Below are 112437 nucleotides of genomic sequence, written 5' to 3'. Positions count from 1 at the left end.
GGCGAAAGCCGGCGGCGCGACGATCATCGGCGAGCATGCCCAGCGCTATGTCCCGCACGGCATCACGCTGGTGGTGTTCCTCGCCGAGTCGCACATCATGTTGACCACCTGGCCGGAATATAAAATGGTGCTGGTCGACGTGCTGTTGTGCAATCCGGACATGGACGAGGATGCGACGATCGATGAGATCGCGCGGCTTCTGTGCCCGGACGGGCTGGTCGAGCGCAGCTACGTCACCCGGCAGATCGAGCCGCTCCAGCCGTGACCGCTCACCGCGATGCCGAGGGATAGCCAGGCGCCATCCTGGTGGTGGTTCGCGCCGGCCGCCGCGCCGCCGGATGCCGCAGCCATCCGCGAGGCGGCCGAGGCCGGGCGCGGCGCCATGTCGCGCTGTCTGCGCGCAGCGCGTGAGCGGCTGGGGACGGCGCGGGCCGCTTCATTGCTGCGTGAGGCCGAGACCGTCGCCGCGCTGCGTCCTGCGCGGTTCTTCCTCGTCACCTCCTATCAGCCGCGCGCCATCGATGACGCGCTGCGTCTTGCCTTCGCGATCGCCGGCTTCGCCCTTGAGACCGTCGCGGTGGAGGGGCTGGCCGAGGCCCGTGACCGGGCGCGGGACGCGGCCGGGCAGGGGCGTTTCGACGGCGCCATCCTCTCCATCGCCGCGACCGGCACGAAAACCGTTCACGACGAAACCGCGCGAGTCGCGGCAAGCCTCGCCGAAACCCTGCAATGCCCCGTCGCGATCGTCGGCGAGACGGATGCGGCCGGGACGGGCGACGCCGGCACCGGTGTTTTCCATTGTCCGGTGGCGCCGGAGCTTGCCGACAACGCGCCGCTGTTCGACACGCGCTTTGCCGCCAGCCTCGGCACCATCCCGTCAGAGCGCGGCGCCGATGCCATCGCCGATACCGCCGCCGGCTTTATAGCCGGGATCGCCGGCACCGCGCCGAAGCTGCTGATCACCGATCTCGACGATACGCTGTGGCGCGGCGTCGCCGGCGAAAATGGCGATCTGGCGCTGCACGCGACTTACGCGGCGGCGCTTGCCAATCTCTCGGAGCGCGGTCTGGTGATCGCGGCGGCAAGCCGTAACGAGGCCGAGGTGGCGCGGGGCGCGCTCGCCGATCTCGCCCATGACGCGCCGTCCGGCGTTCCGCGCTTTGCCGCCCTGGCGGTCGACTGGGCCGACAAGGCGGATCTGGTCGCCGCCCTTCTCGACCAGCTTGGGCTGGCGGCCGAACACACGCTCCTCATCGACGACGATCCGGTCAATTGCGCGCGGGTCGCGGCGCGGTTTCCGGCGATGGACGTGCGGCGCTTCGCCGATCCGGATGGCTTCGCGGCAATGCTGCTCGCCGATCCGCTGCTGGCCGTGGGGGAACGGCCGGTGCCCTTGGAAACCCGTGCCGCGCATTATCAGCGCCGCGCCGAGGTCGAGCGCCTGCGCGCCACCGAGACCGACGCGGCGGCGTTCCTCGCACGCCTCGAAACCCGGCTCACCATCCTGCCGCTCGATGCGGCGAGCCGGCCGCGCGCGGCGGAACTGGCGCGGCGGGTCAACCAGTTCGTGCTCACCGCCGAGCGGCCCAACGAGATGGAACTCAGCCGGCGAAGCAGTGCCCTCGATTTCCTGGTGCGGCTCGACGATGTCTTCGGCGGCCACGGCATCGTCGGGCTGCTTCTTGCCGATCGCGCGGACGAGGCGGTCGTCATCCGCAATCTCTATCTCTCCTGCCGGGCCTTGCAGCGGCGGGTCGAGACGGCGATGCTCGCGGTGCTTTGCCGGCGCGCGGCGGCGCTGGGCGCGCGGCGGGTCGGCGGGACGGTCGAGCAGATGGAACGCAACCGCCCGGCGCGGGGCCTGTTCGCCGCGGCCGGCTTCCGCCAGGACGGCGGCCGCTGGGTTCTCGATCTCGACCCGGCGGATAACGCGGCCGGCGTGGCGGCTCCCGACGGGCTGACGATCGACGATCGCACGGAGGGATCATGAGACGAGGGACGAGGCCATCATGACGACCCTGACCGACAGCGACATCGAATCCCGCGTCGCCGCGCTCGTCGCCGACGTGCTGGGCGTTGATCCGGGTGCGATCACGCCCACGACCCGCACTGACGAGGTCGCGGCCTGGGATTCCTTCGCCCTGGTGCGCATCGTCTTCGCGCTGGAGGCCGAATTCGGTGTCCGCCTGACCATGGCCGAGATCGAGGTGATCGACGGCGTCCCCGCGCTGGTGGCGGCGGTGCGGCGGGGCAGTTCGGCGGGCGCATAGGGAGGCGGACGGCATCACCTGCCTCGTCATCCTCGGCCGCAAGCCGGGATCCATGCCAGATCGTTGCCGCCGCCAGACCGGTCCCGGAAATACGCGTCTCTTCCGTCACCCGAGCGGCCACGACCCGCGCGGAGGCATGGATCCCCGCGCAAGCGCGAGGATGACGAAGTGCAGAGGGCTGCTGCCTTTTTCCTCGGAAGGGAGCAAGACGCGCGTCATCGCCCGCACCGCGTTCACGGCCGGCGTATGCATTCCCCGACACTGGCTCCTCCTTCCGCTTCGTCTGCCTTGTCCAATTGATGCCGCCCTTACAAGCGGCGGGACGCCGGAGGCGAACCCTCCGACTGTTTTACGTCATACGGTCCGCCTCCGGCATCCCGCGCGGCGTTTGACCAACCCTTCGACATGGCGCCCCCCGCACTTTCATGGGGCGCCATGCGCTGCCGGCTGTTCGGCCCTTGCGGGGCCTCAAGCGGACCGATCCGCAGACCCCTCGTTAGTGGGGGACGGTCCGGCGGAGCAAAGGGTCGTCCGGGCCGGGCACTTCTCCGGAAGAAGCCCCGTCGCGGACACCGCCCGCCAGGGATTTCTCCCCTTGGCCCAACGAACGATCCCGGTGATCATTCGCGCCCGTTCCGTGGGCCGGCGGTGAGGCAAGTATGCGGGAGGCGGAAAGGGTGGGGAGAAATTTTTTGGGCGGCGGCGGATTTGGGCCGGAAGCGGCCTGGCATCTTCTCAGCAATGGCCGTCAGGAAGCTGCCTGTCCGGTTCTGGCCTGTGCTAATGAAAAGCGGACCTATCCCTGACGATCCTCGGTGGCAGCAACTGGGCCCCAGCGGTCACTGGCTGAGCCCTAGTGTTCCACGCAAAAGCAAGCGCATTCGCCGGAGGCTCTGCGTCGAACAGGGACGCTAATCGCCACACTTGTCTTATGTTAAGTGTTGCCTTACACCATACAAACTGCGAGATCAGCCCCTAGCCGAGGACGCCCAACGTGACAGACACCCCACAGCATCCCGGCCTGTGGTTCCGCGAGACCTATCTCGCTCCGCGCAAGATCAATGTCACAGAGGCGGCCAAGCTCATAGGCATCAGCAGGCCGGGGGTGTCCAACTTCCTGAACGGTAAGGTATCGGCCACTGACCATATGGCCTCGCGGATCGAGGCTGCGTTCTCCATCCCGAAAGCGACCCTTCTCAAGATGCAGGCCGAACACGACGCTGCAGCCGCCGCCACGGAAGGGGCTCCAGCCGGCACAAAGCGATATGTCCCGCCCTTCCTTGCGATCAAGGCAAATGAGATCGTGGCATGGGCGGACCACAACATACCGGCCCGGATTCGCCTCTCCGTGCTGCTGCGCACACTTGTCCATTCGACAGGCGCCGGACTCGGGCAGGTGGACTTCCCCGGCAATGATGACGCTGAGCGTCCGGGTTGGGACGGGTTTACCAGGGCCACGGCCGGCACGCCGTGGGTCCCAGCGGGCGAGTCGGGCTGGGAATTTGGTGTCACCCAGGACGTTAAGAGAAAGGCGGACGGCGACTTCGCCAAGAGTGTCAAGGCTCACAAGCCTGCTGAGCGGAAGAACATCACCTTCATCTTTGCTACCCCGCGCCGCTGGCCCGGGAAAGATGAATGGATCAAGGAGATGCGTTCCAAGAAACTCTGGCGGGATGTCAGGGCTTATGACGCCAGCGACCTCGAGCAATGGCTCGAGCAGTCGCCATCGGCGCAGGCGTGGTTCGCGGGTGAAGCGCTGAGGCCTTCGCAAGGGGCGAAATCGCTCGACAAGGCGTGGGACGAATGGGCAGGCGTCGCCAACCCATCACTTGCGCCCGAACTCTTAGCAACGGCGACGGAATCGGCTGTGCCGAAACTGAAAGCCTTCCTCGCCAAGCCGGCCGGCGCTCCGTTCGTAATTTCAGCGGATTCCGTTGAAGAGGCGCTGGCGCTGCTGGCGCAGGCATTTGGGAACGCCGAGCTGCTCGCGGACCGAGACCGCGTGTTGGTTTTCGATCAGACAGGAACGCTCCCCAAGCTCGCGCAGGGCACCCAGGACTTTATCGCCGTCGTGCATACGCGGGACGTCGAGAAGGAGCTCGGTCCCCTCGTCCACAAGCTGCGCTCCATCGTGATTTATCCCAGGAATGCGACCAACGAAGATCCCGACATAACGCTGGAGCCGGTCGGGTACGAAGTCTTCCAAAAGGGCCTCGAAGCGATGGGGATGGAGCGCGACGACATCAAGCGGCTGGAACATGAATCTGGCCACTCGCTCACCGTGCTCCGCCGCCGGCTCGCAAAGGTTGAAGGTGTAAGGACGCCGGGCTGGGCGTCCGATCCCCACTTGGCTGCCTCCCTCGTCCCGCTCGTTCTGGTCGGCGCATGGAATTCGTCCAACGTGTCGGACAAGGAAGCGGTGAGTTTGCTCACTGGAGGAACTCTCTCCTATGACGATATTGAACGTCGCCTGCAGGACTTGCTCCGCGTCAATGACTCTCCGGTCTGGTCAGTAGGCACTTATCGCGGCGTCATCTCGAAGATCGACGCTCTGTTCGCGATCGCCTACGCCATCACCCTTTCCGATCTGGAGCACTTCCTCGGCTTGGCGAGAATCGTGCTCAGCGAGGATGATCCTTCGCTCGATATCCCTGAGAAAGATCGCTGGTGGGCCGATGCCCAAGGCAAACGCCGCGAATTTTCGGGCGCGCTACGAAGTGGCTGTGGTGAAACTCTGGTGCTGCTGGCGGTTCACGGCAAGCACCTCTTTGGAAGCCGGTTTGGCTTTGACGGCGCGTTGCAGGCTGATCGCCTAGTGCGTGATGTGCTACTGCCGCTGACGACACGCAAACTCGAAGCAAACGACCGCGACCTTCCCATCTATGCGGAGGCCTCGCCGGACGCCTTCCTAAAAATTCTCGAAGATGATCTTCGCGAAGACAACCCCGAAGTGTTCGGGCTGCTCCGTCCGGTGGACGATGGTCTTCTAGGGGTTGCAATCGTACGCACAGGACTGCTCTGGGCACTTGAGGGGCTTGCCTGGAGTAAGGAGACTTTTCTCCGTACCGTTCTGGTTCTGGGAAAGCTTTCGGAGGTCGAGCTCAAGGACAATTGGTCCAACAAACCAATCAACTCACTCGGCGGGATTTTCCGATCATGGATGCCGCAAACCGCGGCGGCGCATGACGAGCGGGTCCGCGCCGTAGCGAAGCTGATGGAAAAATACCCGCGTGCCGGCTGGAGCGTTGTGACTGGCCAGTTCGGCACTTACGGCGACGTCGGCGACTACTCCCACAAGCCTAAGTGGCGCTCCGATGGCTACGGCGCAGGCGAGCCCTTCAAAATGATGGGACCGGCCTACGAATTTCAAAAGGCCATGGTAGAGATGGCGCTGTCGCAGCCAGCATATACTGCGGCGATGATCTGCGACCTGATCGAGCGGCTCCACATTCTCGGTGCCGACTACCAGGAGCAGGTGTGGGACATCCTCAAAGCTTGGCATGCCATCGAGCCGAGTGATGACGACATCGCTGTAGTACGCGAGAAGATTCGCGTAACCGTTCTCTCGCGCCGGGGGCGGAAACGCGGCTCCACTGCTGACTTTGCTGCGCTCTCGCGAACGGCGCGAAATGTCTACGATTCCCTCGAGCCCGCCGACGTTGTCAGCAAGCATGAGTGGCTATTCCGCCAGGCGTGGGTCGAAGAATCCGCAGATGAGCGTGAGGAAGCTGATTTCGACTTTCGCGCACGCGAAGAAAGGATCGAGAAGCTGCGGATCGACGCGCTCCGAGCGATCTACGAAAGCCGCGGTCTGGACGGCATCTTCGCGCTGGCCGAAAAAGGCAGCGCCCAAGGCCAGATTGGCGCTCACTTCGTCAAAAACGTACTGAGTAGAGAGGGTATTGCTACCTTCATCATCGAGGCGCTGCGTCCGGGCGCGAACCAGCTTTCCAATGAGCGCCAGAACTTGGTGTTCGGATCGCTGAGAGGCGTACCGCTCGAAGACCGCGAGAAATTGATGAGGGCTGTTCTGGCAGACCTCGAAGAATCAGACCGGGTGCGACTCTTGCTACTAGCGCTCTACGAGCCGGCGACGTGGAGCCATGTCGATGCCTTATCTACGAAAGGCCAAGCTGACTACTGGCAGGCCGTGCATCCGACATGGATTTGGGATTCTGAGGACGACAACAACGAGTCCGTAGAACGGCTCTTGCGCGCCAAACGCCCGCGCGCCGCTTTCGCCGCCATTGACTTCAAGCTCGCGGCCGTGAGGCCCGCGCTGCTAGTCGAAATCCTTCGGGGGATCGCCCAGAGTGGAAATGACAAACCCGGCGAGTACCAGCTGAGTAGCCATCACCTCAAAGAGGCGTTCGCCCTGCTAGATGGCAATCCCGATGTGACGCTCGATGAGAAAGCCGGATTGGAATTCGCGTATATTGACGTGCTGACGGAGGCGTTCGGCCGTAAGAAAGGCAACATCATCAATCTGGAGCGCTATGTCGAAACCCACCCTGAGATGTGGGTTCAGGCTCTAGCCTGGGCAACTCGGCGAAAGAGTGGCGGCGAAGACCCGCCCGAATACATGATGCCCGAAGGCAGGCACGATCTGTCGCAAAAAGGCTATAGCTTGCTGAACCGGATGAAGAGAATCCCCGGACACGACGCAAATGACGATCTAAGCAAGGCAGAGCTCTCAGCTTGGATCGCAAAAGTTCGAGAAACCAGCGCCACGATTGATCGCCTCGACATCTGCGACGTCTATATAGGACACCTTTTCGCACTTGCGCCAACAGGGGACGATGGTATTTGGCCATGCGAGCCCGTGCGAAACGTCATGGAGGAGCTTCAGTCCGAGAAGATTTTCGAAGGCGCACACGCCGGTCTCTACAATCTACGCGGCGTCCACTGGCGCGGGGAAGGCGGGGAGCAGGAACGCGAACTCGCTCACAAGTATCGAGACTGGGCCGATGCACTGCAATTCACGCATCCCATGCTCTCCTCCTCGCTGCTCAGAGGGATGGTCAAGACGTATGAGAGGGAAGCGAACCAACACGACACTGAGGCCGGGGTTCGACGCCGCTTGCGCCACTAGGAAGTTCGCTGGACCAGCGCCTCGTGGCTTGCTGCTAGTGGCGCCAAGGTGCCGCTAGGTGCAGCCTTGGATATGTCAGCTTTTCGGGCAATTGTCGCACCAAAGCGAACGACCGGCATAGGCGCTTTCCTGTCAGTCGTGGCCGTCAATACCGAATGACCGCCTCACCCCCACCGCGGCCCTTCTTGCCGCCGCGCTGGCGCTCGAAAATGTGGGCGCCGCATTGCGGGCAGCCGGCCTCCTTCAGCGCCTCGATCGTCGTGACGGCCTGGTCGGCGCCGACCGGAACCAGCGTGGCGCAGGCCTTGCAGCGATAGCGGCGCAGGCGCGGGCGGATTTCGCCGGTATAGATCGCGCCGTCAAAACGCTGGCCGGCGATCGGCGAGGCGGTGCGGCTGGTGGTCTCCAGCTCGATCAACTGCCCGACCGAGCCGAGGATCGAGGCGCCGCCATAACGGTTGAAGGACGGGCGCATGCGCAGGACGGCCAGCCCCAGCTCGGTCAGCCGTGCCTGCAGGTCGAGCCGGTCGTCGGGGGACAGATCGGCATAGGAGAGGAACACTGGCAGGCCGGGGCCGGCCGCCAGCGCCTCGATGCCGCGCGCGACGAACAGCGCCATGCCGGGCAGCGTATAGGGCGGGTCGGTCGCGACGACGTCGAAGCCGCCGCGCAGCGCCTCGGGGATGGGATCGCGCATGTCGTGGGCGATGCGCTCGAAGGCGAAATCGATGCGGGCGGCGCCGCGTGTGAGATGGGCCAGGCGCTCGGGGTCGATCTCCAGGACGGTCAGGCGGCGGGGCGGGGCAGTGAGGACGCCGGCGACGAGGCCGATGGCGATCGATAGGGAATCGTCGTCGCCGAGAAGCAGGATGCGCCGGCCGGCGAGCGCGCCCGCCCGGTGCATGGCGAAAGCGCGCCGGAGTGCCGTCTCGGCGGTGCAGGGCGCCTGATCGAGCGTGACGTCGACTTTCGGCCCGTCGGCGAGATGGGCCTGCATCGCCGGCAAGAGCGGCGCGAGGACGGGATCGAGCGTGTCGCCGGCATCGTCAAAGCGGGCGCGCGGGGTGCGGACGGGAACGGCGGATGCGGGTTGCGCTGCGAGGCCGAGGCTGTCGCGGGCGAAGGTGCGGCCGGTATCCGACAGCGCCACGCCCTGGCCGCGCTCCAGCAGCCTCAGGGTTTCCAGCTCGCGGCGGATGGCGCTGACCACGGGCAGCGGCATGCGCGCGAGCCGCGCCAGATCGCGCAGCGCCAGCGGGCCGTCATTCGCCACGATCCGCAGGACCGTCGCGACGCCCTCGCGGCCTTCGCGAAGCTCGGTCGCCTTGGCGACATCGGCGAGGAGGTCGCCGGCGGGCGGGGCCGGGTCGGCTTGGGGGTGATCGTCAGCACTCATGGGGCCATAGAGCCGAGCGCGGCGTTTCTGTCCATGGTTGCTGGGCCCATCCTTGCGCGTGAATGGCGGAAAACCCGTTCCGCCGCGCCGGTTCCGCCCGCGAGGAGAACCGCGTGCCGGCGGCATAGCGCGATCTGCGGGCCGCGCAGCCGGGTGCGGAACACCCGCAGCGCGGCGAGCTTGGCGGCAAGGGCCGGGGGGCCTAATGCGCGAAGGGCCGGGGCGAAGCCGGCCGGCGCGTCCGCGCCGGGCATGTTGGCCGCCGCGTAAGGTAGATCCTCGTAGAATTGCGTTTGGGCCGGATCGAGTGCGCCGTCGGCAAGAAGGTCGCAGACGGCAAGCCGGACCAGCAGATGGTCGAGATGACCGCCGATGCCGGACGGGGCGAACAGCCGGACATCGCCCGTCGCCGGCTCCCGCGCAAGGAGGTCCAGGATGCGCGCCGCGAGGTCGGCGATCTCCCGGCAAAACGTCGACTCGAGCCGGACGCTTGCCTCTGTCCAGCCGAGCGTGCGGGCGAGCGGCAGGCGGTGGCGATCCTGCGCGCCGGCAAGGCCGCCATCGCGGCTCTCATAGCCGAGGATACGCCCGGCGAGGCGATCCTCCGCTGCGGCAAGCGCGGCGAGGGTGTGCGTGGGGGCGCGCAGTCCGCTCTGATAGGCCTGGTCGGAAAAGACGTTGCAGACGATGCGGCGGCGTCCGTCGCCGCGATGTTCGGCGAGCATGCCGCCGAGCGACAGCGCCGCGTCGTCGACATGCGGCGACAGGATGAGGTCGACGCCGGCGCCGGGGTTGGCGGCGACCGGCGGCGGCAGCACGATGGCAAGGCCGCTTCGGACGAGATCGGCAAGCGCGCGCTCCGCGCCGGCCGGGGTTGCGGGCAGGTCGCCGAGGGGGGTCTCCGCCGTCAACAGCCGGGCCAGCGCGGCCATGTCGGAATCAAGAGGCAGCGGCCTTCCGCCGGCGGTGATGACGCCGTCGGGCGCCGGCGAAAAATGCGGGAGGAGCAGGGCGGTCGTGCCGGGCGCATTGGGCGTCGCGGGGTCGGTGCCGGTCATTTGATCCAAGGCGGGCAAGCGATCCGCCGCGCCTTGCCGGAAACCATCGCCGCTCCGAGCGCCGCGTGATCCGGCTTGCCGGCGGCGGTGCGGGGAAAGCGCTTCAGCGTCGCGATCTTGTGCGGCATCGGCCCGCCCCCTCCGGCGATCGTTGCTGCCAGCTGGTCGGGCGCGATCCCGTCGCCCTCGCAGACCAGCACCAGATAGTCGCGGTCGGGCGCCGATGGCGCCTGGAGAACGAGGGCGATGGCATCCGTAACGCCGGGAGCCGCCCGGGCGGCGTTGGCCAGGCGGTCGCCATCGATGCTCCGGCCGTTGACCTTCAGTCGGGCGTCGCGCCGGCCGAGCAGGCGGATCGTCCCGTCCGGCAGGCGGTAGGCGTTGTCGCCGCTGCGCCAGACGGACAGAGGCGGCTCCGTGGCGGCGAGCACCGCGTGGCCGAGGTCGAGGACGAGTTCGGCCGTCTCGCCGCCGGAAGGGCTGAGGACACGAATGCCGTCGAAGGGCCGGCCGATGACGCCTCCGGGCAGCGCCGCCGCTTCGCCGAATGTCGCGCCGGTTTCGCTACAGCCGTAATTGCGGCCGAGCGGGCAGCCGAACGTTGCCACGAAATCGTCCGACAAGGCATCGGAGACGGGACCGGCCCCGGCGATCGCCAGCCGCAGCCCTGGAATGGCCGGCAGGTCGATCCGGCGGGCGGCCGCGGCGAGCAGCCGCGCCATCGGGGCGGTGAGGATGACGGCCGCGTAACGACCGGCGAGAAGGGCGCGCGCCAGACGTCGGGCGTTGAACACCGGCGGCACGGCGATGGTCGCGCCCGACGCGGCCAGGCCCAGCAACGCGCCGAAACCGAAGGAATGGCCGATCGGAGCGGCGACGAGTGCGTGTTCGCCCGCCCGTAAGCCGTAGCGGGCGCGGTAGCGCGCAGCCTCGTCGAGCAGGCTTTTGATGCTGCGGGGCGCGAGCTTCGGGGCCCTCGTCGAGCCTGAGGTCAGATGGATGATCCCGGCCGGTTCGGGGTCGTTGGGTCGAATGCGCGAAGCGTGTTCGCCGAGCAGCACCCGTCGCTCGCCATCCCAGCGCCAGTCGATCTGGTCCGTCAACGCGGCGCTTATCGGGCTTGCGCTAGTGGGCGCGATCAGCGGGACGGCGCCGACATCCCAGAGACCGACGATCTTCGACAAGAGCGACAGGCCGCTGTCTTCGGCGAGAAGCACCGGGGCGCCGGGTTCCAGGCACTGCCCGCGCGCATCCTGCGTTGCGAACGCCGCCGCCGTGGCCCGACTCGCTGCGGCCTGAAAGCTGGCGAAGCCGACGACCGCGCCGCTGCTTTCCTCCAGACAGGCTTCGCTGAACGTCTCCGATAACGCGGTGAAGCCGGTTTCGGGGAGGCCCATCGGGGGTCACGCCGGAACGGAGGGCCGGGCGGGCGCGGCGCTTGCCGGTGCCGCTGTCCTGAGCGAGGCGAGTGCCGCCGCGATGTCGGCGAGCAGCGCCTCGTCGCCGAGCAGCAGCGTATGCGAGAACCAGATGACCGATTTGGCCGCCGCGTCGGCGACGGGTGTCGGCAAGGCGGCATAGTCGGGCGGCACGCCGGCGATGCCGCCAAGCCTGCGAAGCGCGCCCGGCGCGAACATCCCGGTCCGGTGCACCGGCGGAAAGCAGCGGAAGACCGGGATTCCCATCGCCCGCAATTCGGCCGATAGCGCGCCCGCGTCGCGACCGCCGAAATCGGCCGGGTCGAACCAGGCCAGCACCATGTAGCGGCCGTGCCGCTCGACATAGGGGCGGGTTGCCAGCGGTCGCAGTCCGGCCTCGGCGAGCCGTGCCTCGAAGAACGGCGCCATCCGATCGCGCCGCGTCATCTGATCCGGCAGGCGGCGAAGCTGGCCGAGGAGGAGGGCGGTCTGTAACTCGGTCAGCCGCATGTTGGTTGCGGGCATCACATGGCGATAATCCGTGTCGCCCTTCGGCCGGCCGCAGGAATGCAGCGCGAAGCTCACAGCCGCGATGTCCGAGCGATTGGTGACCAGCGCGCCGCCTTCGCCGCAGGTCATCAGCTTGCCGGACTGGAAGCTGAAGATCGCCGCGTCGCCGATCGTGCCGAGCGCCTGACCGAAGGCGCGGGCGCCGTGGGCATGGGCGGCGTCCTCGACGACCGACAGGCCGTGACGGCCGGCGATCGCCATGATCTCGGGCATCCGTGCGGCCTGTCCGGCCATATGCACCGGCACGATGGCGCGGGTGCGCGGGCCGATCGCCGCTTCGATCAGGTCCACGTCGATATTGAGCGTGTCCGGCTCGACGTCCACCGGAATCGGCCATGCACCGAGTCTCAAGACCGCGGAGGCGGTTGCGATGAAGGTCGTCGCCGGCACGATGACCTCGTCGCCGGCGCCGATTCCGAGGGCGGCAAGGGCGAGCTCCAGAGCCGCCGTGCCGTGGGAGACGGCGCGGACATGGCCAACACTCAGAAACTCGGCGAAAGCCGTTTCGAAATGGTCGCTGACATCGCCATTGCCGCGCCACCAGCGCCGCGAGCGCAGCACATCGATCAGCGCGGCTTCGTCCGCTTCATCGAAGCGGGGCCAGGCCGGAATGCGGGAGGCGAAATCGGCGTGCATCGATACCCTCGAATGTAACCTTAAGTAGTATTATGGAGGCGATTGCGCGCGTCAAGCGAATGCGCGGAATCCCGCCCGCGTCGCGCCGATGAGCGCGGCATCGGCGCCGTGCGGATGCCGGATCGGCGGCGGCCGTCCGCCGCCGGTGAATCGCTCGGCACATAGATCGAACAGGGGCGACAGGCCGAGGCCGCCGCCGATCACCAGCCGGTGCGGATCGAACAGCCGGGCGAGGGTCGCCAGTGCCTCGGCCAAAGCGTCGGCGGCGCGGTCCAGAACCGGATCGCGGATCGATGCCGGTAGCGCGAAGATGTCGAAGGCATCCGCGTCGGACTGGCCCAGCATGCGGCGCAAGGCCCGGCCGGACGCCGCCGCCTGTAGGCAGCCGATCTCGCCGCAGGCGCAGACGAGGCCGCTGGCGGCGGGAACCTTGATATGCCCGACCGCCATCGCCGCGCCGCTCCGGCCGGTCAGGAGCCGGCCGCCAACGACCGCGCCGCCGCCGATCCCGGTGCCGATCGCGAAGACGACGGTGGTCTCGCGCGCCGTGTCCGGCGTGCCCACGGTATGCGCGGCGAGGGCGGCGGCCGCGGCGTCGTCGAGGATGCGAAAATCGACTTGCCCGGCAAGGTCGGGAGGTAGGATCGTCTCGCCCTCATAAGCCGGGCGGTTCGGCCAGCGGATCACCCGACCCGCCGCGTCGCAATGGGGCGCCGCCGCGATGGCGAGCCGCGCCGGCCGCGCGGCCGCTTCCCATGCGTCGGCGATCGCGCGGGCACAATCCGGCGCGCCAGACGGCGTCGGGATCGTGCCGATCCGGCTGCGGATATCGTCGTTCGGGCCGACCAGCGCCGCGCGCAGCCACGTGCCCCCGAGGTCGACGGCGAGGACCGCGCTCATCGCAGCGCCGTTGCGATCGCATCGCCGAGTCGGGCGGCAAAATCGAGGTCTGGTTGCTCTTGCCATCCGGCGGCGGCGCGGCGCTGAAATGCCTCCAGCATCGCCGCAAAACCTGCGACGTGAAGAGCGGGGCCGGGCATGAAATCCGAAATCTCCGGCGCTTCGCCGCGTCGCTTCAGGGTGACGCGCTGGTGCGGGGTCCGGCGTTCTCCGGAGAAGCCGAACAGGCCGTCGAGCCGGCAGACGCCGTCCTCGCCGATCGCGTCGAGCCGGACGAGGTCGCCCGGCGTCTCGTCGCGCCAGCGAACGGAAAGACGAACGGTGCAGTCCGCGACGCGCCCCTCTGCTTCGAAGCGGTCGGCGGGGCCAAAAGCGCTGGGCGAGAGTTCTGGCGCCGTCCCATCGTACCATGCGGCGGGCGCGGCATGGCCTGTGCGGGACCGACGCGCGAAACGAATGTCCAGCCCGTCGGTACGCCAGCGAAGCGCGGCGCCGGCCAGATCGACAAGGTGTGAGCCGAGATCGGCGAAGACGCCGGTCCAGCCGGGCGATTCAGCTAGGTGCCAGGCGGTCGCCGGAACGCCGCGCTGGCGATGCCAGATCAGGTCGAGGCGCCGCAGCGGGCCGATCGTTGCCGCGCCCTCCAGCCAGCGGCTGACGTCGGGGCGGTGACGGCAGGCGACGCCGGCGGCGAGCGCCGCCCCGCCGCGACGGCCGGCCGCCGACAGCCGCGCCCAATCGGCGGAACCGCGCAGCACCGGCTTTTCGACCAGGCAGGCGAGGCCGCTCGAGAGAAACGCTTCCGCGTCGTCGACATGGCAGGGGTTTGGCGACGCGATGATGACAGCCTCGATCGGCGCCGCCGACAGATCCTCGCGCGTCGACACGATCAGGGCCTCGGGAAACAGGTCGCGAGCCGCCGCCTGCGCCGCCGGATCCGGTTCGAGCGCCGCCGCGACGACGACCCGGCCGCCTAGGGTCTCCAGCGCCGGCCGGTAGCAATTGCGGACCACCCAGCCCGCGCCGCAGAAACCCATTCGAAGCGGAGCCGGCGTGTTCACAGGGCCGCCAGCGCCGCTTCGGGCCGTCCCGCCATCTCCGCCGTGACCTCCTGGATGTCGGACAGTTCGCCCTTGGCGAAGACCTGACGGCGAAACATCTCGAACAGTACAAAATCCGATTTATCGTCGAAAAGACCGCCGAATTCGGAGGAGCGAAGAGCGCGATCGGGGATGGCGCGCTCACACAGGGACCGGAATCGGTTCAAATGGCCACGTGCGGCTTCCGGCATCATCAGCTTCGGCCGTGTGACGATGGCGCGGGCGCGCTTGCCGTAGCGGCGAACGGCGAAGCGACGCAGGATCGCCTTGCCGGACGTGCCGGCCGGGCCGACCACCATCGACGGCGGCAGTGTCGTCAGAAGGTCAACGAGATCGTCGTCGAGATAGGGAACCCGCATTTCGACCGAGGCGGCCATCGAAAGCCGGTCGACCGGCTGCAGATGGCCGCGCTCCAGCGGATCGGCGCGGTCGCGGGCGAGCAATGCGTCGCGCAGTCCGCCCGTGGTGGCCGCCGCCCGTAGCGCCTCGATTCGGGTAAGCACGCCCTCGCGCGGTGCGTGTCCGACTCGCGTCACACGCCGCAGCGCCGCCTCGATGACGGCGAGCGACCGTTCCGGCGTCCGGTAAGCCGCATAACCGCCCATGAGTTCGTCGGCGCCCTCGCCATTCAGGCAGCAGCGGGCGCTGGCGCCGATCCGGCGGCAGAGCAGCGCGAAGAGCGGGCCGGCGGCGAGATCGGGTAGTTCGACGGCGCGGAGCGTCGCCGGAATCGCCGCCACAAACGCCTCGAACGAAACGGCGAGGAAGTCGTGCGCGCCGCCGAGCGATCGGGCGAGCGTTTGGGCCGCGACCGGGTCCGGATGGTCCGCATCGTCGGCGACGGTGAAGGTCCGGGGCGGGCGACCGGTCAGCTCCGCCACGACCAGCGCCAGCACCGCCGAATCGAGCCCGCCGGACAGGCTGACGACGATCTCCGTGTCCGCCAGGAGATGCCGGCGAACCGCGGCGATCAGAGCGGCTTCGAAGCGTTCGTCCGCCTCGCGTTCGTCGACCATCGCAAGGGCGGGCAATACGGCTGTTCCGGGAGGGTCGGCAAGGGCTCGCTGCGGCCCGACGCGGAGGCCGCCGCGCAATGTCACCGCCATCATGTGACCGGGGCGGAGCTCGGTGATGTCCTCGAAGAAGGTGGCGCCGTCGACCGGCGTCCCGAGGACCGAGAAGTCGGCGAGGGTCGTCACGTCGAGGCCTGGCGGCCGCGGTAGGACGGCGGCGATCGCCCTGGCCTCGGAGGCGAAGAGGAAGCGGTCGGCGCGCACCTCGCAATGGAAGGCGAGCGGCTTGATGCCGTGGCGGTCGCGGACGAGCAGCAGGCGATCGGGAAATCGCACGGCGATCGCGAACATCCCGGCGAGCCGCGCCGCCGCGGCCTCGCCCCAGGCGACGAAGGCGGCGAGCACGACTTCTGTGTCGCAGCGGCCGCGAAAGCGATGGCCGCGTCGGCTCAACTTGTCGCGGAGTTCGGCCGCGTTGGTGATTTCGCCGTTGAAGACGACGGCAATGCCGCTTTTAGCGTCTTGCATCGGCTGCGCGCCATGCTCGGCATCGACGATGGCCAGACGCGCGGCACCGATCGCGAGCGGACCGTCAACGACTTGGCGGGCCTCGTCGGGGCCGCGATGGCGCATTGCCGCCAGCAATTCCCGGCAGTCCGGCGCGTGGGCCAAGGAGATGCATCCCGCGATTGCGCACATGGCCGCTCAGCCCGTCCGCCGGCAGGCCGCGATCGCCGCCGCCACCTCGCGGAGCGCGGCGCCATAGCCGCGTCCGCCGGGATGCTCGCCCGTCCGCAGCGCATGAAGGGCGGGCAGGCGATGAAACGGCAAGGCCGGATAGCGGTGATGTTCGAGATGGTAATTGTCGTAATTGACCAGATAGCTCCATACCGCCGGGGCGCGATAGGAACGGGTGTTTTGCGTCAGGTCGCGGGACGCGGGATCGCGGCCGAGATGTTCGGGTGCGGTCATCAGGAAGTGCAAGGGCGGCGCGATGAGGAAGGCCGGCACCAGCCATCCCAAGACGAGGAGCCGCGGCGCGAGAAGGCCACCGGCAACGATCAGCCCGATGGCGAGCGCGGCGAGCGCCAGATGCTCGGTTCGCGCCCGGGCGAGCGATTTGGAGCCGAACGGGCCGGGACGGCCGCCCCGGGCCAGAACGAACGTCGCGCGCAGGAACGCCGGCAAGCGAGCGGGGTCGAAGACATGGAGGAGGAGGGCGCGTCGGCTGGCGAAATCCCGGCAACTCCGGTCGAAGACGTCGGCTGGCGTTCCGACGTGACGGTGGTGATGCAGATGGCGGATGCGGGTGTCGGTGAAGCTCGCCAGCATCGGCGCACCGAGCAGCGATCCGGCGAGGCGGTTGGCGGTCTCGCCGGAGAGGAAAATCCCGTGCAGCGCCTCGTGCTGGAGTTCCAGGCCGTGAGCGTAAAGGACCGCGAGGCCGAAGGTGGCGGCGAAGGTGTACGGCCCCTCGTTGGTGCCGACCACCCAAACGAGCGCCGCGACCGAGACGACGAAGCCGGCGAGCTTGGCGAGCGACAGGGCATAGGAGGGCGCGAACGCCGCGACGGGCGGGTCGGAGGGCGCGGTCATGGCGACACCTCCTCAGGCCTTGCCGGCAACGGCCGCGAGAAGATTGATAGCTGCCGCCGCGCGTAAAACATCGCGGCGAGCGTCATCGGCGCGGGGCCCCGGAACCGGCCGCAATCGAGCGTGGTGCGGGGACGGCCGTCGGCATCGGTCGGCCATGGCTCGATGACCGTCGTAAAAGGCTCGCAGCGCCGGACGACCAGCGATCCCAGCCAGTTGCCGGTTCGGGGACGCTCGCCCCGCAGGCGCCAAACGCCGCCGGTGTCGAGATGCGCGGAGAAGCTTGGCTCCGGCGGCGTGTCGGCGGCGACTTCGCAGCGCCGGCAGATCGTCAGGAGCCGCTGCCCGACGGCTGGCGATCCGTCGAGCATGAGACGGCTCGCATGGTTACCGCAATGGGGGCAGGGCACCGCGCCGCGCATCGACGCCTGGCTCGCGCGCACCCAGACGCCTTCGAGCCCGCCCTTCGCCAAGGCGTCAGTCAGACAGGCGAAGGCGCGTGGTCGTAGGTCGGCAACGCCCGGTATCGCGCTGAGGGTGGCCAGCGCGGCAAGCGCCAGTTGGTCCGGGTCGTCGGCGGCGACAGGCGCGAGAGGCGGCCGCGAAGGACGCGGCGGGGACGCCGCCAGGCGTGCCGATGTGGGAAGCCGAGGCGTGTCCGCTCCCGCGCCGTTGATCGACGCGGGCTGCGGCGCGACGCGCAGAAGAGGATCGCCGAACAGCACGAACCGGTGGCCGGAGGCGAGGGCTTGCGGCGCACGATTGTGGGCCGCCACCGCGTCCCCGATCGGCATGCCGCGCGAGAGCGCGCCGGCCAAAAGGTCGACCGACACCGGCGAGGCGATGACGATCCGCGCCGTCGTCACCAGCGCGCCGAGCGCCGGTGACGCGGCAAGACGCACTCCGGCACCATAGCTTCGGTCGATGAAATTGTCCTGGGATGGCCAGCCGACGCAGGTGTTCCAGATCATCGCCCGCGCCTTGATGGCGGCGGGATGCAAGCTCGCCCCGGCGAAAGCCGCCATTTCATGGCCGATATGGAAGCGGTGACAGTGGCCGCTCACTCGGCAGCTCGGCTTGCGGGGCCGATCCTCGGCGTCGAAGGCCGCATCCACCGGGCACAGCACGAGAGGCCCGAGATCGCCGTCGATGCCATCGCCGTGACCGGTCACCGAGATGAGGCTGTCGCCTCGGCCGAGCAGCCTGCGCAAATGGGCTGTGTCCGACGCGCGGCCGCACAGGGCGAAGTCCCGCGTCTCGGTGACGCCGATGGGAAGCTGCGGAGAAAGGTCGAGGCGAAACGGCACGTCGGCCAAAGGCTTCCACAGCGCTGCGGCACTCGCGGCCGCCTTTGCGCCGAGTTCCTCGAGGCTGCGGCCGATCAGGAAGCCGGCCACCGAGCCGGCTCCCGGTGCGGTCGCCGCGTCCACAAGATCGTCGGTCAGATCGTCAGCGAGTGTGACGACGACGTCACCCCCGCCCAGACGGTGCGGGGCCGGAGACGAAAGGGGGTGAAAGGCCCGCCCCGTCGCCCTTGCATAGGCTTCGGCAATCGGTCGCGTAGCGGAGCCGATCGCATGGCAGATGGCGGGATCGTCCCGGGCAACCCTCTCGCTTCGAAATCGGGGCGCACCGGACGCAAGAACCTGAAGCATCGCGCCATCCGCCGGCACTGCTACCAGTGCAGGGAGTCGGGCGCCGTGAGATCGACGCCTGAGCGCGCCAGATCGGCGCGCACCCGCGCAAGTTCCGCCTCGGCCATGTGCAGCTTCTCCAACCCCGTGTGAAACTTTTCCAGCCCGCCCAGATGCGCCTTCTGCTGTTCGGGGGACATGCTTTCAAATGAGCTTGTCGCGTTTCCGGTCATGTCGTTATTCCTTCTACGGATAGATTACGGGTGATCGCAAAGGGTCGTTTTGCAACCGATAAGTGCATCCCAGGCAGTGGGGATGCGCTCTCGCCGCCTACCAGTGCAGGGAGTCGGGCGCCGTCAGGTCGGTGCCGGAGTGGGCCAGATCGGCGCGCAGGCGCGCCAGTTCCGCCTCTGCCGTGTGCAGTTTTTCGAGCCCCTTGTGGAAACGCTCGAGACCACCGCGATACGCCTTTCGGTCCTCGGGACTCAGGTCCTCGTCCTGCGAAAGGCGAGCGCCTTCTACATAGTTTCCCATGTTTCACTCTCCGTCCGGAGTGCATCTCCTCATGATTGAAGAGATCTAAATGATACACCTAAAACGTGTATATATTCAAGCCAGCGGTGAGGCTTCGACACGGGAATTTTCCTCTCCGCTTCTTCCGCGCTCGCTTTTCGCCTCGCCATGGGCAAAATTATGGGAGACTGACTTTTTCTCCTACCGAGCGATTCATGCGCAAGCCGAGCGGCGTTCTCGCCGGTATCCTCCTCACCATCCTGTCCGGCCTCGCACTCGCCACCATGGATACGGGAGCAAAGTATCTGACGGGGCGGCTGCCGGTACTGGAGGTCGTCTGGGCACGCTACTTCTTCCACGCGGTGCTGATGACCGCCTGGCTGGCCAAGACCCGCGGAACAAGCTTTCTGCGGACCCGGCGCCCAGCGTTGCAGCTGACGCGAGGGACCGCGCTGCTGTGCGCCACGATCGTGATGTATCTCGCGCTTTCGAAGGTGCCACTCGCCGACGCCACGGCGGTGATGTTCTTCGCCCCGGTGCTGGTGACGGTGCTGTCGGTCATCTTTTTGCGAGAACGCATCGGCCTGCCGCGCATCCTCGCCGTATTGGCCGGCTTCGGCGGTGTTCTTTTGATCGTGCGGCCGGGCTTTGCCGACACCGATCCCTATCTGCTGCTGCCACTCGCCGCGGCCGCGATCGTCTCGATCTATTTCCTGCTCACCCGCACCTTGTCGGGGCCGGAGGAGAACGCGGCGACGCTCTTTCATACCACCGCGGCGGGAGCCGTGGTGCTCAGCCTGGTGGTGCCGTTCGTCTGGGAGGCGCCGTCGGCCGCCGACTTCGCCGTCATGGTCGGAATCGGCACGCTCGGCGCGCTCGGCCATTTTTGCCTGGTCACGGGATTCGCCTACGCCACGGCCTCGACGCTGACGCCGTTCCTTTATTCCCAGGTACTGTTTGCCGGTATCTACAGCGTCGTCCTGATCGGCGACCCGATGGGTCTGAACCTCGTTCTCGGGGCGGCGATTCTCGTCGCCAGCGGGCTCACCATCTGGTGGCGGGAAAATCGCCGTCCGAACTGAAGCGGCTTCGCTCCGGGCGCCGGCCTATGCAATGGTCTGGCCGGTCTTCTTCCAGTTGGCGAGGAAGGCCTCCAGGCCCTTGTCGGTCAAGGGATGCTTAACCCGGCCCGTCCGCGTCGCTCGGCGGCACGGTGACGACGCCGGGGGCGGCCCGCGTTCACGGTCAGCGACGGCTTGCCGGTTCCCCGTCGAGGGAACCGTGCCGCCCCAAAACCCCGTCGCCTCCCAATCCGTCGCAACGGCCGGTACGGCGAAGTGCCGAAGCTCAGCGTGCGATGCGCAGACTCGACACCTCTTCGGTGATCGCACCGAAGGCGGCGATCAGCTGTTCCTTGTTCTTGGCGTCATAATAGAGCTTGGTCGTCGGATCCCGCAGGCCATAGGAAGCACAGCCTTCGAGCAGCGTCTTGACCGAACTGCCGTCTTTCACGTCGAACGCGATGGTGAAGATGACGATGCCGTCCGAGCCATCGGGCTTGCGCCCGTCGTCCTTGGCGTTGGCACAGATTTTTTCGGTCATTTCGTTCATCGCCTCGACATAGCGTGTGTCAGAGGAGCTCTTGATGGTACGCGTGGTGGCGTCGAACATCCGTCCCGGTTTGCTGATCCCCCCTGGCCAGACCTGACCGTAGCCATAGGCGCCCCAGCGCGATCTGTTGGCGTTGGATGCGCCGCCATAGGTGTTTTCGCCGTCCGTCATGACCACGAGGACCTTGAGATTGTCTTTGGCATCCTTCGGCTTGCCTTCTGTGAAGGGCGCGCCGGGCGAGACGACCCGCCAGCCCCAGGCAATACCCTCCGGAATGTTGGTCATTCCTGTCGGGCTCATCTTGTCGAGGGCGGCATCGACAGCCGTTTGCGTTGCCGTCAGCGGTGTGATCGGCGTCGTTGTGCATCCCTCGTTCGGCCCGTTGGAGCTGCGATTGGAATCCGTCGAACCGACATATTTCATCATATCCCGCTGCCAGGCGATCGACTGGGCATAAGTTCCCGACTTCCCGTCGCTGTCATCTCTCAGGTAGTCGTTCTTGCTGCCGCCCCATCCGCCCCAGTCGTATTCATCCGGCGCGAACATCGGGACGAACAGGGAGGCGGGAGAAGTGGAATTGGGTTCCGCGTCAGTTACGGCCAAACCATCGGGTCTGGCCTCGATACATCCGGCCCATCCTTCCGGAAATCGTTTCGTACCGAATGAGTATCCACCGCTCTCGGGGATGATGATCCGCGCGTTCTCGAACAGCCATTGGCGGGTCAGGATCTCACGTGTGTCTTTGCGGTACCATCGAGGACCGACCTTTTCGGTGAGCTGCACTCCTCCTACCTTGACGCTCGCCCAGTCGAAATTCTCGTGATGAATGGGCGAGTCGCCATACCGATCCATCCAGGAAGCGTTGATATTCGTTGGGCCGACATTGACCGACGCCGAAAAGGGCACAACGCCGATCTTGACGGGAGGCTTGCCAGAGGCTGTTGCGTTCACTTTCATTAACGCGGCGGTCAACTCCTTGGCGGCCGTCTTGAGCGTGTCGATTTTCCTCGTGCCGCTGACGCTCGAGCTCATCGATCCGGAATTGTCGAGAACAAGCGCCATCTCGATCGACAGATTCTCGAGAATCACTTCGCTGGCACTGGCAATCGGAAAATTGCGCCAGTCCACCTCGTCGTTCGTGACGAAAGCCAGAAGGTCACCGAACCAGGTGGGCTGCTGGCGCGTGGCGGACACCTTGAGAACCCTGTCACCGCCGACGAGCTGAACGCCATCATAGCTGAACTGGGTATAGGAACGCGTGTCTTCCCCAGCGTTATGGAAGAAATAACCTTCGGCCACCTTGGTTAGGAAGGCTGGATCCTGAGACTGAGCATACTCCTTCGCGGCGGCCAGTGCCGCGGTGTCGGCGGCTTGCTGCAGATTGCGTTCGGCGCCATAAATCGTGCTCAGATCCACGGCCGCCGCCATAGCCGCCGCTAGAACAGGCAATGTCAGGCCAAACATCATGGCGACGTTGCCACGACGATCGAGCCATAGGACAGGAGGTTTGAATCGGGTCCGCATCGCGTTTCCTACCGTGTTTATCCGATCGGAAGAGTAATATCCGCAGGGATATTCAAGATTTTATAAATTCCATGCTTTCAATTCGTCCAAACAATAGATTTACTGATGCGTGGTCGAAATGTGTAAGATTTCTTAATTTCTATGCCAGAAAAATATTTTGTGTAGTCGAGTAAGGGCTGGTAGTCGTAAGTGACATCGGCCACGACGAGGTAGCTCTTCGCCCCGAAATTGAGCGTGGACGGAACGGGATAGGATGCGCCGGCCGTCAGCCCCGCGCCGGAACTGGCCCGCGACCAGTCGATCGTGCCTTGTCCCTTTTCGTCGACCGTGACGGTGGTGACCACGATCTGCAGACCGTCAGGCGAAAACGGCGCCATCACCGCGCTCGAAATATTGAAGATGTTGTCGATCGCGGTCAGGTTCATCACGCGGTTGCGCGCGACGAGATTGCCCACCGTCTCCGCCGTCGTCTCGACCTTCCGACTGGCTTCGAGTGCCTTCGACGCCTCGAAGCCGCCGAGATAGAGCAGCAACATGACGGGAAGAACCAGCGCGAATTCGACGGCGGCGACACCCGTCCGGTTTGAACCAAAAGCCTCGACCGCTGCCTTCAGGTCGGCGCGAATGGTCATGGAACTTATACGCATCGTGTCCTCAGGAGCAGTTGGATTTGCTGCTCTTCAAATCACCAAAGGGTTCGTTCATGAAGGCCGTGATCGAGAACAGAATATCGTTGCCATTGGTGTCGGACGCGATTTCGTGGAGAAACGAGGCGACCCACGGCCATTCATAAAACGCACGCAGCACAGTGATCGAGTTCGCGCTGCCCGGATCGAAACAGAAATTCTTGTTGTCGACGCTCTTTAACTGCAGGGGGATGTCGGTCGGGATGTTGCCGAAGGCGGGGAAAGTGCGAAGGTCAATCTTGAGCTTGTCGCAGGACAACATGAAATCGACCTTGTCGCAGATCTTGCCGCGGAATACCTTCTCGTCGATATCCGACTGCTGGATCTGACCGGTCAGGACCTGCCGCGCGACGTCGTCGACCGCGGTGTCGAGCAACATGCCGGCCGCCGAAATCGCGAAGGTTTCGATGATCGCGAACATCAGCATGAAGAACGGGGCCGCGACCATGGCGAATTCCACAGCCGTCGCGCCGGATCGATCGCGCGAAAATCCCAGACGCGGGCGAACGGCGGCAAAGGTGGCGGACCGATAGGTCACGTTGGGGAAATCTCCGTCGTTTTTCAATCGCCCATTATCCGCACGCTTTGTTACTTTTCTCTGATCTTCGCAGGATAAATTGCAGGGGATGTGCGCAAAGCGGGCAATCAGAGGGCGCCTTGCCTTATGACGCCGACTGGTAGAGCTTGCAGCCGGGGTTCGCGGCAACGCGACGCGGGCTCGTGAGGCTTGCGGATTGGGCCAGTGACGGTTCCCGTCCAGCCTGGTATCGGCGCTGGATGGGCGCCTCTTGTGTCGATCAGCCGAAGGTTTCCATGTTTCCCAAGCCCGTCGCCGTCGCCTCGCCCAACAGTCTTGAATTCGAAACCCGGCCTTTGGTGAAGCCCACCGGATTTCGCGAGTATGACGCGCGCTGGTGGTTTGGCCGGCCCGGCGATCCCGAGGCTCCCGAACTGAACCTGATGGGCGTGACGGCTCTTGGGCTGGGGCTGGCGACGCTGATCGCCGAGCGGGGCATTGCGCGCGACATTGTCGTCGGCCATGACTTTCGCGAATACAGCCTGGCGATCAAGACGGCGCTGACGGCCGGTCTGATGGCCGGCGGAGCCAATGTGCATGACATCGGCCTGGCCCTGTCGCCCATGGCCTATTTCGCCCAGTTCGCGCTCGACTGCCAGTCGGTCGCCATGGTCACCGCGTCGCATAACGAGAATGGCTGGACCGGCGTCAAGATGGGCTGCGACCGTCCGTTGACCTTCGGCCCGGAGGAGATGGGGCGGCTGCGCGACATCGTATTGTCCGGCGCTTTCAAGGCTGGAACCGGCGGCTCCTATCGATATGTCGAGGACTTTCCGAAGCGCTACGCGGACGATCTCGTCGCGGGGCATGCGATCAAGCGGAAGCTGAAGGTCGTCGCGGCCTGCGGCAACGGCACGGCCGGGGCCTTCGCGCCGGCGGTGCTGCGCCGGATCGGCTGCGAGGTTGTCGAGCTCGACACCGCGCTCGATCACTCCTTTCCACGCTATAATCCGAACCCGGAAGACATGGAGATGCTTCATGCGATTCGCGACGCGGTCCTGGAGCACGGCGCGGACGTCGGCTTCGGCTTCGACGGCGACGGCGACCGCTGCGGCATCGTCGACAATGAGGGAAGGGAGATCTTCGCCGACAAGATCGGCGTGATGCTGGCGCGCGATCTGTCCTCGATCTACCCGAACGCGCAATTCGTCGTCGACGTGAAGTCGACCGGCCTGTTCATGACCGACCCTGTCCTGAACGAGCGGGGCGCCACGACCGACTACTGGAAGACGGGACATTCCTATATCAAGCGCCGCGTGAACGAGCTGTCGGCTATCGCCGGCTTCGAGAAATCCGGTCATTTCTTCTTCAATGCCCCGATCGGCCGCGGTTATGACGACGGCCTGATGACCGCGATCACGGTCGCGGAAATGCTGGATCGCAATCCGGGGAAGTCGATGGCTGACCTTTATCGCGATCTGCCGCTGACCTACGGTTCGCCGACCATGTCGCCGCATTGTCCGGACGAGGTGAAATACGGCGTCGTCGATCGCGTTGTCGCCGACATCGGGGCGATGCACGCCTCCGGAGAACCGCTCGCTGGCCAGCCGATCGCCGATGTCGTCACTGTCAATGGCGTCCGGGTGACGGCGGAAGACGGCACTTGGGGACTCGTCCGCGCCTCGTCCAACAAGCCGGAACTCGTCGTGGTGGTCGAGAGCCCGGTGTCGGAGGCGCGCAAGCGCGAGATGTTCGAGGCGCTGGACGTGATCCTGCGCAAGGGTGGAAAGGTCGGCGCCTACAACCAGACGCTCTGAGGCGCGGTGGCGCACGGCAGGTCGAGGCCTTCTGGTGATGAGGAATGACGGATGACAGGCGTCGATACAGCCCTTCTCGTTGCCGCCGTCCGGGCCGGTATGGCCGCGATCGTGGCTCGGGGACCTGGTCCGAAGGGCGTCGACTACAAGGACGACGCTTCGCCGGTGACCGAAGCCGATCGTGCGGCCGAGCATGCCATTACCGGGCTGATCGAAACCGCCTGTTCCATTCCCATCATCGCCGAAGAGCGCTTCGCCGCGGGGCACCTCCCCGACGTCGGGCGAAATTTCCTGCTGGTCGACCCGCTTGACGGCACGAAGAGCTATATCGCCGGAAAACCCGACTATACCGTCAATGTCGCGCTGATCGAGGACGGGATACCGGCCTTCGGCTGTGTCGGCGTCCCGGCGACGGGCGAGATCTATTATGGCGGGACGGATCGGCCCGCCGTGGTCGAGCGCGACGGTGCCATGCTGCCGCTGCGGGGTCGCCGACCCGGTCCGCGGCTGGATGTCGTCGCCAGCCGCGATCATCTGTCCGAGGCGACGCGGCACTACATCGCCGGACTCGACCTCGGCGAGAGGCGGTCTGTCGGCTCGTCGCTGAAATTCTGCATGCTGGCGGAGGGGGGCGCTGACATCTATCCGTGCCTCGGCCGGACCATGCAGTGGGATACGGCGGCGGGCGATGCCGTGCTGCGCGCCTCCGGCGGCCTGACGGCTACGCTCGACGGCTCGGCCCTTTGCTATGGTCGTACCGGCCTGCCGGACGAGGACATCTTCGCCAATCCGCACTTCATCGCCGTCGCCGATCCGGGGGTTCTCGATCGACCGCGCGTGATCCCGCGGGCGGGTTCATGATCAATAGGCGCCCTCGGTCTTCAAAAGGCTGATCGGCGTCATCATCAGGATGTAGATGTCGAGCAGGATCGACCAGTTCTCGATGTAGTAGAGATCGTGCTCGAAGCGCTTCTGCAGCTTGTCGGGCTGGTCGATCTCGCCGCGCCAGCCCTTGATCTGCGCCCAGCCGGTGATTCCGGGCTTGACCTTGTGCCGGCCGAAATAGCCCTCGACGATCTCGACGAAGGTTTCGTTGCCGCTCGATATCGCGTGGACCGCGTGGGGGCGCGGCCCGACCAGCGAGAGGTCGCCGCGCAGAACGTTGATCAGCTGCGGCAGCTCATCGATCGAGGTCCTGCGGATGAACCGCCCGACCCGAGTCACCCGCTTGTCGTTCTTGGTGACGATCTGCTTGGCGAGCGGATCGGACATTTCGTGGAAGAGCGATCGGAACTTGAAGATCTCGACAACCTGATTGTTAAAGCCGTGGCGCTTCTGGCGGAACAGGACCGGCCCCTTCGAATCCAGCTTGATGGCGATGGCTGTGGCCAGGAACACCGGCGAGAGAACGATCAGCGCCAGCGTGGCGAAGCACAGGTCGAAGACGCGCTTGGCGATCCAGTCCCAGTCTGCCAGAGGGCGGTCGAAGACGTCGATCAGCGGGATCTGACCGACGAAGGAATAGGTGCGCGGGCGAAACCGCAGCTGCGCCGAGTGTGCCGACAGGCGGATGTCCAGCGGCAGGACCCACAATTGCTTGAGCAGCGACAAAACGCGCTGTTCGGCCGAGAGCGGCAGCGTGACGATCAGCATGTCGATCCGGGTCAGCCGCGCGAATTCGACCAGTTCGGTCACGGTGCCGAGTTTCGGGTAGCCGGCGACGATCGGCGGCGACCGCTCGTGGTCGCGGTCGTCGAAGATACCGCAGATGCGGATGTCGCTATCCGGCTGGATTTCAAGGCTGCGGATCAGTGTCTCGGCTCCCTTGCCGCCGCCGACGATGACGGCGCGTCGCTCCATACGGCCATTGCGGGCCCAGCGGCGGATATTGGCGCGCAGCACGAGCCGCGCCAGAGCAAGGCTTGCCGAGCCCCCGACGAACCAGGTTCCGAGCCAGACGCGGGAATAGGCCGCATCGTTGTAGAGAAAGAACAGCATGACGCTGAGCAGCGAGAGCGCCGCGCCCCAGGCCGCGACGATGCGCCACATTTCTATGAGGCGGCCCTTGAGGAGGCTCAGCTCGTAGCCGTCCGCAAGGTTGATCGCAATGACGCCGGCGGCCGCTCCGGCGAGAGACAGCACGATGTAGGAGAGTCGGAGAGGGTTGGCGAGGCCGACATACTGGACGAAGACCAGCAATCCGATGCTGGCGAGGAGGACGAATTCGATCCCCCGCCAGATGCCTGACAGCATCCGTGGTGTGATGAAATCGTCCTGATACTGCCTGGCGGCGCGTGCCGCGAAGGCGTTGATCTCGACCGGGGCGGTCGAGGCTGGTGACGGAAAGGCCCGCACGACTTCACGGTCGAACGGCAGACCGCTCTCGAAATTCGCCATCCGGTCTCGCTTCTCGCTCGGTCGGTCCGCGCCCTGGCACAGGCGCATTCTCGAGTCGGCGAATATAGTGCGAAAGGGCTAAGATTTGCTTGAGCGGGTCCATGGCATTCGAGAGAAGGGGCGGGTACGCGTGACTTTCATCCCGCTTCTGGTGGCGGGCCGGTCGGAGCGGCACCGCGTGACTTGTTAGGAGAGTGGCGGTCGGACTGTTTCTTGGTCGGCTAGAACCACCGTTCACGGATATAGAGCGTGTCGCCGGGCAGGATCGGATCGGAGCTCAGAACCCGGCCGGTGAGGACGCGTCCGCCGACCTGCCGGGTGATGTCGATCGATCCCTGCTCGCCCCGGGGCGTGAAGCCGCCGGCAATGGCCACCGCCTTCTGGACGGTCATGCCGGGGACATAGGTATATTGGCCGCCGGTCGTGACCTCGCCCATGATGAAGAACGGACGGTACTGTTCCACCTGGACGGTGATATCGGGATCCTTGAGATAGCCGTCTCGCAGCCGATCGGCGAGCTCACCCTCCAACTGCTTGGTCGTGCGACCGCGCGCCGGCACCGATCCCACGAGCGGAAAGGCGACATAGCCCGCCTTGTCGACCGGGTAGGTGCTGGTCAGTCCGTTTTGCTCGAACACCGTGACCCGCACGATATCCCCGCTGTCGAGGTGGTATGGCTCGTTCAGTGCCGCATGGAAGGCCGGTGGCACGGGCTTGTAGGACGCGCAGCCGGCAAGCAGCGCGAGCGTGGTGGCGATCAGTGCCAGCGTCGGTTTGTGCATGGCTGCTTTCCCGTGACGATCCCATGCCGGCGGGCAGGGCGGCATCTTGTGCGATGTTATAGGCCCGTTAGGGTTAACCGTCGGTAAAGCCGCCGACCGGTCCTTTCGCCGGGCGTTGCGCGCGCCTTAACCGCGCGGTTACCGGGACGGATCAGGATGGGATCGATGCCGTTCATCCGGAGTGAAGATGTTGCGCCGATTGCCGTCGTCTTCGACATCGCGACGCCACCGCCTTGCGTCGGATGACGCCGCGTTCCTTGGTTCAAGCGGCGGTCAGTCGGGATGGGAAATATCTTCGTGCGGCGATAGGAACCCTTTCGAACGGGTCCCTATCACCACCGGCTGGTATCTGGCGATGGGCGGCGGATTATCCGGGCTGGGTTCGGCCATCGGCGGTCTGTTCGGGCGCAAGACCCCGTCTCGCGGGTTCCCTGTAGAAACCGGGAGCCCACAGAGCGAGGGGGGCGACGACCGGCAATCGCGGCACGATGCCGTCGCCGTCGCGGCTCGCGCGCGTTCTGTCAAGGCGGGCGAGGTCGTGACGGCCGGTGAACTTGTCGCCGGAGTTCATCACGGGGATATCCGTCGATTGGTTGTTCTGTCGGCCTGGAGTGACCAACGACGTATTGGCGGCGTCGAAATCGTCCGGCGTCTGACGACAAGCGGACTGACATCCGTGCTGATCGATTTGACCGGCGAGGATCACGTCGCCGCGGCGATGGGCCTGCAGCCCAATTGCGAAGGCTTCGCCACCCTTGCCGAGGGCCTTTCGTCGCTGACCGATGTCATTCACCGCGATCACTTCACCCGCGCCCATGTGGTTCCCTCCGCCGGTTACGATATACCGTCCACGGACCGGGCGAAGCAGGCGGATCTGCGCCTGTTCCTAGCAGCCTTCGCCGAAGCCTATGAATGCACCGTGACCGAATACGACAGGAACGCGATCGATCGCCTGCCGGTCGTTCTCGATGAGGAGACCGCTCTCGTCGTCGCCGGGCCGCCGGGCGTGGAGGCCCGCTCCGGCGATCTCGTCGATGCGCTTGGCGCGATCGGGGTCGAGCATCTGCTGTTCATGGAGTCGAGTGGCTCCTGGACGGGCGCAGGCGGATAGGCGGATGAACCGGTGCTATCGGCGCGGCGCCGACTCCATCCACTTGATGACGAGCATCGCCGGAACCACCCAGAGAATCCCGCTGAACAGGAAATAGGCCAGATGGACCCAGCCGCTCGACTCGGCGAGGTACAGGCTGGCAAAAGCGGTGGCGAAGATGGCGTAGACGACGACGAGCGTGAGCAGGATGATCGCTCCGACGAGTTTCTTGATCCTGACCGACATGTCACGTCTTTCCAAATTGCGGCCCGATGGCGAAGGCAGGGTCTCGGGCGAAGGGGTTCTCTATGGCGGTTTCGCCCAAGTATTTCCAGCCGGGCGGCTGCGACCTTCCCGCCCTTGATTGCGCCGGACTTTCGGTGCAATGGCATGCGGCATGACGATCCTGGCCCACTCCGACAGCGCGCCGTTCGCGGCGAACCCCATCATGCACAACCGGACGGCCATCCGTCTCTGGCTCTATGCGGTCGCGGCGCTGGTCTTCGCGCTGGTCCTGGTGGGTGGCGCCACGCGTTTGACCGAGTCGGGCCTGTCGATCACCGAATGGAAGCCGATCCACGGGATCATTCCGCCCCTATCGGCGGCGGAATGGCAGGAGGAATTCGAGCTCTACAAACGCATCCCCCAGTATCAGGAAATCAATCGGGGAATGAGCCTCGATGCCTTCAAGACGATCTTCTGGTGGGAATGGGCGCATCGCTTCCTGGCCCGGGCGGTCGGCTTCGTCTTCGCTGTGCCGCTGGCCTTTTTCTGGCTGACCGGCCGCGTTGAGCCGTTCCTGAAACCGAGGCTGCTGGGCATTCTCGGCCTTGGCGCGCTGCAAGGCGGCGTCGGCTGGTGGATGGTGGCCTCCGGCCTCAGCGTCAGGACCGATGTCAGCCAGTACCGGCTCGCGACGCATCTGATCATTGCCTGCTTGATCTTCGCGGCGACGATCTGGGTGGCGCGGGGCTTGGCTCCGAAACGCTACGAGGCGCCGCCATCGCGCGCCTCCGCAACGGTCGCAGGACTCATTGTGCTCGCCAGCCTGGCGCAGATCTATCTGGGCGCGCTGGTGGCGGGGCTGAACGCCGGCTTCACCTTCAACACCTGGCCGCTGATGGACGGCGCGCTGGTGCCGGACGGTCTGTTCATCATGCAGCCGGCATGGCGCAATCTCTTCGAGAACGTCATGACCGTGCAGTTCATCCACCGGATGGGCGCCTATCTCCTCCTCGCCATCGTCGCACTCCACGCCGTCGCATCGCTCGCCCAGGCACCGGGATCGCGCCATGCCAGACGCGCCATCGCACTGTTCCTGTTGGTGCTGGCGCAAGCCGCCATCGGCGTCACGACGCTGCTCCTCGCCGTACCGATCGACTGGGGTTTGATCCATCAGGCGGGCGGCATGGTGGTGCTGGCCACAGCGGTCGTCCATGCGCGGGCCTTGAAGGGCGAATATGAAGCGCCGGCGCTATCGAATTGATATGGCTCGCTTCGCGGAGCGTTAACCGGCCGCATGCCAAGGTTCACCGAGGTGATCGAGGTGAACCGTGATGGATGTCGCGATACAGTCGAGTGACGACCGGCTCTCAAAGGCTGAACTGGTCAGTGCATTGAGCTACGCGCTCGATCTGACCGAAGGCCAGCCGGAAGGCCATGGCATCCGTTGCTGTTGGATCGGAATGAATGTCGGGCGAGAGCTCGGCTTATCCGACGGCGAGATGAGCGATCTCCATTACACGCTGCTGCTCAAGGACATCGGTTGCAGCAGCAATGCCGCGCGCATCTGCCAGCTGTTCCTGACCGACGACATTGCATTCAAGCGCGGCATCAAGATCGTCGATGACAGCCTGCCGCAGGTGCTTCGCTTCGTCCTCAAGCATACCGGGTTGAAGGCCAACCTCGCGGAGCGGTTCCGGGTCATGGTCACCGCTTTGGCTCAGGGCGAGAAGGTTGGCCGCGAACTGATTGAAACGCGCTGTCATCGCGGTGCCGATATCGTCCGGCAGATGCGGTTTTCCGAAGCCGTTGCCGGAGGGATTCTCGATCTCGACGAGCACTGGGACGGGAAGGGCCAACCGCAGGGTCTGAGCGGCACCGGGATTTCCCTGTTCGGACGAATCGCCCTGCTGGCCCAGGTCGTCGACGTCTTCCATACCAGCGTTGACGCGGATTTCGCCCGCAAGGAGGTCGAAAAACGCAGCGAACGCTGGTTTGATCCCGAGCTCGTCGCGGCGTTTGGCAAGATCGCGGCGCGAAAATCTTTCTGGTCGACCCTGGCTTCGCCACGGCTGGATGCAACGGTGATCGCCTTGGCCCCCCGGCACGACACGGAATTCGTCGATGAGGATTTCCTCGACAGCGTGGCGGAGGCCTTTGCCCAGGTCGTCGATTCCAAGAGCCCGTTCACGCATGGTCATAGCGAGCGGGTCGCGCTGTTCACCGATCTCCTCGCCGCCGAACTCGGCCGCGATGCCGAGCACAGACGCTATCTGAAGCGGGCGGCGCTGCTGCATGACATCGGCAAGCTGAGTGTGTCGAACCAGGTGCTGGACAAGCCCGGAACGCTGGACGACGAGGAATGGGTCGCCATCAAGCGCCATCCCGGCTTCAGCGAGGAGATCCTTGCCCGCGTCAGTCCGTTTCAGGACCTTGCCCGGATCGCCGGAGCCCATCACGAGCGGCTGGACGGCAAGGGCTATCCGCGCGGTCTGAAGGGCGACGAGATCTGCTTCGATACCCGCATCCTGACGACCGCCGATATCTTCGATGCCCTGACCGCCGATCGCCCCTATCGCAAGGCGATGCCGATATCCAGGGCGATGGCCATCATGCGGGCCGATGTCGGGACGGCGATCGATCCGCGTTGCTTCCAGGCGCTGGAGGCGATCGTGGAAAGCTTCGAGGGCGCCGTCGGGGAGCCTTGCCCGGATTGAGACGAGCGCTTTGGGCACCCGGCGCTTGGACGCACAACAAACCTACGGAAATAGCGGAAGCTGCGCGATGCCCGTGGTCTCTTCGATCCCGTAGGCGACATTGAAGTTCTGGATGGCCTGGCCGGCCGACCCCTTCACCAGATTGTCGAGGGTCGAGATCACGATCGCCCGCCCGGGAATGCGGTCCGGCACGACGTTGACGACCACGTAGTTCGAGCCGCGTACCATTTGCGTTTGCGGCAGGACATCCTCGTCGGCCACCGTCACGAAGGTCTCGCCGGCATAGGTTTCGACGAGGCGCTGGCGCAGATCGCGGGCGGTCGCCCCATCCGTCAGCCGGACGTAGCTCGTGCAGAGCTCCCCCCGGCTCATCGGGATGAGATGCGGCGTGAAATTGACCCGCAGATCGGCGACGCCGGCGGCGGCGCCGATTTCCTGCTCGATCTCTGCCATGTGCCGATGCTTGCCGACCGCGTAAGGGGACAGACCCTCGCCGGCCTCGCAGAACAGTGTGTTCTCCTTCAGGCTCCGCCCGGCGCCCGAAACGCCCGACTTGGCGTCGATGACGATGTCCAACACGTCGATCATCGCCGCTTGGACCAGCGGCACCAGCGCCAGCAGGACGGCGGTCGGATAGCAGCCAGGGCAGGCGATCAGCCGGGCCTCGCGAAGGGCGTCGCGATTGAGTTCGGTCAGACCATAGACCGCCTCGCGCTGAATGTCGGTCGCCATGTGGTCGAGCCCGTACCACTCCTTGTAGACAGCCGGGTCCCGCAGCCGGAAATCGGCCGACATGTCGATGATCTTCGTTTGCGGGTGCTTCTCGAAAATTTCCTTGGTGATCGCCTGGGTCGTACCGTGGGGCAGGCCGCAGAACACCGCATCGACCTCGTTCCAGGGTGCGTCCTCGATGGTCACCAGATCGGGCAGCTCGATATGCGACAGATGCCGGAAGACCTCCCGCATCGGCTTGCCGGCGTGACTGTTGGCCGTCAGGACGGCGATGTCCATCGCTGGATGACGGGCGGCCAGACGCACCAGATCGGCGCCGGTATAGCCACTCGCGCCGAGCACTCCGATCCTGATCTTGTCGGCCATCCTGACTCCCCTTGATGTTTTCGCGCGCCCGTTGGCGCGCGCGGAACCGCGCATTTGGGTTGCCGGGACGGTTTAGCTGATTCGACCGTCGCGTCCAGACCCTGAACCGACGTCAACGGCAAGCGAGGAAAGAGAAATCGCCGGGCGCGGTCAGGCAGCGAGCGCCGCCGCCAGTTTTTCGACGATGAAATCCTGTGTGTCGTCGGACAGATAGGCGTGCATCGGCAGGCTGATGACATCCCGCGACAGGGCGTCCGAGACCCTCAGTTCGCCGCCGACGACGGGAAAGGACTGATAGGCTGTCTGGCGATGCAGCGGTTTGGGATAGTAGATCGCCGTCGGCACGCCGGCCTCGCGCAGGCTTGCCGCCACCGTCGCCCGGTCGGTGCCGTCCGGCAGGCGAATGGTATACTGCGCCCAGGTCGAGGTGGCGTCGCGCAGTAGCCTCTGCGGCGTGACGATGTTGGAGAGCTTCTGCGAATAGCGTGCCGCGATCCGTCCGCGCGCCGCGATCTCATCGGGAAAGATGGCCAGCTTTTCCAACAGGATCGCCGCCTGAAGCGTGTCCATCCGGCCGTTCATGCCGATGCGGACGTTGTCGTACTTGTCCTCGAAATTCTGGCCATGCACGCGCAGCGACGCCATGATGGCGGCAAGCTCCTCGTCGTCGGTCTGGACGGCGCCGCCATCGCCGTAGCAACCGAGTGGCTTGGCCGGGAAGAAGCTGGTCGCCACGACATGCGACCAGCGGCTCGACAGTTCTCCATCGATCGTGGCGCCGTAGCCCTGCGCCGCATCTGATATGAGCTTCAGCCCGTGGGCGTCGGCGATCTTTCTGATGGTCGGATAGTCCGCCGGCTGACCGAACAGATCGACGGCGATGATCGCCTTCGGGAGGAGATCGCCCGCGGCTTTCGCCTCGGCGATGGCGGCTTCGAGGCTTGCCGGGTCCATGTTGAAGGTCTCCGGATCGACATCGACGAAATAGGGTGTCGCGCCGAACCAGGCCACGACCTCTGCGGTCGAGGCGAAGGTGAAGCTGGGGCAGAATACCGCGTCGCCGGGCCGGATGCCCCAGGCCATCAGCGGCAGCGCCAGCGCGTCGGTGCCCGAGGCGCAGGACAGCGTGTGCGTCATCCGGCCGAAGCGCGACAACTCCGCCTCGAATTCGCGGATCTCGGGGCCCATGACGAAGGCGCCGTGATCGAGCACGGCGGCCATGCGCCGGTCGATCTTATCGCGGATCCTGTCGCGTTGCGTGGCGAGATCGATGAAGGGGATGCTCTGGGTCATGGGCCTGATCTGAAAAGGAATCGCCCGTCGGTCGGGCGTTTGCGGTGGTGATCGAAAAGCCGGTGACAGGCCAGTCAAAATTCATGTCAGCGCCTTACGCTGGGCTTCGTATGGCGACGAAAATTCGTCGAAGCGAAGGCCGACGTCGGGGTCATCCCGCGTGCTGGTCCGCCAGGATGCCGAGGACGTACATGGCGACGGTGGCGCCGGCAATCGCCGTGACGTCGCCATGGTCGTAGGGGGGCGCGACTTCGACGACATCGGCGCCGACGAGTTGAAGGTTTTTCAGATGATGGAGAACCGCGAGCATCTTGGCGCTCGACGGTCCACCAGCGACCGGGGTGCCGGTGCCGGGCGCGAAGGCGGCGTCGAGGCAGTCGATATCGAAGGTCAGATAGGCCTTCGCCCCCTGCGTCCGCTCGTAAATGCGCTCGGCGATCGCCGCGCTCGTCATCTCCTCGACCGCGTCGCCATAGAGGATGTCGATGCCGCAATCCTCCGGCGCATGGGTGCGAATGCCGATCTGGATCGACGTCGCCGGATCGATCAGATCCGCCTGCACCGCTGCCTTGACGAAGGAGCCGTGATCGACGCGCGACGCGCCGTCGGGGCCGGTGGCGACCGGCCAGGTATCCTGATGGGCGTCGAACTGGACCAGCGACAGTTTGCCGTGGCGGGCAACATGGGCCTGAAGCAGCGGAAAGGTGATCGAGTGATCGCCGCCGAGCGTCAAAAGGAAGCCGGTCTTCTCAAGCAGCGTGGCGGCTTCCGCCTGGATCGCCGCGTGGGCGGTTTCCGGCAGGCGGTAATCGAGGCGGCAGTCGCCATAGTCGACGACGCGCATCGTTTCGAACAGGTCGCGATGGAATGGATATTGCGGATCGTTGTCGAAGATCGCCGAGGCGCGTCTGAGCGCCTGCGGACCGAAGCGCGCGCCGGGCCGATTGGAGACCGCCGCGTCGAACGGCACACCCCAGACGGTGACGTCGGTAGCATCGACGGTCTTGGAGAAGCGCCGCCGCATGAAGGATAGCGCCCCGGCATAGGTCGGGTCGCCGGCCGCCCCGGTCAATTCGTCGCCCGCGAATGCGTGGTCGATGCTGTCGCCGGCCATTCGTTGGTTTCTCCGCTTGCCTGAGGGTGGCGCTTGCGCGCCCGCGACCTGATGTTCATTCGGGTGGCGATATGGGGTCGCGGCCGGCGATTGCGAGCACAAAGGCCTTCTCAGCCTGAAGAGGAACGCTGGCCCACGGAATGCCGCGCTGCGTCAGGGTTCGGCGGTCATCCGGCTGGTGAAGCGAAGGCCGACCACGGCGATCCAGGCCAGCAGCCAGGCCTGCTTTTCCCGGTCGAAGAAGAAGCTCTCCAGCGCCGCGTTGAGCAGCATGAAACCCAGCACCATGACGAAGAAATCGGCGAGGCGCCGGTTTTCGATGTCCGGCCGGCATCGCGCATAGTTGAGGAGCGGCAACACCAGAATGACGAGAAGAACGATGGCGACTGCCGGCCAACCGAGCTGCAACACGACGTCGAGGTAGCTGTTGTGGGCGTTGGCCGCCCCGCGCATGTCCCAATCCAGCTCGAACGGCTTCTCGGCGAATTCGACATAAGGGGTCGTCCAGAAATTCTCGTAGCCATGCCCGGTCCAGGGCAGGGGGGCGGCGAGATCAAGCGCAAATTGCCAAAGGTCGGTACGGCCCGTGAAGGTCGTTCCCGGGATCAGGCTATGCAGGATATCGCCGAAGAACGGCACGATCACAGCGCCAAGGGTCAGTGCCAGCATGCCGAATACCGCCAGGAAGAAGGCGAGCGCCGTTCGTCCGCGCCCCAGCAGGACAGGGCCGAGAAGCGCCATCGCGGCGATCAGCGGGACCAGAGCCAGCGAAGTCTTCGAGCCGGTCTTGAAGAGGAAGACCAGCCCGAGTACCGTCAGGGCGGCGCCGACCAGCGGACGGCCGCTGCGCACGATGTAAATGCCGGCGAAGACGATCACCGCCATCACCGGTCCGGCGATGTTCTTGTGCGCGTAGATGCCGCGCCACAGGCCGGCATGTTCGGCTTCCACCTCGGCCGCCGTATGGATGGCGCGGTCGGGGAGCATGATGACGCCGGCGTAGCTCAGCGCGAGCACCGCGCCGCAGGCGAGGATCAGCGCCGTGCGAAAGCCGCGCGCGTCGGGTGGCAATGTCAGGACCCCGGTGGCCGCCAGCATCGTCGAGAAGGTGAACAGCATGGCCCGCACGCCGGTTGGGGGCCAACCGGCGCCCCAGAGCGACAGGGGCAACGGCAGCAGCAGGAGCAGCCACCACGGGTTCAGCAGAATTTTGAGGATTCGGGAATCGGTCACCACGACATGGGTGCCGAGCACGAAGGCGGCCAGCAGCGAATAGCCGACACGGTTCACGAGGACGCCGCCCCCAGTGGCGATATCGGTGGGAAACGGATTGAAGGAAACCAGCAGCGCCGTCAGCACGGCCGCTGCGGCCAAGACTCGAACCAGCCGGACGAGATCGACCCTCGTGCCCTGCCGTTGGCGGCGGGCAATGGCCGGTTCGAAGGTGGTTTGTAATGACACGGTGCCTTTCCGATCCCGCTGTTCGACAGACGCGGCCTGGCAGGCGCGGTGCCTGTTCCCAGAGTGTTATGGGTCAGTGCGGCGCCCCGGCCAAATCCTTCGTTAAGTCTTGGTTAAGCATAAAGATTACCGCAATCTTTCGGCTTTCGCCGTTCCGCCCAACAAAAAAGCCGCCGGGCGGACCCGGCGGCCTTGCTGATAGGAGGGCGACGTGCGTCGTCGCCGGAGCGCTTGATCAGCGCTTGGAGAACTGGAACGACCGGCGTGCCTTCGCCTTGCCGTACTTCTTGCGCTCGACCACACGCGAGTCACGGGTCAGGAAACCGCCCTTCTTCAAAACCGAGCGCAGGCCCGGCTCGTAATAGGTCAGCGCCTTGGAGATGCCGTGGCGCACCGCGCCGGCCTGCCCCGAGAGGCCGCCGCCGGCGACCGTGGCGACGATGTCGAACTGGCCGTCGCGGCTGGCCGCGACGATCGGCTGACGCAGCACCATCTGCAGCACCGGGCGGGCGAAATAGGTGGCGAAATCACGCTCGTTGATGGTGATCTTGCCGGTGCCGGGCTTGATCCAGACGCGGGCGACCGCGTCCTTGCGCTTGCCGGTGGCATAGGCGCGGCCGAACTGGTCGAGCTTCTGGACGTGAACCGGCGCTTCGGGCTGAACCGAGGCTTCGGCCGAGCCGAGTTCTTCGAGCGAAGAGAGCTGGGACATTATGCGGCCCTCGTGTTTTTGGAGTTCATTGCCGCGACGTCGAGCGTCTCGGGGTTCTGCGCTTCGTGCGGATGCGTGGCACCGGCATAAACGCGCAGGTTCTTCAACTGCTGACGGCCGAGCGGGCCGCGTGGCAGCATGCGCTCGATCGCCTTTTCGACGACCCGCTCGGGAAAGCGGCCCTCGAGGATGTCGCGTGCCTTGCGCTGTTTGATGCCGCCAGCATAGCCGGTATGCCAGTAGTATGTCTTGTTGGCATATTTATTGCCGGTCAGGACGATCTTGTCGGCATTGACGATGATGATGTTGTCGCCGTCGTCCACGTGCGGGGTGAAGGTCGGCTTATGCTTGCCACGAAGGCGAAGCGCGACGATGGAAGCGAGGCGACCGACGACGAGCCCTTCGGCGTCGATCAGAATCCACTTCTTCTCCACCGTCTCGGTCTTCTGCGAGAAGGTTTTCATGGGTTGCCCCTGGGTGTTGGTGAGCATCGAGGCAAACCTTCGCAGGCCGCCCTAAGAAAAGAGCGACCCACGGCCGCTCCTCATGGGGCGTGACATACGGCTCGATGACGCCGCTGTCAACGCAAAAACGCACGGGTCGGTGATCCTGTAAGCCCTGATAGACAGGGGGTCAAGCCATAACGGTATTATGTTACCCGGCGTTGTTGGTGTTCGGTTCCGGCTTACCGCGGCGGGATCGAATAGGTGGCGACCGCATGGGCGAGAATGTTGTCGTCGTCCGGGGCATGGCCTTCGTTGGTCATCGCGACCTCGACCACCGCGAGGCGCCGGCCGAGCTTGAGAATGCGGGCGCTGCCGACAAGTGGGCCGGGCTCCGGCTTGCGCAGGAAATTGATCGACAGATTCGTCGTGACCGCGTGGGCGACCGGCCCGATATGGGCGAGGATCGCAACGTAGGCCGCGACATCGGCAAGGGTGAACAACGTCGGGCCGGAGACGGTTCCCCCAGGGCGAAGGTGGCGATCGTCGGCAAGGAGCCGCATCGCCACGAGGCCGGGCTTCACCGCGACGATCGAGAAGCCGCCATCGCGGCCGCCGAGCTGCGGAAATTCGCTTTCCAGGAATGCATCGAGCTCCTGGACAGTCATGATCGGTTGCAACCGGCGTCTCCCCTCGGGTGTCGTTCGTTTGGCGTCCTTCCGATGGCACGAAGCGGCGCCATGATCTAGATAGGGCGAGGCATCGGCCGGCCGATGCGCCACCATGCGAACGAGGACCGGACATGGCAGACATTTTCGAACTCACCGACACCCGGACCCATCCGGTGGACGTCCAGCGGGCGCCGGGGCTCACCCGGATCGTGTTGTCCAGCCCACCGGCCAACGCGCTGTCGATGGCGATGATGGAGGCGATCCTCTCGGCCTTGCAGAATGCGGCGGCGGACAAGACCAACCGCGTCGTGGTCATCGCCGCCGAGGGCAAACTCTTCTCGGCCGGCCACGATCTGAAGGAACTCACCGCAAGGCGCGGCGACGCCGATCGCGGCCGCGCCTTCTTCGAGGCCACCATGCGCAAATGCTCCGAGCTGATGCAGGCGATCGTCCGCCATCCGACGCCGGTGATCGCCGAGGTCGCTGGCCTCGCGACGGCAGCCGGCTGCCAACTCGTTGCCTCCTGCGATCTCGCCATCGCCTCCGAGGAGGCGCATTTCTGTACCCCGGGCGTCAATATCGGCCTGTTCTGCTCGACGCCGATGGTGGCGCTGTCGCGCAATCTGACTCGCAAGCACGCCATGGAAATGCTGCTCACCGGCGAGACGATCGATGCGCGCACCGCCCGCGAATTCGGTCTGATCAACCGGGTGGTGCCGCCGGAATATCTCGGCACCATCGTCGGAAAATACGCCACGACCATCGCCTCGAAATCGCCGGTGACCGTGAAGATCGGCAAGGAGGCCTTCTACCGCCAAGCCGAGATGGGGCTTACCGACGCCTATGACTATGCGGCCAGCGTCATGACCGAGAACATGCTGGCAAAGGACGCCGAGGAGGGGGTCGGGGCGTTTCTGGAAAAGCGCAAACCCGAATGGACCGGCGAATGAGCGCCGCGCTGCTCGCCTATCCGGACGCGACGATCCGCGATGTTCTCGACCGCGTGAAGACCATCGCGCTGGTCGGGGCCAGCGCCAAGTCCGTGCGGCCGTCCTATTTCGTGCTGAAATACCTTTTGGCGAAGGGCTACCGGGTCATTCCAGTCAATCCGGGCCTCGCCGGGCAGGATCTGCTCGGCCAGCGCTGCTACGCAGATCTTTCGAGCATTCCCGAGCCGATCGACATGGTCGACATCTTTCGCGGCGCCGACGCCGTGCCGGGGATCGTCGACGAAGCCCTGGCGCTGGAGCCGAAGCCCAAGGTGATCTGGATGCAGCTCGGCATCCGCCATGAGGACGCGGCGGCGAAAGCCGAAGCCGCCGGCCTGACCGTCGTCATGGATCGCTGCCCGAAGATCGAATATGCGCGCCTGTCCGGCGAGATCGGCTGGAACGGCATCAATTCGCGGGTGCTCTCGTCGAAAAAGCCGGTGATGGGCAAAGGCTACCAGAGTTTCGGGCTGAACCCGCGGCGGTAGCGGGGAGGGGAGGCGTCCAACTGACGTTCGTGCTGTGTTCACGAGAGCAGTCTCGTGTTGCTGCACGGCTTCATCAAGAAAACTCAGAAGACGCCGGAGCACGAATTGGACGTTGCCGAAAGACGAATGAGAGGATTGCGATGAGCACGCGGATCGAATCTATCCATATCCGCGAGAGCTTTGAGGACTTCCTCGCCGAACAGGGAACACTCGAAGAGACGACCGAGCGGGCGATCAAGCGCGTCCTGGCTTTCCAGCTTGCCGCTGCCATGAAGGAGCAGCGCCTTTCAAAGGTCGAAATGGCCAAACGCCTGGAGACCTCCCGCTCCCAGCTCGACCGGCTGCTCGATCCCGACAACGAGAACGTCACTTTGGCCGCCCTTTCGAGCGCCGCCAAAGCAGTGGGGCGATCGCTGCGGCTAGAGTTGGTGTGATTTTCGGGATGCGCGAGGCCATCGCGCCTCAGCGCAGCGCCTGACATGCCGCGCCGCCGGCTGCATCGCAGAACAATATCCCCGCTCGCGCCAAAAAACGGGTTGACGATTTCTCGTCGCCTGTCGCGCGCCGTGCTATGGCGTCGGCGGCACGATGCCGGGAGCCGGCCGCACAGCGGCCGTCGGTGACACAAGCAGGGAGCGTGAGAATGAGCGGACCGGGGTTCGAGACACTAGCCATCCATGCCGGCGCCCAGCCGGATCCGTCGACGGGCGCGCGCGCGACCCCGATCTACCAGACCACTTCCTTCGTCTTCGACGATGTCGACCATGCCGCCTCGCTGTTCGGGCTGCAGCAGTTCGGCAATATCTATACGCGCATCATGAACCCGACACAGGCCGTCCTGGAGGAGCGCGTCGCCGCGCTGGAAGGCGGCACGGCGGCGCTCGCCGTCGCGTCGGGTCACGCTGCCCAACTCATCGTCTTCCAGGCGCTGATGCGGCCGGGCGACGAGTTCGTCGCATCGCGCAAGCTCTATGGCGGTTCGATCAACCAGTTTGGCCACGCCTTCAAGTCGTTCGACTGGCGGGTCAAATGGGCCGATCCGGACGACGTGTCGAGTTTCGAGGCGGCGATCACCGACAAGACCCGCGCGATCTTCATGGAGTCCTTCGCCAATCCCGCCGGCGCCGTGGTCGACATCGCGGCGGTCGCGGCGATCGCCCAGAAGCATGGCATTCCGCTGATCGTCGACAACACCATGGCAACGCCGTATCTGTGCCGGCCGATCGAACACGGCGCCGACATCGTCATCCATTCGCTGACCAAATTCATGGGCGGCCACGGCAATTCGATGGGCGGCGCCATCATCGACGCCGGCACCTTCGACTGGTCGGCGAGCGACCGCTACCCGATGCTGTCGCAACCGCGAGACGAGTATAACGGTATCGTCCTGCACGAGACCTTCGGCAATTTCGCCTTCGCCATCGCTTGCCGCGTGCTCGGGCTGCGCGATCTCGGGCCTGCGATCTCGCCGTTCAACGCCTTCATGATCCTGACCGGCATCGAGACGCTGCCGCTCAGGATGCAGCGCCATTGCGACAACGCGCTCAAGGTCGCCGAGCACCTGAAAGGCCACGACAAGGTGAGCTGGGTGTCCTATGCGGGTCTCGAAGACGATCCGAACCACGCGATGATGAGGAAATACGCGCCCAACGGGGCCGGGGCCGTCTTCACCTTCGGGCTCAAGGGCGGCTTCGAGGCGGGCGTCGCCTTCGTCGAGGCGCTGGAGCTGTTTTCCCACCTCGCCAATATCGGCGATACGCGCTCGCTGGTGATCCACCCGGCCTCGACCACCCACAAGCAACTCGCCGACGATCAGAGGGTCGCCGCCGGCGCCGGGCCGGACGTGGTGCGGTTGTCGATCGGCATCGAGAACGTCGCCGACATCATTGCCGATCTCGATCAGGCGCTCGCCAAGACCTGAGGCGTTCGCCGGTTTCGAACTCGGACCACCCGAAGCGGTCGCCCATGAGGCGGCCGTTTCGCGTTTCTCGCATCAGAATTGGAACGGCCGTCACCGCCGCGCATTTCTGCCGGTCGGAACGTCCCGTCGAAAAGGATCCACCATGGCCGAACATTTCCTGAAATTCGACAAGGACGGCATTGCCGTCGAGACCGGCGCGCCGGCCAAGGAGAAGATCAAGAGCGGTCGCCCCAGCAGCAAGACCTGGAACATCGAGGACGATGGCAACGGCCTTTATGCCGGCATCTGGGAATCCACCGGTGGCGAGTGGGAGATCGACTATACCGAGTGGGAGTTTTTGCACATTCTGGAAGGCGTCTCGGTTTTGACCGAGGATGGCTGCGAGCCGGTCAAGCTCGTCGCCGGCGACAGCTTCGTCATCCGCCCCGGCTTCAAGGGCCGGTGGAAGGTCGTCGAGCCGACCAAGAAGCATTACGTCATCAAGGTCTGACCGGAGAGCGGACGCCGGATCGCGGCGCGGCGGTCGGATCGATCCGCTCCCGTCAGCGAAGGTGTGAGCGGTCGCGATAGGGCGGCGCAAAAAAAGGCTCGCGGAATCCGCGAACCCTTTTTGCCGTTTTTCCGTCACAGCCGAAACGGCCCTACTTCTCGTCCATTTTCCGGAAGGCTTCGAGCGTGTCCTTGTCGGGTTCACGCTTGGCGCCCGCCTGTGTGGTGCGCTGGTTGTGTTGATCCACCTGGTTCTTCGCCTGCAGCGCGTTGTCGCCCATCCGCTCGGAGGCGATCTGGTCTTCGCTCAGTATATCCGGGTCGATCGTTCCCGCCGGCATGTCGCCGCCTTTGGGCGCCGTCTTGTGGTCGTTGTCCTGGGTCATTGTCATCTCCGTTGAAATCGGTGCTCGCGGCGCCTCAGCGCTCGATCTCGATCAGGATTTCGTTGCGCTTCATGAAGCCGGGGGTCCAGGGCGGATTGTAGAAGGCGTATTCGGGATCGCCCTTCTGCTTCAGATTGTTGTCCGCGAGATAATTGTAGAGGCTCATCAGGTGCTTGCTGGCGAGCGTTGCATTGAAATTGCCGGAAAAGCGGATCGCGGCGATGCGTCGCGCCTGAACTTCCTTGATCGCCACGTCGCTATTGCCCGGCTCTGGGAGGCTGGCCAGGGTGAATTTCTTCGGCATGACGAAGCGCACGGCCCAGCCCTTGGTCCGGCCGTTGCCTTCGGCCAGCTGCTGGGTCACGGGGGTGGTCATCTTGATTTTCTTGCCTGGGCGCGTGCGCGCGAAAATGTAGTCGGCCAGCGACTGGAAGCCCGCGCGGCGCGCCTTTTCATGATATCCGCTCTTGACCGTCTCGGCGACGATCATCGCGTCATAGTCGCGGATTTCGATCGGCCCGTCCTCGCGGACCACGTCGTAGTCGGGCTCCTCGCTGTGTTCCTGCACCTTCTTGGTGACGAAATAGGCCGTGCCGACGACGGCAACCGTTCCGCCCACCACGAGAAGTGCGGTCAGCTCCGGCCGGTCGCGCAGATAATCGATCCCGCGCTGGGTCTGCACGCCGCGGCGAAAACTCGTCGCGCGGGGAAGCCGGAACTCGGGAAGGTGCCGGCGAAAATCACTCAGATAGCCGCGCGCGTTGTCGATCCCCTCGCCGGCGTCATCGCGGAGGGAGCGCAGCTGGCGTTGCGCGTCCGACCCGGACGGTACCGACAAACCGGTCAAAAAGTCCGGCACGTAGCGCGAGAGGCCCGTGGGCTCGGATTGGAAGGGCAGGTGCCGGGAAATCGATCGGCGCACCCGCTCGGTACGCGATGGCCGGGGATCGAAACGGTCGACCACCTGTTCTTCGAGCTCCGCGATACGCTCGCCGATATCGCTCAGAGCGTCGGAAATGCGATCATAGGCGGTGGGGTTGTCGCGAAACATGGGCTGGGACTCCTGCGGTCGTCTGTTGATCTGCGCCGACTCTGGCTCCGGGCACATAGGTCATGCCGATCGGGTGGTGGCGCAAGAGCGTTCGCAGCGTTAACGCCACCATGCGAAGTTGGTTGCGTCTGCTAACGACTTTGCCGCCCGTGTGCGAAGTGCCCGGCAGAATTTCCAGCACGACTGCCGCGGGCCGGGCGTTTTATTTCCGGGAGCGGTGCAACCAAAGCGGTGCTAACGCATTTGCAGGACATCGGGTTTTCATGACCTGATACTCCAGCCAAAATTCGGGCGGCCGCGTGCCGCCCCTTTTTTTGCCTGCCGGCGCCGGGCGAAAGGCATGGGACGTCTGCCCGCCATTGCAGCCGGACTGCACTCCTTTGGCGATGTCAGGAGCGATCGGCCTCGCGTTCCGGAGTATCCAGGACAGTGCCGAGACCGCGGTCGAGACGCATCGGTTCGACCGCCGCGAACCGGCCGTCGCCTGTGGCCGCCACGAATTCCATCTGGCCGCCATGCCGATCGATGATCACGGCCGAGAGCCGGCCGGTGAAGACGGCACCGGTATCCAGCGAGATACGGTTCTCGGTGACGAGCGGACGTCCGCCTTTCTGTGGCTGATGGCCATGCACGACGACGTGGCTGAGATGCCCGATGTGGTTCAGGAAGGGCGCGCGGATCCATAGGCAGTCGCGCGCCTCCTGCCGATCGATCGACCGACGTGGATCGATCCCGGCATGGACGAAGACGAAGCTGCCTTCGACCGCGATCGTCGCGGCGCCGGACAGGAGTTCGAAATGCTCCGGCCGATCCAGCAGGATGTGGTGTCGGATGGCAGCAACGTCCCGGGTCGAGGCGGCGCCATAGGAGGCGAGGGTGGCGGCGCCACCCTGATCCAGCCAATTGTCGATCGCGTCGCGGTCGAGCTCACCTTTAAGAAATTGCAGCAGCCACCAATCGTGATTGCCGAGGAGCAGTCGGGAATTCGGATGGGTGGCGATCGCTTCGACGACGAGATCAAGGGCGCCGCGACTGTCGGGTCCTCTGTCGACGATGTCGCCGAGGAAGATGATGTCCATGGTCGTCCTCCGGCGCGCCGCGACCGTGTCGAGACCCCGGAGAAGCGTCGAAAGCAGCCCGGCCGCACCATGTACGTCGCCGATGGCCGCGATCAGGGATGGACGTGACGACATGGCGGAAATCTCGCTCGCCCGGACGGTCATATTATTTTACGGGCGTTAATTTGCCCGAAAGCAGAACCACCTAGATTGGTCTTATTCCACCCCGGATTGCGGATAATGGCTCTGTCAACTCGTTGAGACACTGGATCGCGGACGTGTTCTTTTTCAAGCCGTTGAACAATTTCCGCCTGAATCCGCTGGAGCGGGCCTATGCCCTGGCCGGGCTCGGGTTGGGTATCTTCTTTTCCGTCACCGGCCTTTTGATCGATATGCAGGTGCGTCGCTGGCAGGGGCTCGCCCCCGGCTTTGGTGCAACCTTCACGGCGACGGCGATGCACGTCATGGCGCTGTCGGCGCCGCTCGTGATGGGGCGGATCTTTCTGGAGATCGGTCGCCGCCAGAGCAAGCTGGAGGATCGCCTCCGGCAAATGCATCAGAGCGAGGCGTTGACGCGCGAGCAGGCCTATTGCGATGCCGTGACGGGCCTGTTCAACCGCTCCTACCTCACCAGCCGGCTGGAGGAGGGGATCGCGAGCCGGCTGTGGCAAAAGCGCGGCGCGCTCCTCTACATGCTCGACCTCGACAAATTCAAGAAGATCAACGACACTTTCGGCCATCGCGCCGGCGACGTGGTGTTGATCGAAGTCGGCCGGCGATTGCGCGGAGTGTGTATCGGCGACGATATTCCCGTGCGTCTCGGTGGTGACGAATTCCTGGTCGTGCACTTTCCACAACCCGGCGAGAGCGCCGAGGACTTCGCCAAAACCCTGATCGCGAGCATCGGACAGACCATCGACTTCGAGAATGTGCCGCTGACGCCCGGACTCAGCATCGGTGTCGCGCGTGTCGGTGACGATGGCCGGACATGGTCCGACGTCATGCGTTCGGCCGATATCGCGCTCTACAGGGCCAAGTCGAAATATGCCAACGCGTTCGAGATCTACCAGTCCGAGATGCGACGTGCCAAGGACGCGGAGGCCGAACTCGTCGGCGAGATGAAGTGTGGCCTCGACGGAAACGAATTCGTGCTGCAGTTCCAGCCGATCATCGCGGCACGCGGCGGCGGCATTCGAAGTTTCGAGGCTCTTGTCCGCTGGAACCATCCGCGGCGGGGCCAGCTGGCACCCGCCGAGTTCATCCCGGCGGCGGAAAATTCAGGGCTCATCTTTCACTTGGGTAACCGGGTGCTCCTTGATGCATGCGAGGCGGCAGCCAGTTGGGTGACACCGGTCGGCGTCGCGGTGAACCTGTCGCCGATCCAGTTCCATGACGGGCAATTGGCAATGCGCGTACGGGCAGCGTTAGAGGCGAGCGGCCTCGCGCCTCACCGCCTGGATCTCGAGGTCACGGAATCGCTCCTGCTCGATCCAACCCCGACTGTTATTCGCACGATCGCCGAACTGCGCGAGCTCGGGGTCAAGATCACCATGGACGATTTCGGGACGGGATTCTCCAGCCTCGGCAATCTCAGGCGGTTTCGCTTCGATCGCCTGAAGATCGATCGCTCCTTCACCCAGGAACTGGCATCGGGCGAAGAGACGGCCGAGATCGTGCGTACGATCGTTCGCCTGGCGGCGACGCTGCGCATGGAGACGGTTCTCGAAGGGGTTGAGAACGAGCGCCAGGAGGTTTTCGCCAAGCTCGAGGGACTTGATGAAGTGCAGGGGTTCTTCTATGCGAAGCCGATGAACGGCGACGCCGTCAACCGCCTGCTGGCCGAGCGCGCGGAGGGTGCGCGTATGGCCGATGGAAGTGCAGCCTGAGCCGTCATCCGGAGTGTCGCAACCGCTCCCTCAAAAGGCCCAGGTGCGCGCCTTCGAGATCAGGAAATCACGGAAAACCTTGAGCTTTGCCGCATTGCGCATCTGCTCGGGGTAGCAAAGATAGGTGTCGAATGTCGGCATCTCCATCTCCGGCAGCACCTGAACGAGCTTGGCCCGCTTGTCGATCATGTAGTCGGGCAGCAGCGCCACGCCGATCCCGCTCTCGATGGCCGAACGGATGGCGATCAGATTGTTGATCTGCAGGATCGGGTGGCGCACCTTGCCCTCGGGAAGACCGACCGTCTCGAGCGTGTTCAGGTTGCGCAGATAGTTCGGAGCCGGTTCGCCGAAGGTGATGATCCGGTGCTTGTCGAGATCCTCGATCGTTTCCAGCGGCCCGAAGCGCGCCAGATAGGACGGCGCGGCGTAGACGTGAAGATGCACGGTAAACAGGCGGCGCTGGATCAGGTCCGGCTGCTGCGGCTGTCTGAGGCGGATCGCCGCGTCAGCCTTGCGCATCGTGAGGTCGATCTCCTCATTGTCGAAGACCAGCTGCAGTTCGAGTTCGGGGTATAGCTCGAGAAATTCCTTCGAGCGTTCCGTCAACCAGCCGGACCCGAGGCCGACCGTCGTGGTCACGCGGAGCTTGCCGGTCGGCTTTTCCCGCGTCTCTGTGAGCTGCATGCGCACCTGTTCCAGGCGCTTGAGAACCTCGTTGGCGGTCTGGAACAGCAGTTCGCCCTGTTCGGACAGCACCAGGCCGCGCGCATGCCGGTGAAATAGCGGCGCGCCGATCTCCTGCTCCAGGGCGGCGACCTGCCGGCTGATCGCCGACTGGCTGAGATTGAGAGCGTCGGCGGCGTGGGTAAACGAGCCAGCTTCGGCAGCCGCGTGAAAAATCCGCAGTTTGTCCCAGTCGAGCGCCATGGGGTGTCATCTCCAGACGGCTGTGGGCGGGGCGTTCCATGATGCCCGCCCGCTGCCGCTATTCCGCCGCTTGGCGTTCGTTGTCGAGCGCCTGGGCGGCGAGCCATTTCTCGGCTTCGAGGGCCGCCATGCAGCCGAGACCGGCCGCGGTCACCGCTTGGCGATAGACCTCGTCCGCGACGTCGCCCGCCGCGTAGACGCCCGGCACCGACGTCTGCGTCGTGCCGGGCTCCACCCAGAGATAGCCGGACGGCTTCTGTTTCAATTTTCCGACGAACAACTCGACCGCCGGCGCGTGGCCGATGGCGACGAACACGCCGTCGGTCGCCCGCTCGCTGACCTCACCGCTCACGCGGTTTTTCAGGCGTATGCCATTGACCGATTTCATCGGCTTGACCACTCCCAGAATCTCCTCGACCTCGGTGTCCCAGACGATTTCGACATTGTCGGCGGCAAAGAGGCGGTTCTGGAGGATACGCTCGGCCCGCAATTCGTCGCGGCGATGCACCAGCGTCACCGACTTGGCGATATGCGACAGGTACAGCGCTTCCTCGACGGCCGTGTTGCCGCCGCCGACAACGACGACGTCCTTGCCGCGATAGAAGAACCCGTCGCAAGTGGCGCAGGCCGAGACGCCAAAGCCCTGGAACGTCGTCTCGCTTTCCAGGCCGAGCCACTTGGCCTGGGCGCCGGTCGCGATGACCAGCGCATCGCAAGTGTAAACCGCGCCCGAATCGCCGGTCAGCCGGAACGGCCGCTGGTCGAGATCGGCCTCCACGATGACGTCGCTGGCGATCTCCGCCCCGACGTTGAGCGCCTGCGCCTTCATCTGCTCCATCATCCACGGGCCCTGAACAGGGTCGGCATAGCCCGGATAGTTCTCCACATCCGTCGTAATGGTCAGCTGGCCGCCCTCCTGCAGGCCGGCGACGAGCAACGGCTTCATCATGGCACGCGCCGCATAGATCGCGGCCGTATATCCTGCCGGACCCGATCCGACGATCAGAATATCCACATGGCGTTCGGTCATGGCGGCCTCGCTCGATTGGCGTTCGGCAGATGGCATTGCAAGTCGGCCCGTTCAATAGACGAGGGGATGCGGTGCTGCAACATGAGGCGCCCGAGAGCCGTGGGCGGCGAGCATTGAGGTTGCACCGATTGCCGATCCGGAGCCGAGAGGATAAGAAAGCCCGCTGTTTCGTGGCCTTTTCGCGCAGGCTTGCCATTTTTCCCGGAGCCGTTCCATTTTCAGGACCATCGCTCACGTCACCTCGATTTTCGGGCTCGCACTCGCGGCGGCGATGATCATTCCGGCCCTGGTGGACCTTGCCGACGAGAACGAGGAATGGCGGGTCTTCGTCGGAGCCAGCCTTTTGGTCGGCATGGTCAGCGTGCTCGTCGCGGTGGCGACGCGCGGCCAACGGCCCAAGTTCACCCAGCGGCTCGGCTTCCTGCTCGTTACGACCGTCTGGCTGGTGGCGGTCGTCGTCGGCTCGTTGCCGATCTATTTTTCGGAGGTCAATGTCACCTTCGCCGGAGCCTTCTTCGAGTCCATGTCGGGCCTCACCACGACCGGTTCGACGGTGATCTCTGGCCTCGACGCGCTCTCGCCGGGAATCTTGATGTGGCGGTCGCTGCTCCAGTGGCTCGGCGGTATCGGAATCGTCGGCATGGTGCTCTTGATCCTGCCCTCGCTGCAAGCGGGCGGACTGGCATTGTTCCACATGGAGAGTTCCGACAAGTCGGATAAAGTCCTGCCCCGGATCAACCAGCTGGTCGGCGGACTGGTCACGGCGTATGTCGTCCTGACCGTGATGTGCGTGGTGACCTACACTGCCCTCGGCATGACCTTCTTCGATGCGGTCAACCACGCCATGACCACGGTTGCGACCGCCGGCTTTTCGACCCACGACGCTTCGATCGGCTATTTCGACGACAATCGCATCCTGTTCGCCGCTATTGTGTTCATGATCCTCGGGGCCTTGCCCTTCGTGATCTACATCCGGGCGTTCCTGCCCAGACGCTTCCAACTCTGGCGTGATCCGCAGATCGTCGTCTTTCTGATGATCTGCCTGGTGCTCAGTCTCGCGATGTCGGTGACGCGGCGCGTCGTAAATGACACGCCGTTCGACGAGGCGCTGCTTTCCTCGGCGTTCAATCTGGTTTCGATCATCACCACGACCGGTTACGCGTCGGAAGACTACACGCTGTGGTCGAATGCGGCGATCGGCCTATTCTTTCTCGCGACCTTTCTCGGCGGATGCGCCGGGTCGACGAGTGGCGGCATCAAGGCCAATCGGCTTGTCATCCTTTATCTGCTGGTTCGCTCGAGCTTTCGCCGACTGGTGCGGCCGCATGCCGTCATCCGGTTGAAGTATGGCAATGACGACATCTCGCCGCAGACCATCCAGACAGTCACGATATTCTTTTTTCTGTTCTTCGGCGCGCTGCTGACGGGCACGGTCTTGCTGACGATGTTGGGCCTCGACCTGGTCACGGCCTTTACCGGGTCGCTGACGGCGCTCGCCAACGTCGGTCCGGCCTTCGGCCAGATCATCGGCCCGGCGGGCAATTTCGGCTCGCTCCCGGATCCAGTCTTGTGGATCCTGTCGATCGGCATGCTGCTTGGCCGGCTGGAACTGGTGACCGTTCTCATCCTGCTGTTTCCGTCGGTCTGGCTGGATTGATGGCCGGGTGCGCCGCCGCGGCTGCCGGGCCGTCCCTCGATCGGAACCGACCACGAGCCCGCATGCGCATCGTCTATATCAATCTCGACAGGGCCACCGACCGGCGCGCCTTCATGGAAGAGCAGAGCGCCGCGCTCGGGCTGCGCTTTGAGCGTTGTCCGGCTGTCCAAGCCGACGATATCTCGGATGAGACGGCCTACGCCCTCGGTCGGGCCTGGGAGCGGCCGTTGACCAAGCCGGAGCTGGCCTGCTTCCTGTCCCACGAGGCTGTTTGGCGCCAGGCGGCTTCCGCGAACGAGCCGACGCTCATTCTGGAGGACGACGTGCGGCTTGCCGGGCAACTCACGACGTTATTGCCGCGGTTCGCTGAATTGACCGATGTCGATCTCGTCAATCTGGAGAGCTTCGACCGCAAGCGGTTCGTCGCGCGCAACGGGCGGCCGCTCGGCGACGCCACTATTGTGCGAGTCTATCGCGACAAGTCAGGATCGGCCGCCTATCTGCTGTGGCCGAGCGGCGCGCAGAAGCTGCTGGCGCACGTCCGGCTCGGGGCCGCGCCGGTGGATGCCTTTATCCACTCGCTGAAGCGCCTTGTCTCCTATCAGGTAGAGCCGGCGCTCGCGATGCAGCTGCACATCCTGAAGGCGAGGGGCATCGCGCCGCCGATCTCCGTCGGTTCGACCATTCAGGTCTCCCGGCAACGGCTTGCGGTCACGCCCGACAATCTGCCCTTCCACGTCAGGCGCCTGACGACACAGGTTAAGCTGGCGGGAGACCATGTCATGCGTCTGTTCGGCCGGCGGTACAGGCGAACGCGGGTCGACGACGGCGATTTTCAGCCACGGTCCGCGGCGGACCAGAGCCGTTCATAGACACGCTGGATTTCCGCGGCCTCGCGTGCCAGGGGAAATTTCTGCCTGACATGAGCGAGGGCCGCCGCACCCGCGCGCGGCAGCGCATCCGGGTCGGCAAGATAGGTCTCGATGGCGGCCGTGAGCGCCGGCACGTCGTCGACCGGGACGATCCGGCCGGTGGTGCCCTCGACGATCATCTCCCGGAATGCGCCGGCGTCGCTCGCCACCACCGGCGCCCCCGAGGCCATCGCCTCGAGAGGGGTAAGCCCGAAGCCCTCGTTGCGGGGCGGCGCGACGTAAAGGTCAAAGGCCTGGAACCACGGCCTCACATCCGCCACCTCTCCGAGGAAGCGGATACGTTCGGCAAGGCCGGCGGCTTCGACGCGAGTCCGAAGTTCGGCATCGAAGTCCGCATGCTCCGCGGTCGCGCGCCCGGTGATGATAGCCGTCCACTCGGGATAGCGCGGCAAGAGGGCGATCATCGCGTCGATGAAGAGGTCGGTGCCCTTCTGGTGGCGGATGCGCCCGGAGCAACCGATCAGCCGCCGCCCGGCGAGACCGAGCGCGGCCTTCTGCGCGTCGCGCGACGGCGCCGGGCGAAAGCGGTCGAGATCGATGCCGTGCAGGATGATCTCGGCCGGGACCGTGAGGTAGCCGGCGCTTCTGCCGCTCGTCGCGATGACCGCGTCCATGCGCCGGATGAGCCCGCGCGTCCAGCCGGAGTGGTGGCGTTGCGCGGCGGAGGTGAAGACGAGGCGAATCGGCATCCGCAGGACATCGCGCAGCGCGATACCGGCCAGCATCTCGACATTGCGGCGCGCATGCCAGATGCGAAACGGCCGACCAGCGGGGCGCGACCATAACCGGGGGAGATCGCGAAGACGCAGCTTCGGCAGATGGCTCGGCAATCCGGGCCCGAGCGTCGTGATACCGAGCGAGCGTGCCTGGAGAGGGACGAGCTGGACGATCGTCGACGTCACGCCGGACAGCCGGCGTTTGAAGTTCGGCGCGACGACGGCAACGTCGGAGATTTTCGGCAACACCACCTCAGTTCGGGACTTCCCCCGCGAGGCGGAGGACTTCCCGGTACTTTTCCAGCCGGTGTGCATCGTAGCCGCCGGCGCGGCCGCGTTCCAGATTGTCCCGGAGATCGGCGATCTTGACGGGGCGTGCGAGCGGGTTGGCGAGGGCACGGCCTGCAAAGTCGATATAGTCCTCGCCCTCGCGCCTTGTCATGGCGTCCACCGCCTCGATCACCGCGTCGGGAAAGCCTTCGTCGCGAAGCCGCGACAGCGGCCAATCCGGGTTCTTCTCGACGACGTCGTGGAGCAGCGCGACGATCCTGGCGTCTGTGCCTTCAACGGCGTCGGCGACGCGCCGCGGATGGGTGATGAAGGCGTCACCCGCCTTTTCGGTCTGCCCGGCATGAGCCGCCGTCGCGATTTGAAGGGCCCGTTCGATACTCGCCATCGCGCCGCCTCCCAGAGCCGTCGGAATCCCTCAGGCCCAACTGACCCGAAGAATTTCGTAGGAACGCGCGCCGCCTGGCGCCGCGACCTCGACGGTGTCGCCTTCGCCCTTGCCGATCAGGGCGCGGGCGATGGGTGAGGAGATCGAGATGCGTCCCATCTTCACGTCGGCCTCCTGGTCTCCGACGATCTGGTAGACTTTCTCCTCCTCGGTATCCTCGTCGACCAGCTTGACCGTCGCGCCGAACTTCACCTTGTCGCCGGACAGCTTCTTGACGTCGATGACCTCGGCGCGGGCGGTGAGATCCTCCAACTCGGAGATACGCCCCTCGTTCAGGCTCTGGGATTCCTTGGCGGCATGGTATTCAGCGTTTTCGGAAAGGTCCCCGTGCGCCCGTGCCTCGGAGATCGCCGCGATGATCCGCGGCCGCTCTTCCTGTTGGCGGCGACGTAGCTCCTCTCGCAGCGCGTCAAATCCGTGGGTCGTCATCGGGACCTTTTCCATGGCCTCCACCTTTCCCATGCGCGGGCGTGCCGCGACATCGTCTTTTCGTTGGTTGCCGGCAGGCCAAGGCCCGACGCCGGAGCACAATAATAAACCGGCCCCAAACGGCAGCGGCCGTTCGGAACCAGCGAGACAATTCGGACTGCAACGGTGCCTGACGCCCCGTCCGAAGGGCGCGCTTTAATCAGGCAGCCGTAAAGTACGATTGCAACGGCTGAACTTCAAGATTGCCGGTTCTGAGCGCGGCGATTGCCTCGGCGGCGGCGCTCATACCCGCCAAAGTCGTGTAATACGGCACCTTGTGGATCAAGGCCGCGCGGCGCAGCGAGCGCGAATCGGACAGCGCCTTGGCGCCTTCCGTGGTGTTGAGGACGAGCTGCACCTGACGGTTGCGAATCGCGTCCTCGATATGCGGGCGACCCTCCAGCACTTTGTTGATCTTCTCGGCGGCGATCCCGTTATCGATGAGGAAGCGCTGGGTGCCGCCCGTCGCGATCACCTTGAAGCCGAGGTCATAGAGCCGGCGGACGGGCGCGAGGGCGCGCTGCTTGTCCCCGTCACGAACCGAGACGAACACCGTGCCGTCGCGGGGCAGTTCGACGCCGGCGCCGAGCTGTGACTTGGCAAAGGCGACGGCGAAGTCGTAATCGAGACCCATGACTTCGCCGGTCGAGCGCATCTCGGGGCCGAGCAGGGTGTCGACGCCGGGGAAGCGGGCGAAGGGGAACACCGCCTCCTTGACCGCGATATGCTTCAGGCCGCGCGGGTCGGGCGCGCCGCCATAGGCCGCGAAGGCCGCCTCGAGGGTTTCGCCGGCCATGATCCGCGCCGCCACCTTGGCGATCGGCGAGCCGATGGTCTTGGCGACGAACGGCACGGTACGCGAGGCGCGGGGATTGACCTCCAGGACATAGATGTCGTCGCCCTTAATGGCGAACTGGACGTTCATCAGGCCGCCGACCTTGAGCGCCAGCGCCATGTCGCGGGTCTGGCGGGCAAGCTCGTCGGTGATCGCCGTCGACAGCGAGCGCACCGGCAGCGAACAGGCGGAGTCGCCGGAATGGATGCCGGCTTCCTCGATATGCTCCATGATGCCGGCGACATAGGTGGATGTGCCGTCCGACAGGCAATCGACATCCACCTCGATCGCGTCCTTGAGATAGGAGTCGATCAGCACCGGCGATTTGCCCGAGACGACCACGGCCTGGGTGATGTAGCGCTCGAACTGCGGCTCGTTGCGAACGATCTCCATCGCCCGGCCGCCGAGCACGTAGGACGGGCGGATGACCACCGGATAGCCGATTTCGGCGACGATCCGCCGCGCCTCCTCGACCGAGCGGGCAATGCCGTTGCGCGGCTGGCGCAGATCGAGATCGGTGAGCAGCTTTTGAAAGCGGTCACGGTCCTCGGCGAGGTCGATCGCGTCCGGCGAGGTGCCGAGGATGGGGATGCCGGCCTTTTCCAGCGCGTCGGCGAGCTTTAGCGGCGTCTGGCCGCCGAACTGCACGATGACCCCCTGCAGCGTCCCCCTGGCCTGTTCGACCTTCAGGATCTCCAGCACGTCCTCGGCCGTCAGCGGCTCGAAATACAGCCGGTCCGAGGTGTCGTAATCGGTCGAGACGGTCTCGGGATTGCAGTTGATCATGATCGCCTCGAAGCCGGCGTCCTTGAGGGCGAAGGCGGCGTGGCAGCAGCAATAATCGAACTCGATGCCCTGGCCGATCCGGTTCGGGCCGCCGCCGAGGATGACGACCTTCTTGGCGTCGCTGACCTCGGCTTCGGACCTCAGCGCGCCGGCGAAAGGCCGCTCGTAGGTCGAGTACATGTAGGGGGTAGGGGAGGCGAATTCGGCCGCGCAGGTGTCGATCCGCTTGTAGACCGGGTGAATGTCGAGCCGGTTCCGCAAGGCGGCGACATCCGCCTCGTCCTGACCGACGAGCTTCGCCAGCCGGGCATCGGAAAAGCCGACCGACTTCAAGAAGCGCAGGTTGTCGGCGTCCTTGGGCAGGCCGTGCTCGCGGACCCGTGCCTCGAGATCGACGATCGCCTTGATGCGGGCGATGAACCACGGGTCGATCTTGCAGGATTGGTGAACCTGCTCCGGACTGGTGCCCATGCGCAGCGCCTGGGCGACCATCAGCAGGCGGTCGGGCGTTGGCGTTCCGAGCGCGGCGCGGATCGCGTTCTTGTCGTCGCCCTCGCCGATGCCGGGAATCTCGATCTCGTCGAGGCCGTCGAGCCCGGTTTCCAGGCCCCGCAGCGCCTTCTGCAGCGATTCCTCGAAGGTCCGGCCGATCGCCATGACTTCGCCGACCGACTTCATCGCCGTGGTCAGATACGGTTCGGCGCCGGGGAATTTCTCGAAGGCGAAACGCGGGATCTTGGTGACGACATAGTCGATCGAGGGCTCGAACGAGGCGGGCGTCGCGCCGCCGGTGATGTCGTTGTCGAGTTCGTCGAGCGTGTAGCCGACGGCAAGCTTGGCGGCGATCTTGGCGATCGGAAAGCCGGTCGCCTTGGAGGCCAGCGCCGAGGAGCGGGAGACCCGCGGGTTCATCTCGATGACGACCAGGCGCCCGTTTTCCGGGTTCACCGCGAACTGCACGTTCGAGCCGCCGGTCTCCACCCCGATCTCGCGCAACACCGCGATCGAGGCGTTGCGCATGATCTGGTATTCCTTGTCGGTCAGCGTCAGCGCCGGCGCGACGGTGATGGAATCCCCGGTATGGACGCCCATCGGGTCGATGTTCTCGATCGAACAGATGATGATGCAGTTGTCCGCCTTGTCGCGAACGACCTCCATCTCGTATTCCTTCCAGCCGAGCACGCTCTCCTCAACCAGCACCTCGGTGGTCGGCGAGGCGTCGAGCCCGCCCTCGACGATCTCGAAGAATTCCGAGCGGTTGTAGGCGATGCCGCCGCCGGTGCCGCCGAGAGTGAAGGACGGGCGGATGATGGCCGGCAGGCCGACCGCGTCGAGCGCCTCGGCGGCGGCGGCCAGCGCCCGCGTCATGTAGCGCTGCTTGCGATCGGCTTCGCCAAGCTGCCACGCGTCCTCGAGCGCGGTCAACGCGGCATCCCGAGCCGCCGGCTCGGCGGTCGTGCGGATGATCTCGGCTTTGCGATCATCGTGGACGAGCCGATCGGCGGCCTTGGCGTCGGTGGCGTTGGCCAATACGGAGCGGGGCGTCTCCAGGCCGATCTTCGCCATCGCCTGGCGGAAGAGGGCCCGGTCCTCCGCCTTGTCGATGGCGTGGGCGTCGGCGCCGATCATCTCGACACCGTATTTCTCCAGAACGCCCATGCGCCGCAGCGACAGCGCCGTGTTCAGCGCGGTCTGCCCGCCCATCGTCGGCAGGATCGCGTCCGGCCGCTCCTTGGCGATGATCTTGGCGACCACCTCCGGCGTGATCGGCTCGATGTAGGTGGCGTCGGCGAGATCGGGGTCGGTCATGATCGTCGCCGGGTTCGAATTGACCAGGACGATCCGATAGCCTTCCTCCTTCAGCGCCTTGCAGGCCTGGGTGCCGGAATAGTCGAATTCGCAGGCCTGGCCGATGATGATCGGGCCCGCACCGATGATGAGGATGGTGTGGATGTCGGTGCGTTTCGGCATGGGAGGCTGTCGTCCGGTTTGGTTGCGCGCCAAGATTCCGCCCGCATCAGGGATGCGGCCGGTTGCGGCAGGTTATGTCGAGGCTAAGACCGGCTTATAGGCAAGCGGATTGCAATCCGAAAGAGCCGGCGCGGTGGAATCTGGTCGTGTGCTGAAATTCGTCCGAACCGGCCCGACCGTTTGTCAGGTTCCGGGGCGGTCGCCGCCGCGCTTGCCCCCGGCCGATGCCGCATGCGAGAGGATATCGTCGCGATAGGCGTCATATCCCAGAGCGAGGGCGAGGCAGGCGAGTTCGACGGTCTTCGGGATTTCCACCGCCTTGCCGTCCCGATGGCCCTTTTCGTAATATTGGATCACCCGCTTCTTCAGCCCGAGCCGCTCGGCTGCGTCCTTCTGCTTCAGCCCGAGCGATTTGCGCCAGGTTCGAAAAGCTTCCGGGTCCATCGGAACTCCCCTCCATACAGCCACGTCGTGGGGCCGCGCCGCCGCGGCGGACCAGCTTCGAGAAAGCCGGGTCTGCTTAGATCGTCGCCTCGGAAAAGTCGATTCGACGGTCGCGCCTCCGTCCCGAAACTGCTGGGTGGATGCCTCCGAAAAATGCACCTCGTGCGCAATAATCGCTTGACTTAACGCACAGAGTGCGCATTTATGAAATGATTGCAATCGGGCGACCATCATTCCTTCCGGTTGAAGTTGACCGGATGGAAGCCTTCGGTGGCTAGGGTTTCATTTCGAACGAGGAGCGCGAACATGCTTTCGGATATCATCGTCGGCCGCTCTTCCTATGGCGGCGACCGGGGCAGGGACGACCTGCACCGTCATGCTACCTTCAGTTGCGGCTTCCGCAGCTGGGTGAAGCGGATCTTGATGCGGTTCCGCGCGGCGTAAGCCGCCGACGGACCGAAACACCCATAGGCAGACAGCAGGAAGGCGCCGGATCGCTCCGGCGCCTTCCCGCGTTTTTTCGGCTTTTTGACGGGGCTCCGGCGCTCAGGCGGCGATCTTGCCGGCCTTGTGATCGTCGATCATCCGGAAAAACCGCTGGAACAGATAGTGCGAATCCTGCGGGCCGGGTGAGGCCTCGGGGTGATGCTGGACCGAGAACACCGGCTTGCCGGCAACGCGCAGACCGCAGTTCGAGCCGTCGAACAGCGAGCGATGGGTCTCCTCGACGCCGGCGGGGAGGGAATCGGCGGCCACGGCGAAGCCGTGGTTCATCGACACGATCTCGACCTTGCCGGTGGTGAAATCCTTGACCGGATGGTTGGCGCCGTGATGGCCCTGATGCATCTTCTCGGTCCGCCCGCCGAGCGCCAGAGCCAGCATCTGGTGGCCAAGGCAGATGCCGAACACCGGCACGCCCTTGTCGACCAGCGTCTTGACCGTCGGCACGGCGTAATCGCCGGTCGCGGCCGGGTCGCCGGGGCCGTTCGACAGGAATACCCCGTCCGGCTCGTGCGCGAGAATCTCCTCGGCGCTCGCCGTCGGCGGCACCAGAACGACCTTGGCGCCCTGGCCGGCCATCAGCCGCAGGATATTGCGCTTGGTGCCGTAGTCGATCGCGACGATCGTGTAGCGCGGCGCGGCCTCCGCCGCATAGCCTTCGTTCCACACCCAGGGTTTTTCGTCCCAGACCGCGCTCTGGCCCGTGCCGACGTCCTTGGCCAGATCGAGCCCGACGATGCCGCCCCAGGCCGCCGCGCGGGCCTTCAGCGCGTCGATGTCGAAATTCCCGTCCGGATCGTGGGCGATCACCGCGTTGGGCATGCCGGTCTCGCGGATCAGCGCCGTCAGCGCCCGCGTGTCGACGCCCGACAGCGCGATGACGCCCCGCTGTTTCAGCCAGGCGTCGAGATGGCCCGCCGAGCGGTAGTTCGACGGCTCGGAAATGTTGGCCCGGAAGATCGCGCCAACCGCCCCCGCGGCCCTTGCCGGGGTCAGGTCTTCCTGGTCCTCGGCATTGGCGCCGACATTGCCGATATGCGGGAAGGTGAAGGTGACGATCTGGCGGCTGTAGGAGGGGTCGGTGAGGATTTCCTGATAGCCGGTCAATGCGGTGTTGAAGCACACCTCGCCCTCGATCGCGCCGGTCGCGCCGAGGCCGAAGCCCTCGATCACGGTTCCGTCCGCGAGCACGAGGAGCGCGGTGGTCTTGCGCGTCGTCCAGCCGTCGGTCATGGTCTCACCTTTCAGTCGTCGGGTATGCTGGCGCATTGCCACAATCGGGGCGCCATCTGCCAGGGATCGCGTCGGTTCGCCATGATATCGGCGCATGGCAGCCTTGGCGCAACCACCCTTGCGCGCCGCCCGGCAATTCTCTACATCCGCGCCGCATTGCACTGCAAGAGGCGGCGTCAGCATTGGCGGATGGCCGCCGGTGCGACACGTTCGGGCGCCGTGTCCGATGCAATTGAGAGACACGACCCGTCAAGTTCGAAGCCCGCCCCGGCTTGTAGGGGCGTGGGGGCTTTACCTAAGTTAAGAACAGGTGTCGATTACGCGCCACGCTGGCCGGCTTCGGTCCGCGTGGGCGGATTCGGCCAAACGCGAAAGTCACGACCATGCGCGAGCATCTCGCGGACGCTCTGAACGCAGCGACCCAAAGCCAGGATAAACGCCGCATTTCGACGCTGCGGCTGATCAACGCGGCGATCAAGGATCGCGACGTTGCCAATCGCAATGCCGGGCGCGACCCGGTCGGCGACGACGAAGTGCTGCACATCCTCGCCAAGATGATCAAGCAGCGGATCGAATCGGCCAAGGACTACGAAGACAGGGGCCGGCTGGAACTGGCCGAACAGGAGCGCGAGGAAATCGCGGTCATCCGCGACCTGCTCCCCCCGCAGCTCAATTCCGGCGAAATGGAACAGGCCTGCCGCCAGGTGGTCGAGGAGACCGACGCCAAGGGCCTGCGCGATGTCGGCCGCTGCATGAACGCCCTCAAGGAGCGCTTCCCCGGCACCCTCGACATCGGCAAGGCCTCGACCGTGGTGAAGGGCTTGCTGCGGTAGGGGCGGGGGCGTTTGCGAGCCAACGCGGACATTCGTGACGAGTGGGCGGAAAGGCAGCTTCGCGCCCAAAGCGGATATTGGAGCAGCTCTTGCCACCTCTTAAAAGTGGACATTAAGATCCCCCGGGCTCAGTTGAAGTCGCCGTTCGGCTACGTGAGGAATCCTCCTTCACAGAACCAATCGGATAAGGCGAGCGCCTGATACGTGGCTGTCTGCCAGCTGTTTAGGTACGCTCGCCTCGCGCTCTCTGCGCGATCGGCGAGGAACGCGCGGATGTCGTCTGCGGTGCCCTTATGCGAGATCCGCTCGAGGGAGAATCGGATGTTGTTGAGTTCAACGCCGGAGTGGCTCGAGTATAGCTCGCCCAGCCGGAAAGATTTGAAATGGGCCTCGGCCCGGGCGGACTTGGCAGGAGGCCAGCCTGGGGGGGCAGAGACCGAGAAGCGCAGCGCCGCGGGTGCGCCCTCAATCACTTCCGCCGAGAGCCACTGGGCATCGTCGAAATTGTCAAAGTAAGGATGAAAACCCTGCTCGACCTCCGAGTTGGGCTGGTGATCAAGCTTGCCCTTATTGCATTCGGCGCAGGCGGGGACGAGATTGATCGGCACGATGATTAAGTTCGCGTGGATCGTCTGCGGCAGATAGTGGTCAAGTGTGGACACTGTCCGCTGTGCGCATAGCGGGCATACGTCGTTTCTCGGGGCGGCCTTCAGGGCATCGTACATCGAGCGTGTTCGCACACTCTTCACGAACGTCGCAGCGTAGACGCGCCTCATTTCCGCGGTCGTCAAGACGCCCGCGATGCCGTCAGAGGGCGCTACGGTATAGAGCGTCATCCCCACTCCGCGCATCAGGTAGTCGGTTTCCGAGAGCACCACATTGTTGGCTACGACGGTCAGCTTACCGGATAGGCTGGCGTCGCGGATGCTGGCGATACACGCGTTCAGTACATCGGCAGCGTTGAATGCAGGCTTCGGGAGAGAACGCATCAGATTCGGTCCCGCTCAAGCACCAGCGCACGGAGAATAGCACGCGCTTCTGCACCAAGCTGGCCACCGTAGAGCTCGATCACCTGATCATAGCCGAGACCGCGTTGGAAGACGGCTTCGGCCAGCAGCCGATGGAAGCCGGTGCGTGTGACCTCAAGGCTAAAGACCTCTCGTGTTAGGATGCCGACGTTCTCGCCAAAGGTCTCTATTGCCGGACGTTCGACCTCAGACACGCGGCCTGCGCGCCGAAGTTTCCACGCGCACGATCGTGGCACCTCCTGCAGCACCACTGGTGAATGGGTCGCCACGATTGCCACCCCGTTGCGTACCACGAGTAGCCGGGAAAGGCTCCTGATGAACGCGGACAGTAGCGGCGGGTGCAAATGACCCTCCGGTTCGTCGATGATCACGAGCGTCCGTTCATCTACGAGCTCAACCAGACGCGTAATCGTAAGAAGGACGATGGCATGGCCGGAACTGAGCAGACCGAAGCGTCGCTCTGCCGTGGCGCGCCAATCTTCCCCCTCCCCATCTAGGAGTTCGCCGATTTCCGCCTCGGCGAACAGGTCGTCAGCCTCTAGAATCCCGACGGCTTCGCGCCAGCGAGCGCGCCGAAGCCCCGTTCGACACCGCTCGAGGCTCTTGCGAAAGTCGACGGCGAGGTCCTTCCCAATCTTTAATCCCTTTTGGGCCTCCAATTCGGTGGTCGCTTCGCGCAAACCGACCTGCTCGATCGGTAGTGGATCTGTTGGCGCGGGAACGATCGCGAAGTCGTCGAAGGCGCTGAAGGACACCAGCACCAAGCTCGAGAATGCGCCTTCACCCGCGCGGACGATCTCGAACTGAACTAGGCCGCCGGAATCGGCCGCGTCGTCGTGACGGTCAAGCAAGGCCTTGATCAGACCACCCATGGCACGCGTCTTGCCGACGCCGTTCCGTCCTATCAGCACGTGGACGTTTGTCGGGGGCTGTGATTCGGGCATGACCGCGAAGTTCATCGTTGGCGGCAGGATGGGTGGACCGTCGGGCGCCTGCGAAGGTGGGAGGGTGTATTGAAAGCTGAACTCGGTGAGCTCTACTTCGCCACGCGTCAAGCGGTGCAAACGGCCCGTGACGCTGGTCGCGCTGACGCTGCGCAGTAGCGACTGTGTCATAGAGGGCTCGGTTTGGACCGAAGCGAAAAGATCGAGATCGTAGGCACAGTCCCGCAGGCCGAGCAGGATGCGCTGTCTTTGCGGCTCGCTCAGTATCCCAAGGGATTGGTAGTAGTCCTCTCCTTGGCCGAGAGAGAAGAAGCCAGGCGGCAACTGATCGAACTCGGCGGGGACTTCGGGTGCCCGGTATCCGGGTTGCACTTGATTGGCGGGCAGGAGCCCCTCACGGCCGATCTTCACAGAGCCAATCTGATGGCGGCCACCCCTCTCGTCGATCACTAGCACCGTGAACATCGTGCGAAAGGAGAACCAATCGTCCCAGCTGTCTGTGATCAAATACGCGCAGTCTCGCGCGTCATTTGGGATCGCACTGATTAAGACTCTGAAAAACATACTTCGTCGGTGACCACCATGGTGATTATTTTCGCATGGTGCGTGCGCATCGCGCGACGCGCAATGGTAAACACTCCTGAGCGTCTAACGACCAATAGCAGTTGATCCAGAGTTAGCTGCTCTATCGGCGGTCGGAATGTCTGCTTCTTTGCATTTCGAGATCAAAGCCGCCAGTCTCCTGTCGGCCCATTCCGGTAGACAAAATGGCGCGGAGACTTGACCGACCGCGTGAAGTCGGCCCATCACTCGCGCCGAATGCAGATAGTGCCACAGCCCAATGCCGCACCATGTTCTGCGCAATAGGAGTTGCGAGATGGCGCGAAAAATTCGGGACGCGAGTTGGCTCGAGAACGAGGCCACCGCAACCGCGCCTCCTGAGCCGTGCTGGCTCTGCGGCCGATTGCTGGGTGAGACCGTGGACCGTTTCCACCCGATCCCCAAAAGCCGGGGTGGCCGTGACACCGTTCTTGTCCATCCCATCTGCCGGGAGACCATCGACGCCAATTTCACGGCGAGCGAACTGGTCCGCCACGCAGAAAGCGGGACGCCCCTTACGGACAACCAGACGGTCGCACGATTCGTAAAATGGGTCGCCAAGAAGCCTGCCGACTTTCACTCTGCGACCAAGTAGGGTGGTCAGCCCGGCAGCGACCGGTCTGAGATCGCCAGGACGATCAAGCTGACCCGTATGTCCGCCTCCCACCCGCCGTCCGCGCCCACTGCCAGAGGCCCCACTCAAAACAGCAGTGCCCAGATCAGCGGCAGGATGATCGCCGTCGCCAGGGCGTTGAGGCCCATGGCGAGGCCGGAAAACGCGCCCGCCACCTCGCTTTCCTGCAGCGCCCGCGCCGTGCCGATGCCGTGCGAGGCCGTGCCCAGGGCAAAGCCGCGCGCCGCCGGATCGCGAATGCCGAGGGCATCGAGCAGCACCGGCCCGAGCGCGGCGCCCAAGATGCCGGTCGCGATCACCAGCACCGCCGTCAGCGAGGGCAGGCCGCCGAGCTTTTCGGCAATGCCCATGGCGACCGGCGCGGTCGCCGATTTCGGCGCCAGCGCGATCAGGCTGATCGGGTCGGCTCGCAACAAAAGGCCGAGGCCGACGGCCGACACGATCGCCGTCAGCGAGCCGGTGAGAAGGCTCGCTGCGATGGCGGCGGCGCTCTGGCGCACCTTGTCGAACTGGCGGTAGAGCGGGATCGCCAGCGCCACCGTCGCCGGGCCGAGCAGGAAGTGGATGAACTGCGCGCCCTCGAAATAGGTCTGGTAGCTCGTCCCGGTCAGCGTCAGCGCCGCGACGACGAGGATCACCGTGACCAGTACGGGATTGAGCAGCGCCGTCGATCCGGCCTTGCGATAGACGAAGCTCGCCGCCTGATAGGCGATCAGCGTCATGGTCAGCGACAGGAGCGGGCTCGCGGCCAGATAAACCCAGACGTCGGTCAGCCGGTCAGGCATCGCTCTGCTCCTTCCGGCCGGGGCCGAAGCGATTCATCACCAGGGCGGTGACGGCGATCGTCAGGAGCGTCGAGACGATCAGCGTTATGCCGATCGGCAGCGCGTCGCCTTCCAGCCGGGCGAGATGCACCATGATGCCGGCGCCGGCCGGCACGAATAAAAGCGAGAGATTGGCCAGCAGCCCGTCGCCGACCGCGCCGAGGTTTTGCGGAACATTGCCCTTGATCAGCAGCGCGGCGAACAAAAGCGCCATGCCGATGACCGGGCCGGGGAGGGGCAGGGCGGTGGCGACGGTGATCGCCTCGCCGGCGAGCTGGCAGACGAAAATGGCGGTGAGGGCTTGCAGCATGATCGGCTCCCGGCTTTGCGGACGCCAAGCTATCGCCGAATTGCGCGTCCATCCGCAAGCGCGACCGAATGGCGACGCGATTGCTGACGGACGTTAGCAATGGGGGCTATGATCGGAGACGAGTCCGACCTATCAGGCAATCCATGCGCTTTCCGCCTTCCTTCCTCGATGACATTCGCGACCGGGTTCCGATCTCGGAGGTGATCGGCCGCCGCGTCGCCTGGGATCGCCGCAAGTCGCAGCCGGGGCGAGGGGACTACTGGGCCTGCTGCCCGTTCCACGGCGAGAAGACACCGTCCTTTCACTGCGAGGATCAGAAGGGCCGCTACCATTGTTTCGGCTGCGGGGTCTCGGGCGACCATTTCCGCTTTCTGACCGAGCTCGAGGGCCTGTCCTTTCCCGAGGCGGTGGAGCGGCTGGCCGGGGAGGCGGGGCTGGCCATGCCGGATCGTGATCCGGCGGCCGAGCGGCGCGAGGAGGCGCGCGCCACCATCCTCGACGCCATGCGCCACGCGGCGGCGTTCTTCCAGACGACGCTGCACGAATCGGACGGTGCCAAGGCGCGGGCCTATCTGCGCGATCGCGGCCTCAATCCGCAGACCCAGAGAGAGTTCGGCCTCGGCTACGCGCCCAATTCGCGCAACCGGCTGAAGGAGCATCTGGCCGCCAAGGGCGTCGGCAAGGCCGAGATCGAGGCCGCCGGGCTCGTCGTCCACGGCGAGGGGATCGCCGTTTCCTACGACCGGTTCCGCGACCGCATCATGTTCCCGATCACCGATCTGCGCGAGGCCGCCATCGCCTTCGGCGGCCGGGCGATGGCGGCCGACGCCCAGGCGAAATATCTCAATTCGCCGGAATCGGAGATCTTTCACAAGGGCCAGGTGCTGTTCAATCACGCCCGCGCCCGGCGCGCGGCGCGGGCCGCCGAGACCCTCGTCGTGGTCGAGGGCTATATGGACGTGATCATGCTCGCCCAGGCCGGTATCGAACACGCGGTCGCCCCACTCGGCACGGCGCTGACCGAACGCCAGCTCGACCTTTTATGGCGGACCGCCGGCGAGCCGATCCTGTGTTTCGACGGCGACGCGGCGGGGCTGAAGGCCGCGCACCGCGCCGCCGAACTGGCGCTTCCGGCGCTGAAGCCCGGCCGCTCGCTGCGTTTCGCGCTGCTGCCCGAGGGCAAGGACCCCGACGATCTGGTGCGCGAGGGCGGTCCGGACGCGGTGCGCGACCTGCTCGGCGCGGCGCGGCCGCTCGCCGACCTTTTATGGATGCGCGAGACCGCCAGCGGTCTGTTCGATACGCCCGAGCGCCGCGCCGATCTGGAACATCGGCTGAAAGCCTTGCTGCGGCAGGTGGGCGACGAGAGCGTGCGTCGGCATTATCTGCAGGATGCCGATGAACGGCTGCGGTCGTTTTTCGCCGGCAGCGGCAGCGGCGGTCATGGCGGCGGCAAGGACCGCAACAACGCGCGCCGCGAGGATCGCTCTGGCGGCTCGTCCGGTCGTGGCGCGGCGGCGGGAGGGCGGCGTTCGGCGATCTCCGACCGGCTCGCCCGCTCCAGTCTGACCAGGCCGCGGCGCGTGCCGGAGCCCTCCTTGCGCGAGATCGCGATCGTTCTCGGTTTCGTGAACCATCCGGTTCTGATCCACGAGGCGTTCGACTACTTCGCCGATCTGGAGTTGCCGGAGGGCGATCTCGACCGCCTGCGCTCATCGGTCCTCGATGCCTATGCCGAAGCCCCGCCCGCCAATCGCGAGGCGCTGCTGGCGGAACTGGTCCGGCGCGGCGCGCGCGCTATTTTCGACGCCTACGAGGCCAAGGCCCGGCAGGTCCGGCTGTGGCCGTTCCTCGCCGATGCCGCTCCCGAGGACGCGCGGGAAGCCGTGCGCCAGGCGCTGCACTTGCAACACCGTTCGCGATCCCTAAGTCTGGAGCTGAAACAGGCGGAGGAAGCGTTGGGGCGCGAATCCTCGGAAGCGTCCTTCGCACATCTGATCGAGGTGAAGCGCGAGATCGAGCGGGTGGACGGCACCGAGGCGTTGATCGATGGCTTTGGAACCTTGTCCGGGCGCCCCGCCAAGGCGATCTGACGACGATCGCAAGAATTCCGGCGAACCCCGTCCTGGTGTTCGTTGGGCGACGAACCATTGCCTTCAAGCCCTTGACGCATCATATGACGGCGATCGGCCGGGTCGCTGTGTGATCCCGGATATTGAATTTTTTGCTACCCGCCCCTTTTTGAGGGCGCTGGGTCGCCGCGCAGGCGTCATGGCGGGCCCGGTCCGGACATGGTTAAGCGAACGTTTACGGCTGCTGCCGCATAAGGGTAGCCAAGATGACCGCAGCGTCGACGGTCCGCGTGTAGCGGTGCGTCCCGGCTCGCGAACTGGAGAAGATAACGCATGGCGACCAAGGCCAAAGAAAGCGAGGCGCCGATCGAGGAGCGGCCAGATGCCGTTGCACCCGACGGTCCTTTGCTCGATCTGTCCGATGATGCCGTCAAGAAGATGATCAAGGCCGCGAAAAAACGCGGCTTCGTGACCATGGATAAGCTGAACTCGATGCTGTCGGCCGACGACGTCACGTCGGAACAGATCGAGGACATGATGTCGATGCTCAGCGACATGGGCATCAATGTGGTGGAGAGCGACGAGGACGGGGAAGCCGAGGACAACGCCGAGGCCTCCGAATCGACCGAGGTAGCGGGGACCGGACGGACTCAGGTCGCTACCACCACCAAGAAGGAAGCCGGCGACCGGACCGACGACCCCGTGCGGATGTATCTGCGCGAGATGGGCTCGGTCGAGCTGTTGTCGCGCGAGGGCGAGATCGCCATCGCCAAGCGCATCGAGGCCGGCCGCGAGACGATGATCGCGGGGCTTTGCGAAAGCCCTCTGTCGTTCCAGGCGATCATCATCTGGCGTGACGAGCTGAACGACGGCAACATCATGCTGCGCGAGATCGTCGATCTCGAGGCGACCTATGCCGGCCCCGAGGCCAAAGCCCCGACTCCGCCGCCGCCGGCGGCCGACGGCGCCACGCCGCAGCCGGTGCGCACGCCGCAACCGGGCGCGCGGGCGCCGGGCGAGGAAGAGGAGGAAGAGGACGACGACCTCGACAACAACCTTTCACTCGCCGCCATGGAAGCCGAAATCCGGCCGCAGGTCATGGAGATCTTCGACCAGATCGCCGACGCCTATCGCCGGCTGCGCAAGCTGCAGGACCAGCAGGTCGAGAACCGCCTCGCCGCGCAGGGCACGCTCTCGCCCAGCCAGGAGCGTTCCTACAAGAAGCTGAAGGAAGAGCTGATCACGGCGGTGAAAAGCCTGTCGCTCAACCAGAACCGCATCGATGCGCTGGTCGCCCAGCTCTACGACATCAACAAGCGGCTGGTCGGCAACGAGGGCCGGCTGCTGCGCTTGGCCGAATCCCACGGCGTCAAGCGCGACGAGTTCCTGCGCGAGTATCAGGGCTCCGAGCTCGACCCCAACTGGACGCGCCACATCGCCAATCTCTCCGGCAAGGGCTGGCTCAAGCTGGTCCAGTCGGAGAAGGACCAGATCAAGGCGCTGCGCCAGGAGATCCAGAATCTCGCCACCGAGACCGGTCTGGAGATCACCGAGTTCCGCCGCATCGTCCACATGGTCCAGAAGGGCGAGCGCGAGGCCCGCCAGGCCAAGAAGGAAATGGTCGAGGCGAATCTGCGTCTGGTCATTTCGATCGCAAAGAAATACACGAACCGCGGCCTGCAATTCCTTGATCTCATTCAGGAAGGCAATATCGGCCTGATGAAGGCCGTGGACAAGTTCGAGTATCGGCGCGGCTACAAGTTCTCGACCTACGCGACCTGGTGGATCCGCCAGGCGATCACCCGCTCGATCGCCGATCAGGCCCGCACCATCCGCATCCCGGTGCACATGATCGAGACGATCAACAAGATCGTCCGCACGAGCCGCCAGATGCTGCACGAGATCGGCCGCGAGCCGACCCCGGAGGAGCTGGCCGAAAAGCTCGCCATGCCGCTCGAAAAGGTCCGCAAGGTCCTCAAGATCGCCAAGGAGCCGATCTCCCTCGAAACGCCGGTCGGCGACGAGGAGGATTCCCATCTCGGCGATTTCATCGAGGACAAGAACGCGGTTCTGCCGATCGACGCGGCGATCCAGGGCAATCTGCGCGAGACGACGACCCGCGTGCTCGCCTCGCTGACGCCGCGCGAGGAGCGCGTCCTGCGCATGCGCTTCGGCATCGGCATGAACACCGACCACACGCTGGAAGAGGTCGGCCAGCAGTTCTCGGTGACCCGCGAGCGCATTCGCCAGATCGAGGCCAAGGCGCTGAGGAAGCTCAAGCATCCGAGCCGCTCGCGCAAGCTGCGCTCGTTCCTGGATAGCTGACCCTCGGGCGTTCCCGTGCTAGGATCGCCGCCATGACCCTGCACCACCGCCAGATGCTCCTCGATCCGCCCGAGCCTCGCACGACCCAGGCCGCCGAGGGCCTGCGCCGGCGGCCGTTTACGGTCGCCGAGATCGAGGCGATGGTTCGGGCGGGCATCATGCACGAGCACGAGCACGTCGAACTGATCGGCGGGGAGATCGTGCCGATGTCGCCCAAGGGAATCCGCCACGAGCGGTTGAAGACCTTCGTGAACCGCGAACTCGCCCGCCAGCTTCCCGATGACCTCGCCTTCACGCCCGAGACGACTTTCCGGCTGTCCTCCGACACCTTCCTCGAGCCCGACTTCGTCGTCTACGACAAGGCGGTCGGCCTCGAGGGGCTGAATGGCGCGACCTGTCTCCTGGCCATCGAGATTTCCGACACCAGCCTCACCTGGGATCGCGGCCGCAAGGCGGAAATCTACGCCGCCTTTGGCATCGAGGAGCTCTGGGTCGTCGACGCCGTGCGGCTCGAAACCCGTGTCCACCGCCAGCCGACGCCCACCGGCTACCGTTTGGTCAGCGACCATGCCGCCGCCGCTTCCGCGCTCCAGGCGCTCCGCGTCCCGCGGCTTCGCCTCGACCTGTCCGGCCATGTCTGACCGATCGGCGCCGAAGCGGCCGGTTCGGCCGCTAACCGCACCACTCCCCCGGAAACGGAACCCAGCCGATGTCCTTCCTGAAAAAGCTGTTTGGCGGCACCGCCGCCACCGAACCGAGCGCGCCGCGTGTCGCCGCCGAGGAAACCTATGAGGGTTTTTCCATCGCCGCGACGCCGATGGCCGAGGGCGGGCAGTACCGGCTGGCCGCGACGATCACCAAGGAGATCGGCGGCGAGACGAAGACCCACCGGCTGATCCGCGCCGATCTGTTTCCCTCCGAGGAGGAGGCCGCGCGCTTCGCGCTGATCAAGGCCCGCCAGGTCATCGACGAGCAGGGCGAGCGCCTGTTCGGTTGAGGCCGTCCCTTTTTCCCCTCTGTGGGCGAGAAGGCCTTTGGCGTTTTCCATGCGGTTCCACGTCGGGAAAGAGCGTTCCGGGGGCCCGGGGGCGCTCTTTGTCCATGCCGTCTCGGTTTGTGGGTACGGCTTCAGTACGGAGAACGCTCCTGAAGCCCATCATAACGAGGACGTCACCGTGGACCACTGGGGAATACGTCTCAAGGTCGCGTTGCAGGTGCGCCAGATTGGCAAGCAGTACGCGCTTGCTGTCGAATTGGGCGTCCATGAAAGCGCGATCAGTCGCTGGCAACAAGGCCGGTCCATTTCCGTCCCCCACCTGATCGCTCTTTGTCAGACCCTCGATATCTCCATCGACTGGCTGCTCACCGGACAAGGAAGCATGACGCAGCACAAGCTTCCAATGGCGGATCCTGTCGAGGCGGCCAGGGTCCTGTTCCAGGATATCACTTGCCAGGAAATGGCGACGACGGCGAACGTCCTCGCCGTGCTACTCGAGCGAATGACCGCCATCGAGCATTGAAGAGAAGCCTCGCCCTTCTTTCCTGCGCAATGAATTCCGTTACGGCATGCGTTGCACGCAACAGAAACACAACTATAAAGTGTAAAAATGCCTCATGATTGCTTGGCTAGGTTGTGGTCCCCTGTGCGGCCCGCAACCGGTCGCCGGTCGGAGCAGCTTTGTCCCAGCCGCGCGTGATTCCCCTCAGCCAAGGAGAATTTCGATGACGACGCACTATGAAATCCAGATCGCTTTGTCCGGTCCCGATATCACCACCCTCAAGAACGAGGGCTGGTCGCTCTTCGCGTTCAAATCCGTGAAGACGACGGCGGGCGGCGCCGAGCCGGTCCTGTGGTTCAAGACCCAGACCTTCATGCAATCGACGAAGGTCGACTGGACCGAGAGCTACCAGGCTTACGTGTCGACCAGCGCCATCGTGCCCAATGGCAGCATCGACGCGGAGACGGACCTGGCCGTCGATCTCGGGCAGACCGTCACCGTCGACAAGGACGGCAACCTCAGCGCCGCGTCGTCCGGCGAGGATGGCGTAGTGACCTTGTCGAACCCGGTGTCCGGCGGCCAGTGGACGAGTGGCCTGTCGCAGGAGGCCGGCGGCGTCTTCGTGCCGATGTGCGCGTTGACCCTGCACGGCATGACCGAGGAGCTGATCGCGCCGATCGAGAAGGTCCTGCTGATGTTCGCCACGGCGAAATTCAACACCGGGCAGGTCATCTATCAATCCTTCTCGCAAGGGCTGATGGTCGATCTGACCAGTGCTCCCACCGTCGATGGCGTGAAGAGCCGGTCGGTCGGCTACGTCCTCAACGACGGCTGGAACTGGAGCGATGCCACCTGGGCTCAGCCGACGCCGGCCAAGGCGCTGCTGGGCGATCTTCTGATCGAACAGGACTCAAGCCTGGCCCGCGCCGCGCGGCAACGCCGGCACGTCGCCGCCTGATCCACCTCTGCCGATGCTCGCTTCGCCCGGCTCGAAGGCCGCGCGGAACGGGCATCGGGCAACCGATCGCGGGCCGGGGAGGCCGAAATGGCTGGCGGGACGCTGACGATTCAGCTGGCGAAGGGCAGCGCGGCCCGCCTCAAGGCGAGCGGCTTCCAGCTCTACGGCTTTCGGCAGGTCGTCAGCTCGAACAGGAGCGGCGTGCCGCTGGTCGCGAGCCGCCTTGGGGACGCCGAGTTCGTCGAGGCGATCTCCGTCGATACGGCCCGGCGCCATTTCAGCGTCTACGTCTCGCTCGATCCGATCGCCGTCGACCATGCCGTCGCCGCCGGCGACCAGGCGGCGATCTCAAAGGGGGAACTCGCCGAGGTGTCGACCACCGGCATCGAGCCGAAATCCGGCGGAACCGCCGGGGCGGTCACGGTGCTGAGCCAGGCCGATCGCGCCATGGTCTGCGGCCTGTCCGCCGCCGCCATGTTTCCGGCCAATGACGGGCCGGCGGTCCCCTACAGCGGCTTCGACATCGAGGCGGGAGCGCAGGTCGTGATCGCGCCGACGGCCTCGATCCTGCTGATGTGGGCGACGTCGACCTATGATCTGAGCGTCTTCATGGCGAAAAGCCTCGGGCGAAGCGTCATGATCGCGACGGATACGGCCGGCGACACGATCGGCTTCGACATCGATGCCGGCTGGCAGTGGCCCGCCGGGACGCTCTGGGCCAAGGCGATCCCGCCGAACACCGAACTGAAGCCTCTGCTCGTCCTGGAGCCGGGCCACAACCGGCCGTTGGGGTTCTAGAGAATCGGACCAAGAAGTGGAATCCGGTTTTTGGATTCCGATGCTTAATCAAAGTGTTAGAGCGCCCTTTGTGCGTCCGAGTGGACGCACCGCTCTAACTCCCCCAAGCGGCGCGGCAAGGAAAGACAGGCAAGCGAGAGAAACATTCGTCAACCCGTCGAAGCCGCGCTTCGACCATTCATCAAGGAGAATCCCGATGATCGAAATTCATGACTCCGTGGAACGCAGCGTCGTGGCGAGCGGCACCGCGATCGTCCAGCTGCCCGGCGTCGACAATATCGGCGTCCGCAACTGCCACAACGAACCCGGCCAACAATTGCAGACCCGATATTCCTATCTCCTCGTCAACACGGCGACGGACCACAGCATCTCGGCCGAATGCACGGCGTTGCCGGGCCGCGGCATGCAGACCGCCAGCTTCCATCGAAACTGACGCGGCGCCCATCGGCCGCCGCGCCGCTTGGCCGCCGCTCTCCCGTTCTTGCGTGGGAACAGCCGCCGCCTGGCTTTCTCCCGCAAGCGGAGGAGGAACGCCGCCCGCTACGCCGCCCGCCGCGCGGCGTAGCGGCCGCCCTCCAGCGCGCTGACATGGCCGTAGCGCGCCAGCACCGTCAGCGCCTGTTCCACCCGTGGTTCGATCCGCTTGCCGCCGCGCTTGAAGCCGCGGGCGATCTCCGCCGCGCTCATCGGCCGGCCGGCGGCGATCAGCAGCGCGTCGACGGCCAGCGGCTGTTCGGTGCGCTCTGACGGGAAGGCCGGCTTGCCGGCGTCGATCGCCACCACCGCCTCGCCAAGGGCCAGTTCGCCGGTCTTCGCCGCCTTGCCCTTGGCGAAACGCGGAATCTGGTAGTCCGGCCGCAGCCAGCGCACGTGCCCCTCTGCTTCTTCCTTGGCCCGTTCGGCGTTCAGCGCCACCAGCTTTTCGAGGATTTCGTCGTCGGCAAGGTCCGCCGGCCAGCCATAGGCTTCCGCCGTCAGCCGATCGATCGTCTCGTGCAGCTCTTTCAGGATCAGCACCAGCCCGCGCGTTTTCACGTCCTGGTCCTTGTCCGACAGCGCTTCGCCGGATTTGAGCTTTTCGAGGACGTTGTAGAGCCCGGTCAGGGTCAGGTCGGGATGCTGGGCCAAAACGCGCTTGCGCGTCGCGTCCAGTTCCTCGCCGGCGGCGCGAAGCTGGTCCTTCAGCGCGTCGGGCGGGTCAGGGAAGGGGAAGGGGTCGAAGCAGCGAGATTTCACGTAGACTGCTTCTTTGTCGTAAATGCCAAGCATTGCAGAATTGGCTAGATACCAGACAAAATGAATATGGGAATGAACAGTCGCCAGATGCAAAGCGTCGGAATCGGCGAGGCAAATCAGCTTGTTGTCCGGTAGAATGGATGCGTCGAGAAACTGAAACACTCGATGCTTCGCTGTTTCGACTGTGGCAATGTACCGATCTAGTCCTCTCCATGCATCGCGTGCGTCCGGCACGTTCTCTCCGAAAAGCCACCAGTTTTCTCGACGATAAGCGCGGCGATTGGCATCTCGTTCCGGCTTAATATGTTCCAGGACATGTTGATAAACCTCGGGCATGGAAAGACGAACTTCGTCGTCGGTGAGCCCGAATAGGTCTATCACCATAACGCCCCTTGCTCTTGCCGTTAGGTCTCGGCCATTGCGATAGGGTCGTATGTGCATCTCGGCAGCGGATGTCGTGCCCATGCCGAGTAAGCGGGCTTGCTGGGGCGTCACAATGAAACCCTTCCCGTGGAGCACTACGCCTCGCGATGATAAACCTCTGTTCGCCGCGAGTTTTGTCAGGTTCGTGAGATCCGTTCCGACGCTCAGATCCGAATTGATCTTACCTTCGCGCCGCTCGAACACGATCTCCGGCTCGTCCGTATCGAGCGCCGTCTCGGATAGGGTTTCCAGCAGCGTCCCGTCTTTCGCGCCCGCCTCCGCCACCGTCATCGCGATGCGCACCGCCGCGCTGTCCTTCGTTGCCTTGGTCCACGGATGGTCGGGGATCGCGAAGACGAGGCTGGCCGGCTTCTTGGCGTTCAGATGTCGTTCCATCACCCGGCGCTGGAACACCTGGCTGATCGAATTGGTTGTCACCAGCCCGAAGCGCCGCAACGGCGTCTTCTTGCGGGTCAACAGTTCGGCCGCCCGGTCCCACCAGTACATGACGAAATCGGCGCTTTCGTTCATGGGCTTGTGCGCTTTCCACAGCGCCTCGGCATAGGTTGCGCCGAGGCGCGAACGCACATCCTTGCCGCCGATGAATGGCGGATTGCCGACGATGAACTCCGCCTCGGGCCAGTCCGGCCGGCGCGCGTTGGGGTAGGTCTCGACACGCCTGCCGTCGGTCTCCACCACCGTCGGCAGCGGATAGCCGTCCCAGATCAGTACCGCATCATATCCCTCGCGGCGGCCGAAATTGATGTTCCTGAACGCCCTCAGGATCGGTTCGGCCGGGTGGCCGTCTCTGGTGCGGTAATGCTGCTGCAGATAGCCGATCCACACCACCAGCTCGGCGATCGCCGCCGCGCGCGGGTTCAGCTCCAGCCCCAGAAACTGGTGCGGGTCGACCGTCTCGCGTTCCAGCCCGAGGCTCTCGGTGACGCCCAGCCGCGCCAGCGTCTCCAGCACCTCGCCCTCCAGCCGCTTCATCAGTTCGAGGCTGACATAGAGAAAATTGCCGGTGCCGCAGGCCGGGTCCAGCACCCGCGTCTGGCAAAGCTGGTGGTGGAAGCGGGCGACGATCTTCGCGGCTTTCTTGTCGTCGCCGTCCTCCTTGGCCGCCTCCGCCTTGGTCAGTGCCTTGCGCCAGTCCTCGCGCAGCGGCTCCATCACCGTCACCTCGACCAGCCGCTGCACATAGGCGCGCGGCGTGTAGTGGGCGCCAAGGCGCTTGCGCTCGGTCTTCTCCAGCGCCTGTTCCAGCAGCGTGCCGAAGATCGCCGGATCGACCTCGGTCCATTTCGCCTTCGCCGCCGCCAGAAGCTCGCCGATCTCCTCGCGGCCGAGCGGAAAGGCGCGGGCTTGTCTGAACAGATTGCCGTTGAAATGCCGGAGATGCGTTCGGAAGGCCGAGAAGAAGCGCGCATCGCGCTTGGGCGCGTCCATCTTCGCCCACAACTCCTCGACCAGCGGCACGAAAGCATCGGGCGACGTCACGCAATCTTCGAGCAGCTTGGTGAACGCGCCTTTCGGCAGGAGATCGACGTCCTCGGCGAACATCGTGAAGATGCAGCGCATCAGGAAATGCGCCACGTCCTCGGGCGCATGGCCGACCTCCAGCGCCTTCGATACCTCCGCCAGCCGCTTGGCGATCTCGCGGGTGACGCGCGCCGATTCGCGCGCCGGATCGAGGCTTTTCGGGTCGGTCCAGATCTTCGCCAGCAGGTCCCGCGTCTCGGGCTTGCGCAGATCCTCCAGATAGACCCGAAAACCCTTGCGGTCGGGAAACTGGCTGTAGGCGCGGCCGGTGCCGGAAAAGTCGGCGAAGAGCTCCAGCGCGTTGCCGACGTCGCAGGTGATCAGGAAGGGCGGGGCGGGATGCGCCGTGTCGAGCAGGAAGACATAGGTCTCCGCCTGCCGCCGGGCGTTCTGCATCATCACGTCCCAGCCGCGCCCAGCGCCGCGCCGGCCGAGACGTTCGGGCTCATCGCCGAGCATCGAGAGCTGCTTGGCGTCGTGGCCGGGCAGGGCGTTCTTCGCCCCCGGCAGCCGCGACTGCTTGGCTTCGAGGATGAAGCAGCCCTTCTTGTAGAGGTCGATGCGCTTGGGCGCCGACGATGCCTCGCTTTCGCGCGGCCGCACCGCGCGCTCGAACACATAGTCGTTGAAGTCGCGCTCGGCGCCGGCCGGATCGGGCCGCGGGACGCCGATCAGGTCGCAGAGTTCGGACAGGAACATCTGGTAGTTGGCGCGCTCCGCCCCGCCTTCGCGCGCCGTCCAGCGTTCGATGAATATATCCGCGTTGCTCATGCCCCTCCCGGTCTTGGCCGTCGCTGAGGTTCTGCCATCCATGACGGACTCGCCGGTCCCTGGGGATGCGCAGCCGAGCTTAGCTGTTCCGCCACCGGGAATGCCAGAGTTTTCACCTGGCCTCGCCGCCGCACTCCCCTCTCTCCTGATAGGGTCCGAAGGACGGGGCTTGACCCGTGGCTCGACCCTGGTGCCCCCGAAGGGGCGGATGAGGGGTCGGCCCAAAGGGTCGCGGGATTCGATGTGCGGGGGTTTTCCCGACCGTCCCATCGCCGTAATCTCAGCCGATGCCGCACCACAGTGTCGTTCCGCGCCATCGCCGCTTCGCCCGCGTGATGCGGCGCGCGCCGACCGAGGCGGAAGAGCGGCTCTGGCACGAATTGCGTGACCGCCGTCTCGACCGCCTGAAGTTTCGCCGCCAGGTGCCTGTCGGGCGCTTCATCGTTGATTTCGTCTGCCTTGATGCCAGGCTCGTGGTGGAACTCGACGGCAGCCAGCACGGGGCATCGCGTACCGATGCTGCACGGACGGCCGAATTGCAGCGCCGGGGCTTTCGTGTCCTGCGGTTCTGGAACGACGAGGTTCTTCGCGAACTGGAGGCGGTTCGCGACACCATCCTCGCCTATGCCCGCGATGGTGATCTGCAGCCGTGGCGTTGATGCGCCACTCGCGCGGCCAGCAGGCGCGTTGCGAAGAACCCCTCATCCGACCTCGCTTTGCTCGGCCACCTTCTCCCACAAGGGGAGAAGGAATTGCCGCCCTGTCCTTCTCCGCTTGTGGGGAAAACCGTCGCGAAGCCCCCTTCTCCCCTTGTGGGAGAAGGTGCCCCGAAGGGGCGGATGAGGGGTCCTTGCACGGCGCCGGCGCCCACCCGAGCAAAAAACTTCTCCCCGTCTCCCGCGTCCCCCTTTATCCTTTGCCCATCGCCCTCGCGGGAACACGGGTCATGAACCGGATGCGCGTGGAGGGAGGACGGTGCCGGATGGGTCGCGCTGCGGTGGCGCGGCTGGGTGATGAACCCCCACATCCGGGCCCTTTGCAGACCGGCTTCGCCACAAGCGAAGCGTCGGGTCCGGGGCAAGCAGCCGGCGGGCGCATGGCAAGCGTCATTCACTCATCAGCATAGCGACGTTCGCCATGCGTCCGCTTCCCGATCCCTTCGCCCCGACAACCGGGCGCGAAGACAAAGGCGCGTGCCCTGCGATGGCGCAGGGGATTTTTTCAAGGAGACAGCATCATGACCAAATCGGCAGCGGACAAGCCGGATTTCGACGGCCCCGAGACCTGGCCGGAGATCACCCGCGACGCGCTGGAACTGGCGGTGCGGACGGCGGCCAATCTGCACGGGCTGCCGCCGTCCTGCCGGATGAAGACCTGCCGCAAGACCGGCCGTTGCCAGACCGAGATTCTGCGCGATCCGCAATCGCTGTGCCAGGGCGACTGGACCCACGCGGCCGATCTGACCGTCGTCGGCATGTTCGCCTTTCTCCTGCATCTGACCCGCCACTGGTGGGAAGACTGAACCTTGGATGAACGGCGGGTTCCGAGGGCATTCAGTCACTATCGCCTAGGGTCTCACCATTCACCGGCGAAGTGTTGGCGAATGATCGCAGGGCCGGCTCGACCGGCGGCGATCGCCCCCCGCGAAACCGTGGTCCGCGACAGACGAAATCGCGTCGACCCGAATGGAGACCAACCCATGTTCAAGTCCCTGACCCGTTCGATCATCGTCGTTGCCGCGCTTGCCACCGGCGGCACCGCGCTCACCGCCGCGCCGGCCGCCGCCGACGGCTTGCGCTTCGGTATCACCATCGGCGAGCGCGCCCAGCCGGTCCACGGACGGAGCTATCGTGGCCAGCGTGACTATCGGGATTATCGCGAGTACCGGCCGGCGTGCCAGCCCCGCCGCGCCGTGCGCAAGGCCCGCCGCATGGGAGTCAACCGCGCCCGCGTGATTCGCGCCAACCGCCGCGCCGTCGTGGTCGCGGGTCGCTCACGCGGTGATCGCGCCATCGTGCGCTTCGCCCGCGAGCCGGGCTGCCCGGTGCTGACGTTCCGCCGCCGCTGAGCCCTGGGCCCGGCAAGGGCGTCCGCAGGCGAATTTCCCCCGTCGCCCGGACGCCCGCGCCGCCTCAGTCGCTGATGTCGTAGACCATCCGGACGCTGGCGCTGAAGGTGTTCTCGCCGGTTTCGACGGGAACGACGCTTGGCGCCGCCTCCGCCGCCATCATCTTCATCGACCGGTTGAGCGGCATCGGCGGCAGAACCGCGACATCCTCGCTGATTTCGCGCACCGGGCCGAGCGTCACGCCAGCCGCCTCGGCCAGAACCGTCGCCGTCGCCATCGCATCGGCGACGGCATTTTTGCGGGCCGCGTCGCGGGCTTGACGCGGTTCGGCGACGTCGAAACTGATCTCGCCGCCCTGGTTGACGCCGAGGGTGACCGCCTTGTCGAGGATCTCGCCGAGCCGGGCGATGTCGCGGACCCGGACCGTCAGCGTGTTGCGCACCTCATAGGCGACGATCGCCGGCGGCGTCTGCACGCCGTCAGGGCGCTGGTTGTCGTAGCGGTATTGCGGTGCGATCGAAAAGCCGGAGGTCTGCAGGTCGCGGTCCTCGGCGCCCAGCTCGCGCATCCCGGCGGTAACCTCGCGCATCGCCGCATTGGCCTGATCGAGTGCCGCGCGCGCCGTCTCGGCCGAGCGCAGCACGGTGAAGGAGGCGATGGCGAGATCGGGTTTCATCGTCGCCTCGCCGGTGCCGGTCACGACCAAGCTGCGCGGCGCGGGCGCGGCGGGTTCCTGCGCGGCGGCGACGAACGGGGTCGCCAGGACGAGGAGGGCGACGATCAGACTGCGTTGACGGCTTCGCATGGGCCCAGGACTCCGGTTCGAAAGATGCCGACGATCTTGCTAGGTCGCCATTGCGGCGTCAAAGCGGAGATTGGAAGAAAAGCCGGTGCCGAGGCGGCTCGCGCCTTGAGGCGCCGCGGCGTATGCGCTAGGGCAGGGCGCGTGGGGCCTGTAGCTCAATTGGTTAGAGCCGGCGGCTCATAACCGCTTGGTTGCAGGTTCGAGTCCTGCCGGGCCCACCAGATTTCCGCAAGCCATCCATCCCGCCGAAAAGGGATAGCCCAGGCGAGCGCACATGACCTGGCCGCGTTGATTCAGGTGGGCGGCCGGAACCTGCGACGCCTGGGATCGCTCGCCTGCGCCGCTCAGCCCTTGCGGGCTGTGGCGATCGCCGCCTTCATGTCGTTCGGCGCGACGACGCCCGGATAGATGGCGGTTCCGATGATGTAGGCAGGCGTTCCCGGAAAGCCGAAGGTTTCGGCCTGGGTGCTGTTTCGCTGCAGCATGGAATTGATCCGGTCCTTGTCCCGATCATAGGCGGCGTTGAGCTTGGGCACGGAAAAGCCGGCCTTGGTCAGGATCGTCTCGATCATGTCGGGCGTCAGCTTGCCCTTGGTCGCCATCAAGGCCGACATCGCCTTGGCGTGGCCCGTGCCGGCGGCGAGCGTCAGGCGCGCCGCGTAGAGCGAGGGTGGGCCGAAGATCGGCCAGTCCTTCATGACGAAGCGGACATTGCCGTCTTCCTCCACCACCCGCATGTCGTCGGGATGGGCCTTTTTGCAGTAGGGGCACTGGTAGTCGAAATACTCCACGATGGTCACGTCGCCCTTCGGATTGCCGAGGACGGGAACCTGCGGATCGAACAGCACGGCCTCCTTCGACATCGGATCGACCTCGGCAAAGGCCGTCCGGGACACGAACGGCGCACCGGCGAGGAGAGCGGAGCCGATGATCAGCTTGCGGCGGGAGATGTTTGGTATGGTCATGGCGAGGGGGTTCCTTTCTGGTTGGGCAATCAGATCACGACGATCCGCGTGTCCTTCGGGACACGGCTGTTGAGATCGATAACGTCTTGGTTGAGCATCCGGATGCAGCCGGAGGAGACGGCCTTGCCGATCGACCATTCCTGGTTGGTGCCGTGGATGCGGTAGAGCGTGTCCCTGCCATCCTTATAGAGATACAGGGCTCTGGCTCCCAGGGGGTTGTCGATGCCGCCGTCCATGCCGTCGCGCAGGGCGCCGCCATATTTGTCTGGCTCGCGCTTGATCATGTCCTGGGTGGGCGTCCAGTGCGGCCATGCCGCCTTGCGCTTGATGACGCCGCTGCCGGTGAACTCCAGACCCGCCTTGCCGACGCCGACGCCGTAGCGCATGGCCTTGCCATTCTCCATGACGAGATAGAGGAACCGGGCGCGGGGATCGACGACGATCGTTCCCGCCGGCTCCTTGGTTTCGTAGTCGACCACCTGGCGAATATTGCGCGGGTCCATGTTCTTCGGATCGACCGCCGGAATCTGCCAGCCATCGTCGGTCACCGCCCCATACATCCGGGCGACGCGCGGATCGACGGGCGGCTTGGGCGCGGCATAGGCCAGTTGCTGGGTCGGCTGCGACGATGTCGAGCAGGCGGCCAGCGTGAGTGTCGCCAGCGTCATGGCGCTGATGCGCAGAAGAGTTGCAGACAAATCGAAAGACCTTTTGGTTGGCATGAGTGATCGGCTTTGACGCGGCGGCGGAGCCGTATCCGGCGCTGTAATGCGCGGCTGGGGCGCTGCTGCGCGTGCCGGGGCCGGCGGGGCAGTCACACGGACCCCGGCGTCTCGCTTCCGTCGAGCACCACGACGCGGGTGCCGACCGGAGTCCTCTGTTCAAGGTCGATGACGTCCTGATTGACCATCCGGATGCAGCCCGACGACACGGACTGACCGATCGTCCAGGGCTCGTTGGTTCCGTGCACGCGGTAGAACGTGTCGCGGCCGTTCCGGTAAAGGTACATGGCGCGCGCGCCGAGCGGATTTCCAAGGCCGCCAGAAACACCGCCCGCATGCGGTCCGTACCGATCGGGGTCGCGCCGGATCATGTTGGCCGTCGGCGTCCATCCCGGCCAGCTCGCCTTTCGGGCGATGGTGGCCGTGCCCGAAAAGGCGTAGCCCGCCTTGCCGACGCCGACGCCGTAGCGCATGGCCTTGCCGTTCTCCATCACCAGATAGAGAAAGTGGTTCTTTGGATCGACGACGATGGTGCCGGCCGGTTCCTTGGTCTCGAAATCGACGACCTGCCGGATATTGCGCTGCTCCACCAGTTTCGGATCGACCGCCGGAATCTCCCAGCCCTGATCGACAACGCCGCCGTAGTAGCGCGAGATGCGCGGATCGCCGTCGGGACCGCCCGCATATCCGAGGGCGATGCGCGAAGGATCGCTCGTCGTCGAGCAGGCGGAGAGAAGCGCCGCCGCGCCGAGGAGGCTTCCTCGAATGGCGATGGTCCATCCGGACATGTCAGTCATCCTTCTGTGCGATGTCGGAAAGGGTCGAGGCCAGGATTTCCCGCGAGATTTCACCGAAATGCATCGTTTGAAGGGTTCCCGTCTTGTCGAGAAACAGGGTCGCGGGATAACCGGCGACACTGTAGTGGCGGGCGAAACTGTTGGCCTGGTCGAGCAGGACGTTGTCGATTTCGACGCCGGTCTGTTCGAGATAGCGGCGGACCGTATCCGCGCCTTCGCCCTGATTGGCGAAGACGAAGAAGGCATCGCCGCGCTCCTTGGCCATCTGCGCCATCATCGGCATTTCCCGGCGGCAGGGCGGACACCAGCTGGCCCAGAGATTGAGCACCACGGGTTTGCCCTCGAAGTCGGACAGGCGCGCCTCGCCGCCATTCAGCGTGGCGAAGGCAGCCATCGGAGCGGCGACGGCGTTGGTCGTGGCGGTCAGTTGCCAAGCGGTGTTCCAGATGACGAACGCGATCGCCAGCGTCCCGAAAGACCAGGCGCGCAGTTTCGCGCCGCGGCAGGCGTAGAGGGTGTAAAGGGCCGCGGCCGCGATGGCGGCAATCCAGGAAAATCCGCCCTCCTGAACAGCGAAGATCCGTAGCGGGGCCTCGGCGAAACTATCCCAGTTCGCGGCGACATGGCCGAGCCGCGCCGCCACGAAGCCGACGACGACCACGACCAGCGACCAGTTGCCGATGCGCGGGTCGATCCGGCCCGCCACGATCGCCGCGATCCCGAGAAAGGCGACGATGGCGAGGATCGCGGCCAGCCGGTCGCCGGCGAAGACGAGGGGGCCGAGGCTGATGGCCGTCATATCAGCTGCCCTCCGCCAGGCGGGCCGCAGCGAGAAAGTCACTGGCCGTGACATCGCCAATCAGGCGCGAATCGGGCACCTCGCGCGCCTGCCTGTCGATGAAGAGCATGGTGGGCGGGCCGACGACGTCCAACTCCTTCATCAGCGCGGTCCGCGCGGGATCGTCCTCGGTGAGGTCCAGTTCGAGCAGCTGGAATCCGGCAAGCTCGGCTCTGACGGTCGGGTCGCCGAAGACCCGTCGTTCGATGACCTTGCAGGTCACGCACCATTCGGCGGTGGTGTAGACGAGCGACGGGCGGTCGGCCGCGCGAACCAACGCTGCCATGTCCGCCGAGTCCCGGACCTTGCGGAACACCGGCTTTTGGCTTGGCGCTGCCGGTCCGGCTGCGACCAGACTTGCCAGCGGTCGCAGGGGATCGTCCGCTCCGGCGGCGGCGCCGACGGCCAGAATCGCGCCATAGAGGATTGCGGCGAGACCGCCGGCCTTGGCCAACCGACGCGGCCCCCCGGCTTCGCTGCCAAGAACATCCAGCGCGCCGAGGAAGACGCCGGCACCCAGGAACAGCGCCGACCAGAGGCCGAGCGTGGCGGTCGGCGGCAGGATCCGCGACATCATCCAGATCGCCAGGCCGAGAAAGGCGAAGCCGAAGGCCCGCGTGACTAGCACCATCCAACGGCCGGCTTTCGGCAGCGCCCTTGACCCGATCGTGCCGAAGACGATGAGGGGAATACCCTGACCGAGCCCGAGTGCGGTGAGGGCGGTGGCGCCGAGGCCGACATTGCCGGTCTGCGCGATATAGAGGAGGCCGCCGGCGAGGGGGGCCGTCACGCAAGGGCCGACGATGAGCGCCGAGGTGAAGCCGAGCGCGGCACTGGACGACAGGCTTCCGCGCGATCCCGGCGCCTTTCGGGCGATCGCGTTTGTCCAGGCGGCGGGAAGCCGCAGCTCGAACAGGCCGAACATCGACAGTGCCAGAACGACGAAGAGCGCCGAGACGAACAGGATCGCGGCCTTTGATTGCAGCGCGATCTGTAGATTCTGGCCGGACCATGCCGCAGCGACGCCGAGAAGCCCGAACGCTGCGGCCATCGCTCCGACATAGGTCGCGGAGACCACGAAGCCGCGACCGGCCGACAGCCGCTCGCCGCCACGGCTGAGTTGACCCGCCAGGATCGGATACATGGGCAAGACGCAAGGCGTGAACGCCAGTCCGAGACCGAGGACGAAGAACATCGCAACCACCCATGCCGCGCCGCCATCGGCGAGCAGATCGGCGACGAAACCGCGGTTCGATCGGTCGATCGCGATGCCGGGCGTGCCCGCCGAAGGTTGCGGAAGGTTGCTGATCGTCGTGGCCACCGGCGTCCCGGCCTGCGGGGCGGAGGAGGCCGGGACGTTGGCGGTGGCAACGCTCGTTTCGTCGCCCGCCGCGGACACCGACGGACGTTTCCAGACGCTTTCGCCCCGGACGAGGCGGTTCAGCGCGTCCTCGGCCTTGCCGGGTGTCGTCGGTTGCGCCGGCAGCGCTGCGAGATCGAACGTCTTCGTCTGCGGCCGGTAGCAGATGCCGTCGTCCTGGCAGCCCTGGTAGCTGACGGTTACGGCCGGTGCATCACCGAGATCAGCGATGGCGGCCGGCTCGGCGGAGGCCTCGGTCGAGCGGTGATACACCTCCATCCGCCCGAAATAGGGATCGTCCTTCGGCTCTCCGGCCGGGGTCGTCATCGGGACATTGCGGCCATCGGTCGTTTGCGCCGCGATGCGATCACGATAGAGATAATAGCCGTCGGCGATCTCCCATCGCAGCTCGAGCCCGCCGGCCGCGGTCTTGTTCGCGGAGAACGCGAACGCCGTGTCCACCGGCAGCGGCGCCGTCTGGGCCAGAGCCGATGCCAGAGGCAGAAAAAGCCAAAGCGAAAAGAAGATCGTCATCGATTTCATGGGCGACATGGCGACCCCTCATTGCGTCATTTCGCGGCTGAGATCGGCTGCCCAGCTTAAGGCAGCCTTAAGCTGGGCGGGCGAGCAGGGAAAACGACGCCACGTTCAGATCGAGAAGGACGACGCATGCGTATTCTGATCGTCGAGGACGACGAGATCCTCGGCAACGGCCTGACGGTCGGCCTCGAGATGAACGGCTTCACCGCCGACCTGGCGACATGCTGTGGCGATGCGGACGCAGCGTTGCGGTCGGGTGGCTTCGATGCGGTTGTTCTCGATGTCATGCTGCCCGACGGGTCCGGTCACGAACTGCTGGCGACGGTGCGCGGGCGCGGCGACGCCACGCCCGTCTTGCTGCTGACGGCGCTCGATACCGTGGCCGATCGTGTCGAGGGACTCGATGGCGGAGCCGACGACCATCTCGGCAAGCCGTTCGATCTCGACGAGGTTGCAGCGCGGCTGCGTGCGCTGGTTCGGCGCGGGGCGAACCGCCCGACAGCCTATCTGGAGTGGGACGGCGTGCGTCTCGATCCGGCCAGAATGCTCGCCACGCGCGGCGGCGAGGATGTCCGCTTGTCGCGCCGCGAATTCAAGCTTTTGCATGCCCTCATGGAGCGGCCCGGCACGATCCTGTCCAAGGCCCAGTTGGAGGAGAAGCTCTACGGCTTTCAGGAAGGCGTCGAAAGCAATGCGGTCGAGGTCCATATCCACAATCTGAGGGCCAAGTTCGACCGAAGCGTCGTCGAGACGGTGCGCGGCGTCGGCTACCGGCTGCGGGAGGCCAGCCGATGATGCGCTCCCTCAAGGGCCGGCTGTTCATCATCCTGATCGCGATGACCGGGCTCGTCTGGCTGTCCGCGACGGCGTGGATCTATCTCAGCACACGGGCTGAGGTGGAGCGGGTTCTGGACGCCAGGCTGATGGAGGCCGCGCGGATGGTGTCCTCGCTGATTGACAGCCAGCAGATCGATGTCGCGCTAGCCGCTCTCGCGCCCCCAGACATCGCCGTCGATTCCCGCAGCCCTTACGAGCGACAACTGTCCTGTCAGATCTGGTCGCTGACCGGTTCGCTGATCGGGCGTTCCGACGGAGCGCCGAACCAACGCCTGTCGGATCATGCCGATGGGTTCGCGGAACGGGTCATCGATGGGCGGGCTTGGCGCGTCTATGCGGTCACCAACACCAAGCTTGGCGTGCAGGTGCTAGTCGGCGATAATCTCGACATAAGGGCACGACTGGTCCGTGACGTGGTCAAGGGTCTGCTGCTGCCGATGGTGCCGATCGTACCGGCCCTTGCCGCGCTGATATGGTTCGGCGTCGGTCGCGGCATGCGCCCCCTCGACCAGCTGGCCGAGGGGCTGGAGCGACGCGAGGCGGAGGATCTGCATCCCATCGCCGCCGATCACGCGGCGTCGGAAATCCGCCCGGTCGCCGCTGCGCTCAACGGCCTATTCGGGCGCGTCCAGGAGGCACGGGAGCGCGAGCGGCACTTTTTGACCTATGCAGCCCATGAATTGCGCACGCCGCTCGCGGGGCTGAAGACGCAAGCGGAAATTTCGCTGAAGACCGATCAGGAAACAGTTCGGACCGCCGCGCTGAAGCAGATCGTCACGGCGGTGGAACGGACCTCGCGTCTGGTCCGGCAGTTGCTTGACACGGCGGAGGCCGAGGCTGCCGCAGCCGGTGCGCGCTCGGGGACGGTTCATTTGTCGCGCTTCCTGCGCGATACGGTCGCCGATCAGGCGGGGCGGCTTGAGGCGACGGGCGGCCGGCTGGTCTTCGACGCGTCGCTCGACGGCGTCGAGATCGTTTCGAAGGAGATTTTACTGGCCCTGGCGGTGCGCAATCTGGTTGAGAACGCCGTCAATCATTCGCCGAAAGGCGGCGTCGTTGTTCTGCGGTGGTCGCCCGAGAACGCCATTGTGGTCGAGGACGAGGGGGCCGGAATGCCGCCCGGCGAGATCGAACGGGCCACCGATCGGTTCTTTCGCGGCTCCAATCGCTCCCCTGTCGGCAGCGGCCTTGGTCTGTCGATCGCAAAGCTCTGCGCGGAACGGCTCGGTGGTGCGCTCGAACTCGCCAGCCGGGCGCCGCGCGGTTTTCGCGCGTCGCTGCGGTTGGCGTAGATCGCGCAGACTTGCCGGAGGCGTTCACGCTTTTCGGGTTCTGAATCGCTCGCGAGATGACCATCGCATCGATGCTGCGCCAGCCACCGAAGTCGTCCGGACAGACGAAGAGGATGTGCTGCCGCTAACCGGCTTGCGATGGCCGATCTCTCCGCCCGATCGTATAGGCCTCGTCGAACCAGTGTTCCTCAAGATTGGAGCCGTCCCCGATCCGGTCGACGACGGCGAACAGGCCAGGCTCATGGAGCGGGGTCAGCACGCCGTGCCAGGTGCCGCGGTGAAAATTGACGCCCTGGCCGGACCGCGTGACGAACGCGCGCGGGCGACCCGGCCGGCCGCCTTCATCCGCCGCGACGATGACCAAAAACGGGTGCTCGGACATCGGCAGGAAGGCTTGGCTGCCCTCCGGGTGTCGCTCGACCATCTCCAGCCGGTAGGGCAGGGCGCGGGGCTCGGCCTTGAATAGGCTGATACCGGCGCGGCCGTCCGAGAAATCCAGCCGGGCGCGGTCGTGCCAGCGGCCGCAAAGCCCCTGGTTGATCAGCCTGTCCGGCTCGCCCGAGGCTTCCAGCACATCGCCGAAGGGCGCGAAGACGTCCGCCGCCAACGGCTCGATCGCGATCCGCCGGCTCATCGGCGCTGTCCGCCCAATCCATCAGGCAGGCCGAGCCGCGCGTGGCGGTTGACGTCCTTGTAGAGAAGATAGCGAAAAGGGCCCGGTCCACCAGCATAACAGGCCTGCGGGCAGAAGGCGCGCAGCCACATGAAATCGCCCGCCTGGACCTCGACCCAGTCCCGGTTCAGCCGATAGACGGCCTTGCCTTCCAGCACATAGAGCCCGTGCTCCATCACATGCGTCTCGGCAAACGGGATCAGCCCGCCGGGCTGGAAGGTGACGATGGTCACATGCATGTCGTGGCGCATGTCGGCGGGATCGACGAAGCGGGTCGTCGCCCATGCGCCGTCGGTGTCCGGCATTGGCGTGGGGGCAATCGCGTTCTCGTTTGTGACGAAGGCTTCGGGCGTGTCGATTCCGTCGACTACCTCGTAGGCCTTGCGGATCCAATGGAAGCGGACGGCGCAGTCGCGGTTATTATGCGCGGTCCAGTCGCTTGCCGGCGGCAGATAGGTGTAGCCGCCCGCCTCCAGCACATGCTTTTCGCCGCCGAGCGTCAGGGTCAGTTGCCCCTCGACGACGAAGATGACGGCCTCGGCCCCTTGGTCGGGTTCCGGCCGGTCGCTGCCACCACCCGGCGCGACCTCCATGATGTATTGAGAAAAGGTCTCGGCGAAACCCGACAGCGGCCGGGCGAGAATCCATGCCCGCGTCTCCTCCCAGAAAGGCAGCGCGCTGGTGACGATGTCGCGCATGGTGCCGCGGGGGATCACCGCATAGGCCTCGGTAAACATCGCGCGGTCGGTCATCAGTTCGGTCTGTTTCGGCAAGCCGCCCTGTGGCGCGTAATAGCTGCGTTCGGCCAACGGCCTCTCCTTCATTCGGGTAGCATGGTCGAAAGGCGAAGGCGGGCGATGCGCTCGACCTGCCGGCACGCCTCGGCGAGTTCCGTGTCGCGGTCATTGTCGAGGCGGCGCTGAAAGGCCCCGAGGATTCCCGCCTTGTCGTGGTCGCGCACGGCGATGATGAACGGGAAGCCGAACTTTTCGACATAGCTCTGGTTCATTTGCGTGAAGGTTTCGCGCTCGGCATCGGTCAGGGCATCGAGGCCGGCGGAGGCCTGCTCGGCGGTCGACTCGGCCGTCAGCCGCTTCGCTTCGGCCAGCTTGCCGGCGAGATCCGGGTGGGCCTTGAGGACGGCGAGACGTCGCCCCGGGTCCGCCGCGCGGAACACACGGGCGAGGGCGTTGTGCAGTCCGCTCGCCCTGTCATGCGCGGGCCCGAGTTCCAGCGCGTGCGCGCCCTCGGCGATCCAGGGCGAATGCTCGAACATCCCGCCGAAGGCCGCGACGAACGCCTCGCGATCCATTTCCGATGGCCGCGCGAAGGAAACGGGCGGGTGATGCTTCGCCCAATGCCGCGCAATGTCGATCCGGCGGGCGAACCAGACATCGGCATGGCCGGCTGCGTAGTCGAGGAAGCGCTTCAGCGCCATGACCCGGCCTGGCCGCCCGACCAGGCGGCAATGCAGCCCGATCGACAGCATCTTGGCGCTGCCGGCCTTGCCCTCGGCATAGAGCGCGTCGAAACTATCCTTCAGATAGGCAAAGAACTGATCGCCCGAATTGAAGCCCTGGGGCGTCGCGAAGCGCATGTCGTTGGCGTCGAGCGTGTAGGGCACGACGAGTTGGTCCCGCGAACCCACGCGCAGCCAGTAGGGTAAATCGTCGGCGTAGCTGTCGGCGACATAGTCGAAGCCGCCTTCCTCCGCAGCCAGCCGCACGGTATTTTCCGAGCAGCGGCCGGTGTACCAGCCGCGCGGCCGCTCGCCGGTCACTTCGGTGTGGAGACGGATCGCCGCGTCCATGTGGGCGCGCTCGTCCTCGGGGCTGAAATCCTTGTATTCGATCCATTTGAGACCGTGCGAGGCGATCTCCCAGCCAGCTTCCCGCATCGCGGCGACCTGCGCCGGGGAGCGCGCCAAGGCGGTCGCGACGCCGTAGACGGTCAGCGGAATATCCGTGCCCGTGAACAGGCGGTGCAGCCGCCAGAAACCGGCCCGCGCGCCATATTCGTAGATCGATTCCATGTTCCAGTGGCGCTGGCCCGGCCAGGCCGCGGCACCGACGATCTCGGACAGGAAGGCTTCGGAGGCCGCGTCGCCGTGCAGGACGTCGTTCTCGCCGCCCTCCTCGTAGTTGAGGACGATCTGGACGGCGATCTTGGCGCCATTCGGCCAGCGCGGGTCGGGCGGCGTCGGCCCGTAACCGGCCATATCGCGCGGATATCGTGTCAAAGGCGGCTCCTCGGCTTGGTCGCGATTTCCATCATTATGCCGAAACCGCGGGGCGTATCCTCAAATAATCCACGCAACAGCTTGCGGGTATGCCGGACGCCGCGGCCGCTCGTTCGTTGCCACGCTTCAATCGCTCTCTAAAGCCGGCGCCCGGCCGCCGATCTTGGCGGTGACCTCGTCCGCCGCGCGTTTCACCATGGGACCGATTTCGGCGATCTTGCCATCGGGAAACCTGACCGTGGGGCCGGACACGGAGATGCCGGCAATGGCCTCGCCAAAGCCGTTGAAGATCGGCGCCGCGATGCAGCGCATCCCGAGATAGCGTTCCTCGTCGTCAAAGGACCAGCCACGCATGTGCGTCGTTTCGAGATTGGCATAAAGCGCATTGGGAGAGGTGAGGGTCTTCGGGGTGAAGTCGGGCAGACCCCGTTTCCGCAGGATCGTCTCGACCTCGTCGCGGCCCATGTTGGCGAGCAGCGCCTTGCCGATGCCGGACGCGTGCAGGTGGCCGCGGGTGCCCGGCCGGAAGAAGGCCCGGATCGGATTGTGCGACTCCACCTGGCTGAGGAACACAACCTCGCCATTGTCGGCAATGGCGAGGTTGGCGGTCTCTCCGGTCTCGTCCATCAGGCGCCGCATGAACTCGCGCGCCGCCTCGAGTAAATTGGTCCCCACCAGGTACGCGTTGCCGACCCGGAAGGCCTCGATGCCGACCGACCACTCCTGGGCGGAGCCATCGAATTCGGCAAATCCATGTTTCTGCAAGGTCGCCAGGATCCGATGCGCGGAGGAGGGCGGCATGCCGAGCCGCAGCGCGATATCGGTCAGCGTCAGACCGCTGTCCTTCGCCAATGTCCGCAACACCGTCAGCCCCCGGTCCAGGGCCTGAACCGGAGCGGCCTGCTCGTCGATCGGCTGGGTTCGCGGCCGCCCGCGCGAGCGTCGTGGGAGGTCATCGGCCTTGCTCATGATCGCTTCCTTGCCGCCCACCTTCCGTAATCCACCCCCATCCTGCCATGAAAAAAATTTCCGGCAAAAATAATTCTGCTACGGATGAAAAAATGTAAAGTGCTGATAGATATATGAAAAAATCAATAAATTGGCATTAACGGAAATAATTTTCAGAAAAATTGCAAATTCGGCAGGCGTCGCTACCTTGTGGTAAGCCGATTATCAGGGAGAGAAATATGACCGGTCAAAACCCCGTTTTCATACCCGGTCCGACCAATATTCCGGATCGCCTGCGGTTCGCGCTGTCGGGTCAGACCGAGGATCACCGATCGCCGGATTTCGTCGGCATTCTCGCCCCTGTCCTGAGCGACCTGAAGAAAATCTTCAAGACCACGAGCGGCACGATCATCACCTTTCCCGCCAGCGGCACGGGCGGGTGGGAAGCGGCCGTCACCAACACGCTGTCGCCCGGTGACAAGGTTCTCGCGGCCCGGCACGGGATGTTCTCGCACCGCTGGATCGATCTGTGCCAGCGTCACGGGCTCGACGTCGAGATCATCGAATGCGAATGGGGCGAGGGCGCGCCGGCCGACCGGATCGGCGAGCGCCTCGCCGCGGACACGCGCAAGGACATCAAGGCGGTGCTCGTCACCCACAACGAGACCGCGACCGGCGTCGTCAGCGATGTCGGAGCGGTTCGCCGCGCGATGGATAGCGCGGCACATCCGGCCATGCTCTATGTCGACGCGGTTTCGTCGCTGGCCTCGATGGATTTTCGCATGGACGAATGGGGCGTCGATCTCGCCGTCTCGGGGTCGCAGAAGGGGTTCATGCTGCCGACCGGCATGGCGATCGTCGGTGTCAGCAGGAAGGCCATGGACGCCGTCGCGGGCGCCCAGTGCCCGCGCTGCTTCTTCGACTTCCGCGACATGGCCGGCGCCAACGCCAAGGGTGGATTTCCCTACACGCCGCCGGTGCAACTGATCCAGGGATTGCGCAAGAGCCTGGACATGCTGCTCGAGGAGGGGCTCGAGAACGTGTTCGCCCGTCATGCCCGCATTGCCGAGGGCGTGCGCCGGGCGGTCGACGCCTGGGGTCTGCGGGTCTGCGCCAAGGAGCCGAGGCTTTATTCCGATACGGTCACGGCGGTGCTGGTTCCCGCCGGCTTCAACAGCGACACGCTGACCAATCATGCCTACGATGCCTACGACGTCTCTTTCGGCGTCGGTCTCGGGCAGATGGCCGGCAAGGCGTTCCGGATTGGACATCTGGGCTCGCTGACCGAGGTCATGGCGCTGTCGGGGCTTGCCACGCTGGAAATGGCGATGAAGGATCTCGACTACCCGATCAAGCTCGGCTCGGGCGTCGCCGCGGCGCAGGAATATTATCGGTCGACGAAGAGCGCCGCGCTCTCCAAGGCGGCGTGAGGACAGGCGATGGACATGAAAACGGACGCTCAAGAGATCGACATTCCGACATTCGACGACGTCAAGAAGGCCCGGGAGCGGATCGCGCCCTATGTCCACCGTACGCCGGTGCTGACCTCGAGCTATTTCAATGAGCTGAGCGGCGCCGAGCTGTTCTTCAAATGCGAGAATTTTCAAAAGGCCGGGGCCTTCAAGGCGCGCGGCGCGTCGAACGCGGTGTTCGGCCTGTCGGAAGCCCAGGCGGAAAAAGGCGTTGCCACGCACTCGTCCGGCAATCATGCCCTGTCGCTCTCCTATGCGGCCGGCCGGCGCGGCATCAAGGCGATCGCCGTCATGCCGCGCACCGCGCCCGAGGCCAAGAAGGCCGCCGTGCGCGGTTATGGCGGCGAGGTGCGCGAATGCGAACCTTCGACGGCGGCGCGCGAGGCGATGCTGGAGGAGGTCGTGGCCAGCACCGGGGCGGACTTCGTGCACCCTTACAACGACGCCCGGGTGATCGCCGGGCAGGGCACCTGTTCGCTGGAACTCAACGAGGATGTCGGACCGCTCGACGCGGTGGTCGCGCCGATCGGCGGCGGCGGCATGATCTCCGGGACGTGCCTTGCGATGTCGCATGAATCGCCGTCGACCAAGATCTACGCGGCCGAGCCGAAGAATGCCGACGACGCCTATCGTTCCTTCCATGCCGGCGAGATCATCGAGGACGACGCGCCGCAGACCGTGGCCGACGGGCTGAAGGTGAGCCTGCGCCCGCGGACCTGGCATTTCGTCTCGAATTACGTCACCGACGTGCTATTGGCCACCGAGGAAGAGATCATCGAGGCCATGTATCTGACGTGGCAGCGCATGAAGATCGTCATCGAACCGAGTTGCGCCGTGCCGCTGGCGACGATCCTGAAGAACCGGGACGTGTTCGCCGGCAAGCGGGTCGGGGTTATCCTGACCGGCGGCAATGTCGATTTGAAGAAGCTGCCCTGGATGCAGAGCTGAGGGAGAGAAGCCATGAACGCACCGATCAAGATCGACGACTTCGAGGTCGGCTACAACATTCCGGCGGCGGTCGGAATGTCCGAGAACGAGATCCAGACGCCCTGCCTGATTCTTGATCTCGACGCGCTGGAGCGCAACGTCGAGAAGATGGGCAAATTCGCCAGGGACATGGGCGTGCGCCATCGCAGCCACGGCAAGATGCACAAGTCCGTCGACGTACAAAAGCTGCAGGAGAGCCTCGGCGGCTCCTGCGGCGTGTGCTGTCAGAAGGTGAGCGAGGCCGAGGCTTTCGCCCGCGGCGGCATCAAGGACGTGCTGGTGTCGAACCAGGTTCGCGACCCGGCCAAGATCGATCGCCTCGCGCGCATCCCGAAGCTCGGCGCGCGCACGATCTGCTGCGTCGATGACGTCGCCAATGTCGCTGACCTCTCGGCGGCGGCGCAAAAGCACGGCACGACGATCGAGTGCCTCGTCGAGATCGACTGCGGCGCCGGCCGCTGCGGCGTCACCAAAACCGAGGATGTGGTCAAGATCGCCAAGGCGATCGACGCGGCGCCCGGCCTGAAGTTCAGCGGCATTCAGGCCTATCAGGGCGCGATGCAGCACATGGACAAATACGAGGACCGCAAGGCCAAGATCGACATCGCAGTGGCGATGGTGAAGGACGCCGTCGACGCGCTGAAGGCCGAAGGACTCGAGTGCGACATCGTCGGCGGCGGCGGCACCGGCAGCTATTATTTCGAAGGCAATTCCGGCGTCTACAACGAGCTGCAGTGCGGCTCCTACGCCTTCATGGACGCCGATTACGGCCGCATCCTCGACAAGGACGGCAACCGGATCGACCACGGCGAATGGGAGAACGCGCTGTTCCTCCTGACCTCGGTGATGAGCCACGCCAAGCCGGACAAGGCGATCTGCGACGCCGGGCTGAAGGCGCAGTCGGTCGACAGCGGACTGCCGTTCATCTACGGGCGCGACGACGTCAAATACGTCAAATGCTCGGACGAGCATGGCGTCATCGAGGACCCGAACGGCGTGCTGAAGGTCAACGAGAAGCTGCGTCTCGTGCCGGGCCATTGCGACCCGACCTGCAACGTCCACGACTGGTATGTCGGCGTGCGCAACGGCAAGGTCGAGACCCTGTGGCCGGTCACCGCCCGCGGCCTGGCGTACTGAGGACGAGGCATGTTCATCGTTTCGGAGGACACCTGCAAGAAACTGGTCGGCCGCGCCGATGCCTTCAAGGCGGTCGAAGCGGTGTTCGCCGCGATGGCCAAGGGCGACGCATATAACTTCCCGGTCATCCGCGAGGCGATCGGCCATGCCGACGCGCTTTATGGCTTCAAGTCCGGCTTCGACCGCTCCAGCCTCGTGCTCGGCCTGAAATCCGGCGGCTATTGGCCGGGTAACGCCGCCAAGGGACTGACCAATCACCAGTCGACGGTCTTCCTGTTCGACGCCGATACCGGTCAGCTCAAGGCGCTGGTCGGCGGCAACTATCTGACGGCGGTTCGCACGGCGGCGGCGAGCGCGGTTTCAATCGCCCATCTCGCGCGCCGCGACGCCAAGGTGCTGGGCATGGTGGGAGCGGGGCACCAGGCCGCCTTCCAGCTGCGTGCCGCGGCCGAACAGCGGTCGTTCGAGAAGGTGGTCGCGTGGAACTTCCACCCAGAGATGCTGCCAGGGCTGGCCGGGGTCGCCGAAGAGGTCGGCCTGCCCTTCGAGGCGGTGGAGCGCGAACGGCTCGGCGCCGAGGCCGACGTCATCGTCAGCATCACCTCCGCCCATGAGCCGTTGATGATGCGGGACTGGATCAAGCCGGGCACGCATCTCGCCTGCATGGGCACCGACACCAAGGGCAAGCAGGAGGTCGATCCGGCGCTGGTGGCGGCGGCCACGCTTTTCACCGACGAGATCGCCCAATCGGTGACGATCGGCGAGTTCCAGCACGCTATTGCCGCCGGCCTCGTCAAGCAGGAGGCGATCACCCCGATCGGGGCCGTGATCAACGGCACCCATCCGGGACGGACGTCCGACGACGAGATCACTCTGTTCGATGGCACCGGCGTCGGTCTGCAGGATCTCGCGGTGGCCTCTGCAGCGGTCGAGCTCGCCCAGCAATCCGGCGAAGCCACCGAGATAGCGATTTGAGAGCTGATCTTCGCGGAACATGAGACGGGCGGACGTCTTTGATGAAGATTCTGGTCACCGGCAATGCCGGTTTCATCGGCTTTCATGTAGCCTCGCGCCTGCTTGAACGGGGCGACCACGTCGTCGGCTTCGATGTCGTCAACGACTACTACGACCCGGCGCTCAAGCAAGCGCGGCTGGGGGTTCTTGAGGAGGCGGCCGGACAATCTAAGGGCAACTACGTCTTCGTGCGGGCCGATCTCGCCGACCGCGAGGCGGTGAACGCCTGCTTCGCGGAGCACCGGCCGGAGCGGGTGATCCACCTCGCGGCGCAGGCGGGCGTACGCTACTCGCTGGACAATCCGCTCGCCTATGTCGAGAGCAACGTCGTGGCCTTCACCAACATCCTGGAGGCTTGCCGGTACAATCAGGTTCGGCATCTGACCTATGCCAGCACCTCCAGCGTCTACGGCGCCGATACGGCGATGCCGTTTTCCGAGCATCAGAGCGTCGATCATCCCCTGCAATTCTACGCCGCCACCAAACGCGCCAACGAATTGATGGCGCATTCCTACAGCCATCTGTTCCGGCTGCCGACGACCGGGCTTCGGTTCTTCACCGTCTACGGTCCATGGGGCCGGCCGGACATGGCGCTGTTCCTGTTCACCCGGAGCATCCTTGCGGGCAAACCGATCAAGCTGTTCAACGGCGGCAACCACACCCGCGACTTCACCTTCGTCGACGATATCGCGGAGGGCGTGATCCGGGCGAGCGACGACATCGCGCGGCCCAATGCGGACTGGAACAGCGATCAGCCGGACCCGGCGACCAGCAACGCGCCGTACCGCCTGTTCAACATCGGCAACAACGCGCCGGTGAAACTCGTGGATTATGTCGAGGCGCTGGAGGAGGCGCTCGGCCGCAAGGCGGAGCGGGAACTGCTGCCGCTGCAGCCGGGCGACGTGCCCGACACCTTCGCCGACGTCAGCGAACTGGAGCGGGCGGTCGGCTACCGGCCGGCGACGCCGGTGCGCGAAGGGGTCCATGCCTTCGTGGACTGGTACCGGCGCTACTACGACGCTGGCGCAAAGCGCTGACGGGATCAGGCGCGGCCCCGAGGATACGCTCCCGCCGCAGGGCGACGTGGCGCTCGGAGGAGCGTGCGGCGGACTGATCGTTCTCGCTACCCCTTCAGGCGGCGGTCGGTGAAATTGCGACGATTTTCCGCAATGGCGCGGGTCGCGGCGAGTGCGTCGGCGTCGCCGGCCAGCGCCTCGATGCGGTCGACCTGGTTGATGGCGACGAGCCGAAGCAGATCCTCGCGCACCCGGCCGCTCGCGTCGCGGGGCAGGCGCTCGACCGCCTGGACGACGTCCGGGCGCGGCGCGGCGGCGGCGAGCAGCCGCTTTTCCAAGGCGGGCGCGTTACTGCCGGGCGCGGTCTCGACAAAGGCGTAGATGCCGACGCCCTGGCGCTTGGGATAGGGAAAAGGCGACAGGGCATGGGCGAGAATTGTCGGGTCGGACGCCAGCCGCGCGCCGATTGCCTTGCCCTCGGTGTCCATGCGGTCATGGGTGCCTTCGCCGTCGGACCAGTTGAACAGGCCGCGGGTGACGGCGTTGTAGATCGGTTTGAAGGTCTGCATCCACAGCCGGGCCGGCAGGCTCTTGGTAGCCAGCAGTTTTTTCTCCGCCGGTGTAAGGGCTTCTCGGCAAAAGCTGCGTTTCTGCTTGAGGAGATGGCGCAAATCCTCGCGCGCCAGGAGCCGGAACAATTTGGTGCGGCGGGCGAAGATGGTGGCGAGCTGCATGTCGATCAGCGCCGCCTTGCCGTCCGGGGTGATCAGCCAGTTCTGCGGCTTAGCGAGGTCGTTGTGGGTGATGCCGGCGCGGTGGATCTGCCGCAGGAGCCGCTTGGCGTCGCGGAAATAGGCGACGTTACCGAGCGGCTTGGCGACATGCAGCGGCGTACCCTCGATCCACGAGCGATAGAGCGCGCCCTTGTCGACGCCGAGCAGTTTTGGCGTTCCCACCACCGCGTCGAGAGCCTTGAGAGCCCGGATTTCACGGCCGGCCAGATGCCAGGCGAGCGGCCGTGCCCAGCGCGCCGAGCGGTCGACGCCGCGGCGCGTGACGACGGTCTGCGGGGCGCCTTCCAGATGGCCGAAGGCGATCTCTCCGAAAATGTCGCGCTTGAGAACCGTGCCGGCGACGAACGGGGAGGGAAGACGGGGGTGAGATCGCTGCATGAGCCTCATCAAACCGGAACGCCGCGAACCGGCGACAGCCTCGCCGGATAACACGGTCGATAGAAGCGCATTATCGACCGCGGATGGTGGAAAGGAAAGCCAGCCGCCGCCATCCTTAACAGCCAATTCGCCGTGAGCGGCATTCTTCACCGTCCCGCCCTTCCCATCGCGGGGCGACAATGAAATACAAGGCAGACTTGCCACCCGCCCTTGCAACACCGTCAGCCGTCAGTCGAAGCCATGTCCGTCGAGAGTTCCTCCGTTTCTTCCGCTGCGCCCATCGCACTGGAGGCGGAGGCGCCGCCTGAGCGCGAGGTCGCGCTGCCGCTGATGCTGCTGCTGGCGCTGGTCGTGGGCATCGTCGCCGGCCTCGGTGCGATCGTCTTCAAATATCTGATCGCCTTCATCTATAATTTCGCCTTCTACGGCCGGATCAGCCTCGATTTCGATCCCAACGCCTATGGCGCGCCGAGTCCCTGGGGCGCGGGGATCATCCTGGTTCCGGTGGTTGGTGGGCTGATCGTCGTCTGGCTGGTGCGCAGCTTCGCGCCCGAGGCCAAGGGGCACGGCGTGCCCGAGGTGATGTACGCGATCTACCACAGTGGCGGCAACGTGCGCGGCGTCGTCGCCGTGGTGAAGTCGCTGGCCTCGGCGATTTCGATCGGCACCGGCGCCTCGGTCGGCCGCGAGGGGCCGATCATCCAGATCGGCTCGTCCTTCGGCTCGACCTTCGCGCGGGCGCTCAGGCTGGTCCGGCACCAGAAGATCACGCTGTTGTCGGCGGGCGCCGGTGCCGGCATCGCGGCGACCTTCAACACCCCGCTCGGCGGCGTCTTGTTCGCCTCCGAGGTGCTGCTGCCGGAGATTTCGGCGCGCACCTTCCTGCCGGTGGTCGTGGCGACGGCGACCTCGACCTACGTCTTCCGTCTCGCCATGGGCATCGAATCGGCCTTCCTGCTGCCGCTCGGCGCCTTCGGGCAAACCGAGGCAGTGAACGGCGCCGAACTGGTTCTGGCGGTGCTGCTCGGCGCGGTGGTGGGCGTCGCGGCCTGGATCTTCGTCAAGCTGCTGGCGGCCTCCGAGGATCTGTTCGAAGAGTCCAGGCTCAATCCCTACATCCAGAACATCATCGGCATGACCAGCGTCGGGCTGATGGGCTACGTCTTCCTGCTGACCAGCGGGCAATACCACATCTACAGCGTCGGCTACGCCACCATCCAGGACATTATCGACGGCGGCCACACCAGCGCGCTGCTCCTGCTTTTACTGTTTGCCGGCAAGCTCGTCGCCACCTGCCTCAGCCTCGGTTCGGGCGCCTCGGGCGGCATCTTCTCGCCCAGCCTGTTCATGGGCGCGACGCTGGGCGGCGCCGTCGGCGCGCTCGGCATGATGGTGGCGCCGAATGCCGGCCTCAGCGTCGAGACCTTCGCCGTGATCGGCATGGGCGCCATGGTCGGCGGCGCCACCAGCGCGGCGATGACCGCGATCGTGATGATCTTCGAGATGACCCGCGACTACGAGATCATCCTGCCGCTGGTGCTGGCCGTCGCCATCGCCATCGGCGTGCGCCGCGCGCTGATCCAGTCCGACATCTACACGATCAAGCTCAGACGCCGGGGCCGGCCGATCCCGACCGACCGGACCACCAACATGTTCCTGGTCCAGCCGGTCAGCGAGGTGATGGAAACCAGCTTCGAGATGCTGCCGGGGTCGATGACGGTGAGCGACGCGCTGAAGCAGATCGACGTCGAGACGACGCGGGTGATCCTGACCGACGGCAACCGCATCACCGGTTTCGTGCGCTTCGGCACGATCCCCTATCGCGCCGACCGCTTCGCCAGCCAGACGCTCGCCGACATCGGCTCGAGCGAATTCATCATCGCCTCGACGCAGAACAACCTCAACACCGTGGTCACCCGCATGAGCCGGCGCAACCGCTCCTACGCGATCGTCGTCAACGACGTGCGCGGCCTGCCGCGGCCGGAAGACATCGCCGGGATCATCAGCCGCGAGGAGATCGCCCGGGCGGTGGTGCAGAACCATTACGGGTGAGGGGGGAGGGGGGATGCGGTCGGCTGGAGGGCGCCCGTGTCGAAGGGTTGGTCAAACGCCGCGCGGGATGCCGGAGGCGGACCGCATGACTTTAAACCAGTCGGAGGGTTCGCCTCCGGCGTCCCGCCGCTCGTGAGAGCGGCATTGAGAATTGGCTGAATGAGAAGGAAGGAGGAGACGCCAGCGTTGGAGATTGAGCGACCGGCCGCAATAGCAGGCTGGACGATGACGCGCGCCCTCTCGCCCCTCGTGGGAGAGAAAGCCTTTTCGTGGAATTGTGCCGAGCACAGCGAGGTGCAAACCACAGAAAAGGCAAGTGAGGGTTGTCACCAAGCCCACCGCCGCCGGGAAGCCGGATACGCCGCCCACCCCTCTCTTGCGATTTCTATCGTTTAGCTCGTTCCTCGCTAAGCCGATGAAATCGCTTTCTCTCCCACAAGGGGCGAGAGGGCGCCGAGCCTCTGGCCCTTCATCTACCCCCGCCCCAACCGCACCGCCCGGCCCAGCCGGTCCGGCGTCGGCAGCTTCGCGTGTTCCGCCGCCACCGCCGCCACCCTTGCGAACACGTCGGCGGGGAAGGGCGCCACTTTCGGCCCGCCCGACGGGTGGTTCTGGTCGATCGAGAGACTCAGGCTTTCCAGCGTCGCGGCGCGCCAGCCGTCCTCGTGGAACAGCTCCTGGAAAATATGCAGCCGCTTTGCGTCGAGGCCGACGATCTGGGCGGTCGCATAGACGCGCGCGGCCGGCGGCACCTCGCGCAGATAGCAGACATGGGTCTCGGCGGAGTAGGTGGTGTAGCCGCGCGTGGCGCGATATTCCTCGCCGAGGCCGAGGGAATCGAACAGGGCGTCGATGCCCCGGTCGAACAGAACGTGATAATAGGCAAGGTTGAGGTGGCCGTTATAGTCGATCCAATCGGGCTCGAGGTCCATCAGGGGCGAACGGAACGGCTGCGGCTCTGGCGTCATCGGGGCTCTTCGTCGCGGGTGGGCGTTGCGGCAAGGGAAAGCCGGGCGGCGCGGGGAAGTCAAATCCGGTGGTCCATCGCGGCGGCCGACGGGAAGGGAGACGGAATTCCATGGCATTAGCGGACATCCTGGCGGAACGGCCGGCGAGGCGCGAGGGTATCGCCACCGCCGTGTCGGTGCTGAAGCAGCGATTCGGCGAGAGGCTCGTTACCGGCGAGGACGTGCGCCGCGCCCACGCCCATTCGACCACCTACATCCCGACCCAGATGCCCGACGCGGTGTTCTTCGCCGAGACCGAGGCCGAGGTGCAGACGCTCGTTGAGCTCTGCGGCGAGTATCGAACGCCGATCGTCGCCTTCGGCACCGGCTCGTCGCTGGAGGGCCATGTCAACGCGCCGGAGGGCGGCATCTCGCTCGATTTGTCGCGTATGGACGCCGTACTCGCCGTCAACGCCGAGGATCTCGACTGTACGGTCGAGCCGGGCGTCACCCGCGAGGCGCTGAACGCGCATTTGCGCGACACCGGGCTGTTCTTTCCGATCGATCCGGGCGCCAATGCCAGCCTTGGCGGCATGGCCGCGACGCGCGCTTCGGGTACCAACGCCGTGCGCTACGGCACGATGCGCGACAACGTCATCGGGCTGACGGCGGTGATGGCGGACGGCAAGATCATCCGCACCGCGCGGCGGGCCAAGAAGACCTCGGCCGGCTACGACCTGACCCGGCTTTTGGTCGGCTCGGAGGGCACGCTCGGCATCATCACCAAGCTCAATCTCAAGCTCTACGGCATTCCGGAATCGATTCTGGCCGGCGTCTGCCCGTTTCCGGACGTCAAAAGCGCCTGCGACGCGGTGATCCAGACCATCCAGGCCGGGATTCCGGTGGCCCGGATCGAGCTGCTGGACACCTTGTCCATGCAGGCGGCGATCGCCCATTCTCAGCTCGATCTCGAAGCGCGGCCGTCGCTGTTCCTGGAGTTCCACGGTTCGGCGAATTCGGTCGCCGAACAGGCCGAGTTGTTCGCCGCGATCGCCGAGGACCGCGGCGGCGGCCCGTTCCAGGGCGCCAAGCGGACCGAGGAGCGGGCGCTGTTGTGGAAGGCGCGGCACCAGTTCTACTGGGCGGCGCTGGCGCTTCGCCCCGGCGCCAAAGGCATCGCCACCGACGTCTGCGTGCCGGTGTCGCGGCTGGCCGAATGCATCGCGGAAACGCAAGCCGACATCGACGCCGCCGGCCTGATCGCGCCGATCGTCGGCCATGTCGGCGACGGCAATTTCCACGTGACGCTGCTGCTCGACATGGACAGCGCCGAGGAGATCGCCGCGGCCGAAGCCTTCATGGCGCGGCTCGCCGAGCGGGCGGTCGCCATGGACGGCACCTGTACCGGTGAACACGGCATCGGCCAGGGCAAGCGCGGCTATCTGCGCAAGGAACTCGGCGACGCCGTCGACGTGATGGCGACGATCAAGGCCGCGCTCGATCCGAACAATATCCTCAACCCCGGCAAAATCCTGCCCTGAGCGGGATGCGGTCAGGTCTCGACATCGGCGCCCGGTTCTGGCCTATCCTTTGACGGTCCGGCCGAATGGCACCCGCGGTCAGCGCGATGCAAGCGGCGCTCGACATCATCGGCGGCGTGGGCTCGCCGCAATCGGCACCATCAGAAGAGGAGCCCCATCCTGGTCAGAGCCTTCGTTCTTTTCGGCGGCCTCCTGGTGCTGGCGCTTGTCGGGGCGCTGGTGGCGCCGTATTTCATCGACTGGACGGCCTATCGCGACGATTTCCAGCGCGAGGCCTCGGCGATTCTCGGCCGCGACGTGGTCGTGCGGGGCGAGGCCTCGGCGCGGCTGCTGCCGTTTCCCTCGGTCACCTTTGGTGACGTCGAGGTGCTGGACGAATCGGGCGCGCCGCTGGCGACGATCGGCCGGTTCCGGATGGACGCGGAGCTCGCGCCGTATCTCTCCGGCGAGATCTTCATCTATTCGATGTCGCTGGACCAGCCCTCCATCCGCATTCCGATCAGGCCGGACGGTTCCATCGACTGGGTGGTGGAGAAGCCCAAGATTCCGACCGGCGCGACGGTGGTGCTCGACAATGTCGCGATCACCAACGGCACGGTCCGCATCGAAAACGGCCTGACCGGACGCAGCCACGAGCTGTCCGGCGTCGAGGCGGTGCTGTCGGCCGGATCGCTAGCCGGGCCGCTCGACGGAAGCGGTCGCTTCCAACTGGGCGGCGAGGCGGTGGCATTCACGCTTGCGGCCGGAACGCAGCAGGCGGATGGGTCGGTGCCGATTCGCCTGGTCACCGCCAACGAAACGCTCGCCACCCAGATATCGCTCGACGGTGCCGCGCGGTTCGAGGACGGTCGGCCGCAATTTGCCGGCGCTGCCGTTCTCAGGCGGCCATTGCCGGAGGCGGCGACGGCGGGGGCGGCAGTGATCGACGGCAACCCGTTCGCAGCGGCTGGCGAGGCATCATCCGATACCGCTGCCGAGGCTTTGTTAAAGCCAGATGTGCTGCCGGTCCGAGCGGTCGGAGCGGTGACCTTGACGCCCACGGCCGCCGAAATCCTCGACCTCAGGGTGCAGGCGGGCGACAGCAGGCAACCCTATCTCCTGACCGGCCAAGGCCGCCTCGATTTCAAGGCGGTTCCGCATTTCGCGCTGGATCTTGAGGGCGAACAGGTCGATGTCGACACGATCGCATCCGGCGGCGCCGAGACCGGCGAGGCGAGCCCAGACGCCGCCGCGATCGGATTGGCGGAGCGGCTTGAGGCGGTGCGCGCCGTCCTCGCCGACATTCCCCGGCCGACGATCCCCGGAACGGTGGCCATCTCGCTGCCGGTGGTCGTCGCTGGCGACACGACGATTCGCAATGTCGCGTTTTCGGCAAGCCCGACCGATTCCGGCTGGACGCTGGCCCGTTTCGCGGCGGAACTGCCGGGCCGGACCCGGCTGGAAGCGAGCGGCGTCGTCGATCTCGACGAGAGCTTTGGCTTTCGCGGCGATCTGCTTGTGGCTTCCCGCCAGCCATCCGGCTTCTCCGACTGGCTGACCGGCACGGTCGACCCGTCGGTGCGCGCCTTGGCCGGCGCCGGGTTGGCGGCGAAGACGGTGCTGACCGCCGAGCAGCAGGTCTTCACCGATCTGGAACTCGACATCGGCGGCGACCGGCTTACCGGTCGGCTGGAGCGTTCCAAGGTGGGCGAACGGACGACGCTCGCGGCGGAAATGGAAGGGGGGAAGGTCGATCTCGACGCGCTACTTGCCCTGACGCGACTGTTTACCGGCCCGTCCGATGCGCTGGCCAACGCCGACCAGTTCGATGTTGCCTTGACCGCCGGCCCGGTGACGTTCCGCAATGCCTCGGCGGAGCGCATCGACGGCGATGTCCGTTACGACGGCGACACGTTGGCGATCGACAAGCTCGACGTCGCAGGTCTCGCCGGCGCGAGCCTATCGGCCCGGGGGGAGCTGTCGCAACTTAGCGGCGATACGCGCGGGCGGCTCGCCGTGGCGCTCGATTCCGGCAAGCCGGAGCAGTTCTTCGAATTTCTTCAGTCGCGGTTTCCGGGGGTTCCCCTGCTACAGGTGATCGAAGGGCGGGCGGCGCGTCTGGCGCCGCTGGACCTCGCTGGCGCGGTGGAGACGGTCGAAGGCGAGGCGGGACAGCGGCCGAGCCTGTTCCTGCGGCTCGACGGGACCACCAATGGCAGCAAGATCGATCTGTCAGCCTCGGTCGAAAACGGCCTTCACGCACGAGCCGAAAGTGGTCGGTTCGGTCTCGATCTGCGTCTGGAGAACGATCGTCCGACCGTGTTGCTCGGCCAATTGGGGCTGACGGCCGTGGAAGCCGGCGCGCCGGCGCCGCTGGAAGCAGAGCTGTCATTGTCGGCTTCGGCGAGCGGCCCCATCGTCGCCTCGGCGACGTTGCGCGCGCCGGGCAGCGAAATCAGTCTGGATGGAACTCTCGATGTGACGCCCGACGGTGTTTCCGGCGGGGACGTCTCGCTTTACGTCAAGAGCGGCGATGCGCTGCCATGGCTGCACACGAGCGGCGTCGAACTTGGCGCGTTGCTCGACGCCGCCCCAGTCGATCTGACCGGGACGATCGTCTATGAAAAAGGTGACTGGATCGTCCGCGAACTGGGCGGTCAGATCGCCGGTTCGACGATCGAAGCGACCCTGCGAAAACAACGCGGGCAACCGTTCGAGGGCACGGTGCGTGTCGACACGCTGTCGATGCCGTGGCTTGCGGGCCTTGTCTATGGACGCGCGCTCGACAATGGCGACCCGATGCGATCTTGGCCGAGCGAGGCGTTCCGGCCGAGTTCGCTTGCCGGTGCGGATTTTTCGGTGGCACTCACCGCCGGCCAGCTCGACCTCGGTGGCCCGGTCATGATGAATTTCGCCGCGCAGATGTCGGCAGACGCGGGCAATCTGACCTTCGACAACGCGAGTGTAACGGCGGCGGGGGGGCGCCTCGACGGCCGGCTGACGCTGCGCAATGCCAATGGCATTGGGGGGTTGACGCTCGAATCCGAGGCGAGCGGCTTCGATCTCGCCAAATTCTGGCCCGATCTGGCGGTGGATGGGGGACCGGCGAGTCTTGATGGCAACATCCGGCTCGACAGCACCGGCCAGTCCTATGCGGCGCTGGTATCGGGTCTGACGGGTGCCGGTCAGGTGGCGATCGCCAATGCGCGTGTGCCGGGCGTACCGCAGCGGGTCTTCCGACCGCTGCTTGCGGCCGCCGATCAAGAGGGCTTCAAGCCCGACACTGAAACAGGGGCGACGCTGCGGCGTCTCTCGCGGGAAACCAGCTTCGCTGTTCCGGCCGCGACGAGCGCCTTCTCCGTGACGGCGGGACGCGCCCGCTTCGCGCCGGTCAGCATAAAGGACGGCGACGAGACATTGACCCTGGATGGGGCCGTGGATCTGGCCGATCTCACGATCGCCGCCGACCTCACGCTGGCCATCGACCCCGGCGACGACCGCGTAGAAGGGGCCGAGCCGACGGTGTTTTATTCCCTGACCGGCCCGCTGGCCGACCCGACGCTTTCGGTCGATGCGACCGCGCTCACCAACTACCTCTCGGTGCGCGCGCTGGAGCGTGAACAGGCGCGGGTTGAGGCGATGCAGGAGAGCCTCCAGGAGACCCTGCGGCTGCGGCGTGAAGCGCGATTCTACCGCTGGCGGGCGGCGGAGGCGACCCGGATCGCGGAAGAGCAGCGTGCCGCCGAGGAGGCCGAACGGTTGCGGGCGGAGCAAGCCGCGGCCGAAGCGGCGCGCCTGCGGGAAGAGGCGGCGGCCGTGCGTCGCACGGAAGAAGAAGCAGCGCGTCAGGCAGAGGAAACGCGTCGCAAAGAGACGCAGGAAGCGCGCCGCAAAGCGGAAGCGGAGGCGCAACGCCAAGCCGAGAAACAGCGGCGTCAGCAGCAAAGCCAGCCGCCGCCGGCTCCGAGCGCCAGCGCAGCGCCGAGACTGGACTTCGACAGGCCGCTTCCCAGCGACTCTTCCAACGGGAAAGGCAGTTTTCCCTCATTGCCGGGCGTCGAAAATCCGCTGGATTTTTAACTCGCCCCGCGTCCATCGGAACGTACAAAGCTTTCGAAACCGCCCACCAACACGCCGATGAGGTCAGCCGGTTTCCTCCGATGGACGATCGGCCCGCGCCAGCGCCTCGTCCAGAACGAACAGCCGGACGGCGGAGGAAAGGTTCGTATTCGGTGGGCGCGCTTCGTCGATTTCTGCCACCAGTGCGGCGATGGCCAGGCTCCGGGCCGAGGCGATCGCGCGCAGGCGGTTCCAGAATTTGTCCTCGATGCTGATGGAGGTCGCATGGCCGCGGATCGCCAGCGAGCGTTTGACGATCACGACCGCTGACCGGTCTCGTCCGGGGTCCTACCGGCAGGCGCAGACGGTTCGACTTCCACCGGCGCCGCGCGATCGAGCTTCAACTCATTCAGCAGACGGCTTTCACGCTCCCGCTCGACACGGGCCTCGTGTCGCAAGGCTTTCGGCGTTCCATGGCGGATTCGATTGGTCTCGGCTTCACGCTCCGCAGCGCCGCGCCGCTGCCGTTTGCGGGCAAGGCGGAGACTGACGACATCGGCGGGCATCGGCTGGCTCAGGTCTTCTTGCGGAATGCGTCGAGAGAGACGACGTCGGCTTCTTTCTTTTCCGCCGCTTCGTCCCCGGCCTCGCCGCTCTCCACCGCCGTCGCCGGCTTTTCCTTGGGTGCCGACTTCTTGCCCTTTGGCTTCGATGGAGACTTGGCCGAAGCCATCGAGGCCGGCGATCCGACCAGAACCGGGCCCTGCGATTCGCCTTCCTCCGAGACATCCAGCTGCTCGTTGGCGGCGTCGATGCCGCGGACGTCGAATTCGAGCTCGAAGTTCACCGCCGGGTCATAGAAGCCACGGATCGCGGCAAAGGGAATCAGCAGGCGCTCAGGGATATCGGAAAAGGACAGGCCGACTTCGAAGGCCGTGTCGGTAACCTGCAAGTCCCAATATTGATGCTGGATGACGATGGTCATCAGCTCCGGATATTTTTCGCGCAACCGCGAGGAGATGCGTACCCCCGGCGCCGAGGTCAGGAAAGTGATGAAGAAATGATGCTCGCCCGGCAGGCCGGTCTTGACGACCTCGCCGATCACCTTGCGGATCACACCGCGCAGCGCCTCCTGCGCGAGAACATCGTAACGGATAAGATCCTGGCCCATTGCGGTGTCCCGAATTCTCGAAGCTGTGGAGGGGCGGGCGCTTGATACGCACCCCATAAAAAAGTGGAGGCTTCTGTTGCCAGGTGCCTCCGAACCCCGCCTAGAAGTGCGAACCCCCAGGGCTTGAATTGAAGCGATCACACTGCTTACGCAGCGAGACGTGCTTCCGCATAGTTGTCGTTTGCAACTATAAAACAGCCCGATAACGGTGGTACCATGCCGAGCAAAAGTCCGATCTTTACGCCCTCGTCGATCCTATTTCGCCCCCGCCTTGACCCACCGCGCATGCAAGCGATGTGTGGGTCCAGGTGGAGGCGCCGGGTACCGCCCCCGGGTCCGAAAGGTTTATTACATCGGCCGTTTATCGCCATAGCCGGCCCGAAAGCCGGCACGCGCAATATAAGGGGATCGTCACGGCATGAAAAGGGCAAGACGCTTCCGAAACTTGCGGGAATCGGTCAAAGTCGGTCGACCGTACGGCGAGGGATGAGCGGCACGGAGGATTTCGGGTCGGACAACACCTTCCAAAGCGTTGGGCCAGGCGCTTTCGCCGGGTGTCGCTTCGCCGTGATCGAAACATGATAATACGTGCTTCCCGCCAGGGCGGCGCAAGAGCAAACCGCTGAAAGCCGGCCTTGCCCGCGCCGGAGGAAATGTCGCCATGCGCCAGTATCTGGATCTTCTCGCCCATGTCCTCGAACACGGAGCCGACCGCTCCGACCGGACTGGAACGGGCACCCGGTCGATCTTCGGTCACCAGATGCGCTTCGACCTTGCCGTCGGCTTCCCGATGCTGACGACGAAGCGGCTGCACTGGAAGTCGATCGCCCACGAACTGCTGTGGTTTCTGCAGGGCGATACCAACATCGCCTATCTCAAGGAGCACGGGGTCAATATATGGGACGAGTGGGCGGACGAGAACGGCGACCTCGGCCCTGTCTACGGCGCGCAATGGCGTTCCTGGCCGGACTATGAGGGTGGCCATATCGATCAGATCGCCAGGGTCGTTGACCAGATTCGCCGCAATCCCGATTCACGGCGGCTGATCGTGAGCGCCTGGAACCCGGCGCTAGTCGACGAGATGGCGCTGCCACCCTGCCATTGCCTGTTCCAGTTCTACGTCGCCGACGGGCGGCTGTCCTGCCAGCTCTATCAGCGGTCGGCCGACATCTTCCTTGGCGTGCCGTTCAACATCGCGTCCTATGCGCTGTTGACCGCCATGGTCGCCCAGGCGACCGGGCTCCGCCCTGGCGAATTCGTGCATACGCTGGGTGACGCGCATCTGTATGCCAACCATTTCGAGCAGGCGCGGCTGCAACTCACCCGAGTGCCCCGTCCGTTGCCGAATCTGTGGCTCGATCCCGACGTGACCGACCTGTTCGCCTTCCGCTTCGAGCATATGGGCCTCGAAGGCTACGAGGCCGACGGACACATCAAGGCAAAGGTGGCCGTGTAATGCCGAAACCCGACCTCGTCGCCATCGTGGCGATGGCCCGCAACGGCGTTATCGGCAAGGACGGCGCGATGCCGTGGCGGATGCCGAGCGATCTCCGGCGCTACCGGCGTCTGACCATGGACAAGCCGATGATCATGGGCCGCAAGACGCTGGACGCGATCGGCCGCGTACTCGACGGCCGCGACACCATCGTGCTCACCCATTCCGCCGATCTACCTTACGAGGGGGCGCTGCTGGCACATTCGCCGGAGACGGCGCTGGACCTGGCTTTGCAGTGTGCGCAAAGGCGCGGCGCCGACGAAATCGCCATCGTGGGCGGCGCCGAGATCTATGGGCAATTCCTTGACCTGACCGACCGGCTCATGGTCACGGAGATCGACGCCGAGGTGAAAGGGGATGCGATTTTCCCGCCGATCGACCCGTCCATCTGGCACAAGTTCCACGAAGAGGCCTGTCCGCGCGGCGAGACGGACAGCGCCGCGAGCCGCTTCGTCATCTACCAGCGGCGCCGGAGCTGACCCCCCCGAATTCGATCGTCCCTCCGGCGATCCGGGAGGCAATCGGACGGTCTTTTGTGTTCACCATCATGACGTCTCCTGGAATGAAATGGCCGCACCCGCGTTGAAAGCGGATTTCGCAGTTCCTATAAGGGCTACAGCATTTGACGTGCGGATCGCGGGAGGCGAACGCCGCATCTTTTCTCAAGACCGGAAGGACATCGATGCCCTGGAGCAATCAGACCGGCGGCGGCGGCTGGAAAGGCGGCGGCAACGGCGGCAATGGAGGCCCGTGGGGCCAACGTCCGCAAGGCCCACGGCCAACCGGCGGCGCCGGTGGCTCCCCCGATCTGGAGGACATCCTGCGGCGAGGCCAGGACCGGCTGCGGCGGGCGATACCCGGCGGCGGCGGTGGCGGGAGTTCCGGCGTGCCAGGCTTCGCGGCCTGGGGCATCCTGATCGTTGCGGGCCTGTTGGTGCTGTGGCTCTTCAAGGCCGTCTACACCGTCCAACCGGACGAGGTCGGCGTCGAGATGCTGTTCGGCAAACCCAAGCAGGAATTGTCCCAACCGGGTCTGCATTTCCTGTTGTGGCCGCTTGAGACGGTGGACACGGTCCCTGTCGTCGAAAGCCAGATGACGCTCGGCAGCGGCCAGCGCGGCGAGAATTCCGGCCTGATGCTGTCGGGCGACCAGAACATCGTCGATGTGCAGTTCGCCGTCCTCTATCAGGTCGACAACCCCGCGAACTACCTCTTCGACGTTCAGGACCCGGTTGCGATGCTGCAGCAGGTCGCTGAAAGTGCCATGCGTGAAGTGGTCGGACGTCGTCCGGTCCAGGACGTTTTCCGCGACGATCGCGCGGGAATCGCCGAGGAGGTGCGCCAAATCACTCAGGAGACGATGAACGAATATGGTGCGGGCCTCCGCATCAACGGGATTTCCATCGAGGATGCCGCGCCGCCGAGCCAGGTCGCCGATGCGTTCGACGAGGTGCAGCGGGCCGAGCAGGACGAAGACCGTTTCGTCGAGGAGGCCAACCGCTACCGGAACCAGAAGCTCGGCCAGGCCCGTGGCGAGGCGGCGCAGGTCCGCGAGGATGCGGCCGGCTACAAGAACCGGGTCGTTCAGGAGTCCGAAGGTGAGGCGCAGCGCTTTTCCTCGATCCTGAAGGAATTTGAGGCGGCTCCGGCCGTGACGCGCAAACGTCTGTTCCTCGAGACCATGGAAGGGGTCTTGCGCGATTCCAACAAGGTGATCGTCGAACAGGGCGCCAGCGGGACTCAGGGAGTCGTGCCTTATCTGCCGCTGAACGAACTGCAGCGTCCGAACCGAACGGACAATGGAGCGAATACCGGCCAGTCGGCGGCACCGGCCCCGCAGCAGGGAGCGAACTGATGAGCAACCGCTTTTACGTCATCATCGCCGCCACCGCTGTCGTCCTGTTTCTGCTGTGGAATTCAATCTTCATCGTCAATGAGAAAGAGCAGGCGGTCGTCCTGCGCTTTGGCGAAATCCAGCGCGTCGTCGATGAGCCGGGCCTGAACTTCAAGCTGCCTTTCTCCTTCGCCGGTGCCGACACGGTCAGGAAGCTTCCAGATCGGTTACTGCGCTTCGATCTCGACAACATCCGGGTGCAAGTGTCCGGCGGCAAGTTCTATGAGGTGGACGCGTTCCTCGTCTACCACATCTCCGACGCCGCGCGGTTCGCGCTGACGGTCTCCGGATCGATCGAACAGGCCGAACAGCGCCTTCGCACCCGTCTCGATGCGGCGCTTCGCCGGGTTTACGGTCTGCGTGGCTTCGAGGCGGCCCTGTCGGAAGAACGCGCCGACATGATGCGCCAGGTGCGGGACCAGATCCGGCCGGACGCGACCTCGCTGGGGCTTGAACTGACCGACGTGCGGATCCGGCGCACCGACCTGACGCAGGAGGTCTCGCAACAGACCTACGAGCGCATGCAGGCCGAGCGCCTCGCCGAGGCCGAACGCCTCAGGGCGCGCGGTCAGGTCGCCGCTCGGCGGATTCGTGCCGCCGCCGACCGCGAGGTGGTCGAGACCGTCGCCTCGGCGCAGCGTGACGCCGAGATCCTGCAAGGTGAGGGCGACGCCGAGCGCAACCGCATCTTCGCGGTTGCCTACGGCCGAAACCCTGAGTTTTTCGACTTCTACAGGTCGATGCAGGCCTACCGGGAAGCGATGTCGAATTCCGGTACGACATTGGTGTTGTCGCCGGATTCCGAATTCTTCCGCTATTTCAGGGCCGATGGTGGCTCGGAAGAGGGAATCGGTGCGTCCGGCGCCAATTTGTTGGGCGCCCAGCCAGCCGCGGAAGCGCCGGCGCAGCCCGAAGCGGCCGCTCCTTCGCCGACGGACTCGGCCACAAGTGGGGATGCGGCATCGGCCGCTCCCGAGGAGCCGACACTGGACGAGACGCCCACCGCCCAACCAGCCGCGGCGGATGAGGCCAGTCAACCGGCTGCCGCAACCCAGTGACGGACTTTGTCGTCGCCCTCGGTCTCCTTCTGGTGATCGAGGGCGTCGTCTATTGCCTGTTTCCCGACGCGATTCGGCGGATCGGCCGGATGGCCGAGGCGATGCCCGATGCCTCGATGCGGGCCGGCGGCCTCGTCGCAATGATCATCGGCGTTGGTCTGGTCTGGCTCGTGCGCCACTGAAGCTTCGGATGGCACTGGCACACGCGGCCGTCTTGAACGCAGTTGGGCGATCCCTGACTCAGCCACCACGCCGCCGAGCCGGCAGGGCTGTGCTCAGACACAATGAATGCGCAGACATGAAAGTACCCCCGTCAGGTCGGTGGCGGGGCGGCATCGAACTGACGGGCGCATCGGCAGACGGTCGACATCGACGGACATTGCGCCGAGTTCGCGGCAGGCCAAACGATCCACGGTGAGAGTTCGCACAAACATTCGCTCGACGGCCTCGCCTCGGTTGCCGCCGCAGACCGGGATTGTCTATGCGGTCTGGCCGGACCCCACGAAACGATTCGCGGTCCTGGGCCTCGTCATGGCGGAAACGGGAGTCGATCCGGACGCTGAGCCGAGGGCGACATCGGCGCTATCGGAACATCGCCCAATCGGAGCAGCGATTCGGCGCGGTCACACCACTTCACCTTGCCGTAAGCTTCTTGATTCCGTCGCGTTTTGCGGTCACCTCTAGAAGAAGGTCGCGTGTCCCGCAAAAAT

General features: G+C 65.4%; 102 protein-coding genes, 1 tRNA gene, 1 other RNA gene and 2 pseudogenes (1 of these 106 cut by a window edge). 49 read left to right on the top strand and 57 right to left on the bottom strand.

Features of this window, described 5'->3' with window-relative positions:
* The 4 genes from ING15_RS04100 to ING15_RS04085 all read left to right on the top strand — a co-directional run.
* Positions 1–265 carry the 3' portion of an S-adenosylmethionine decarboxylase family protein gene (locus ING15_RS04100; RefSeq protein WP_206453504.1) on the top strand. Its footprint begins 89 nt before the window's first position, so only the last 265 of its 354 coding nucleotides appear in the window; its start codon lies off the left edge, out of view; its stop codon occupies positions 263–265.
* Between the two features lie 12 nt (positions 266–277).
* The gene (locus ING15_RS04095; RefSeq protein WP_206453503.1) at positions 278–1990 is read left to right on the top strand and encodes a hypothetical protein; all 1713 of its coding nucleotides are present in this window, start codon (positions 278–280) and stop codon (positions 1988–1990) included.
* 19 nt (positions 1991–2009) lie between these two features.
* Positions 2010–2270 (top strand): acyl carrier protein, encoded by a 261-nt coding sequence (locus tag ING15_RS04090; RefSeq protein ID WP_206453502.1) that lies wholly within the window; start codon positions 2010–2012, stop codon positions 2268–2270.
* Positions 2271–3264: 994 nt separating this feature from the next.
* Positions 3265–7362: a helix-turn-helix transcriptional regulator gene (locus ING15_RS04085; protein ID WP_206453501.1), complete on the top strand. Its 4098-nt coding sequence runs from the start codon at positions 3265–3267 to the stop codon at positions 7360–7362.
* A 145-nt stretch (positions 7363–7507) separates the two neighbouring features.
* Here the strand turns inward: ING15_RS04085 and ING15_RS04080 are convergent, their stop codons facing one another.
* The 11 genes from ING15_RS04080 to ING15_RS04030 all read right to left on the bottom strand — a co-directional run bounded on the left by ING15_RS04080 (position 7508) and on the right by ING15_RS04030 (position 19214).
* A complete protein-coding gene (locus ING15_RS04080) occupies positions 7508–8758 on the bottom strand; it encodes a bis-aminopropyl spermidine synthase family protein (RefSeq protein WP_206453500.1) in 1251 nt (416 codons plus the stop codon).
* Positions 8755–9816 (bottom strand): PIG-L family deacetylase, encoded by a 1062-nt coding sequence (locus ING15_RS04075; protein ID WP_206453499.1) that lies wholly within the window; start codon positions 9814–9816, stop codon positions 8755–8757. The genes ING15_RS04080 and ING15_RS04075 overlap by 4 nt, the downstream gene beginning before the upstream one ends.
* Positions 9813–11213, bottom strand: a complete 1401-nt coding sequence (locus ING15_RS04070) for an AMP-binding protein (RefSeq protein WP_206453498.1) — start codon at positions 11211–11213, stop codon at positions 9813–9815. Before ING15_RS04070 ends, ING15_RS04075 begins: the two co-directional genes overlap by 4 nt.
* A gap of 6 nt (positions 11214–11219) precedes the next feature.
* A complete protein-coding gene (locus tag ING15_RS04065) occupies positions 11220–12440 on the bottom strand; it encodes a DegT/DnrJ/EryC1/StrS family aminotransferase (RefSeq protein ID WP_206453497.1) in 1221 nt (406 codons plus the stop codon).
* A 51-nt stretch (positions 12441–12491) separates the two neighbouring features.
* Positions 12492–13340, bottom strand: a complete 849-nt coding sequence (locus ING15_RS04060) for an ROK family protein (RefSeq protein ID WP_206453496.1) — start codon at positions 13338–13340, stop codon at positions 12492–12494.
* Positions 13337–14377 carry a Gfo/Idh/MocA family oxidoreductase gene (locus ING15_RS04055; RefSeq protein ID WP_206453495.1) on the bottom strand — a complete coding sequence of 347 codons (1041 nt, stop codon included), beginning with the start codon at positions 14375–14377 and terminating at the stop codon, positions 13337–13339. Before ING15_RS04055 ends, ING15_RS04060 begins: the two co-directional genes overlap by 4 nt.
* Positions 14378–14397: 20 nt before the next feature.
* The gene (gene asnB / locus ING15_RS04050) at positions 14398–16152 is read right to left on the bottom strand and encodes an asparagine synthase (glutamine-hydrolyzing) (RefSeq protein ID WP_269812727.1); all 1755 of its coding nucleotides are present in this window, start codon (positions 16150–16152) and stop codon (positions 14398–14400) included.
* 6 nt (positions 16153–16158) lie between these two features.
* A complete protein-coding gene (locus ING15_RS04045; RefSeq protein WP_206453493.1) occupies positions 16159–17049 on the bottom strand; it encodes a fatty acid desaturase family protein in 891 nt (296 codons plus the stop codon).
* Positions 17046–18701 carry a hypothetical protein gene (locus ING15_RS04040; RefSeq protein ID WP_206453492.1) on the bottom strand — a complete coding sequence of 552 codons (1656 nt, stop codon included), beginning with the start codon at positions 18699–18701 and terminating at the stop codon, positions 17046–17048. The genes ING15_RS04045 and ING15_RS04040 overlap by 4 nt, the downstream gene beginning before the upstream one ends.
* Positions 18702–18721: 20 nt before the next feature.
* Positions 18722–18913, bottom strand: a complete 192-nt coding sequence (locus ING15_RS04035) for a hypothetical protein (protein ID WP_206453491.1) — start codon at positions 18911–18913, stop codon at positions 18722–18724.
* Between the two features lie 97 nt (positions 18914–19010).
* Entirely contained in the window at positions 19011–19214 is a 204-nt protein-coding gene (locus tag ING15_RS04030; protein ID WP_206453490.1) for a hypothetical protein, read from the bottom strand.
* A gap of 194 nt (positions 19215–19408) precedes the next feature.
* Here ING15_RS04030 and ING15_RS04025 point away from each other — a divergent pair, with 194 nt between their 5' ends.
* The gene (locus ING15_RS04025; RefSeq protein WP_206453489.1) at positions 19409–20275 is read left to right on the top strand and encodes a DMT family transporter; all 867 of its coding nucleotides are present in this window, start codon (positions 19409–19411) and stop codon (positions 20273–20275) included.
* Between the two features lie 24 nt (positions 20276–20299).
* Here the strand turns inward: ING15_RS04025 and ING15_RS04020 are convergent.
* The 4 genes and pseudogenes from ING15_RS04020 to ING15_RS04005 form a co-directional block, all read right to left on the bottom strand.
* Positions 20300–20414 (bottom strand): annotated as a pseudogene (locus ING15_RS04020) (fructose-6-phosphate aldolase); the annotation flags it as partial.
* A 126-nt stretch (positions 20415–20540) separates the two neighbouring features.
* A complete protein-coding gene (locus ING15_RS04015; RefSeq protein WP_206453488.1) occupies positions 20541–22328 on the bottom strand; it encodes a pilus assembly protein TadG-related protein in 1788 nt (595 codons plus the stop codon).
* Positions 22329–22405: 77 nt separating this feature from the next.
* Positions 22406–22975: a TadE/TadG family type IV pilus assembly protein gene (locus ING15_RS04010; RefSeq protein ID WP_206453487.1), complete on the bottom strand. Its 570-nt coding sequence runs from the start codon at positions 22973–22975 to the stop codon at positions 22406–22408.
* A 7-nt stretch (positions 22976–22982) separates the two neighbouring features.
* Positions 22983–23720, bottom strand: coding sequence for a TadE/TadG family type IV pilus assembly protein (locus tag ING15_RS04005; RefSeq protein WP_206453486.1), 738 nt, complete (start codon positions 23718–23720; stop codon positions 22983–22985).
* 107 nt (positions 23721–23827) lie between these two features.
* Between ING15_RS04005 and ING15_RS04000 the strand changes: the two genes are divergently transcribed.
* A complete protein-coding gene (locus ING15_RS04000) occupies positions 23828–25348 on the top strand; it encodes a phosphomannomutase/phosphoglucomutase (protein WP_206453485.1) in 1521 nt (506 codons plus the stop codon).
* 51 nt (positions 25349–25399) lie between these two features.
* On the top strand, positions 25400–26209 hold the full coding sequence (locus ING15_RS03995) for a 3'(2'),5'-bisphosphate nucleotidase CysQ family protein (RefSeq protein WP_206453484.1): 810 nt from the start codon (positions 25400–25402) through the stop codon (positions 26207–26209).
* Here the strand turns inward: ING15_RS03995 and ING15_RS03990 are convergent, their stop codons facing one another.
* Positions 26210–27745: an undecaprenyl-phosphate glucose phosphotransferase gene (locus tag ING15_RS03990; RefSeq protein WP_206453483.1), complete on the bottom strand. Its 1536-nt coding sequence runs from the start codon at positions 27743–27745 to the stop codon at positions 26210–26212.
* Positions 27746–27966: 221 nt separating this feature from the next.
* Positions 27967–28527 carry a polysaccharide biosynthesis/export family protein gene (locus ING15_RS03985; RefSeq protein ID WP_206453482.1) on the bottom strand — a complete coding sequence of 187 codons (561 nt, stop codon included), beginning with the start codon at positions 28525–28527 and terminating at the stop codon, positions 27967–27969.
* A 676-nt stretch (positions 28528–29203) separates the two neighbouring features.
* On the opposite strand from ING15_RS03985, the gene ING15_RS03980 reads away from it, so the two are divergent.
* Positions 29204–29638 carry a hypothetical protein gene (locus ING15_RS03980; protein WP_206453481.1) on the top strand — a complete coding sequence of 145 codons (435 nt, stop codon included), beginning with the start codon at positions 29204–29206 and terminating at the stop codon, positions 29636–29638.
* Positions 29639–29653: 15 nt separating this feature from the next.
* On the opposite strand, the gene ING15_RS03975 is transcribed toward ING15_RS03980, so the two are convergent.
* Positions 29654–29863 carry a DUF2842 domain-containing protein gene (locus tag ING15_RS03975; RefSeq protein ID WP_206453480.1) on the bottom strand — a complete coding sequence of 70 codons (210 nt, stop codon included), beginning with the start codon at positions 29861–29863 and terminating at the stop codon, positions 29654–29656.
* A 151-nt stretch (positions 29864–30014) separates the two neighbouring features.
* Between ING15_RS03975 and ING15_RS03970 the strand changes: the two genes are divergently transcribed.
* Together ING15_RS03970 and ING15_RS03965 are read left to right on the top strand one after the other, a co-directional pair.
* The gene (locus ING15_RS03970; protein ID WP_206453479.1) at positions 30015–31103 is read left to right on the top strand and encodes a COX15/CtaA family protein; all 1089 of its coding nucleotides are present in this window, start codon (positions 30015–30017) and stop codon (positions 31101–31103) included.
* Between the two features lie 70 nt (positions 31104–31173).
* Positions 31174–32556 (top strand): HD-GYP domain-containing protein, encoded by a 1383-nt coding sequence (locus ING15_RS03965; protein WP_206453478.1) that lies wholly within the window; start codon positions 31174–31176, stop codon positions 32554–32556.
* A gap of 42 nt (positions 32557–32598) precedes the next feature.
* Here ING15_RS03965 and argC read toward each other — a convergent pair whose 3' ends face one another.
* The 7 genes from argC to ING15_RS03930 form a co-directional block, all read right to left on the bottom strand.
* Positions 32599–33654 (bottom strand): N-acetyl-gamma-glutamyl-phosphate reductase, encoded by a 1056-nt coding sequence (gene argC, locus ING15_RS03960; RefSeq protein WP_206453477.1) that lies wholly within the window; start codon positions 33652–33654, stop codon positions 32599–32601.
* A gap of 150 nt (positions 33655–33804) precedes the next feature.
* A complete protein-coding gene (locus ING15_RS03955) occupies positions 33805–34947 on the bottom strand; it encodes a DegT/DnrJ/EryC1/StrS family aminotransferase (RefSeq protein WP_206453476.1) in 1143 nt (380 codons plus the stop codon).
* 151 nt (positions 34948–35098) lie between these two features.
* Entirely contained in the window at positions 35099–36061 is a 963-nt protein-coding gene (speB, locus tag ING15_RS03950; RefSeq protein ID WP_206453475.1) for an agmatinase, read from the bottom strand.
* Positions 36062–36214: 153 nt separating this feature from the next.
* Positions 36215–37522, bottom strand: coding sequence for an O-antigen ligase family protein (locus ING15_RS19820; protein WP_206453474.1), 1308 nt, complete (start codon positions 37520–37522; stop codon positions 36215–36217).
* A gap of 235 nt (positions 37523–37757) precedes the next feature.
* Positions 37758–38234, bottom strand: a complete 477-nt coding sequence (rpsI, locus tag ING15_RS03940) for a 30S ribosomal protein S9 (protein WP_206453473.1) — start codon at positions 38232–38234, stop codon at positions 37758–37760.
* A complete protein-coding gene (gene rplM / locus ING15_RS03935; protein WP_206453472.1) occupies positions 38234–38698 on the bottom strand; it encodes a 50S ribosomal protein L13 in 465 nt (154 codons plus the stop codon). Before rplM ends, rpsI begins: the two co-directional genes overlap by 1 nt.
* 221 nt (positions 38699–38919) lie before the next feature.
* On the bottom strand, positions 38920–39345 hold the full coding sequence (locus ING15_RS03930; protein WP_232845559.1) for a PaaI family thioesterase: 426 nt from the start codon (positions 39343–39345) through the stop codon (positions 38920–38922).
* A 134-nt stretch (positions 39346–39479) separates the two neighbouring features.
* On the opposite strand from ING15_RS03930, the gene ING15_RS03925 reads away from it, so the two are divergent.
* The 6 genes and pseudogenes from ING15_RS03925 (at position 39480) to ING15_RS03900 (ending at position 43236) form a co-directional block, all read left to right on the top strand.
* A complete protein-coding gene (locus ING15_RS03925; protein WP_206453470.1) occupies positions 39480–40298 on the top strand; it encodes an enoyl-CoA hydratase in 819 nt (272 codons plus the stop codon).
* The gene (locus ING15_RS03920) at positions 40295–40825 is read left to right on the top strand and encodes a CoA-binding protein (RefSeq protein WP_206453469.1); all 531 of its coding nucleotides are present in this window, start codon (positions 40295–40297) and stop codon (positions 40823–40825) included. The genes ING15_RS03925 and ING15_RS03920 overlap by 4 nt, the downstream gene beginning before the upstream one ends.
* A gap of 51 nt (positions 40826–40876) precedes the next feature.
* Positions 40877–40969 (top strand): annotated as a pseudogene (locus ING15_RS19920) (type II toxin-antitoxin system RelE/ParE family toxin); the annotation flags it as partial.
* Positions 40966–41259, top strand: a complete 294-nt coding sequence (locus ING15_RS03910; protein WP_206453467.1) for an XRE family transcriptional regulator — start codon at positions 40966–40968, stop codon at positions 41257–41259. The pseudogene ING15_RS19920 and the gene ING15_RS03910, both read left to right, overlap by 4 nt.
* A gap of 209 nt (positions 41260–41468) precedes the next feature.
* Positions 41469–42746 (top strand): O-acetylhomoserine aminocarboxypropyltransferase, encoded by a 1278-nt coding sequence (locus ING15_RS03905; protein ID WP_210348783.1) that lies wholly within the window; start codon positions 41469–41471, stop codon positions 42744–42746.
* A 142-nt stretch (positions 42747–42888) separates the two neighbouring features.
* Complete coding sequence (locus tag ING15_RS03900) at positions 42889–43236, top strand: cupin domain-containing protein (RefSeq protein WP_206453465.1); 348 nt, start codon at positions 42889–42891, stop codon at positions 43234–43236.
* 151 nt (positions 43237–43387) lie between these two features.
* Here the strand turns inward: ING15_RS03900 and ING15_RS03895 are convergent, their stop codons facing one another.
* From ING15_RS03895 to ING15_RS03885, 3 genes are all read right to left on the bottom strand, one after another.
* The gene (locus ING15_RS03895; RefSeq protein WP_206453464.1) at positions 43388–43621 is read right to left on the bottom strand and encodes a hypothetical protein; all 234 of its coding nucleotides are present in this window, start codon (positions 43619–43621) and stop codon (positions 43388–43390) included.
* Positions 43622–43655: 34 nt separating this feature from the next.
* Positions 43656–44672: an SOUL family heme-binding protein gene (locus ING15_RS03890; RefSeq protein WP_206453463.1), complete on the bottom strand. Its 1017-nt coding sequence runs from the start codon at positions 44670–44672 to the stop codon at positions 43656–43658.
* Between the two features lie 389 nt (positions 44673–45061).
* Positions 45062–45865, bottom strand: a complete 804-nt coding sequence (locus tag ING15_RS03885) for a metallophosphoesterase family protein (RefSeq protein ID WP_206453462.1) — start codon at positions 45863–45865, stop codon at positions 45062–45064.
* A 143-nt stretch (positions 45866–46008) separates the two neighbouring features.
* On the opposite strand from ING15_RS03885, the gene ING15_RS03880 reads away from it, so the two are divergent.
* A complete protein-coding gene (locus tag ING15_RS03880; protein ID WP_206453461.1) occupies positions 46009–47616 on the top strand; it encodes a putative bifunctional diguanylate cyclase/phosphodiesterase in 1608 nt (535 codons plus the stop codon).
* A gap of 30 nt (positions 47617–47646) precedes the next feature.
* On the opposite strand, the gene ING15_RS03875 is transcribed toward ING15_RS03880, so the two are convergent.
* Complete coding sequence (locus tag ING15_RS03875; RefSeq protein WP_206453460.1) at positions 47647–48543, bottom strand: LysR family transcriptional regulator; 897 nt, start codon at positions 48541–48543, stop codon at positions 47647–47649.
* A 58-nt stretch (positions 48544–48601) separates the two neighbouring features.
* Positions 48602–49573 carry a thioredoxin-disulfide reductase gene (gene trxB, locus ING15_RS03870; protein WP_206453459.1) on the bottom strand — a complete coding sequence of 324 codons (972 nt, stop codon included), beginning with the start codon at positions 49571–49573 and terminating at the stop codon, positions 48602–48604.
* Positions 49574–49844: 271 nt separating this feature from the next.
* Here trxB and ING15_RS03865 point away from each other — a divergent pair, with 271 nt between their 5' ends.
* The gene (locus ING15_RS03865; protein ID WP_206453458.1) at positions 49845–51230 is read left to right on the top strand and encodes a TrkH family potassium uptake protein; all 1386 of its coding nucleotides are present in this window, start codon (positions 49845–49847) and stop codon (positions 51228–51230) included.
* Between the two features lie 62 nt (positions 51231–51292).
* Complete coding sequence (locus ING15_RS03860; protein ID WP_206453457.1) at positions 51293–52102, top strand: glycosyltransferase family 25 protein; 810 nt, start codon at positions 51293–51295, stop codon at positions 52100–52102.
* Here ING15_RS03860 and ING15_RS03855 read toward each other — a convergent pair.
* The 5 genes from ING15_RS03855 to ING15_RS03835 form a co-directional block, all read right to left on the bottom strand.
* The gene (locus tag ING15_RS03855; RefSeq protein ID WP_332873762.1) at positions 52066–53127 is read right to left on the bottom strand and encodes a glycosyltransferase family 4 protein; all 1062 of its coding nucleotides are present in this window, start codon (positions 53125–53127) and stop codon (positions 52066–52068) included. The genes ING15_RS03860 and ING15_RS03855 overlap by 37 nt on opposite strands.
* Positions 53128–53131: 4 nt before the next feature.
* Positions 53132–53554, bottom strand: a complete 423-nt coding sequence (locus ING15_RS03850; protein WP_206453455.1) for a hypothetical protein — start codon at positions 53552–53554, stop codon at positions 53132–53134.
* Between the two features lie 30 nt (positions 53555–53584).
* Positions 53585–54058, bottom strand: a complete 474-nt coding sequence (gene greA, locus ING15_RS03845; RefSeq protein ID WP_206453454.1) for a transcription elongation factor GreA — start codon at positions 54056–54058, stop codon at positions 53585–53587.
* 184 nt (positions 54059–54242) lie between these two features.
* Entirely contained in the window at positions 54243–57674 is a 3432-nt protein-coding gene (carB, locus tag ING15_RS03840) for a carbamoyl-phosphate synthase large subunit (protein WP_206453453.1), read from the bottom strand.
* A gap of 183 nt (positions 57675–57857) precedes the next feature.
* Complete coding sequence (locus ING15_RS03835) at positions 57858–58118, bottom strand: helix-turn-helix domain-containing protein (protein WP_206453452.1); 261 nt, start codon at positions 58116–58118, stop codon at positions 57858–57860.
* A 306-nt stretch (positions 58119–58424) separates the two neighbouring features.
* Here ING15_RS03835 and ING15_RS03830 point away from each other — a divergent pair, with 306 nt between their 5' ends.
* A complete protein-coding gene (locus ING15_RS03830; RefSeq protein ID WP_206453451.1) occupies positions 58425–58562 on the top strand; it encodes a hypothetical protein in 138 nt (45 codons plus the stop codon).
* Positions 58563–58664: 102 nt separating this feature from the next.
* On the opposite strand, the gene carA is transcribed toward ING15_RS03830, so the two are convergent.
* Entirely contained in the window at positions 58665–59852 is a 1188-nt protein-coding gene (carA, locus tag ING15_RS03825) for a glutamine-hydrolyzing carbamoyl-phosphate synthase small subunit (RefSeq protein ID WP_206453450.1), read from the bottom strand.
* A 383-nt stretch (positions 59853–60235) separates the two neighbouring features.
* Here carA and ING15_RS03820 point away from each other — a divergent pair, with 383 nt between their 5' ends.
* Entirely contained in the window at positions 60236–60685 is a 450-nt protein-coding gene (locus tag ING15_RS03820) for a GatB/YqeY domain-containing protein (RefSeq protein WP_206453449.1), read from the top strand.
* A gap of 149 nt (positions 60686–60834) precedes the next feature.
* On the opposite strand, the gene ING15_RS03815 is transcribed toward ING15_RS03820, so the two are convergent.
* Together ING15_RS03815 and ING15_RS03810 are read right to left on the bottom strand one after the other, a co-directional pair.
* Positions 60835–61674, bottom strand: coding sequence for a hypothetical protein (locus ING15_RS03815; RefSeq protein WP_206453448.1), 840 nt, complete (start codon positions 61672–61674; stop codon positions 60835–60837).
* Positions 61674–63164 carry an AAA family ATPase gene (locus ING15_RS03810; RefSeq protein WP_232845544.1) on the bottom strand — a complete coding sequence of 497 codons (1491 nt, stop codon included), beginning with the start codon at positions 63162–63164 and terminating at the stop codon, positions 61674–61676. Before ING15_RS03810 ends, ING15_RS03815 begins: the two co-directional genes overlap by 1 nt.
* Positions 63165–63534: 370 nt before the next feature.
* Here ING15_RS03810 and ING15_RS03805 point away from each other — a divergent pair, with 370 nt between their 5' ends.
* Positions 63535–63852, top strand: a complete 318-nt coding sequence (locus ING15_RS03805) for a hypothetical protein (RefSeq protein WP_206453446.1) — start codon at positions 63535–63537, stop codon at positions 63850–63852.
* Positions 63853–63956: 104 nt separating this feature from the next.
* Here the strand turns inward: ING15_RS03805 and ING15_RS03800 are convergent, their stop codons facing one another.
* Entirely contained in the window at positions 63957–64676 is a 720-nt protein-coding gene (locus ING15_RS03800) for an LrgB family protein (RefSeq protein ID WP_206453445.1), read from the bottom strand.
* Positions 64669–65025: a CidA/LrgA family protein gene (locus ING15_RS03795; RefSeq protein WP_206453444.1), complete on the bottom strand. Its 357-nt coding sequence runs from the start codon at positions 65023–65025 to the stop codon at positions 64669–64671. Before ING15_RS03795 ends, ING15_RS03800 begins: the two co-directional genes overlap by 8 nt.
* 143 nt (positions 65026–65168) lie before the next feature.
* Between ING15_RS03795 and dnaG the strand changes: the two genes are divergently transcribed.
* The 8 genes from dnaG to ING15_RS03755 all read left to right on the top strand — a co-directional run bounded on the left by dnaG (position 65169) and on the right by ING15_RS03755 (position 73110).
* Positions 65169–67118, top strand: coding sequence for a DNA primase (gene dnaG, locus ING15_RS03790; RefSeq protein WP_206453443.1), 1950 nt, complete (start codon positions 65169–65171; stop codon positions 67116–67118).
* A 312-nt stretch (positions 67119–67430) separates the two neighbouring features.
* Positions 67431–69422: an RNA polymerase sigma factor RpoD gene (gene rpoD, locus ING15_RS03785; protein WP_206453442.1), complete on the top strand. Its 1992-nt coding sequence runs from the start codon at positions 67431–67433 to the stop codon at positions 69420–69422.
* A gap of 32 nt (positions 69423–69454) precedes the next feature.
* Positions 69455–70063, top strand: coding sequence for a Uma2 family endonuclease (locus ING15_RS03780; protein ID WP_206453441.1), 609 nt, complete (start codon positions 69455–69457; stop codon positions 70061–70063).
* A 68-nt stretch (positions 70064–70131) separates the two neighbouring features.
* Entirely contained in the window at positions 70132–70419 is a 288-nt protein-coding gene (locus ING15_RS03775; RefSeq protein WP_206453440.1) for an HlyU family transcriptional regulator, read from the top strand.
* Between the two features lie 49 nt (positions 70420–70468).
* Positions 70469–70942, top strand: a complete 474-nt coding sequence (locus ING15_RS03770; protein ID WP_206453439.1) for a helix-turn-helix domain-containing protein — start codon at positions 70469–70471, stop codon at positions 70940–70942.
* A gap of 202 nt (positions 70943–71144) precedes the next feature.
* Positions 71145–71879, top strand: a complete 735-nt coding sequence (locus ING15_RS03765; protein WP_206453438.1) for a hypothetical protein — start codon at positions 71145–71147, stop codon at positions 71877–71879.
* A gap of 87 nt (positions 71880–71966) precedes the next feature.
* Positions 71967–72677 (top strand): hypothetical protein, encoded by a 711-nt coding sequence (locus ING15_RS03760; protein ID WP_206453437.1) that lies wholly within the window; start codon positions 71967–71969, stop codon positions 72675–72677.
* A gap of 196 nt (positions 72678–72873) precedes the next feature.
* The gene (locus ING15_RS03755; RefSeq protein WP_206453436.1) at positions 72874–73110 is read left to right on the top strand and encodes a hypothetical protein; all 237 of its coding nucleotides are present in this window, start codon (positions 72874–72876) and stop codon (positions 73108–73110) included.
* 107 nt (positions 73111–73217) lie between these two features.
* On the opposite strand, the gene ING15_RS03750 is transcribed toward ING15_RS03755, so the two are convergent.
* Positions 73218–76649 (bottom strand): class I SAM-dependent DNA methyltransferase, encoded by a 3432-nt coding sequence (locus ING15_RS03750; RefSeq protein WP_206453435.1) that lies wholly within the window; start codon positions 76647–76649, stop codon positions 73218–73220.
* A 287-nt stretch (positions 76650–76936) separates the two neighbouring features.
* On the opposite strand from ING15_RS03750, the gene ING15_RS03745 reads away from it, so the two are divergent.
* The 3 genes from ING15_RS03745 to ING15_RS03735 all read left to right on the top strand — a co-directional run bounded on the left by ING15_RS03745 (position 76937) and on the right by ING15_RS03735 (position 78717).
* The gene (locus ING15_RS03745) at positions 76937–77308 is read left to right on the top strand and encodes an endonuclease domain-containing protein (RefSeq protein ID WP_206453434.1); all 372 of its coding nucleotides are present in this window, start codon (positions 76937–76939) and stop codon (positions 77306–77308) included.
* A gap of 578 nt (positions 77309–77886) precedes the next feature.
* Positions 77887–78171 (top strand): hypothetical protein, encoded by a 285-nt coding sequence (locus ING15_RS03740; protein WP_206453433.1) that lies wholly within the window; start codon positions 77887–77889, stop codon positions 78169–78171.
* Positions 78172–78348: 177 nt separating this feature from the next.
* Positions 78349–78717 carry a hypothetical protein gene (locus ING15_RS03735; RefSeq protein WP_206453432.1) on the top strand — a complete coding sequence of 123 codons (369 nt, stop codon included), beginning with the start codon at positions 78349–78351 and terminating at the stop codon, positions 78715–78717.
* A 64-nt stretch (positions 78718–78781) separates the two neighbouring features.
* Here the strand turns inward: ING15_RS03735 and ING15_RS03730 are convergent, their stop codons facing one another.
* A complete protein-coding gene (locus ING15_RS03730) occupies positions 78782–79522 on the bottom strand; it encodes an SIMPL domain-containing protein (RefSeq protein ID WP_206453431.1) in 741 nt (246 codons plus the stop codon).
* Positions 79523–79666: 144 nt separating this feature from the next.
* Between ING15_RS03730 and ING15_RS03725 the strand changes: the two genes are divergently transcribed.
* A tRNA-Ile gene (locus ING15_RS03725) sits at positions 79667–79743 on the top strand.
* A gap of 123 nt (positions 79744–79866) precedes the next feature.
* Here the strand turns inward: ING15_RS03725 and ING15_RS03720 are convergent.
* The 5 genes from ING15_RS03720 to dsbD form a co-directional block, all read right to left on the bottom strand.
* The gene (locus tag ING15_RS03720; protein ID WP_206453430.1) at positions 79867–80487 is read right to left on the bottom strand and encodes a DsbA family protein; all 621 of its coding nucleotides are present in this window, start codon (positions 80485–80487) and stop codon (positions 79867–79869) included.
* Between the two features lie 29 nt (positions 80488–80516).
* Positions 80517–81155 carry a L,D-transpeptidase gene (locus ING15_RS03715; protein WP_408628671.1) on the bottom strand — a complete coding sequence of 213 codons (639 nt, stop codon included), beginning with the start codon at positions 81153–81155 and terminating at the stop codon, positions 80517–80519.
* 146 nt (positions 81156–81301) lie between these two features.
* Positions 81302–81997 carry a L,D-transpeptidase gene (locus tag ING15_RS03710; RefSeq protein ID WP_206453428.1) on the bottom strand — a complete coding sequence of 232 codons (696 nt, stop codon included), beginning with the start codon at positions 81995–81997 and terminating at the stop codon, positions 81302–81304.
* A 1-nt stretch (position 81998) separates the two neighbouring features.
* On the bottom strand, positions 81999–82805 hold the full coding sequence (locus ING15_RS03705; RefSeq protein WP_206453427.1) for a TlpA disulfide reductase family protein: 807 nt from the start codon (positions 82803–82805) through the stop codon (positions 81999–82001).
* Position 82806: 1 nt separating this feature from the next.
* Positions 82807–84756: a protein-disulfide reductase DsbD gene (gene dsbD / locus ING15_RS03700; protein ID WP_206453426.1), complete on the bottom strand. Its 1950-nt coding sequence runs from the start codon at positions 84754–84756 to the stop codon at positions 82807–82809.
* Between the two features lie 117 nt (positions 84757–84873).
* On the opposite strand from dsbD, the gene ING15_RS03695 reads away from it, so the two are divergent.
* Together ING15_RS03695 and ING15_RS03690 are read left to right on the top strand one after the other, a co-directional pair.
* Positions 84874–85539, top strand: coding sequence for a response regulator transcription factor (locus ING15_RS03695; RefSeq protein WP_206453425.1), 666 nt, complete (start codon positions 84874–84876; stop codon positions 85537–85539).
* Complete coding sequence (locus ING15_RS03690) at positions 85536–86873, top strand: ATP-binding protein (RefSeq protein WP_206453424.1); 1338 nt, start codon at positions 85536–85538, stop codon at positions 86871–86873. Before ING15_RS03695 ends, ING15_RS03690 begins: the two co-directional genes overlap by 4 nt.
* Positions 86874–86997: 124 nt before the next feature.
* Here ING15_RS03690 and ING15_RS03685 read toward each other — a convergent pair whose 3' ends face one another.
* From ING15_RS03685 to bhcR, 4 genes are all read right to left on the bottom strand, one after another.
* Positions 86998–87507, bottom strand: coding sequence for an ureidoglycolate lyase (locus ING15_RS03685; RefSeq protein WP_206453423.1), 510 nt, complete (start codon positions 87505–87507; stop codon positions 86998–87000).
* A complete protein-coding gene (locus ING15_RS03680) occupies positions 87504–88370 on the bottom strand; it encodes a bifunctional allantoicase/(S)-ureidoglycine aminohydrolase (RefSeq protein ID WP_206453422.1) in 867 nt (288 codons plus the stop codon). The genes ING15_RS03685 and ING15_RS03680 overlap by 4 nt, the downstream gene beginning before the upstream one ends.
* On the bottom strand, positions 88367–89764 hold the full coding sequence (gene puuE / locus ING15_RS03675; RefSeq protein ID WP_206453569.1) for an allantoinase PuuE: 1398 nt from the start codon (positions 89762–89764) through the stop codon (positions 88367–88369). The genes ING15_RS03680 and puuE overlap by 4 nt, the downstream gene beginning before the upstream one ends.
* Positions 89765–89911: 147 nt before the next feature.
* Complete coding sequence (gene bhcR / locus ING15_RS03670; protein ID WP_332873760.1) at positions 89912–90775, bottom strand: HTH-type transcriptional regulator BhcR; 864 nt, start codon at positions 90773–90775, stop codon at positions 89912–89914.
* A gap of 197 nt (positions 90776–90972) precedes the next feature.
* Between bhcR and bhcA the strand changes: the two genes are divergently transcribed.
* Genes bhcA through ING15_RS03645 form a run of 5 tightly spaced genes read left to right on the top strand, consistent with a single transcriptional unit; the run spans position 90973 to position 96380 of the window.
* Complete coding sequence (gene bhcA, locus ING15_RS03665; RefSeq protein WP_206453421.1) at positions 90973–92163, top strand: L-aspartate--glyoxylate aminotransferase BhcA; 1191 nt, start codon at positions 90973–90975, stop codon at positions 92161–92163.
* A 15-nt stretch (positions 92164–92178) separates the two neighbouring features.
* Positions 92179–93153 (top strand): beta-hydroxyaspartate dehydratase BhcB, encoded by a 975-nt coding sequence (gene bhcB / locus ING15_RS03660; RefSeq protein ID WP_206453420.1) that lies wholly within the window; start codon positions 92179–92181, stop codon positions 93151–93153.
* Between the two features lie 12 nt (positions 93154–93165).
* Positions 93166–94329, top strand: coding sequence for a 3-hydroxy-D-aspartate aldolase BhcC (gene bhcC / locus ING15_RS03655; RefSeq protein ID WP_206453419.1), 1164 nt, complete (start codon positions 93166–93168; stop codon positions 94327–94329).
* 9 nt (positions 94330–94338) lie between these two features.
* Positions 94339–95304 carry an iminosuccinate reductase BhcD gene (bhcD, locus tag ING15_RS03650; RefSeq protein ID WP_206453418.1) on the top strand — a complete coding sequence of 322 codons (966 nt, stop codon included), beginning with the start codon at positions 94339–94341 and terminating at the stop codon, positions 95302–95304.
* 41 nt (positions 95305–95345) lie between these two features.
* Complete coding sequence (locus ING15_RS03645) at positions 95346–96380, top strand: NAD-dependent epimerase (protein ID WP_206453417.1); 1035 nt, start codon at positions 95346–95348, stop codon at positions 96378–96380.
* 86 nt (positions 96381–96466) lie between these two features.
* Here ING15_RS03645 and ING15_RS03640 read toward each other — a convergent pair whose 3' ends face one another.
* Positions 96467–97531: a serine/threonine protein kinase gene (locus ING15_RS03640; RefSeq protein WP_206453416.1), complete on the bottom strand. Its 1065-nt coding sequence runs from the start codon at positions 97529–97531 to the stop codon at positions 96467–96469.
* Positions 97532–97771: 240 nt separating this feature from the next.
* Between ING15_RS03640 and ING15_RS03635 the strand changes: the two genes are divergently transcribed.
* Positions 97772–99583: a chloride channel protein gene (locus ING15_RS03635; protein ID WP_206453415.1), complete on the top strand. Its 1812-nt coding sequence runs from the start codon at positions 97772–97774 to the stop codon at positions 99581–99583.
* A 473-nt stretch (positions 99584–100056) separates the two neighbouring features.
* Here ING15_RS03635 and ING15_RS03630 read toward each other — a convergent pair whose 3' ends face one another.
* Complete coding sequence (locus ING15_RS03630; protein WP_232845543.1) at positions 100057–100551, bottom strand: thioesterase family protein; 495 nt, start codon at positions 100549–100551, stop codon at positions 100057–100059.
* A gap of 110 nt (positions 100552–100661) precedes the next feature.
* Here ING15_RS03630 and ING15_RS03625 point away from each other — a divergent pair, with 110 nt between their 5' ends.
* Together ING15_RS03625 and ING15_RS03620 are read left to right on the top strand one after the other, a co-directional pair.
* Complete coding sequence (locus ING15_RS03625) at positions 100662–102071, top strand: FAD-binding oxidoreductase (protein WP_206453414.1); 1410 nt, start codon at positions 100662–100664, stop codon at positions 102069–102071.
* 156 nt (positions 102072–102227) lie between these two features.
* Positions 102228–106130, top strand: a complete 3903-nt coding sequence (locus ING15_RS03620; RefSeq protein WP_332873761.1) for an AsmA family protein — start codon at positions 102228–102230, stop codon at positions 106128–106130.
* A gap of 63 nt (positions 106131–106193) precedes the next feature.
* On the opposite strand, the gene ING15_RS03615 is transcribed toward ING15_RS03620, so the two are convergent.
* The 4 genes from ING15_RS03615 to ssrA form a co-directional block, all read right to left on the bottom strand.
* Positions 106194–106430, bottom strand: a complete 237-nt coding sequence (locus tag ING15_RS03615; protein WP_206453412.1) for a ribbon-helix-helix domain-containing protein — start codon at positions 106428–106430, stop codon at positions 106194–106196.
* Positions 106427–106675 (bottom strand): DUF4169 family protein, encoded by a 249-nt coding sequence (locus tag ING15_RS03610; protein WP_206453411.1) that lies wholly within the window; start codon positions 106673–106675, stop codon positions 106427–106429. Before ING15_RS03610 ends, ING15_RS03615 begins: the two co-directional genes overlap by 4 nt.
* Positions 106676–106683: 8 nt before the next feature.
* Positions 106684–107280, bottom strand: coding sequence for an SspB family protein (locus ING15_RS03605; RefSeq protein WP_206453410.1), 597 nt, complete (start codon positions 107278–107280; stop codon positions 106684–106686).
* A 62-nt stretch (positions 107281–107342) separates the two neighbouring features.
* Positions 107343–107709, bottom strand: a transfer-messenger RNA (tmRNA) gene (ssrA, locus tag ING15_RS03600).
* Positions 107710–107941: 232 nt separating this feature from the next.
* Between ssrA and ING15_RS03595 the strand changes: the two genes are divergently transcribed.
* The 5 genes from ING15_RS03595 to ING15_RS03575 all read left to right on the top strand — a co-directional run bounded on the left by ING15_RS03595 (position 107942) and on the right by ING15_RS03575 (position 111909).
* Positions 107942–108736, top strand: a complete 795-nt coding sequence (locus ING15_RS03595) for a thymidylate synthase (RefSeq protein WP_206453409.1) — start codon at positions 107942–107944, stop codon at positions 108734–108736.
* Positions 108736–109254 carry a dihydrofolate reductase gene (locus ING15_RS03590; RefSeq protein WP_206453408.1) on the top strand — a complete coding sequence of 173 codons (519 nt, stop codon included), beginning with the start codon at positions 108736–108738 and terminating at the stop codon, positions 109252–109254. The genes ING15_RS03595 and ING15_RS03590 overlap by 1 nt, the downstream gene beginning before the upstream one ends.
* A 203-nt stretch (positions 109255–109457) precedes the next feature.
* Complete coding sequence (gene hflK, locus ING15_RS03585) at positions 109458–110630, top strand: FtsH protease activity modulator HflK (RefSeq protein ID WP_206453407.1); 1173 nt, start codon at positions 109458–109460, stop codon at positions 110628–110630.
* Positions 110630–111727: a protease modulator HflC gene (gene hflC / locus ING15_RS03580; RefSeq protein WP_206453406.1), complete on the top strand. Its 1098-nt coding sequence runs from the start codon at positions 110630–110632 to the stop codon at positions 111725–111727. Before hflK ends, hflC begins: the two co-directional genes overlap by 1 nt.
* A complete protein-coding gene (locus ING15_RS03575) occupies positions 111724–111909 on the top strand; it encodes a DUF2065 domain-containing protein (RefSeq protein WP_206453405.1) in 186 nt (61 codons plus the stop codon). Before hflC ends, ING15_RS03575 begins: the two co-directional genes overlap by 4 nt.
* Positions 111910–112437 lie beyond the last annotated feature (528 nt).

The organism is Aurantimonas marina, from assembly GCF_017183135.1.
GTDB classification, from domain to species: domain Bacteria; phylum Pseudomonadota; class Alphaproteobacteria; order Rhizobiales; family Rhizobiaceae; genus Aurantimonas; species Aurantimonas marina.
This window is presented reverse-complemented; position numbering and strand designations above follow the sequence as displayed.

Coding starts and splice junctions, on each gene's coding strand:
- ING15_RS03895 (WP_206453464.1), bottom strand. CDS start 43,621: ATGACCCAGGACAACGACCACAAGACGGCGCCCAAAGGCGGCGACATG.
- ING15_RS03815 (WP_206453448.1), bottom strand. CDS start 61,674: ATGCGTTCTCTCCCGAAGCCTGCATTCAACGCTGCCGATGTACTGAAC.
- ING15_RS03875 (WP_206453460.1), bottom strand. CDS start 48,543: ATGGCGCTCGACTGGGACAAACTGCGGATTTTTCACGCGGCTGCCGAA.
- ING15_RS03640 (WP_206453416.1), bottom strand. CDS start 97,531: ATGCAGCGATCTCACCCCCGTCTTCCCTCCCCGTTCGTCGCCGGCACG.
- ING15_RS03720 (WP_206453430.1), bottom strand. CDS start 80,487: ATGACCATACCAAACATCTCCCGCCGCAAGCTGATCATCGGCTCCGCT.
- ING15_RS03850 (WP_206453455.1), bottom strand. CDS start 53,554: ATGGCGAGTATCGAACGGGCCCTTCAAATCGCGACGGCGGCTCATGCC.
- ING15_RS03590 (WP_206453408.1), top strand. CDS start 108,736: ATGCCGAAACCCGACCTCGTCGCCATCGTGGCGATGGCCCGCAACGGC.
- ING15_RS03830 (WP_206453451.1), top strand. CDS start 58,425: ATGCTTTCGGATATCATCGTCGGCCGCTCTTCCTATGGCGGCGACCGG.
- ING15_RS03750 (WP_206453435.1), bottom strand. CDS start 76,649: ATGAGCAACGCGGATATATTCATCGAACGCTGGACGGCGCGCGAAGGC.
- ING15_RS03710 (WP_206453428.1), bottom strand. CDS start 81,997: ATGTCCGGATGGACCATCGCCATTCGAGGAAGCCTCCTCGGCGCGGCG.
- ING15_RS03780 (WP_206453441.1), top strand. CDS start 69,455: ATGACCCTGCACCACCGCCAGATGCTCCTCGATCCGCCCGAGCCTCGC.
- ING15_RS03965 (WP_206453478.1), top strand. CDS start 31,174: ATGGATGTCGCGATACAGTCGAGTGACGACCGGCTCTCAAAGGCTGAA.
- ING15_RS03625 (WP_206453414.1), top strand. CDS start 100,662: ATGGCATTAGCGGACATCCTGGCGGAACGGCCGGCGAGGCGCGAGGGT.
- bhcD (WP_206453418.1), top strand. CDS start 94,339: ATGTTCATCGTTTCGGAGGACACCTGCAAGAAACTGGTCGGCCGCGCC.
- ING15_RS04045 (WP_206453493.1), bottom strand. CDS start 17,049: ATGACCGCGCCCTCCGACCCGCCCGTCGCGGCGTTCGCGCCCTCCTAT.
- ING15_RS03770 (WP_206453439.1), top strand. CDS start 70,469: ATGCGGTTCCACGTCGGGAAAGAGCGTTCCGGGGGCCCGGGGGCGCTC.
- ING15_RS03955 (WP_206453476.1), bottom strand. CDS start 34,947: ATGACCCAGAGCATCCCCTTCATCGATCTCGCCACGCAACGCGACAGG.
- asnB (WP_269812727.1), bottom strand. CDS start 16,152: ATGTGCGCAATCGCGGGATGCATCTCCTTGGCCCACGCGCCGGACTGC.
- ING15_RS04000 (WP_206453485.1), top strand. CDS start 23,828: ATGTTTCCCAAGCCCGTCGCCGTCGCCTCGCCCAACAGTCTTGAATTC.
- ING15_RS03630 (WP_232845543.1), bottom strand. CDS start 100,551: ATGACGCCAGAGCCGCAGCCGTTCCGTTCGCCCCTGATGGACCTCGAG.
- ING15_RS04075 (WP_206453499.1), bottom strand. CDS start 9,816: ATGACCGGCACCGACCCCGCGACGCCCAATGCGCCCGGCACGACCGCC.
- ING15_RS04090 (WP_206453502.1), top strand. CDS start 2,010: ATGACGACCCTGACCGACAGCGACATCGAATCCCGCGTCGCCGCGCTC.
- rplM (WP_206453472.1), bottom strand. CDS start 38,698: ATGAAAACCTTCTCGCAGAAGACCGAGACGGTGGAGAAGAAGTGGATT.
- ING15_RS03735 (WP_206453432.1), top strand. CDS start 78,349: ATGTTCAAGTCCCTGACCCGTTCGATCATCGTCGTTGCCGCGCTTGCC.
- ING15_RS03715 (WP_408628671.1), bottom strand. CDS start 81,155: ATGACGCTGGCGACACTCACGCTGGCCGCCTGCTCGACATCGTCGCAG.
- ING15_RS03635 (WP_206453415.1), top strand. CDS start 97,772: ATGTCCGTCGAGAGTTCCTCCGTTTCTTCCGCTGCGCCCATCGCACTG.
- dnaG (WP_206453443.1), top strand. CDS start 65,169: ATGCGCTTTCCGCCTTCCTTCCTCGATGACATTCGCGACCGGGTTCCG.
- ING15_RS03890 (WP_206453463.1), bottom strand. CDS start 44,672: ATGTTTCGCGACAACCCCACCGCCTATGATCGCATTTCCGACGCTCTG.
- hflK (WP_206453407.1), top strand. CDS start 109,458: ATGCCCTGGAGCAATCAGACCGGCGGCGGCGGCTGGAAAGGCGGCGGC.
- ING15_RS03820 (WP_206453449.1), top strand. CDS start 60,236: ATGCGCGAGCATCTCGCGGACGCTCTGAACGCAGCGACCCAAAGCCAG.
- rpoD (WP_206453442.1), top strand. CDS start 67,431: ATGGCGACCAAGGCCAAAGAAAGCGAGGCGCCGATCGAGGAGCGGCCA.
- ING15_RS03885 (WP_206453462.1), bottom strand. CDS start 45,865: ATGTCGTCACGTCCATCCCTGATCGCGGCCATCGGCGACGTACATGGT.
- ING15_RS03900 (WP_206453465.1), top strand. CDS start 42,889: ATGGCCGAACATTTCCTGAAATTCGACAAGGACGGCATTGCCGTCGAG.
- ING15_RS03695 (WP_206453425.1), top strand. CDS start 84,874: ATGCGTATTCTGATCGTCGAGGACGACGAGATCCTCGGCAACGGCCTG.
- ING15_RS04080 (WP_206453500.1), bottom strand. CDS start 8,758: ATGAGTGCTGACGATCACCCCCAAGCCGACCCGGCCCCGCCCGCCGGC.
- ING15_RS03865 (WP_206453458.1), top strand. CDS start 49,845: ATGATCATTCCGGCCCTGGTGGACCTTGCCGACGAGAACGAGGAATGG.
- ING15_RS03645 (WP_206453417.1), top strand. CDS start 95,346: ATGAAGATTCTGGTCACCGGCAATGCCGGTTTCATCGGCTTTCATGTA.
- speB (WP_206453475.1), bottom strand. CDS start 36,061: ATGGCCGGCGACAGCATCGACCACGCATTCGCGGGCGACGAATTGACC.
- ING15_RS03610 (WP_206453411.1), bottom strand. CDS start 106,675: ATGCCCGCCGATGTCGTCAGTCTCCGCCTTGCCCGCAAACGGCAGCGG.
- ING15_RS04025 (WP_206453489.1), top strand. CDS start 19,409: ATGCGCAAGCCGAGCGGCGTTCTCGCCGGTATCCTCCTCACCATCCTG.
- carB (WP_206453453.1), bottom strand. CDS start 57,674: ATGCCGAAACGCACCGACATCCACACCATCCTCATCATCGGTGCGGGC.
- ING15_RS03705 (WP_206453427.1), bottom strand. CDS start 82,805: ATGACGGCCATCAGCCTCGGCCCCCTCGTCTTCGCCGGCGACCGGCTG.
- ING15_RS03905 (WP_210348783.1), top strand. CDS start 41,469: ATGAGCGGACCGGGGTTCGAGACACTAGCCATCCATGCCGGCGCCCAG.
- ING15_RS03800 (WP_206453445.1), bottom strand. CDS start 64,676: ATGCCTGACCGGCTGACCGACGTCTGGGTTTATCTGGCCGCGAGCCCG.
- ING15_RS03985 (WP_206453482.1), bottom strand. CDS start 28,527: ATGCACAAACCGACGCTGGCACTGATCGCCACCACGCTCGCGCTGCTT.
- ING15_RS04060 (WP_206453496.1), bottom strand. CDS start 13,340: ATGAGCGCGGTCCTCGCCGTCGACCTCGGGGGCACGTGGCTGCGCGCG.
- ING15_RS03920 (WP_206453469.1), top strand. CDS start 40,295: ATGAGCGCCGCGCTGCTCGCCTATCCGGACGCGACGATCCGCGATGTT.
- hflC (WP_206453406.1), top strand. CDS start 110,630: ATGAGCAACCGCTTTTACGTCATCATCGCCGCCACCGCTGTCGTCCTG.
- ING15_RS03995 (WP_206453484.1), top strand. CDS start 25,400: ATGACAGGCGTCGATACAGCCCTTCTCGTTGCCGCCGTCCGGGCCGGT.
- carA (WP_206453450.1), bottom strand. CDS start 59,852: ATGACCGACGGCTGGACGACGCGCAAGACCACCGCGCTCCTCGTGCTC.
- ING15_RS04030 (WP_206453490.1), bottom strand. CDS start 19,214: ATGGGAAACTATGTAGAAGGCGCTCGCCTTTCGCAGGACGAGGACCTG.
- ING15_RS03680 (WP_206453422.1), bottom strand. CDS start 88,370: ATGAAGGAGAGGCCGTTGGCCGAACGCAGCTATTACGCGCCACAGGGC.
- puuE (WP_206453569.1), bottom strand. CDS start 89,764: ATGGCCGGTTACGGGCCGACGCCGCCCGACCCGCGCTGGCCGAATGGC.
- ING15_RS04070 (WP_206453498.1), bottom strand. CDS start 11,213: ATGGGCCTCCCCGAAACCGGCTTCACCGCGTTATCGGAGACGTTCAGC.
- ING15_RS03605 (WP_206453410.1), bottom strand. CDS start 107,280: ATGGGCCAGGATCTTATCCGTTACGATGTTCTCGCGCAGGAGGCGCTG.
- dsbD (WP_206453426.1), bottom strand. CDS start 84,756: ATGTCGCCCATGAAATCGATGACGATCTTCTTTTCGCTTTGGCTTTTT.
- trxB (WP_206453459.1), bottom strand. CDS start 49,573: ATGACCGAACGCCATGTGGATATTCTGATCGTCGGATCGGGTCCGGCA.
- ING15_RS04035 (WP_206453491.1), bottom strand. CDS start 18,913: ATGACCGGAAACGCGACAAGCTCATTTGAAAGCATGTCCCCCGAACAG.
- ING15_RS04055 (WP_206453495.1), bottom strand. CDS start 14,377: ATGGGTTTCTGCGGCGCGGGCTGGGTGGTCCGCAATTGCTACCGGCCG.
- ING15_RS03765 (WP_206453438.1), top strand. CDS start 71,145: ATGACGACGCACTATGAAATCCAGATCGCTTTGTCCGGTCCCGATATC.
- ING15_RS03835 (WP_206453452.1), bottom strand. CDS start 58,118: ATGGACCCGGAAGCTTTTCGAACCTGGCGCAAATCGCTCGGGCTGAAG.
- ING15_RS04010 (WP_206453487.1), bottom strand. CDS start 22,975: ATGCGTATAAGTTCCATGACCATTCGCGCCGACCTGAAGGCAGCGGTC.
- ING15_RS03970 (WP_206453479.1), top strand. CDS start 30,015: ATGACGATCCTGGCCCACTCCGACAGCGCGCCGTTCGCGGCGAACCCC.
- ING15_RS03805 (WP_206453446.1), top strand. CDS start 63,535: ATGGCGCGAAAAATTCGGGACGCGAGTTGGCTCGAGAACGAGGCCACC.
- ING15_RS03860 (WP_206453457.1), top strand. CDS start 51,293: ATGCGCATCGTCTATATCAATCTCGACAGGGCCACCGACCGGCGCGCC.
- ING15_RS03925 (WP_206453470.1), top strand. CDS start 39,480: ATGGCAGACATTTTCGAACTCACCGACACCCGGACCCATCCGGTGGAC.
- ING15_RS03730 (WP_206453431.1), bottom strand. CDS start 79,522: ATGCGAAGCCGTCAACGCAGTCTGATCGTCGCCCTCCTCGTCCTGGCG.
- ING15_RS03795 (WP_206453444.1), bottom strand. CDS start 65,025: ATGCTGCAAGCCCTCACCGCCATTTTCGTCTGCCAGCTCGCCGGCGAG.
- greA (WP_206453454.1), bottom strand. CDS start 54,058: ATGGAAAAGGTCCCGATGACGACCCACGGATTTGACGCGCTGCGAGAG.
- ING15_RS04040 (WP_206453492.1), bottom strand. CDS start 18,701: ATGCTTCAGGTTCTTGCGTCCGGTGCGCCCCGATTTCGAAGCGAGAGG.
- ING15_RS03990 (WP_206453483.1), bottom strand. CDS start 27,745: ATGGCGAATTTCGAGAGCGGTCTGCCGTTCGACCGTGAAGTCGTGCGG.
- argC (WP_206453477.1), bottom strand. CDS start 33,654: ATGGCCGACAAGATCAGGATCGGAGTGCTCGGCGCGAGTGGCTATACC.
- ING15_RS04015 (WP_206453488.1), bottom strand. CDS start 22,328: ATGCGGACCCGATTCAAACCTCCTGTCCTATGGCTCGATCGTCGTGGC.
- ING15_RS03745 (WP_206453434.1), top strand. CDS start 76,937: ATGCCGCACCACAGTGTCGTTCCGCGCCATCGCCGCTTCGCCCGCGTG.
- bhcA (WP_206453421.1), top strand. CDS start 90,973: ATGACCGGTCAAAACCCCGTTTTCATACCCGGTCCGACCAATATTCCG.
- ING15_RS03740 (WP_206453433.1), top strand. CDS start 77,887: ATGACCAAATCGGCAGCGGACAAGCCGGATTTCGACGGCCCCGAGACC.
- ING15_RS03975 (WP_206453480.1), bottom strand. CDS start 29,863: ATGTCGGTCAGGATCAAGAAACTCGTCGGAGCGATCATCCTGCTCACG.
- bhcB (WP_206453420.1), top strand. CDS start 92,179: ATGAAAACGGACGCTCAAGAGATCGACATTCCGACATTCGACGACGTC.
- ING15_RS03595 (WP_206453409.1), top strand. CDS start 107,942: ATGCGCCAGTATCTGGATCTTCTCGCCCATGTCCTCGAACACGGAGCC.
- ING15_RS04095 (WP_206453503.1), top strand. CDS start 278: ATGCCGAGGGATAGCCAGGCGCCATCCTGGTGGTGGTTCGCGCCGGCC.
- bhcC (WP_206453419.1), top strand. CDS start 93,166: ATGAACGCACCGATCAAGATCGACGACTTCGAGGTCGGCTACAACATT.
- ING15_RS03775 (WP_206453440.1), top strand. CDS start 70,132: ATGTCCTTCCTGAAAAAGCTGTTTGGCGGCACCGCCGCCACCGAACCG.
- ING15_RS03685 (WP_206453423.1), bottom strand. CDS start 87,507: ATGAGCCGGCGGATCGCGATCGAGCCGTTGGCGGCGGACGTCTTCGCG.
- ING15_RS03690 (WP_206453424.1), top strand. CDS start 85,536: ATGATGCGCTCCCTCAAGGGCCGGCTGTTCATCATCCTGATCGCGATG.
- ING15_RS04065 (WP_206453497.1), bottom strand. CDS start 12,440: ATGCACGCCGATTTCGCCTCCCGCATTCCGGCCTGGCCCCGCTTCGAT.
- rpsI (WP_206453473.1), bottom strand. CDS start 38,234: ATGTCCCAGCTCTCTTCGCTCGAAGAACTCGGCTCGGCCGAAGCCTCG.
- ING15_RS03930 (WP_232845559.1), bottom strand. CDS start 39,345: ATGACTGTCCAGGAGCTCGATGCATTCCTGGAAAGCGAATTTCCGCAG.
- ING15_RS03910 (WP_206453467.1), top strand. CDS start 40,966: ATGAGCACGCGGATCGAATCTATCCATATCCGCGAGAGCTTTGAGGAC.
- ING15_RS03755 (WP_206453436.1), top strand. CDS start 72,874: ATGATCGAAATTCATGACTCCGTGGAACGCAGCGTCGTGGCGAGCGGC.
- ING15_RS03760 (WP_206453437.1), top strand. CDS start 71,967: ATGGCTGGCGGGACGCTGACGATTCAGCTGGCGAAGGGCAGCGCGGCC.